At 52.3% G+C, this 115,343-nt stretch carries 104 protein-coding genes and 1 tRNA gene (1 of these 105 cut by a window edge); 50 read left to right on the top strand and 55 right to left on the bottom strand.

Annotated features, from left to right (window positions below; genetic code table 11):
- On the top strand, positions 1-1,204 hold the 3' portion of the coding sequence (locus NA624_RS09800) for a glycoside-pentoside-hexuronide family transporter (protein ID WP_000834259.1). The gene continues 179 nt to the left of window position 1, outside the view; 1,204 of the gene's 1,383 nt are visible here — the last part of the coding sequence; the start codon falls outside the window, past its left edge; its stop codon occupies positions 1,202-1,204.
- 11 nt (positions 1,205-1,215) lie between these two features.
- On the top strand, positions 1,216-3,534 hold the full coding sequence (gene yicI, locus NA624_RS09795; RefSeq protein ID WP_000703006.1) for an alpha-xylosidase: 2,319 nt from the start codon (positions 1,216-1,218) through the stop codon (positions 3,532-3,534).
- Between the two features lie 102 nt (positions 3,535-3,636).
- On the opposite strand, the gene NA624_RS09790 is transcribed toward yicI, so the two are convergent.
- Together NA624_RS09790 and xanP are read right to left on the bottom strand one after the other, a co-directional pair.
- On the bottom strand, positions 3,637-5,346 hold the full coding sequence (locus NA624_RS09790) for an AsmA family protein (protein ID WP_000766641.1): 1,710 nt from the start codon (positions 5,344-5,346) through the stop codon (positions 3,637-3,639).
- 120 nt (positions 5,347-5,466) lie between these two features.
- The gene (gene xanP / locus NA624_RS09785; RefSeq protein ID WP_000115428.1) at positions 5,467-6,858 is read right to left on the bottom strand and encodes a xanthine/proton symporter XanP; all 1,392 of its coding nucleotides are present in this window, start codon (positions 6,856-6,858) and stop codon (positions 5,467-5,469) included.
- A 227-nt stretch (positions 6,859-7,085) separates the two neighbouring features.
- Here xanP and gltS point away from each other — a divergent pair, with 227 nt between their 5' ends.
- On the top strand, positions 7,086-8,291 hold the full coding sequence (gltS, locus tag NA624_RS09780; protein ID WP_000462249.1) for a sodium/glutamate symporter: 1,206 nt from the start codon (positions 7,086-7,088) through the stop codon (positions 8,289-8,291).
- 35 nt (positions 8,292-8,326) lie between these two features.
- On the opposite strand, the gene recG is transcribed toward gltS, so the two are convergent.
- The 5 genes from recG to gmk are packed head-to-tail and all read right to left on the bottom strand — an operon-like array spanning position 8,327 to position 14,191.
- Positions 8,327-10,408, bottom strand: a complete 2,082-nt coding sequence (gene recG, locus NA624_RS09775; RefSeq protein WP_000016744.1) for an ATP-dependent DNA helicase RecG — start codon at positions 10,406-10,408, stop codon at positions 8,327-8,329.
- Between the two features lie 5 nt (positions 10,409-10,413).
- Positions 10,414-11,103, bottom strand: a complete 690-nt coding sequence (gene trmH / locus NA624_RS09770) for a tRNA (guanosine(18)-2'-O)-methyltransferase TrmH (RefSeq protein ID WP_001068433.1) — start codon at positions 11,101-11,103, stop codon at positions 10,414-10,416.
- A gap of 4 nt (positions 11,104-11,107) precedes the next feature.
- Positions 11,108-13,219, bottom strand: coding sequence for a bifunctional GTP diphosphokinase/guanosine-3',5'-bis pyrophosphate 3'-pyrophosphohydrolase (gene spoT, locus NA624_RS09765; protein ID WP_000280467.1), 2,112 nt, complete (start codon positions 13,217-13,219; stop codon positions 11,108-11,110).
- An 18-nt stretch (positions 13,220-13,237) separates the two neighbouring features.
- Entirely contained in the window at positions 13,238-13,513 is a 276-nt protein-coding gene (rpoZ, locus tag NA624_RS09760; RefSeq protein WP_000135058.1) for a DNA-directed RNA polymerase subunit omega, read from the bottom strand.
- Positions 13,514-13,567: 54 nt separating this feature from the next.
- Positions 13,568-14,191, bottom strand: a complete 624-nt coding sequence (gene gmk, locus NA624_RS09755) for a guanylate kinase (RefSeq protein ID WP_000046966.1) — start codon at positions 14,189-14,191, stop codon at positions 13,568-13,570.
- A 256-nt stretch (positions 14,192-14,447) separates the two neighbouring features.
- Between gmk and ligB the strand changes: the two genes are divergently transcribed.
- Positions 14,448-16,133, top strand: a complete 1,686-nt coding sequence (gene ligB / locus NA624_RS09750; protein ID WP_001241838.1) for an NAD-dependent DNA ligase LigB — start codon at positions 14,448-14,450, stop codon at positions 16,131-16,133.
- On the opposite strand, the gene NA624_RS09745 is transcribed toward ligB, so the two are convergent.
- The gene (locus NA624_RS09745) at positions 16,130-16,747 is read right to left on the bottom strand and encodes a trimeric intracellular cation channel family protein (protein ID WP_000924334.1); all 618 of its coding nucleotides are present in this window, start codon (positions 16,745-16,747) and stop codon (positions 16,130-16,132) included. The genes ligB and NA624_RS09745 overlap by 4 nt on opposite strands.
- 247 nt (positions 16,748-16,994) lie before the next feature.
- Positions 16,995-17,879, bottom strand: a complete 885-nt coding sequence (locus NA624_RS09740; RefSeq protein WP_001082958.1) for an HARLDQ motif MBL-fold protein — start codon at positions 17,877-17,879, stop codon at positions 16,995-16,997.
- A 73-nt stretch (positions 17,880-17,952) separates the two neighbouring features.
- Here NA624_RS09740 and NA624_RS09735 point away from each other — a divergent pair, with 73 nt between their 5' ends.
- Positions 17,953-18,855: a LysR family transcriptional regulator gene (locus NA624_RS09735; protein WP_001050869.1), complete on the top strand. Its 903-nt coding sequence runs from the start codon at positions 17,953-17,955 to the stop codon at positions 18,853-18,855.
- A gap of 47 nt (positions 18,856-18,902) precedes the next feature.
- Here NA624_RS09735 and NA624_RS09730 read toward each other — a convergent pair whose 3' ends face one another.
- Positions 18,903-19,766: a YicC/YloC family endoribonuclease gene (locus tag NA624_RS09730; protein ID WP_000621347.1), complete on the bottom strand. Its 864-nt coding sequence runs from the start codon at positions 19,764-19,766 to the stop codon at positions 18,903-18,905.
- 125 nt (positions 19,767-19,891) lie between these two features.
- Here NA624_RS09730 and rph point away from each other — a divergent pair, with 125 nt between their 5' ends.
- A complete protein-coding gene (rph, locus tag NA624_RS09725) occupies positions 19,892-20,608 on the top strand; it encodes a ribonuclease PH (protein ID WP_001247078.1) in 717 nt (238 codons plus the stop codon).
- 78 nt (positions 20,609-20,686) lie between these two features.
- Positions 20,687-21,328: an orotate phosphoribosyltransferase gene (gene pyrE / locus NA624_RS09720; protein ID WP_000806167.1), complete on the top strand. Its 642-nt coding sequence runs from the start codon at positions 20,687-20,689 to the stop codon at positions 21,326-21,328.
- Between the two features lie 77 nt (positions 21,329-21,405).
- Here the strand turns inward: pyrE and slmA are convergent, their stop codons facing one another.
- The 3 genes from slmA to coaBC form a co-directional block, all read right to left on the bottom strand.
- Complete coding sequence (gene slmA / locus NA624_RS09715) at positions 21,406-22,002, bottom strand: nucleoid occlusion factor SlmA (RefSeq protein WP_000818607.1); 597 nt, start codon at positions 22,000-22,002, stop codon at positions 21,406-21,408.
- Between the two features lie 107 nt (positions 22,003-22,109).
- Entirely contained in the window at positions 22,110-22,568 is a 459-nt protein-coding gene (dut, locus tag NA624_RS09710) for a dUTP diphosphatase (protein WP_000976078.1), read from the bottom strand.
- Positions 22,546-23,766 (bottom strand): bifunctional phosphopantothenoylcysteine decarboxylase/phosphopantothenate--cysteine ligase CoaBC, encoded by a 1,221-nt coding sequence (gene coaBC, locus NA624_RS09705; protein ID WP_000050176.1) that lies wholly within the window; start codon positions 23,764-23,766, stop codon positions 22,546-22,548. The genes dut and coaBC overlap by 23 nt, the downstream gene beginning before the upstream one ends.
- A 175-nt stretch (positions 23,767-23,941) precedes the next feature.
- On the opposite strand from coaBC, the gene radC reads away from it, so the two are divergent.
- From radC to mutM, 4 genes are all read left to right on the top strand, one after another.
- Positions 23,942-24,607: a RadC family protein gene (gene radC, locus NA624_RS09700; RefSeq protein WP_000380156.1), complete on the top strand. Its 666-nt coding sequence runs from the start codon at positions 23,942-23,944 to the stop codon at positions 24,605-24,607.
- A gap of 217 nt (positions 24,608-24,824) precedes the next feature.
- Positions 24,825-25,061 (top strand): 50S ribosomal protein L28, encoded by a 237-nt coding sequence (gene rpmB, locus NA624_RS09695; RefSeq protein WP_001519051.1) that lies wholly within the window; start codon positions 24,825-24,827, stop codon positions 25,059-25,061.
- A 20-nt stretch (positions 25,062-25,081) separates the two neighbouring features.
- Positions 25,082-25,249, top strand: coding sequence for a 50S ribosomal protein L33 (gene rpmG, locus NA624_RS09690; protein ID WP_001051798.1), 168 nt, complete (start codon positions 25,082-25,084; stop codon positions 25,247-25,249).
- A gap of 97 nt (positions 25,250-25,346) precedes the next feature.
- Positions 25,347-26,156 (top strand): bifunctional DNA-formamidopyrimidine glycosylase/DNA-(apurinic or apyrimidinic site) lyase, encoded by an 810-nt coding sequence (gene mutM / locus NA624_RS09685; RefSeq protein ID WP_001114518.1) that lies wholly within the window; start codon positions 25,347-25,349, stop codon positions 26,154-26,156.
- A 27-nt stretch (positions 26,157-26,183) separates the two neighbouring features.
- Here mutM and coaD read toward each other — a convergent pair whose 3' ends face one another.
- Entirely contained in the window at positions 26,184-26,663 is a 480-nt protein-coding gene (gene coaD, locus NA624_RS09680; protein ID WP_001171884.1) for a pantetheine-phosphate adenylyltransferase, read from the bottom strand.
- A gap of 8 nt (positions 26,664-26,671) precedes the next feature.
- Positions 26,672-27,949 carry a lipid IV(A) 3-deoxy-D-manno-octulosonic acid transferase gene (waaA, locus tag NA624_RS09675; protein ID WP_000891580.1) on the bottom strand — a complete coding sequence of 426 codons (1,278 nt, stop codon included), beginning with the start codon at positions 27,947-27,949 and terminating at the stop codon, positions 26,672-26,674.
- Positions 27,950-28,357: 408 nt separating this feature from the next.
- Between waaA and rfaQ the strand changes: the two genes are divergently transcribed.
- The 10 genes from rfaQ to NA624_RS09625 all read left to right on the top strand — a co-directional run bounded on the left by rfaQ (position 28,358) and on the right by NA624_RS09625 (position 38,443).
- Positions 28,358-29,428 (top strand): lipopolysaccharide core heptosyltransferase RfaQ, encoded by a 1,071-nt coding sequence (rfaQ, locus tag NA624_RS09670; RefSeq protein ID WP_001526672.1) that lies wholly within the window; start codon positions 28,358-28,360, stop codon positions 29,426-29,428.
- Positions 29,425-30,549 (top strand): glycosyltransferase family 4 protein, encoded by a 1,125-nt coding sequence (locus NA624_RS09665; RefSeq protein WP_001261579.1) that lies wholly within the window; start codon positions 29,425-29,427, stop codon positions 30,547-30,549. Before rfaQ ends, NA624_RS09665 begins: the two co-directional genes overlap by 4 nt.
- On the top strand, positions 30,542-31,339 hold the full coding sequence (rfaP, locus tag NA624_RS09660; RefSeq protein WP_000229825.1) for a lipopolysaccharide core heptose(I) kinase RfaP: 798 nt from the start codon (positions 30,542-30,544) through the stop codon (positions 31,337-31,339). The genes NA624_RS09665 and rfaP overlap by 8 nt, the downstream gene beginning before the upstream one ends.
- A gap of 55 nt (positions 31,340-31,394) precedes the next feature.
- Complete coding sequence (locus NA624_RS09655; protein WP_001280096.1) at positions 31,395-32,375, top strand: glycosyltransferase family 8 protein; 981 nt, start codon at positions 31,395-31,397, stop codon at positions 32,373-32,375.
- 13 nt (positions 32,376-32,388) lie between these two features.
- On the top strand, positions 32,389-33,468 hold the full coding sequence (gene waaB / locus NA624_RS09650) for a lipopolysaccharide 1,6-galactosyltransferase (protein ID WP_000683988.1): 1,080 nt from the start codon (positions 32,389-32,391) through the stop codon (positions 33,466-33,468).
- A gap of 5 nt (positions 33,469-33,473) precedes the next feature.
- Positions 33,474-34,487, top strand: a complete 1,014-nt coding sequence (gene waaO, locus NA624_RS09645; RefSeq protein ID WP_000088486.1) for a lipopolysaccharide 3-alpha-galactosyltransferase — start codon at positions 33,474-33,476, stop codon at positions 34,485-34,487.
- A 17-nt stretch (positions 34,488-34,504) separates the two neighbouring features.
- Entirely contained in the window at positions 34,505-35,518 is a 1,014-nt protein-coding gene (gene rfaJ, locus NA624_RS09640; protein ID WP_000376879.1) for a lipopolysaccharide 1,2-glucosyltransferase RfaJ, read from the top strand.
- Positions 35,519-35,540: 22 nt separating this feature from the next.
- Complete coding sequence (rfaY, locus tag NA624_RS09635) at positions 35,541-36,239, top strand: lipopolysaccharide core heptose(II) kinase RfaY (protein WP_000582818.1); 699 nt, start codon at positions 35,541-35,543, stop codon at positions 36,237-36,239.
- 149 nt (positions 36,240-36,388) lie between these two features.
- Positions 36,389-37,198 carry a 3-deoxy-D-manno-oct-2-ulosonate III transferase WaaZ gene (waaZ, locus tag NA624_RS09630; RefSeq protein WP_439040265.1) on the top strand — a complete coding sequence of 270 codons (810 nt, stop codon included), beginning with the start codon at positions 36,389-36,391 and terminating at the stop codon, positions 37,196-37,198.
- A 99-nt stretch (positions 37,199-37,297) separates the two neighbouring features.
- Entirely contained in the window at positions 37,298-38,443 is a 1,146-nt protein-coding gene (locus NA624_RS09625) for a lipopolysaccharide N-acetylglucosaminyltransferase (RefSeq protein ID WP_000591827.1), read from the top strand.
- 56 nt (positions 38,444-38,499) lie between these two features.
- Here NA624_RS09625 and rfaL read toward each other — a convergent pair whose 3' ends face one another.
- From rfaL to rfaD, 4 genes are read right to left on the bottom strand one after another with little or no spacing between them, the layout of a single operon-like run.
- Positions 38,500-39,714 carry an O-antigen ligase RfaL gene (gene rfaL / locus NA624_RS09620; RefSeq protein WP_000958439.1) on the bottom strand — a complete coding sequence of 405 codons (1,215 nt, stop codon included), beginning with the start codon at positions 39,712-39,714 and terminating at the stop codon, positions 38,500-38,502.
- A 39-nt stretch (positions 39,715-39,753) separates the two neighbouring features.
- Positions 39,754-40,707 carry a lipopolysaccharide heptosyltransferase RfaC gene (gene rfaC / locus NA624_RS09615; protein WP_001264612.1) on the bottom strand — a complete coding sequence of 318 codons (954 nt, stop codon included), beginning with the start codon at positions 40,705-40,707 and terminating at the stop codon, positions 39,754-39,756.
- Positions 40,707-41,753 (bottom strand): ADP-heptose--LPS heptosyltransferase RfaF, encoded by a 1,047-nt coding sequence (gene rfaF, locus NA624_RS09610; RefSeq protein WP_000699195.1) that lies wholly within the window; start codon positions 41,751-41,753, stop codon positions 40,707-40,709. Before rfaF ends, rfaC begins: the two co-directional genes overlap by 1 nt.
- Before the next feature lie 2 nt (positions 41,754-41,755).
- Positions 41,756-42,688: an ADP-glyceromanno-heptose 6-epimerase gene (gene rfaD / locus NA624_RS09605; RefSeq protein WP_000587771.1), complete on the bottom strand. Its 933-nt coding sequence runs from the start codon at positions 42,686-42,688 to the stop codon at positions 41,756-41,758.
- A 202-nt stretch (positions 42,689-42,890) separates the two neighbouring features.
- Between rfaD and kbl the strand changes: the two genes are divergently transcribed.
- The 3 genes from kbl to NA624_RS09590 all read left to right on the top strand — a co-directional run bounded on the left by kbl (position 42,891) and on the right by NA624_RS09590 (position 46,449).
- The gene (gene kbl, locus NA624_RS09600) at positions 42,891-44,087 is read left to right on the top strand and encodes a glycine C-acetyltransferase (protein ID WP_001213790.1); all 1,197 of its coding nucleotides are present in this window, start codon (positions 42,891-42,893) and stop codon (positions 44,085-44,087) included.
- 9 nt (positions 44,088-44,096) lie between these two features.
- On the top strand, positions 44,097-45,122 hold the full coding sequence (gene tdh, locus NA624_RS09595) for an L-threonine 3-dehydrogenase (RefSeq protein WP_000645990.1): 1,026 nt from the start codon (positions 44,097-44,099) through the stop codon (positions 45,120-45,122).
- 292 nt (positions 45,123-45,414) lie between these two features.
- Entirely contained in the window at positions 45,415-46,449 is a 1,035-nt protein-coding gene (locus NA624_RS09590; protein WP_000798189.1) for a glycosyltransferase, read from the top strand.
- Here the strand turns inward: NA624_RS09590 and NA624_RS09585 are convergent.
- Genes NA624_RS09585 through gpmM form a run of 3 tightly spaced genes read right to left on the bottom strand, consistent with a single transcriptional unit; the run spans position 46,436 to position 50,239 of the window.
- Complete coding sequence (locus NA624_RS09585) at positions 46,436-47,398, bottom strand: divergent polysaccharide deacetylase family protein (RefSeq protein WP_001135514.1); 963 nt, start codon at positions 47,396-47,398, stop codon at positions 46,436-46,438. The two genes, NA624_RS09590 and NA624_RS09585, sit on opposite strands and share 14 nt — an antisense overlap.
- A 3-nt stretch (positions 47,399-47,401) precedes the next feature.
- A complete protein-coding gene (envC, locus tag NA624_RS09580) occupies positions 47,402-48,661 on the bottom strand; it encodes a murein hydrolase activator EnvC (protein WP_058814511.1) in 1,260 nt (419 codons plus the stop codon).
- 33 nt (positions 48,662-48,694) lie between these two features.
- Complete coding sequence (gpmM, locus tag NA624_RS09575; protein ID WP_000116575.1) at positions 48,695-50,239, bottom strand: 2,3-bisphosphoglycerate-independent phosphoglycerate mutase; 1,545 nt, start codon at positions 50,237-50,239, stop codon at positions 48,695-48,697.
- 247 nt (positions 50,240-50,486) lie between these two features.
- On the opposite strand from gpmM, the gene NA624_RS09570 reads away from it, so the two are divergent.
- The 5 genes from NA624_RS09570 to cysE all read left to right on the top strand — a co-directional run bounded on the left by NA624_RS09570 (position 50,487) and on the right by cysE (position 53,684).
- The gene (locus tag NA624_RS09570; RefSeq protein ID WP_001156179.1) at positions 50,487-50,918 is read left to right on the top strand and encodes a rhodanese-like domain-containing protein; all 432 of its coding nucleotides are present in this window, start codon (positions 50,487-50,489) and stop codon (positions 50,916-50,918) included.
- Between the two features lie 85 nt (positions 50,919-51,003).
- Complete coding sequence (grxC, locus tag NA624_RS09565) at positions 51,004-51,255, top strand: glutaredoxin 3 (protein WP_001273796.1); 252 nt, start codon at positions 51,004-51,006, stop codon at positions 51,253-51,255.
- Positions 51,256-51,298: 43 nt separating this feature from the next.
- Positions 51,299-51,766, top strand: coding sequence for a protein-export chaperone SecB (gene secB, locus NA624_RS09560; protein WP_000003370.1), 468 nt, complete (start codon positions 51,299-51,301; stop codon positions 51,764-51,766).
- Positions 51,766-52,785, top strand: coding sequence for an NAD(P)H-dependent glycerol-3-phosphate dehydrogenase (gene gpsA / locus NA624_RS09555; protein WP_001076596.1), 1,020 nt, complete (start codon positions 51,766-51,768; stop codon positions 52,783-52,785). The genes secB and gpsA overlap by 1 nt, the downstream gene beginning before the upstream one ends.
- A 77-nt stretch (positions 52,786-52,862) precedes the next feature.
- Positions 52,863-53,684, top strand: coding sequence for a serine O-acetyltransferase (cysE, locus tag NA624_RS09550; protein WP_001112114.1), 822 nt, complete (start codon positions 52,863-52,865; stop codon positions 53,682-53,684).
- 182 nt (positions 53,685-53,866) lie between these two features.
- Here the strand turns inward: cysE and trmL are convergent, their stop codons facing one another.
- The 7 genes from trmL to NA624_RS09515 all read right to left on the bottom strand — a co-directional run bounded on the left by trmL (position 53,867) and on the right by NA624_RS09515 (position 64,239).
- The gene (gene trmL / locus NA624_RS09545; protein WP_000932335.1) at positions 53,867-54,340 is read right to left on the bottom strand and encodes a tRNA (uridine(34)/cytosine(34)/5-carboxymethylaminomethyluridine(34)-2'-O)-methyltransferase TrmL; all 474 of its coding nucleotides are present in this window, start codon (positions 54,338-54,340) and stop codon (positions 53,867-53,869) included.
- 64 nt (positions 54,341-54,404) lie between these two features.
- Entirely contained in the window at positions 54,405-55,595 is a 1,191-nt protein-coding gene (lldD, locus tag NA624_RS09540) for an FMN-dependent L-lactate dehydrogenase LldD (RefSeq protein WP_000586996.1), read from the bottom strand.
- Positions 55,592-56,368 (bottom strand): transcriptional regulator LldR, encoded by a 777-nt coding sequence (gene lldR / locus NA624_RS09535; protein ID WP_000636700.1) that lies wholly within the window; start codon positions 56,366-56,368, stop codon positions 55,592-55,594. The genes lldD and lldR overlap by 4 nt, the downstream gene beginning before the upstream one ends.
- On the bottom strand, positions 56,365-58,020 hold the full coding sequence (lldP, locus tag NA624_RS09530) for an L-lactate permease (protein ID WP_001055308.1): 1,656 nt from the start codon (positions 58,018-58,020) through the stop codon (positions 56,365-56,367). The genes lldR and lldP overlap by 4 nt, the downstream gene beginning before the upstream one ends.
- Positions 58,021-58,318: 298 nt before the next feature.
- Complete coding sequence (sadA, locus tag NA624_RS09525; protein ID WP_023892783.1) at positions 58,319-62,662, bottom strand: trimeric autotransporter adhesin SadA; 4,344 nt, start codon at positions 62,660-62,662, stop codon at positions 58,319-58,321.
- Between the two features lie 43 nt (positions 62,663-62,705).
- Entirely contained in the window at positions 62,706-63,389 is a 684-nt protein-coding gene (locus tag NA624_RS09520) for a DUF3251 domain-containing protein (RefSeq protein ID WP_000549445.1), read from the bottom strand.
- A gap of 487 nt (positions 63,390-63,876) precedes the next feature.
- Positions 63,877-64,239, bottom strand: coding sequence for a YibL family ribosome-associated protein (locus NA624_RS09515; protein WP_000665687.1), 363 nt, complete (start codon positions 64,237-64,239; stop codon positions 63,877-63,879).
- Between the two features lie 290 nt (positions 64,240-64,529).
- Here NA624_RS09515 and NA624_RS09510 point away from each other — a divergent pair, with 290 nt between their 5' ends.
- Positions 64,530-64,739 (top strand): hypothetical protein, encoded by a 210-nt coding sequence (locus tag NA624_RS09510; protein WP_439040264.1) that lies wholly within the window; start codon positions 64,530-64,532, stop codon positions 64,737-64,739.
- Between the two features lie 9 nt (positions 64,740-64,748).
- Here NA624_RS09510 and mtlR read toward each other — a convergent pair whose 3' ends face one another.
- The 3 genes from mtlR to mtlA all read right to left on the bottom strand — a co-directional run bounded on the left by mtlR (position 64,749) and on the right by mtlA (position 68,621).
- On the bottom strand, positions 64,749-65,339 hold the full coding sequence (mtlR, locus tag NA624_RS09505) for a mannitol operon repressor MtlR (RefSeq protein WP_000193201.1): 591 nt from the start codon (positions 65,337-65,339) through the stop codon (positions 64,749-64,751).
- The gene (gene mtlD / locus NA624_RS09500) at positions 65,336-66,484 is read right to left on the bottom strand and encodes a mannitol-1-phosphate 5-dehydrogenase (protein WP_000645385.1); all 1,149 of its coding nucleotides are present in this window, start codon (positions 66,482-66,484) and stop codon (positions 65,336-65,338) included. The genes mtlR and mtlD overlap by 4 nt, the downstream gene beginning before the upstream one ends.
- Before the next feature lie 220 nt (positions 66,485-66,704).
- Positions 66,705-68,621 carry a PTS mannitol transporter subunit IICBA gene (gene mtlA / locus NA624_RS09495; protein ID WP_000093287.1) on the bottom strand — a complete coding sequence of 639 codons (1,917 nt, stop codon included), beginning with the start codon at positions 68,619-68,621 and terminating at the stop codon, positions 66,705-66,707.
- A 475-nt stretch (positions 68,622-69,096) separates the two neighbouring features.
- On the opposite strand from mtlA, the gene NA624_RS09490 reads away from it, so the two are divergent.
- From NA624_RS09490 to selB, 3 genes are all read left to right on the top strand, one after another.
- On the top strand, positions 69,097-69,705 hold the full coding sequence (locus NA624_RS09490) for a glutathione S-transferase (protein WP_000766675.1): 609 nt from the start codon (positions 69,097-69,099) through the stop codon (positions 69,703-69,705).
- 98 nt (positions 69,706-69,803) lie between these two features.
- Complete coding sequence (gene selA / locus NA624_RS09485; RefSeq protein ID WP_000200188.1) at positions 69,804-71,195, top strand: L-seryl-tRNA(Sec) selenium transferase; 1,392 nt, start codon at positions 69,804-69,806, stop codon at positions 71,193-71,195.
- Positions 71,192-73,042 carry a selenocysteine-specific translation elongation factor gene (gene selB, locus NA624_RS09480; protein ID WP_000582392.1) on the top strand — a complete coding sequence of 617 codons (1,851 nt, stop codon included), beginning with the start codon at positions 71,192-71,194 and terminating at the stop codon, positions 73,040-73,042. The genes selA and selB overlap by 4 nt, the downstream gene beginning before the upstream one ends.
- A gap of 283 nt (positions 73,043-73,325) precedes the next feature.
- Here selB and NA624_RS09475 read toward each other — a convergent pair whose 3' ends face one another.
- Positions 73,326-74,207, bottom strand: coding sequence for an ROK family protein (locus tag NA624_RS09475; RefSeq protein ID WP_001188271.1), 882 nt, complete (start codon positions 74,205-74,207; stop codon positions 73,326-73,328).
- A 168-nt stretch (positions 74,208-74,375) separates the two neighbouring features.
- On the opposite strand from NA624_RS09475, the gene aldB reads away from it, so the two are divergent.
- Positions 74,376-75,914, top strand: coding sequence for an aldehyde dehydrogenase AldB (aldB, locus tag NA624_RS09470; protein ID WP_000183988.1), 1,539 nt, complete (start codon positions 74,376-74,378; stop codon positions 75,912-75,914).
- A gap of 18 nt (positions 75,915-75,932) precedes the next feature.
- Complete coding sequence (locus tag NA624_RS09465; RefSeq protein ID WP_001208055.1) at positions 75,933-76,094, top strand: hypothetical protein; 162 nt, start codon at positions 75,933-75,935, stop codon at positions 76,092-76,094.
- A gap of 105 nt (positions 76,095-76,199) precedes the next feature.
- Here NA624_RS09465 and NA624_RS09460 read toward each other — a convergent pair whose 3' ends face one another.
- Positions 76,200-78,155, bottom strand: a complete 1,956-nt coding sequence (locus NA624_RS09460) for a glycoside hydrolase family 127 protein (protein ID WP_001101496.1) — start codon at positions 78,153-78,155, stop codon at positions 76,200-76,202.
- Between the two features lie 263 nt (positions 78,156-78,418).
- Between NA624_RS09460 and NA624_RS09455 the strand changes: the two genes are divergently transcribed.
- On the top strand, positions 78,419-79,234 hold the full coding sequence (locus tag NA624_RS09455; RefSeq protein WP_000891809.1) for an AraC family transcriptional regulator: 816 nt from the start codon (positions 78,419-78,421) through the stop codon (positions 79,232-79,234).
- Positions 79,235-79,382: 148 nt separating this feature from the next.
- Here NA624_RS09455 and araD read toward each other — a convergent pair whose 3' ends face one another.
- The 10 genes from araD to yiaK all read right to left on the bottom strand — a co-directional run bounded on the left by araD (position 79,383) and on the right by yiaK (position 88,404).
- Complete coding sequence (gene araD / locus NA624_RS09450) at positions 79,383-80,078, bottom strand: L-ribulose-5-phosphate 4-epimerase (protein WP_000893166.1); 696 nt, start codon at positions 80,076-80,078, stop codon at positions 79,383-79,385.
- Complete coding sequence (locus NA624_RS09445) at positions 80,072-80,932, bottom strand: L-ribulose-5-phosphate 3-epimerase (protein ID WP_001244042.1); 861 nt, start codon at positions 80,930-80,932, stop codon at positions 80,072-80,074. The genes araD and NA624_RS09445 overlap by 7 nt, the downstream gene beginning before the upstream one ends.
- A 4-nt stretch (positions 80,933-80,936) precedes the next feature.
- Entirely contained in the window at positions 80,937-81,587 is a 651-nt protein-coding gene (gene ulaD / locus NA624_RS09440) for a 3-keto-L-gulonate-6-phosphate decarboxylase UlaD (RefSeq protein ID WP_000089523.1), read from the bottom strand.
- Complete coding sequence (locus NA624_RS09435; protein WP_000074067.1) at positions 81,584-83,080, bottom strand: FGGY-family carbohydrate kinase; 1,497 nt, start codon at positions 83,078-83,080, stop codon at positions 81,584-81,586. The genes ulaD and NA624_RS09435 overlap by 4 nt, the downstream gene beginning before the upstream one ends.
- A gap of 3 nt (positions 83,081-83,083) precedes the next feature.
- Positions 83,084-84,070, bottom strand: coding sequence for a 2,3-diketo-L-gulonate TRAP transporter substrate-binding protein YiaO (yiaO, locus tag NA624_RS09430; protein ID WP_000766342.1), 987 nt, complete (start codon positions 84,068-84,070; stop codon positions 83,084-83,086).
- A gap of 11 nt (positions 84,071-84,081) precedes the next feature.
- Positions 84,082-85,359: a 2,3-diketo-L-gulonate TRAP transporter large permease YiaN gene (gene yiaN / locus NA624_RS09425; RefSeq protein ID WP_000301821.1), complete on the bottom strand. Its 1,278-nt coding sequence runs from the start codon at positions 85,357-85,359 to the stop codon at positions 84,082-84,084.
- A 2-nt stretch (positions 85,360-85,361) separates the two neighbouring features.
- Complete coding sequence (yiaM, locus tag NA624_RS09420; RefSeq protein WP_000832313.1) at positions 85,362-85,835, bottom strand: 2,3-diketo-L-gulonate TRAP transporter small permease YiaM; 474 nt, start codon at positions 85,833-85,835, stop codon at positions 85,362-85,364.
- A gap of 138 nt (positions 85,836-85,973) precedes the next feature.
- Positions 85,974-86,906 (bottom strand): DUF4862 family protein, encoded by a 933-nt coding sequence (locus NA624_RS09415; protein ID WP_000794973.1) that lies wholly within the window; start codon positions 86,904-86,906, stop codon positions 85,974-85,976.
- Between the two features lie 23 nt (positions 86,907-86,929).
- Positions 86,930-87,394: a YhcH/YjgK/YiaL family protein gene (locus tag NA624_RS09410; protein WP_000576099.1), complete on the bottom strand. Its 465-nt coding sequence runs from the start codon at positions 87,392-87,394 to the stop codon at positions 86,930-86,932.
- Positions 87,395-87,405: 11 nt separating this feature from the next.
- The gene (yiaK, locus tag NA624_RS09405; RefSeq protein WP_000869008.1) at positions 87,406-88,404 is read right to left on the bottom strand and encodes a 3-dehydro-L-gulonate 2-dehydrogenase; all 999 of its coding nucleotides are present in this window, start codon (positions 88,402-88,404) and stop codon (positions 87,406-87,408) included.
- A gap of 229 nt (positions 88,405-88,633) precedes the next feature.
- On the opposite strand from yiaK, the gene yiaJ reads away from it, so the two are divergent.
- Positions 88,634-89,434: an IclR family transcriptional regulator YiaJ gene (gene yiaJ / locus NA624_RS09400; RefSeq protein ID WP_000081338.1), complete on the top strand. Its 801-nt coding sequence runs from the start codon at positions 88,634-88,636 to the stop codon at positions 89,432-89,434.
- A 116-nt stretch (positions 89,435-89,550) separates the two neighbouring features.
- Positions 89,551-90,024, top strand: a complete 474-nt coding sequence (locus NA624_RS09395) for a 4Fe-4S dicluster domain-containing protein (protein ID WP_001078817.1) — start codon at positions 89,551-89,553, stop codon at positions 90,022-90,024.
- Between the two features lie 36 nt (positions 90,025-90,060).
- Here the strand turns inward: NA624_RS09395 and avtA are convergent, their stop codons facing one another.
- Together avtA and NA624_RS09385 are read right to left on the bottom strand one after the other, a co-directional pair.
- Entirely contained in the window at positions 90,061-91,311 is a 1,251-nt protein-coding gene (avtA, locus tag NA624_RS09390; RefSeq protein WP_000144388.1) for a valine--pyruvate transaminase, read from the bottom strand.
- A gap of 173 nt (positions 91,312-91,484) precedes the next feature.
- Positions 91,485-93,512: an alpha-amylase gene (locus NA624_RS09385; protein WP_000761301.1), complete on the bottom strand. Its 2,028-nt coding sequence runs from the start codon at positions 93,510-93,512 to the stop codon at positions 91,485-91,487.
- 315 nt (positions 93,513-93,827) lie between these two features.
- Between NA624_RS09385 and NA624_RS09380 the strand changes: the two genes are divergently transcribed.
- Positions 93,828-94,652 (top strand): protein bax, encoded by an 825-nt coding sequence (locus NA624_RS09380; protein ID WP_001562170.1) that lies wholly within the window; start codon positions 93,828-93,830, stop codon positions 94,650-94,652.
- 60 nt (positions 94,653-94,712) lie between these two features.
- Here NA624_RS09380 and xylR read toward each other — a convergent pair whose 3' ends face one another.
- Positions 94,713-95,891 carry a D-xylose utilization transcriptional activator XylR gene (gene xylR, locus NA624_RS09375; protein WP_000459824.1) on the bottom strand — a complete coding sequence of 393 codons (1,179 nt, stop codon included), beginning with the start codon at positions 95,889-95,891 and terminating at the stop codon, positions 94,713-94,715.
- A gap of 362 nt (positions 95,892-96,253) precedes the next feature.
- Between xylR and xylA the strand changes: the two genes are divergently transcribed.
- The 3 genes from xylA to NA624_RS09360 all read left to right on the top strand — a co-directional run bounded on the left by xylA (position 96,254) and on the right by NA624_RS09360 (position 99,658).
- Positions 96,254-97,576, top strand: a complete 1,323-nt coding sequence (gene xylA / locus NA624_RS09370; RefSeq protein ID WP_001149561.1) for a xylose isomerase — start codon at positions 96,254-96,256, stop codon at positions 97,574-97,576.
- A gap of 99 nt (positions 97,577-97,675) precedes the next feature.
- The gene (gene xylB, locus NA624_RS09365) at positions 97,676-99,130 is read left to right on the top strand and encodes a xylulokinase (protein ID WP_000275319.1); all 1,455 of its coding nucleotides are present in this window, start codon (positions 97,676-97,678) and stop codon (positions 99,128-99,130) included.
- 174 nt (positions 99,131-99,304) lie between these two features.
- Positions 99,305-99,658 (top strand): YiaA/YiaB family protein, encoded by a 354-nt coding sequence (locus NA624_RS09360; protein ID WP_000340933.1) that lies wholly within the window; start codon positions 99,305-99,307, stop codon positions 99,656-99,658.
- Between the two features lie 22 nt (positions 99,659-99,680).
- On the opposite strand, the gene NA624_RS09355 is transcribed toward NA624_RS09360, so the two are convergent.
- On the bottom strand, positions 99,681-100,676 hold the full coding sequence (locus NA624_RS09355; protein WP_001182575.1) for an acyltransferase: 996 nt from the start codon (positions 100,674-100,676) through the stop codon (positions 99,681-99,683).
- Positions 100,677-100,841: 165 nt separating this feature from the next.
- Here NA624_RS09355 and NA624_RS09350 point away from each other — a divergent pair, with 165 nt between their 5' ends.
- From NA624_RS09350 to glyS, 3 genes are all read left to right on the top strand, one after another.
- Complete coding sequence (locus tag NA624_RS09350; RefSeq protein ID WP_000605592.1) at positions 100,842-101,144, top strand: YsaB family lipoprotein; 303 nt, start codon at positions 100,842-100,844, stop codon at positions 101,142-101,144.
- Between the two features lie 138 nt (positions 101,145-101,282).
- Entirely contained in the window at positions 101,283-102,194 is a 912-nt protein-coding gene (gene glyQ, locus NA624_RS09345; protein WP_001168556.1) for a glycine--tRNA ligase subunit alpha, read from the top strand.
- A gap of 9 nt (positions 102,195-102,203) precedes the next feature.
- Positions 102,204-104,273, top strand: a complete 2,070-nt coding sequence (gene glyS, locus NA624_RS09340; RefSeq protein WP_439040263.1) for a glycine--tRNA ligase subunit beta — start codon at positions 102,204-102,206, stop codon at positions 104,271-104,273.
- A gap of 50 nt (positions 104,274-104,323) precedes the next feature.
- Here the strand turns inward: glyS and cueP are convergent, their stop codons facing one another.
- The 3 genes from cueP to NA624_RS09325 form a co-directional block, all read right to left on the bottom strand.
- Entirely contained in the window at positions 104,324-104,863 is a 540-nt protein-coding gene (cueP, locus tag NA624_RS09335) for a copper-binding periplasmic metallochaperone CueP (protein ID WP_000047140.1), read from the bottom strand.
- Positions 104,864-105,035: 172 nt separating this feature from the next.
- The gene (gene cspE / locus NA624_RS09330) at positions 105,036-105,248 is read right to left on the bottom strand and encodes a transcription antiterminator/RNA stability regulator CspE (protein WP_000014594.1); all 213 of its coding nucleotides are present in this window, start codon (positions 105,246-105,248) and stop codon (positions 105,036-105,038) included.
- Positions 105,249-105,535: 287 nt separating this feature from the next.
- Positions 105,536-105,826 carry an HTH-type transcriptional regulator gene (locus NA624_RS09325; RefSeq protein WP_000455790.1) on the bottom strand — a complete coding sequence of 97 codons (291 nt, stop codon included), beginning with the start codon at positions 105,824-105,826 and terminating at the stop codon, positions 105,536-105,538.
- A gap of 438 nt (positions 105,827-106,264) precedes the next feature.
- Here NA624_RS09325 and NA624_RS09320 point away from each other — a divergent pair, with 438 nt between their 5' ends.
- Positions 106,265-106,975 (top strand): DUF3053 domain-containing protein, encoded by a 711-nt coding sequence (locus tag NA624_RS09320; protein WP_000190524.1) that lies wholly within the window; start codon positions 106,265-106,267, stop codon positions 106,973-106,975.
- A 49-nt stretch (positions 106,976-107,024) separates the two neighbouring features.
- Here NA624_RS09320 and ghrB read toward each other — a convergent pair whose 3' ends face one another.
- Positions 107,025-107,999: a glyoxylate/hydroxypyruvate reductase GhrB gene (gene ghrB, locus NA624_RS09315; RefSeq protein ID WP_000804676.1), complete on the bottom strand. Its 975-nt coding sequence runs from the start codon at positions 107,997-107,999 to the stop codon at positions 107,025-107,027.
- A gap of 218 nt (positions 108,000-108,217) precedes the next feature.
- Positions 108,218-108,880 carry an OmpA family lipoprotein gene (locus NA624_RS09310; protein ID WP_000747548.1) on the bottom strand — a complete coding sequence of 221 codons (663 nt, stop codon included), beginning with the start codon at positions 108,878-108,880 and terminating at the stop codon, positions 108,218-108,220.
- Positions 108,881-109,032: 152 nt separating this feature from the next.
- Between NA624_RS09310 and NA624_RS09305 the strand changes: the two genes are divergently transcribed.
- Complete coding sequence (locus NA624_RS09305) at positions 109,033-111,366, top strand: molybdopterin guanine dinucleotide-containing S/N-oxide reductase (protein ID WP_000148444.1); 2,334 nt, start codon at positions 109,033-109,035, stop codon at positions 111,364-111,366.
- Here NA624_RS09305 and NA624_RS09300 read toward each other — a convergent pair.
- Positions 111,335-111,775: an N-acetyltransferase gene (locus NA624_RS09300; RefSeq protein ID WP_000619909.1), complete on the bottom strand. Its 441-nt coding sequence runs from the start codon at positions 111,773-111,775 to the stop codon at positions 111,335-111,337. The genes NA624_RS09305 and NA624_RS09300 overlap by 32 nt on opposite strands.
- Positions 111,753-112,334, bottom strand: coding sequence for a DNA-3-methyladenine glycosylase I (tag, locus tag NA624_RS09295; RefSeq protein ID WP_001188424.1), 582 nt, complete (start codon positions 112,332-112,334; stop codon positions 111,753-111,755). Before tag ends, NA624_RS09300 begins: the two co-directional genes overlap by 23 nt.
- Before the next feature lie 156 nt (positions 112,335-112,490).
- Between tag and NA624_RS09290 the strand changes: the two genes are divergently transcribed.
- From NA624_RS09290 to NA624_RS09280, 3 genes are all read left to right on the top strand, one after another.
- Complete coding sequence (locus NA624_RS09290) at positions 112,491-113,195, top strand: autotransporter outer membrane beta-barrel domain-containing protein (protein ID WP_000637073.1); 705 nt, start codon at positions 112,491-112,493, stop codon at positions 113,193-113,195.
- Between the two features lie 230 nt (positions 113,196-113,425).
- The gene (gene eptB, locus NA624_RS09285; protein WP_001269261.1) at positions 113,426-115,117 is read left to right on the top strand and encodes a kdo(2)-lipid A phosphoethanolamine 7''-transferase; all 1,692 of its coding nucleotides are present in this window, start codon (positions 113,426-113,428) and stop codon (positions 115,115-115,117) included.
- Between the two features lie 90 nt (positions 115,118-115,207).
- Positions 115,208-115,284, top strand: a tRNA-Pro gene (locus NA624_RS09280).
- Positions 115,285-115,343: the final 59 nt, after the last annotated feature.

Genomic DNA, 115,343 nt, shown 5'->3' with positions numbered 1-115,343 from the left:
CTCCGACCCTTGCATGGGCCTGCTGGCCGACCGCACCCGCTCTCGCTGGGGCAAATTCCGACCCTGGGTGCTGTTTGGCGCGTTGCCGTTTGGTATCGTTTGTGTGCTGGCTTATAGCACGCCGGATCTCAGTCTGAACGGCAAAATGATTTATGCCGCCATCACCTACACGTTGCTCACCCTTCTGTACACTGTGGTCAACATCCCTTACTGCGCGTTGGGGGGTGTAATAACCAATGACCCAACGCAGCGTATCTCCCTGCAATCCTGGCGCTTTGTGCTGGCAACGGCGGGCGGAATGCTCTCTACCGTACTGATGATGCCTCTGGTGAAACTGATTGGCGGCGAGAATAAGGCGCTGGGCTTCCAGGGGGGTATCGCGGCGCTCTCGGTGGTGGCGTTCCTGATGCTGGCGTTCTGCTTCTTTACCACCAAAGAGCGCGTTGAAGCGCCTGCCACCCATACCTCCATGCGTGAAGACCTGCGTGATATCTGGCACAACGACCAGTGGCGCATAGTCGGCCTGCTCACCATCCTGAATATTCTGGCGGTATGCGTGCGCGGCGGGGCGATGATGTATTACGTCACCTGGATATTGGGCAAGCCGGGCGTGTTTGTCGCCTTCCTCACTACCTATTGCGTCGGCAACCTGATTGGCTCGGCGCTGGCAAAACCGTTGACCGACTGGAAATGCAAAGTGAGCGTTTTCTGGTGGACCAACGCTTTACTCGCAGTAATCAGCGTGGCGATGTTCTTCGTACCGATGCACGCCACGATCGCTATGTTCGTCTTTATCTTCGTGATTGGCGTGTTGCACCAGTTAGTCACGCCTATCCAGTGGGTGATGATGTCTGACACCGTCGACTACGGTGAATGGTGTAACGGCAAACGCCTGACGGGGATCAGTTTTGCCGGCACGTTGTTCGTGCTGAAACTGGGTCTTGCCCTCGGCGGGGCGCTGATTGGCTGGATGCTGGCAGGCGGCGGTTACGACGCGGCGGCGAAAACGCAAAACAGCGCCACGATCAGCATCATTATCGCTCTGTTCACTATCGTCCCGGCCATCTGTTATCTGCTGAGCGCCGCGATCGCTAAACGCTACTACACCCTGAAAAGCCCGTTCCTGAAAACCATTCTGGAACAACTGGCGCAGGGCGCACACCGCAACGAACAAGAATTTACCCATAAAGAATTGCAAAACTAAAGGAACAGACTATGAAAATTAGCGACGGAAACTGGCTGATCCAGCCTGGCCTTAATTTGATTCACCCGGTTCAGGTGTTCGACGTTGAACAGCAGGGGAATGAGATGGTGGTCTATGCCGCGCCGCGCGATGTCCGCGAACGAACCTGGCAACTGGATACCCCGTTGTTTACCTTGCGCTTTTTCTCGCCGCAGGAAGGAGTGATAGGTGTACGGATGGAACACTTCCAGGGCGCTTTGGATAACGGCCCACATTATCCACTCAATGTCTTGCAAGATATCAACGTAGAGATGCAGAACAACGCCGAATTTGCCGAACTCAAGAGCGGCAGCCTGAGCGTGCGCGTCACCAAAGGCGAGATCTGGTCACTGGATTTTCTGCGCAACGGTGTACGTATCACCGGTAGCCAGTTGAAAAATAACGGCTATGTACGGGACACCAACAGCGGGCGCAACTACATGTTCGAGCGTCTGGATCTCGGCGTGGGCGAAACCGTCTACGGGCTGGGCGAGCGCTTTACCGCGCTGGTGCGTAACGGTCAGACGGTGGAGACCTGGAACCGCGACGGCGGCACCAGCACCGAGCAGTCTTACAAGAACATCCCGTTCTATATCACCAACCGTGGCTACGGTGTGCTGGTAAACCATCCGCAGTGCGTGTCGTTTGAAATTGGCTCCGAGAAAGTCTCCAAAGTCCAGTTCAGCGTTGAGAGCGAGTATCTGGAATACTTCGTCATCGACGGCCCGACCCCGAAAGACGTGCTGAACCGCTATACCCAATTTACGGGTCGTCCGGCGCTGCCGCCCGCCTGGTCGTTTGGCCTGTGGCTGACCACCTCATTTACCACCAACTACGACGAAGCGACCGTTAACAGCTTTATCGACGGTATGGCCGAGCGCAATCTGCCGCTGCACGTCTTCCACTTCGACTGTTTCTGGATGAAAGCTTTTCAGTGGTGCGATTTTGAATGGGACCCGGTGACTTTCCCCGATCCGAAAGGGATGATTCGCCGCCTGAAAGCGAAAGGGCTGAAAGTCTGCGTGTGGATTAACCCCTACATCGGCCAGAAATCCCCGGTCTTCCAGGAGCTAAAAGAGAAAGGGTATTTGCTTAAACGCCCGGACGGCTCCTTGTGGCAGTGGGATAAATGGCAGCCGGGACTGGCGATTTACGACTTCACCAACCCGCAAGCCTGCGAATGGTATGCCGACAAGCTGAAGGGCCTGGTGGAGATGGGAGTGGACTGCTTCAAAACTGACTTCGGCGAACGCATTCCAACGGATGTGCAGTGGTTTGATGGTTCAGATCCACAGAAAATGCATAACCATTATGCCTATATCTACAACGAACTGGTGTGGAACGTGCTGAAAGAGACCGTCGGCGTTGAAGAGGCGGTGCTGTTCGCCCGTTCCGCCTCGGTGGGCGCGCAACAGTTCCCGGTGCACTGGGGCGGCGACTGTTACGCCAACTACGAATCGATGGCGGAAAGCCTGCGCGGCGGGCTGTCCATTGGCCTGTCAGGATTTGGCTTCTGGAGCCATGATATTGGCGGATTCGAGAATACCGCGCCGGCGCATGTCTACAAGCGTTGGTGCGCATTCGGCTTGCTCTCCAGCCACAGCCGCCTGCACGGTAGCAAATCCTACCGGGTTCCGTGGGCCTATGACGACGAGTCCTGTGACGTGGTGCGCTTCTTCACCGAACAGAAGTGCCGGATGATGCCGTATCTGTATCGGGAAGCGGCGCGCGCCAACGAAGCCGGTACGCCAATGATGCGGGCGATGATGCTGGAGTTCCCGGACGATCCGGCGTGTGATTATCTTGATCGCCAGTACATGCTGGGAGATGCGGTCATGGTAGCGCCGGTATTTAGTGAAGCGGGCGACGTGGAGTTCTATCTGCCAGAAGGCCGCTGGACGCACCTGTGGCGCAACGATGAAGTGCAGGGCAGCCGCTGGCATAAACAGCAGCATGACTTCCTGAGCCTGCCAGTGTACGTGCGTGACAATACACTACTGGCGCTGGGCAACAATAGCCAGAAGCCCGATTACGCCTGGCATGAGGGTACGGCCTTCCAGTTATTCCATCTGGATGACGGCTGCGAAGCGGTCTGCGAAGTCCCTGCTACGGATGGTTCGACAATCTTTACGCTGCAGGCGAAACGCACAGGCAATACCATTACGGTGAGCGGCGAAGGCGAGGCGCGCAACTGGACGCTGTGTCTGCGTAATATTACGCAGATTAGCGGTACCAAATGCGGCTCATATGCGGGAAGTGAACTGGGCGTAGTGGTTACCCCGCTGGGAAATGAAGTGGTGATTACGCTTTAAATCTGAATCGCCGGATGGTGCTGTGAGCTGCGCTTATCCGGCCTACAAATGAGCAAGAATCGTAAGCCCGGTAAGCGTCAGCGCCACCGGGCAAGCCCTCAATTACAGCGCTGGCTCCGTTGACGTAACTTCCCCGCCGGACACCACGCCCGCTTGCATCGTCTGCGTTATCTGCTGCTTTTGTGCGTTGACCGCGTGTAATTGCCCGTTTACCGTCGGTTTCAACGGCGCATCGGCCTGAATATTGCCGCTGGCCGTGAGCTGAATATTGCCATCGCCAGCAATCGGTAATGCCGGCCAGCCCCACTGTTGTAGCACATCCATTGGTACGCCGCGTCCGTTCAGGCTGATTTGCGTCTGACGCTGCGGCAGTTGCGATACGCTGGCAGTGGCTTCCAGTATCCCTTTTCCAGTAAACGCGCTCAGATCGCTGATGTTGACTGTGCTGGCATTAGCCGTCAACGACAGCGACGGGCGGCGCACATCCACACGGTTAAAGGTTGCCGCTGCGGCGTTGAGGGTCGCATTGCCGCTCCAGACGCCCCATTGATGATGTTGTACCAGCTCCAGGTTTGCGCCGTAGCCGTCCAGAGCGGTGATTTGCCACGGGAAGGCCGGGTCGATATCAATCACCAGGTTGCGGCTGGCGCTGAATTTTTTCAGCGTCAGGCTATTCAACCAGTCGGGCAACGGCTTCATCCATAGCTGCTTCCAGTTTTCCGGCAGCGTATACTCCAGCCCGGCGATAGCGGTATCGTCCAGAATAAGCGCTTTGCTCTCGCGTAACCAGGCGCCGGAAGTTCTGACCATACCGCCTTCCCAGCGGGTGGTGAACTGGCGTAGCGCAACGCTCTGTGGTGAAAATTCGGCGTTCAGGATTGGATCGAGCAAGTGCAGCGAGCCGTAAATAAACTCGCTGGCGTTCATCGATAATTTACCTTCCTGACTTTGCCAGTCTTCTTTGCGCAGAGTCAGATTGCGCAAACTCAGGTCAAGATCGGTGACTGCCCAGTCTGGTCCTTGCAGGCTGGAGTCCGTCACTTCAAGACGACCAATCTGCAAAGATGGAACCGTAGTAAGCGGCGCGAAAAACTCGCTCAGGGATTTATCGCTTTGTAACCGAATATCATTCAGCCGCAGATTTTCAACGACCCAACTACCGTCAGCGTTACGCCGGGCGACGCCGGTTAACGCTCCGCGCGCCATATCGGCGCCGACGGTGTTTAACATCACCTGATTATGGTCGATACTGCCTTCAATAAGCACATTAGTGGCGGGAACGTCGTTTAACGTCAGCGAACCGGCGCTCAGTTGGATCTGGGCTTTATTGCCCAATACCCGACCGGCTTCGGGGTGCCAGGGCATTACGCCGCCGTTAACGCGCTGGGCGCTCAACCGCCATTCGCTGCCGGGACTATTGAGCGCCATATTGCGAAGTTGCAGGCGGTCGGCCTCAAACGGGAAAGGGGCAGTTTGCACTGAAATATTCAGCGTGCCGTCCTGTAACAGAATCGTGTCGACATGCAGCGGCGCGGTTAACTGGCGAATGCTCAGGCCGATATCTACGGTTTTCGCGACCAGGGTAGCAGGCTGACCATCACGACCAAAGGTCACATTCTCCAGTAAAAGATGGGATGGGGCGGAAAAACGATGATCCATCACGTCGAATGTGAGGTGATAACCGCTGTTCTCTGATACCCAGTTGCTGATGTGATCTGCGCCCCAGCGCGTTTGCAGCAGAAAATAAAAGCCGAAAATCACCACTAAACAGGCGATCAGCACATAGAGAAGCAACCTCCCAATCAATTTCATGGTCTTCCATCCCGTGAAATGCACATAGGGGATTTATGCACGATTTGCGTGCAATCCTCAAGACAGGAATGGTGAAAGAGCGTTACAGCAGCGGCGAATCGCGTCGCCGCCGCAGGGTTTTTACGGTTTTTCCGGCGGGAGAATCAGGTTCAGCACGATAGCCGTGATGCCGCCAGCGGCAATTCCGGATGAGAGCAGATTTTTCACCCATTCCGGCGCGAACTGCAGGATCTGCGGCTGTTGCGAGACGCCAAGACCCACGGCCAGCGACAGGGCGATAATCAGAATCGCGCGGCGGTTCAGCGGCTCACGTGAGACAATACGCACCCCGGAGGCGGCAATGGTGCCGAACATCACTAACGTGGCGCCGCCGAGCACCGGTTCCGGGATATGCTGCACAAAACCGCTTACCGCCGGGAACAGGCCGAGCACAATCAGCATCAGCGCGACGACAAATCCCACATAGCGGCTGGCGACGCCGGTCAACTGAATTACGCCGTTGTTCTGACCGAAACAGGAATTCGGGAACGTATTAAATACCGCTGAAACAAATGAGTTCAGGCCGTTAGCCAGTACGCCGCCCTTTAGCCGTTTCATGTACAAGGGGCCGGATACCGGCTGCTCGGAGACATCAGAGGTGGCGGTGATGTCGCCGATGGTCTCCAGCGACGTAATCATAAAGACCAGCATCAACGGCAGTAACAGGTTCCAGTCAATGCCCAGACCATAATACAGCGGGGTCGGCACCATCAGGATGTCCTGTGAGACCGGCGCGTTATTCTCAGGCAACATGCCCATAAACCAGGCCAAAAGATAGCCAGCCGCCATAGCAATAACCAAAGAAGCCACGCGCAGGTAGGGATTACGCTGCCGATTCAGCAGGATAATAATGGCCAGGACGACGCCGGCCAGCAGCAGGTTTTTCGGTGCGCCAAAGGTGTTGTCGCTCATGGCGGCATAGCCGCCGCCGATGGAGGTTAGCCCCACCTGAATCAGCGACAGGCCAATAATCATCACCACTACGCCGGAGACTAACGGCGTGATAATCCGGCGCGCCAGATGTAGAATGCGAGAAAGCACCATCTCGGTGCAGCTTGCCAGCATCAGCGTGCCGAACAGCGCCGCCATCATCGTCGGGACGTCCGCGCCGCCGGTTTTCAGCGCGGTACCGCCCATAATCAGCGGGGCGACAAAGTTAAAACTGGTTCCCTGGATGGATAACAGCCCCGATCCTACCGGCCCCCACGCTTTGATTTGAATAATAGAGGCTACGCCGGAGGCGAACAGCGACATGCTGATAATGTGCTGCGTATCCTGCGCCGGTAAACCCAACGCCTGGCAGATTAACAGCGCTGGCGTGATTACCGCGACAAACATAGCCAGCAGATGCTGACAAGCGGCAAAAAGGGTTTGAGGGAGCGGCGGTCGATCTTCAAGACGGTAAATTAATTCGCTGTTTTGCGTCTGCGCAACCGGTTGCGCATCTGCCGGCTCGATGGCGTTAACGGACATCAGGGACATTCTCGTGGTGGAAAAGCGGTGATTTTATCTGACCAGGTGGTAAAAGCAAACGATTGCGAGCGAATATTCTTAATATTTAAAAAAGATAAATGCACCTTTTTATATAACTTTTTGCCTTTTTCTGCTTAAAATCCATGCCGAAGACTCGCAAAGAGCTAAAAAACTGACTCAGGAAATGATTTGTGCGCACGTGTCACAGCGCACTACAGGAGCTTTAAATGTTTGAACTCGATACCTTATCGACCCTTGTCGCCGCCACGCTGGTGCTGCTACTGGGTCGCAAGCTGGTCCAGTCTGTCTCCTTACTGAAGAAATATACGATTCCGGAGCCGGTGGCAGGGGGGTTACTGGTCGCGGTTGCTCTGCTGGTACTGAAAAAAAGCGTCGGTTGGGAGGTCAACTTTGATATGACCCTGCGCGATCCGTTGATGCTGGCGTTTTTCGCGACGATCGGCCTTAACGCTAACCTTGCCAGCCTGCGCAAGGGGGGACGCGTTGTTGGCGTCTTCCTGGTCGTCGTGGTCGGATTACTGCTGATGCAGAATGCCATCGGTATCGGCATGGCGAGTCTGTTGGGGCTGGACCCGTTAATGGGGCTGATTGCCGGGTCAATTACGCTGTCCGGCGGACACGGTACCGGCGCGGCGTGGAGTAAACTGTTTGTCGAACGTTATGGTTTTGCCAATGCCACCGAAGTTGCGATGGCATGTGCAACCTTTGGCCTGGTGCTGGGCGGGTTGATAGGCGGCCCGGTAGCGCGTTATCTGGTGAAACACTCCACCACGCCGGATGGAATGCCTGACGATCAGGCCGTGCCGACAGCCTTTGAAAAGCCGGATGTGGGCCGTATGATCACTTCTCTGGTGCTAATCGAAACCATCGCCCTGATTGCTATCTGTCTGACCGTGGGCAAAATCGTAGCGCAGCTACTGGCGGGAACGGTGCTTGAACTGCCGGTCTTCGTTTGTGTGCTATTTGTTGGGGTGATCCTCAGCAATGGCCTGGCGCTGGTGGGTTTTTATCGCGTATTTGAGCGTGCTGTTTCGGTGCTGGGGAACGTGAGTCTGTCACTGTTCCTGGCAATGGCGCTGATGAGCCTGAAGCTGTGGGAACTGGCGTCGCTGGCGCTGCCGATGCTGGCGATTCTGGTGGTACAGACCATCTTCATGGCGCTGTACGCGATCTTCGTCACCTGGCGCATGATGGGGAAAAACTACGATGCAGCGGTGTTGGCGGCGGGTCACTGCGGTTTTGGCCTGGGCGCAACGCCGACCGCCATTGCTAATATGCAGGCGATTACCGACCGTTTTGGCCCCTCGCATATGGCGTTCCTGGTGGTGCCGATGGTTGGTGCGTTCTTTATCGATATCGTTAATGCGTTGGTAATCAAGCTGTACCTGCTGTTACCGATTTTCGCGCAATAATAGTTTGTACGGCGGCATTAAAGCCGCCGTGCTCATTAGGCGTTGGAATAACGTTCGGTTTCCGGCATCCAGCGCTCAATCAGCGCTTGTGCCTGCTGCGGATAACGTTCGTGAATATGACGGGCAATACGCTGAACTTCGGGGATCATGGCTTGATCGCGCAGCAAATCAGCTACTTTAAATTCGGCGTTACCCGTCTGGCGCGTGCCCAGTAATTCCCCCGGGCCGCGAATCTCTAAATCTTTTTGTGCAATCACAAAGCCGTCATTGCTGTCGCGCAATACCTGTAAACGCTTCTGCGCCGTTTTCGACAACGGCGATTTATAGAGCAGCACGCAGTGCGATGCGACCGCGCCACGGCCAACGCGTCCTCTGAGCTGGTGTAACTGCGCCAGGCCCAGTCGCTCAGGGTTTTCAATAATCATCAGGCTGGCGTTAGGAACATCGACCCCCACCTCAATCACCGTAGTGGCGACCAGCAGATGCAGTTCACCCTGCTTAAAGGCCTGCATCACCGCCTGTTTTTCGGCGGGCTTCATGCGGCCGTGTACCAGGCCAATATTCAACTCCGGTAACGCCAGCTTGAGCTCCTCCCAGGTGGCTTCCGCCGCCTGCGCTTCCAGCAGGTCGGACTCTTCAATCAGCGTACAGACCCAGTAGGCCTGACGGCCTTCGGTTGTGCAGGCGTTGCGCACACGATCAATGATTTCATGGCGACGGGTATCCGGAATCGCAACGGTAGTGACAGGGGTACGGCCCGGCGGTAGCTCGTCAATCACCGAGGTATCGAGATCGGCGTAGGCAGTCATCGCCAGGGTGCGCGGAATAGGCGTTGCGGTCATAATCAACTGATGCGGATGAAAGCCCTGCTGCTGGCCTTTTTCCCACAATGCCAGACGCTGGTGGACGCCAAAGCGGTGCTGCTCATCGATAATGACCAGCGCCAGGCCGTTGAACTGCACCTGTTCCTGAAAGATAGCGTGGGTGCCGACAATCATCTGCACCTGACCGCTGGCAATAGCCTCTTGCTGCGCCTGACGCGCTTTACCTTTTTGCTTACCCGCCAGCCAACCCACTTCAACGCCCAACGGTTCGAACCAGTTGCGGAAATTATTTGCGTGCTGTTCGGCGAGCAGTTCGGTCGGCGCCATCAACGCGACCTGCTTACCGTGGGCAATAGCGCGCAAGGCGGCAAGCGCCGCAACCAGCGTTTTCCCTGAGCCGACGTCGCCCTGAACCAGACGCATCATTGGCACATCGAGCGCCATATCACGTTCGATCTCTGCCACCACCCGCGCCTGCGCGCTGGTGGGTTTAAACGGCAACGACGCTAACAGTTGCTGCTTTAAGGTATCGTTTGTACTTAGCGGCTGAGCGTGATAGCGCTGCGCGCCTGCGCGAAGTGCCAGCATGCTGAGATTATGCGCCAGTAGCTCTTCAAGAATAAGCCGCCGCTGCGCCGGGTGTTTGCCGGTTTCTAAATCGGCGAGCTGGAGTGTCGGCGGCGGGCGATGCAAGGTACGTAGCGCCTCCGGCAGGCTCATCATACCCTGCGCCAGTTCCGGCGGCAGTAGTTCGGCAATGGCGCAGGTGTCGAGCAACTCCAGCGCCTGATCGGTAAGCTTGCGCAGTGTCGCTTGCTTCACGCCCTCGGTGGTCGGATAGACGGGGGTGAGCGTTTCCTGAAGTTCCGGCGTGCTGAGATCGCCCTGCAGGCGATATTCCGGATGGATCATCTCTGCGCCATACTTGCCGCGCTTCGCTTCCCCGTAGGCCAGCACACGTCGCCCCGTCGCCAGGCTGTTTTTCATCGCCGCGTTAAAATTGAAAAAGCGCATGGTAAGAATGCCGGAACCGTCGCTAATCTGGCAGGTCATCATCCGACGACCGCCGAAAGTGATATTGCAGTTCAGCACTTCACCTTCAACGGTGGCGTAGATGCCAGGCAGCAGTTCGCCAATGGGGTAGAGATGGGTACGGTCTTCGTAACGCAGAGGAAGATGTAATAGCAAATCCTGGACGGTATGCAGGCCAATTTTCGCCAGTTTACTGCTTTGCGCTGCGCCGACACCTGTCAGGGAATTGAGCGGAACAGCGTCTAACAAGCGGCCTGACATGGTGATTACCCTGCCGCCTGCATCGTCGCCCACCAGTCAGCATCGGCGTCGATTTCGCCCTGCTGATTGACGCGAGGATAAGGCAGACCTTTACGTTTAGCGACTTTCGCCAGCACCGGATAACCACCCTCAAACAGCAGGCGCTGCTGTTCATCTTCCGGCAACATGCTATTTTCACGCAGATACATGCCCGCGTTCTGACGCTGACGCTGGGCTTCATAAAGAATGAGCGCGGAGGCGACGGAAACGTTCAGCGACTGTACCATGCCGATCATCGGAATGATGATATCCCGATCCGCCAGGGCTAATGCTTCCTGAGTAATACCGGTTTTCTCCTGACCCATCAGAATACAGGTCGGGCGCGTGTAATCAATCTCGCGAAAGTCTACGGCCTTATCAGAAAGATGGGTTGCCAGAATCTGCATTCCCCGTCCTTTCAAATGGGCTACCGCATCGCCAATGGTACGGTGAGTTTTCACCTGTACCCAACTGTTGCTGCCCGCCGCCGCGGAAGCCATGGTGCGCATCCGGCTACCAGGCCAGATGGCATGGACTTCATGGACGCCAACGGCATCTGCGGTACGAATGATTGCAGAAACGTTATGAGGTTTGTGGACTTGCTCCATGCAGACCGTGAGATCAGGCTGACGCCTGGCGAGCATTTCGCATATACGCGCATAACGTTTTGGATTCATAGCGCTAGTTTCGGTTACGGGTGACTTTAATAACGTCTGGCATCACGCGGATTTTGCGCATGATATTCGCCAGATGTACGCGATCGCGTGCGGTAAGGCGAATAAAGGTACTATAGACGCGACCATCTTTCTCTTCAGTATTCAGGCTTTGAATATTGGAGGTGGTGGTATTAATCGCCGCCGTCAGGTTAGCCAGCGCGCCCTGATGGTTAAACATTTCCACCTTGATTTCGGTAATGAATTCCTGCTCCGTCTCTTTATCCCATTCGACCGCCATAAATTTCTCTGGCTCTTTCTGGTATCCACGGATATTACGGCAGGATTCATGGTGGATCACCAGTCCTTTACCTGGGCTGACGTGAGCGATGATCGGGTCGCCTGGGATCGGACGACAACACTTCGCAAAGGTGATAAGCACGCCATCCGCGCCTTTAATCGGCAGGTGGCCGTGATTCGATTGCGCAACGGTCGGCACCACGGCTTCGCCTTGCTGCAGATTTTTCGCGACCACTACGCTCATCGCGTTGCCGAGACCGATTTCCGCCAGCAGATCGTCAAGCGTTGCCAGCTTCATACGATCCAGTTCGCGCTGAATATTTTCCTGCGGAATTTCCGCCAGCTTACGACTACCGCCTAAAGCATGGTTAAGCAGACGACGGCCCAGGCTTACGGAGTCATCACGTTTGAGGTTTTTCAGCAACTGACGAATTTTAGCGCGCGCTTTAGAGCTGACGACAAAGTTCAGCCAGGCGGCGTTGGGACGCGCGCCCGGCGCGGTAATAATTTCGACGGTCTGACCGCTGCTAAGCGGCTGCGACAGCGGATAAGGCTGCCGGTCGACACGCGCGCCGACGCAGGCGTGGCCGATGTCGGTATGCACTGCATAGGCAAAATCCACCGGCGTAGCGCCAGCGGGCAGTTCGACAATGCGCCCTTCCGGGGTGAAAACGTAAATCTCATCCGGGAAGAGATCGGATTTTACGCTTTCGATAAATTCAAACGAACTACCGGCGCTCTGTTGTAGCTCCAGCAGGCTCTGCATCCAGCGCTGGGCGCGGATCTGCGCCGTGGTGCTAGTCTCACCGTGTTCTTTATAAGCCCAGTGCGCCGCGACCCCCATTTCCGCCATCTGATCCATGTCTTCGGTACGGATCTGGACTTCAACAGGAACGCCGTGCGGGCCGATCATCGAGGTGTGCAAAGACTGATAGCCGTTCGCTTTGGGAATGGCTATATAATCTTTCACGCGTCCCGGACGCGGCTTATAGAGACTGTGCATCTGGCCGAGTACGCGATAGCAGGTATCGGAGTCATGAACGATGACGCGGAAAGCGTAAATGTCCATGATCGAGTGAAAACGCTGCTCTTTGAGCACCATTTTGCAGTAGATCGAGTAAAGATGTTTTTCGCGACCGCTAACGCGACACGGAATTCCCGCCTCTTGCAAACGTCCTTCGATTTCAGAGAGGATTTTTTGGATCATCTCTTTACGGTTGCCGCGCGCCGCTTTTACCACTTCTTTGATGACGCGGTAGCGGTTAGGATACAGCGCTTCAAAACCCAGCTCTTCAAGCTCGGTCTTGATGTGATGGATACCTAAACGGTGTGCCAGCGGGCTGTAAATTTCGAGGGTTTCACGGGCGATGCGGCGACGTTTGTCCGGGCGTAACGAGCCCAGCGTGCGCATGTTATGGGTACGGTCAGCAAGCTTAATGAGGATGACGCGGATATCCTGCACCATCGCCATAATCATTTTGCGGAAGTTTTCGGCCTGCGCCTCTTTCTTATCGCGGAACTTGAGCTTATCAAGTTTCGACACCCCCTCTACCAGCTCGGCAACGCTTTTACCGAAAAGCTGTTCCATGTCCTGATAGGTGGCGGGGGTATCTTCAATCACGTCATGCAGCAGAGCGGCCATCAGCGTTTCGTAGTCGAGTTTCATCTCGGCCAGAATACAGGCCACCGCTACCGGGTGCGTGATATAGGGTTCACCGCTTGAACGTGTCTGGCCCTCGTGAGCGTCACGTGCAACGAGATACGCCTGCCGAAGACGCTTAATCTGGTCTTCCGGCAGGTAGTTTTGAATCAGTTGATTCAGGCTTTCAAACAGATACAAGGGCGACCCGCTTTGTGATTAACGACGACCTTCAGCAATAGCGGTAACGGCTTGTAATTCAGCGGCTTCCTGCTCTTGCTGTTCCTGGCGCTCGCGGACGTCGAGGATCTGGTTGTTAATCAGACCTTCTTCGATTTCGCGCAGCGCGATAACGGTAGTTTTATCGTTTTCTTCCGGTACCAGCGGATCCTTTCCGCCTACCTGCATCTGACGAGCGCGACGCGCGGCGACCAGTACCAGGTCAAAACGGTTACCAATTTTCTCTACAGCGTCCTGAACAGTTACGCGTGCCATACTTAAAATGCTCCACAGGTGAAGAAATGACTGGGCATGATACTGAAAGTGGGTTCAGTCTGCCAACAATTTGCTGATTAAAGCGTCATGACGCTGCTTTTGGCGGCTCATACGCAGACGTTCAGCGCGAATGATGGTTTTCAAGTCGCTTAACGCGGTATCAAAGTCGTCATTCACAATAAGATAATCATATTCGGCGTAATGGCTCATTTCTGCAACCGCTTGCGCCATTCGTTTGGCAATGACTTCTTCGCTATCTTGCCCGCGGCCGCGTAAACGGCGATCCAATTCGATCTTTGATGGCGGCAAAATAAAAATGCTGCGTGCTTGCGGCATCTTTTCGCGAATTTGCTGGGCGCCCTGCCAGTCGATATCCAGAAAAACATCAACGCCGGTTGCCAGCACTTGCTCAATGGTTTCGCGCGAAGTGCCGTAGTAATTGCCAAACACTTCCGCGTGCTCCAGAAACGCCTCCCTGCCAATCATGGTTTTAAACTCATCATGATTTACAAAGAAATAGTGCTCACCGTGCACTTCACCCGGACGCGGCGCGCGCGTGGTATGTGAAACGGAAACCTGAGTGTCATACAACGGTTGGGTTTTTAATAAAGCCTGAATCAGGCTGGATTTACCCGCGCCACTGGGGGCAGAAACAATATAAAGCGTACCTTGAGCCATGAGTATCTTACGTCTGTGATTATCGAAATAGAGCCTTGATACGGGCTTATTATACACATCGCCGTTATGCGACGTAGTCTTTGTCACACTTTTTGCGCCAGATTATTGCATTTTGCGTCCCTTTTTCCGCTTTTATCGCGTCGTTGCAGCAACCCACCAAAAAATCTGGAAAGCGGCTCGGATGATGCATTTTTACCTGTCGGTTTTTATTCACTAAAGCGCTATACCTGCCGGGCAATGTGCGCAGGAGGTCGTGATGAGATTATGGAAAAGTATGGCGTGGGGAATTTTATTGTGGCATTCGCAGAGTGGGGCGCTTTGCCCGGCCTGGCCGCCAGCAAGGGCCGCTGAAGAAATCGCCCGTTTACAGCAACAGCTCGCTGACTGGAATGACATCTACTGGAAACAAGGCGTTAGCGCGGTTGACGATAGTGTGTACGACCAACTCAGCGCAAGGCTGGTTCAGTGGCAACGCTGTGTTGGTCAGGATGTTTCATCTACTCCGGTTTCACCGCCGTTAAACGGTACAACAAGGCATCCTGTTGCGCATACGGGCGTACGTAAACTCGCGGACCGGCAGGCGGTAGAACAGTGGATGCGCGGGCGCAGCGAGCTTTGGGTACAGCCAAAAGTGGATGGCGTAGCGGTAACGCTGGTTTATCAAAACGGTAAACTGACCAGGGCTATCAGCCGGGGTAACGGACTACAAGGCGAGGACTGGACGCCAAAAATTCGCCTGATCCCCTCTATACCGCAGACAACACAAGGCGCGCTTGCTAACGCGGTGTTGCAGGGCGAAATCTTTCTACAGCGCGAGGGGCATATCCAGCAACGGATGGGCGGGATGAATGCGCGCTCGAAAGTCGCAGGAATGTTAATGCGCCAGGATAACGCCTCCGCGCTAAATTCGTTGGGTATTTTTATTTGGGCGTGGCCGGACGGTCCGGCAAATATGCCCGAAAGATTAAGCCAACTTGCTAAGGCTGGATTCAGTCTGACGAAGAAATATACCCTGGCGGTAAAAGATGCCAGCGAGGTCGAGCGGGCGCGCCAGTCATGGCTGACGTCAGCGTTGCCCTTTGTGACGGATGGCGTAGTGATACGCATGGCTAAAGAGCCCGCGGCACAATACTGGCGACCCGGGCAGGGCGACTGGCTGGCAGCATGGAAATATCCGCCAGTAGCGCAGGTCGCGCAAGTGAGCGCTATTCAGTTCTCGGTGGGGAAAAGCGGCAAAATTACCGTAGTAGCGTCGCTTGTCCCCGTTATATTGGATGATAAGCGGGTTCAGCGGGTCAATATCGGCTCTGTGAAACGTTGGGAAGCGTGGGATATCGCGCCGGGCGATCAGATCCTGGTGAGTCTGGCCGGGCAAGGCATTCCCCGGCTTGATGAGGTCGTCTGGCGGAGTCGTGAGCGGAGTAAGCCTGTACCGCCTGATAGCCATTTCAACTCGCTGACCTGCTTTTACGCGTCGGCAACGTGTCAGGAACAGTTTATCTCCAGGCTGGTATGGCTGGGATCACGATCGGCGTTGGGTCTGGACGGAATGGGCGAAGCCAGCTGGCGGGCCTTGCATCAGACGCATCGCTTTGAGCATATCTTCTCCTGGCTTGCCCTGACGTCAGCGCAAATAGCCAACACGCCAGGCTTTGCTAAAGGAAAAAGCGAGCAGATATGGCGGCAATTTAACCTGGCTCGCCGGCAGCCGTTTACCCGCTGGATCATGGCGATGGATATCCCCTTAACGCAGGCCGCATTACAGGCCAGCGGCGATCGCTCATGGGAGCAGTTATTAATGCGAACAGAGCAACACTGGCGGCAGTTGCCATCGACGGGCGAGCGCCGTGCCGGGAGAGTTATCGACTGGCGGGATAATCCGCAGATCAAAGCGCTGAGCAGATGGCTGGCTGCTCAGCATATTCCCGGATTTGGGTCTTAGTGCCCTTCATGGCGGTAATAAAATACCGGCAGGCCAAGTTTAAGACGTAGCGCTAATAACCTTGCTGTAAAGCCAAATAGTAACGTAGAGATAACGACGACATCCGGATTCATGACGTAATGTTGTAGCGCAATATAGAGCACCGCCGAGGCGAACGAAATGCCGGCATATAGCTCTTTTTGAAACACCAGTGGAATGCGTTTGCAGAACATATCGCGGAGCACGCCGCCAAAGACGCCGGTAGTGACGGCGGCTACCACGGCGATAATTGGCCCTTCGCCCATATCAAGGGCTATCTGAGCGCCAATAATAGAGAAAACCACCAACCCCAGCGCGTCAAGTACCAGGAAAAGCTTGCGTAAATAGGGCATGACGGGGGCAACAATGGTGGTCAATACAGCGGCAGTCGCCACAATAATGACATATTCGGGATGCTTCACCCAACCCAGCGGATAGTGACCGAGCAGAATGTCGCGAACCGAGCCTCCACCAATGGCGGTGGCGGTAGCAATAATAATTACACCGAATGTATCCATGCGACGACGACCCGCAGCGAGTGCGCCCGTCATGGCCTCGGCAGTAATGCCAATTAAATAAAGAACGTGCAACAGCATGATTTCCCCCTAATTTACTGGGGGCGAAGATTAACGATTTGTGCGCTGTATCACGATTGAGATTTTCTAAGGCATTACACGATTAATAAATTTTAGTAATGATTTTAAATTTATGGTTAATAATTATTTATTATATATATCAATAAATTGTACATCATTTTTGTGGTTTATTGTATGCAAGGTTTTTCTGTTTTGACTTAGATAAATTACCTGAACGGCGCCCTGGACGCGCCGCCGGTGAGTCATTTCATTGTGGCTGCTGTCCGGTAAGTTGTGTGATGAAGCGCTGGCGCGAGCGTTCCACATACTGTTGCAAGCCATTGGAATCAAAGAATGCCTGTGTATCGCCGTTGCGAAGTTGCTGTCGTTTCTCCAGTAGCCCGAAGCGGTCACCTTTGTTGGCAATAAAGATATCAACATGCTGGGCGGCCAGTGTTTTAAAGCTGCTCTGAATATCAGTAACCAGGTCAGGGTAATTTTTGTTGTTAATCAGCAGATAGTCAGGTGTGGCGAGACTATCTGCGTAAATTAGCGTCTTGCCGTTGCGGAGCGTTACGCGCCAGGAAGTTGAGCCGGGCAGATGTCCAGGCGTGAATAGTGCTGTCACGGTTATCCCTCCGAGGCTGATGCTTTCCTGGTTGTGGATAATTTTATCAGTGGTGACGGGCGGGAAGGGGAGCGCATCGCCAAGCGCAAAATCCTCTCGTCCACCCCTCGCCATCTGATCGGCGTTGGGTTGGCTGGCGACCAATTGTGCGCCGCTCCACGCTTTCAAACGTGCCATGCCCCCCGCTTGATCCAGCCGCGCATGGCTGTTCAATAGATAGCGTATGTCTGTGAGGCGGAATCCTGCCGCTTCAATATTCGCTTTAATTTGCGGTGCGCTTTCATCCAACCCCGCATCAATAAGAATATGCCCTGCCGGAGTGGTCAGCAGAATAGAAGAGAGATTTTCCGTGCCGACATACCACACGCCTTCTGTGATTTGAAACGGCTTTATAGGCTTAGCCCACGCTTTAAACAGTGATAACGGAGGCGCGGGTGATAACGGTTGTGAAGGATCTAATGCCGCCATGGCAGGAAGTGCTGATGTTGAAAATATACATACAAAGAATAATGCATAGCGATTCATAATGTTCTCCTGATTGAAGCGCCCGCAGTATACCTGGCAGTAATTTAGCCAGGTTCAATAAGAGAGACGTTTAATGAACTTGCTGCAAATGGATATGAACCTGTTAAAAGTACTGTATGTGCTGCTGGAGACGAGCTCTACGGGGAAAACGGCGCAAAAGCTGGCTTTGTCGCCTTCTGCGGTAAGTCATGCGTTAATGAGATTGCGCGATGCGCTAAACGACCCGTTGTTTCGACGGGAAGGGAACCGCCAGATTCCTACGCCTTATGCGCAGGCGCTGCGTGACAAATTGGCGCCTGTGTTTGTTTCGCTTAATGAGGAGCTGTTTGGCGATAAAGAGAACGGCTCCCGTTGTTTCCGGGTGGTACTTCCTCCCGCATTGAACGCGCTGCTTACGCCCGTTCTCGCAGAGAAAGGTCATCTTCATCAGGCGGTGATCGAGTGCCTTCCTTTTGCCCGCCGACCCTGGCGTGATGAACTGTTGGATAGCTCGGTTGATTTGGTGCTGGCAATTGGCGACCATCAAAAGCAGGTCAGCGCTCTGCATTACGAGCGGGTGGGGACTACGCGTTTGATCGCGGTTTATGGCGCGCCATTGCGTTCACGTCTGGAGAATGCCGCAGAGTTGAATTTTGCTGATCTACAGCATTATCAGCACATTTACTGTTTGCCGTGGACAAAAGAGAACAATGAACTGGACAGGCAGCAGGCTCGTGCCGGGTTTGAACGTCCGCTGGCGTTTGTTTGTCATGATTACAGTCAACTTGCGCCTGCTGTCCAGTCGGCGCCGCTAATGGCGATTGTACCGCGCCCCTGGTATGAAAATTTATCCGATAAGCGCGGTCTTTTTGTCTTGCCGCTTGCCGGGGAGCAGGCGGAAGGCGCTATTTTTATGCAGTATCGGGCTTCGACGGTAGAGTGGAAGCGGCGCCTTATCGACGCTATTCGCCGGAAATTAAAAACGTACTACCGATAAACGAGAGCCCGCATAAGGCGGGCTCTGTGACATATTGAGCGCCAGAATTATTCAATATTCTGGATTTGCTCGCGCATTTGCTCGATCAACACTTTTAATTCAATAGCGGAGTTAGTTACATCAGCGTTGATGGATTTGGAGGCCAGGGTGTTCGACTCACGGTTAAATTCTTGCATCATGAAGTCCAGACGGCGACCTACCGCCTCTTTTTTCTTCAGAATGTTGTAAGTCTCTTTGACGTGCGCTTCCAGACGATCCAGCTCTTCCGCCACATCAATGCGCTGCGCCATCATCACTAGCTCTTGCTCCAGACGGTTGTTTTCCAACTGAACCTGAGCATCTTCCAGCTTCGCGACCAGGCGTTCACGCTGCCATTGCAGGATTTCCGGCATATGCGCGCGGACTTTCGCTACTTCGGCGCTGACGCCTTCCAGACGTTGTTCAATCAGCGCTTTCAGCGCCTGGCCTTCCGTTTCGCGCGCGATGATAAAGTCATCCAGCGTACCGTCCAGCGCGGCTAAAATTTCTGCGGCAATCGCGTCCAGATCCTGCTCTTGCGCCGCCATGACACCTGGCCAGCGCAAAATATCAACCGGATTGATTTCCCCTTCGTCGCTCTGCATTTTGACCCAGTTTGCGGCGCTAACTAATTGTTTCGCTAGCTTTTCATTCAGAATAAGCTCGCCTTGCGCGCTGGCATCGGGTTCAAAACGCAGCATACATTCGACTTTGCCACGCGTCAGGCGTGTACGAATGCGTTCGCGCACGACGGGTTCAAGACTACGGAACTGTTCCGGCAGACGAAAGTAAGTTTCCAGATAACGCTGGTTTACCGAGCGCATTTCCCAGGTCGCGCTACCCCATTCACCCTTGATTTCACGCCGGGCGTAGGCGGTCATACTGCGGATCATAGATGTTCCCGTTTTTAAAGGAGAGATGAGGGGATTATAGCTATCCAGGCCTTGTCAGGATAGGAATAACCATCGGAAGTCCGTATAATGCGCAGCCACATTCGTTTTAAGCCGGAGATCTCAATATGCGTCCAGCAGGCCGTAGCGCTAATCAGGTGCGTCCCGTAACCCTGACCCGTAACTATACAAAACACGCTGAAGGCTCGGTACTGGTCGAATTTGGAGATACCAAAGTGTTGTGCACCGCCTCCATTGAAGAAGGCGTCCCACGTTTTCTGAAAGGACAAGGACAGGGGTGGATCACCGCAGAGTATGGCATGTTGCCTCGCGCTACCCATACCCGTAACGCGCGTGAAGCAGCAAAGGGTAAGCAGGGCGGTCGTACTATGGAAATTCAGCGTTTGATCGCGCGTGCGCTGCGTGCGGCGGTCGATCTGAAAACGCTCGGCGAATTTACCATTACGCTGGACTGCGATGTAATCCAGGCCGATGGCGGTACGCGTACAGCGTCTATTACCGGTGCCTGCGTGGCGTTGGCGGATGCGCTGAATAAATTGGTTGCCAACGGTAAGCTGAAAACCAACCCGATGAAAGGCATGGTGGCGGCGGTTTCCGTAGGCATCGTTAACGGCGAAGCGATCTGCGATCTGGAATATGTTGAAGATTCCGCCGCAGAAACCGACATGAACGTCGTGATGACTGAAGACGGCCGCATTATTGAAGTACAGGGTACCGCGGAAGGCGAGCCGTTCAGCCATGAAGAACTTCTCACTCTGTTGGCGCTGGCCCGAGGGGGAATTGAATCCATTGTGGCGACGCAGAAGGCGGCGTTAGAAAATTGATTTTAAGGCGACTGAAAAGTCGCCTTTTTTTTGTCCGTAAATTTCGTAAATGATGAAAGTAAGAAAAGGAGCGAATCCATGAAACCGTATCAGCGCCAGTTTATTGAGTTTGCGCTTAACAAGCAGGTACTAAAGTTTGGCGAGTTTACGCTGAAATCCGGGCGCAAAAGCCCCTATTTCTTCAACGCCGGGCTGTTTAATACCGGGCGCGACCTGGCGTTGTTAGGCCGTTTTTATGCCGAAGCGCTGGTGGATTCCGGTATTGAATTTGATCTGCTGTTTGGCCCCGCATACAAAGGTATTCCGATCGCGACGACGACGGCGGTTGCGCTGGCGGAACATCACGATAAAGACCTGCCGTACTGCTTTAACCGCAAAGAGGCAAAAGATCATGGCGAAGGCGGGAGTCTGGTGGGCAGCGCGCTACAGGGCCGCGTGATGCTGGTGGATGACGTGATTACCGCAGGTACGGCGATTCGCGAGTCGATGGAGATTATTCAGGCGCACGGGGCTACGCTGGCTGGCGTACTGATTTCGCTGGATCGTCAGGAACGTGGCCGCGGCGAGATTTCCGCGATTCAGGAAGTGGAGCGCGACTATGGTTGTAAGGTTATCTCCATCATTACGCTGAAAGACCTGATTGCCTATCTGGAAGAAAAACCTGATATGGCTGAGCATCTGGCGGCTGTGCGAGCATACCGGGAAGAATTTGGCGTGTAAGCGAATTGCCCGGTGGCGCTTTACCGGGCCTATGTTTCTGTCGCCTGGATAAGGCGTGAGCCACTATCCAGTCAGCGTTACTGTAGCTGAGCGGCAATGAGCGGCCAGCGGGCGTCGAAATCGTCCGTTGGGCGGTATTTAAATTCGCTACGCACGAACCGTGAAAGCATACCTTCACAGAAGGCTAACAGCTGGCTTGCCAGCAGATTTTCATCCGTCGTGTAGCCTTCGCCTTCACGCATTCTTTTTTCTCGTAGCACCTGGCGGAGCTGCGCTTCGATGCGTTCAAAAAGCTGATTAATGCGCCCCTGCAGGCGATCCTGTTCAAACATCAGCGCGTGCCCGGTAAGAATGCGCGTCAGGCCAGGGTTGCGTTCGCCAAAACCCAGAATCAGCAACACAATCAGGCGCAAACGCGTGCTGGTGTTTTTTTCATCTTTTAAAATCAGATTGATACGGGTAATCAGACTATCTTCGATAAACTCAATCAGGCTATCGAACATGCGGGTCTTGCTGGGAAAATGGCGGTATAGCGCCGCTTCGGAAACGCCGACCGAGGCCGCCAGTTTTGCCGTCGTGATGCGTTGGCTTCCATCGCTGGATTCAAGCATCAGCGCCAGTGACTGAAGTATTTCTTCGCGACGATTCCTTTTCGCAGTTTGTTTTTCTGCCATGTTACAAAATACCCCTGAAAATAAGCACTTGCCAGGCGAGCACCCACGCTATAACCGCAAACTCAGCGCTTGCGGCAGTATTATGACGTTATGGGGATGCGTAAAATTTACTTACGGCCAGAATGACCGAAGCCGCCCTCGCCACGTTCGGTGGCGTCAAATGCTTCCACCAGATTAAATTCGGCCTGAACGACCGGAACAAACACCATTTGCGCGATACGTTCGCCCGGTTCAATGGTAAAACTGTCCTGACCACGGTTCCAGATCGAAACCATCAGTTGCCCCTGATAATCGGAATCAATCAGCCCGACCAGGTTGCCCAGCACGATACCATGTTTATGGCCCAGGCCCGAACGCGGCAACATGACTGCCGCCAGTGATGGATCGGCGATATGAATGGCCAATCCGGTAGGCACCAACGTCGTTGCGCCAGGCGCCAGTTCTACGGCGTCGTCGAGACAGGCGCGCAGGTCAAGCCCGGCAGAACCAGAAGTAGCATAAGTCGGCAGCGGAAACTGCTGACCAACACGCGGGTCCAGAATCTTAACGTCGATTTTTTTCATCATAACGGGTCACGATCTCGTCGAGTAATAATTGGCCCAGGAGTTCTTTTCGCTCAAGCGGTAAGACTTTATCTCCATCCTGCCAGAAAAGGTGTAAAGCGTTTTTATCGCTATTAAATCCCTGATTTGAAAGAGAAACATCATTTGCACAAATCAGGTCAAGGTTCTTACGGATACGTTTTTGCCGGGCGTATTCTTCCACATTATTCGTTTCCGCGGCAAACCCAACAACGTAGGGTCGATTGTCACTGAGTGCGGCCACCCCGGCGACAATGTCCGGGTTTTTGACCATTTTTATTAGTAATTCATCACCTTGCGCCGCCTGTTTTTTGATTTTTTCACTGGCGATAGTCTCTGCGCGATAGTCAGCCACGGCGGCGCAGCTAATGAAAATGTGCTGCTGTTGAACGGCGGCCTGAACAGCGGCTTCCATGTCCAGCGCGGTTATGACATCAACCCGTTTTACAAAAGGCGGCGTTGGTAACGAAACGGGACCGGAGACCAGCGTGACATTTGCGCCGCGACGCGCGGCGGCCGCCGCAATAGCGAAGCCCATTTTACCGGAGCTGTGGTTGGAAATATAACGCACCGGGTCGAGCGGTTCGCGCGTCGGGCCTGCCGTAATCATGATATTAAGATGTCGCAGATCGTTGACGGCAGCGAAATGCGCGGCGGCCTTATCAACGATAACTAATGGGTCCAGCATTCGGCCTGGGCCTACATCGCCGCACGCCTGACTGCCGCTATCCGGCCCCCAAATGAACAGGCCGCGAGAGGCGAGCACCTCCAGATTATGTTGCGTGGCAGCAGCGCGGTACATCTGTTGGTTCATGGCCGGAAGAACGGCCACCGGGGCTGGCGTCGCCAGGCAGATGGTGGAGACTAAATCATTAGCCATACCCGATGCTACACGGGCGATCAGGTCGGCGGTCGCGGGGGCAAGAATCACCAGGTCGGCCCATTTCCCCAACTCGATATGCCCCATCGCGGCTTCAGCGGCAGGGTCAAGCAGACTGTCGGATACGGGATAGCCCGACACTGCCTGTAAGCTCAGGGGGGTAATAAAGGCTTTTGCCGCCTCGGTCATTGCCACGCGCACGTCAGCGCCGCGCTCACGTAAACGGCGCACCAGCTCCGGCGTTTTATACGCAGCGATACCGCCGCTAACGCCGAGAACAATTTTTTTACCGGCCAGGCTCATCATGTCTTTCCTGTTGGGTGACTTTGAAAGGCGGCTATTTTATCACAATCTCTACGGCGTCGTGTCGTTGCCTGCGCTCCACTTTGCGAGGCGCTACGCAAGAACAAAATCGGGGCGTCGATCTCTCCCAAAGGCTATGCCACTATGCCGCTTCCTTAAAAAAGGAGGTGCGCGTATGGATACGTTGGAGGAATTATTACCGCGTGAAAAAATGCTCAGATCCGGCATTGCTTCCCTCAGCGACGTGGAACTGCTGGCGCTTTTTTTACGTACCGGCACGCCGGGAAAAGATGTTATGACGTTGGCAAAAGAGATATTGCAGCACTTTGGGTCGCTGTATGGCCTGTTGTCGGCGGACTTTGCGCAGTTTCGCGGCGTAAACGGCATCGGCCTGGCGAAATTCGCGCAGTTGAAAGGCATTGCTGAGCTGGCAAGGCGCTATTACAGCGTGCGCATGAATGAGGAAAGTGCGTTGCTGAGTCCGGAAATGACGCGGGAATTTCTGCAAAGCCAACTGACGGGTGAAGAGCGTGAGATCTTTCTGGTGATCTTCCTCGATGCCCAGCACCGGGTGCTTCAGCACAGCCGCCTGTTTTCCGGCACGCTTAACCACGTAGAGGTGCATCCGCGTGAGATTGTTCGGGAAGCGATTAAACTCAATGCTTCAGCGGTCATTCTGGCGCATAACCACCCTTCAGGCTGCGCAGAGCCAAGTAAAGCAGATAAACTTATCACTGAGCGCGTGATAAAGTGTTGCCAGTTTATGGATATCCGGGTGCTCGATCACCTGATAATTGGGCGCGGAGAGTACGTTTCTTTTGCCGAACGCGGCTGGATTTAAGATTCTTTGCGCGATCCATCGGGATCTTTGTCTGTTCGGGACTTGAGCATATCGCCGGGTCAGCGTATACTACGCCACCTTTGAGAATCTCGGGTTTGGCATTTGGGCCTGGCAATCGAGAGTTCAATAGAACTGCGCGATGACCAGGCTGTAAAGCCTGACGAGGCGCCGATACCCCATACGAAGCTCGAGCTAATTTGATTTTTGGAGAATAGACATGTCCCGAGTCTGCCAAGTTACTGGCAAGCGTCCGGTGACCGGTAACAACCGTTCCCACGCACTGAACGCGACTAAACGCCGTTTCCTGCCTAACCTGCACTCTCACCGTTTCTGGGTTGAGAGCGAGAAGCGTTTTGTCACCCTGCGTGTATCTGCTAAAGGTATGCGTATCATCGATAAAAAAGGCATCGAAACAGTTCTGTCTGAACTGCGTGCCCGTGGCGAAAAGTACTAAGTACTAAGAGGAAATAAGTCATGGCTAAAGGTATTCGTGAGAAAATCAAGCTGGTTTCTTCTGCTGGTACTGGTCACTTCTATACCACTACGAAGAACAAACGTACTAAACCGGAAAAACTGGAACTAAAAAAATTCGATCCAGTTGTCCGTCAGCACGTGATCTACAAAGAAGCGAAAATCAAATAATTCTCGCTTTGATGTAACAAAAACCTCGCTTCGGCGGGGTTTTTTGTTTTCTGGCCGTCCCCATATTAATGAGACCTGCCATACAGCCGGAGACGTTATGCCTGAATTACCCGAAGTTGAAACCAGCCGCCGGGGTATTGAACCCCATTTAGTTGGCGCTACTATCCTGCACGCCCATATCCGTAACGGCCGTCTGCGCTGGCCGGTTTCAGACGAAATTTATCGTCTGAGCGATACACCTGTCCTTAGCGTTCAGCGTCGTGCTAAATATTTACTGCTGGAGCTGCCTGACGGCTGGATAATTATTCACCTGGGGATGTCGGGAAGCTTGCGGATACTGTCGGAAGCGCTGCCGGCGGAAAAGCACGACCATGTCGATTTGGTGATGAGCAATGGCAAAATTCTACGTTATACCGATCCTCGCCGCTTTGGCACCTGGTTATGGACCAAAGAGCTGGAAGGGCATAACGTACTGGCGCATCTGGGACCGGAGCCGCTAAGCGATGAGTTTAATGGCGAATATTTGCAGCAGAAATGCGCGAAGAAGAAGATGGCGATTAAACCCTGGCTGATGGATAACAAGCTGGTGGTCGGCGTGGGGAATATCTACGCCAGCGAGTCGCTGTTTGCCGCTGGTATTCACCCTGACCGCCTGGCGTCGTCACTCTCGACAGAGGAGTGCGACCTGCTGGCACGGGTGATTAAAGCCGTTTTGCTGCGCTCTATTGAACAAGGCGGGACAACGCTGAAGGATTTTCTGCAAAGCGATGGGAAACCGGGCTATTTTGCGCAGGAGTTGCAGGTGTACGGGCGCAAAGGCGAGCCGTGTCGGGTATGCGGTACGCCGATAGTCGCAACGAAACACGCACAGCGTGCGACGTTCTATTGCCGTCACTGTCAGAAGTAAAACGCCAGGCCCGGCAAGGAAGGAAACTTATTTCAACTTATCCATTAGCGCCTGATGCACATTGTCCGGCAGAAAGTGGGTCACATCGCCCTGATGGCGTGCCACTTCTTTGACCAGCGACGATGAAATAAACGACCACTCTTTGGACGGCATCAGGAAAACGCTTTCCAGTTGCGGCATCAGATGGCGATTCATATGCGCCAACTGCATTTCATATTCAAAATCCGCCACCGCGCGCAGACCACGAATCAGGATATTCGCCTGTCTGTCGCGGGCGAAATTGGCCATCAGGTCGCTAAAGCCCACCACCTCTACGTTACCCAGGTGTGCGGTCGCTTTTTGCGCCAGCGCCACACGTTCGTCCAGGGTGAACATGGGTTTCTTACCGGGGCTGGCGGCGATGGCCAGAATGACATGGTCGAACATCTGCGTTGCGCGCGTCACAATATCGAGATGACCGTTAGTAATCGGATCAAACGTGCCTGGATAAATCGCCCGTTTTTGCATGACAGTCCTCAATGCGTTTTCGGTGGCAGATAAGGTTCCAGCAGTTGCAGCAGACGCTGGAGCGCGCCCTGATTTTGATACAGCACTTCAACTGCGTGACGTCCGTAGAAATTACGATAATCAGCATCGGTCAGTAAAGAGGAAACTTCTTTTGCCAGCGTAGCCGCATCGGTAATCGTGATAAGTCCGCTCGCCTGATCCAGACGGGCGCAAATATCTTTAAAGTTAAAGGTATGCGGACCCATCAGTACCGGAATCGCATGAGCGGCGGCCTCCAGCGGGTTGTGACCGCCGCGTTCAACCAACGAACCACCAACAAAGGCGAGATCGGCAATGCCATAGAGCAACATTAATTCGCCCATAGTATCGCCTACCACGACCTGGGTGCTGGCGGACGGCACTTCGCCCGAAGAGCGAGTGATGTAGCTTAACCCTGCCTGACGCACAAGATTGATAGCATCCGGGAAACGCTCCGGATGGCGGGGCACCAGAATCAGTAATAAATTCGGGAATTGATGTAATAACGCCTGGTGAGCGGCGATAACGATACTCTCTTCGCCATCGTGGGTGCTGGTGGCAATCCAGACCGGACGGTGCGGCGCCCACTGGCGGCGTAGCGTAACGGCTTTAGCCGCCAGCTGCGGCGTAACTGAAATATCAAATTTCAGACTGCCGGTGACCGTGACCTGATTGTTCTTCGCGCCCAATGCCACAAAGCGTTCGCCATCTTCTTCGTTTTGCGCGGCAATCAGGGTGATACGGCGCAGGAGCGTACGGACAAACTTGCCAAGCTTCGCATAACCCGCGGCGGAGCGGGCGGAAAGCCGCGCATTAGCGATAACCAGCGGAATATGACGTTTGTGCAGCGCAGCAATCAGATTTGGCCAGAGCTCAGTCTCCATGATCAATACCAGCTTAGGATCAATCTCATTGAGGAAACGATTGAGCGCATCGGGCAAATCATAAGGCAAGTAAACGTGCTGAACATCGTTGCCAAAGGCGGACTGGACGCGCTCCGAGCCGGTCGGCGTCATGGTCGTTACGGTAATAGGCAGATCGGGATAGCGATGACGTAGAGCGCGGACCAATGGGATGGCCGCCAGAGTTTCGCCCACCGAGACGGAATGCAGCATGATTCCGCCCGGTTTCAACGGACGGCGGTAGAATCCGTAGCGTTCACCCCAGCGCTTACGATAGGCCGGCGCTTTACGTCCACGCACCCAAAGCCGTATCCAGATCAGAGGCTGAATAAGGTAGAGAAGAGCGGTGTAAAGCAATTCGAGCATAGTAAATAGCTGACTTATGGATGTGCTGGGGATTCTATGTATTTAGCCTGGGCTTTACCATTACTTTTCCCATTTTTGCGCCAAATTGGCTCAGAAGCGAGGATTCCAGGCGCTGAACCTCATTATTTTTGCATTTTTACGCAATCCATTGAAATTTGCCGCCCTTGTCGCCCCAGACAATGGGAATGACCATTCACAAGAGAGGGATAAATTATTATCTCTTTGAATTTATAATTAAAAAAATGATTGTGTATAAAAATTATTCGTATCGGATTGCTGCGAAAGAAGTGTTACACTAGCGCATCTAAAATGAGTGCGGTATTAGCCATCGGGTTGCTGTGAAGCCTGGGGCGGTAGCGTGCTTTTTTCTGCTTATTTATCCGGACAATTTCAACCAAAGAGTCGCTTGTGGAAAAGCCATTTCGAAGAATTCTGATTATAAAAATGCGTTTTCATGGAGACATGTTACTTACCACCCCTGTCATCAGTACGCTGAAGCAGAATTATCCCGATGCAAAAATCGATGTGCTTCTTTACCAGAACACCATACCGATATTGTCGGAAAATCCGGAGATTAATGCACTCTACGGCATCAGTAACAAAGGCGCAGGAACAAAAGAGAAGATTAAAAACGCGCTATCGCTAATCAAAAAATTGCGTGCTAACTCGTATGATCTGGTCGTCAATCTCACCGATCAGTGGAGCGTGGCGCTTATTGTGCGTTTTTTAAACGCAAAAATAAAAATCTCGCAGGATTTCGGTAATCGTCAGTCTGCTTTATGGAAAAAAAGCTTTACGCATTTAGTACCTTATGCGGGAGAACATGCTGTTGAGCGCACATTATCCGCGCTAAAGCCGTTAGCGCTAAAACAGTATGTCACGGAAACCACCATGAGCTATCGCCCGGAACATTGGGAAAACATGCGACAACAGCTCAAACAACTTGGTGTGACCCGACAATATGTTGTTATTCAGCCTACGGCACGGCAGTTATTTAAGTGCTGGGATAATGATAAATTCTCTCAGGTTATTGATGCCGTGCAGCGCCGCGGTTATCAGGTTGTACTGACGTCAGGCCCGGCCGCAGACGAGATGGCCTGCGTGGATGCTATTGCACGCGGCTGTGAAACAAAACCGGTTACTGGTCTGGCGGGTAAAACTCGCTTTCCTGAATTGGGCGCGTTGATTGACCATGCGGATCTCTTTATCGGCGTTGATTCGGCCCCTGGTCATATTGCCGCAGCAGTCAAAACGCCGGTCATTTGCCTTTTCGGCGCGACGGATCATGTGTTCTGGCGTCCCTGGACCGACGACATCATTCAGTTTTGGGCAGGCAATTATCAGCCGATGCCTGAACGGCATGAGCTTGATCGTAATAAAAAATACCTTTCCGTGATTCCGGCTGAAGATGTTATCGCCGCGACGGAAAAAATGCTGCCGCATGAGGCACGCACCATAGATTTGGACAGCCTGCTATGAGAGTTGCCTTTTGCTTATATAAGTATTTTCCTTTTGGCGGTCTGCAGCGTGATTTTATGCGCATTGCCCAAACCGTGGCGGCGCGAGGTCATCAGGTTCGCGTTTATACTCAGTCATGGGAAGGGGAATGCCCGGATAACTTTGAATTAATCCGCGTGCCGGTTAAATCCCGGACGAACCACGGTCGTAACGCAGAATATTATGCCTGGGTGCAACACCATTTGCGCGACCACCCTGTCGATCGGGTGGTTGGATTCAATAAGATGCCGGGCCTTGATGTGTATTACGCCGCAGACGTGTGTTATGCCGAAAAAGTCGCACAGGAAAAAGGTTTTTTCTATCGCCTGACATCACGCTATCGGCATTATGCTGCTTTTGAACGCGCCACGTTTGAACACGGCAAGCCGACGCAACTATTAATGCTGACGAATAAGCAGATTGCTGACTTCCAAAAACATTATCAGACTGAAGCGGAGCGTTTCCATATTCTTCCTCCGGGGATTTACCCGGACAGAAAATATAGCCAACAGATCCCAAACAGTCGTCAAATTTATCGTCAGAAAAATGGTATCTCAGAACAGCAAAAATTACTGTTGCAAGTAGGGTCTGACTTTACTCGTAAAGGTGTGGATCGCTCTATTGAAGCGCTGGCATCGCTACCCGAATCTTTACGGCAAAATACGGTGCTCTATGTTGTTGGGCAGGATAAGCCGAAGAAGTTTGCAGCGCTGGCTGAAAGAAGCGGCGTCGGCACGAATGTGCATTTTTTCTCCGGACGTAATGATATCGCGGAGTTAATGGCGGCAGCCGACCTTTTACTGCATCCAGCCTATCAGGAAGCTGCTGGTATTGTTTTGCTGGAAGCCATTACTGCTGGTTTGCCGGTGCTGACAACCGCGGTGTGCGGTTATGCACATTATATTGTGGATGCAAACTGTGGCGAAGCGATGACTGAACCATTCCGCCAGGATGCGCTAAATGAGGTTTTACTCAAAGCGCTGACACAGCCTTCCTTACGCAGCGCCTGGGCTGAAAATGCGCGGTATTATGCTGATACCCAGGATTTATACAGCTTACCGGAGAAGGCCGCAGATATTATTACAGGTGATTTAGATGGTTGAGCTGAAAGCGCCGTTAACCACACTATGGCGCGGTAAAGATGCTTTTGAGGAAGTGAAAACGTTACAGGGCGAAGTGTTCAGAGAGCTGGAGACGCGTCGAACATTGCGGTTTGAGCTGGACGGCAAAAGCTACTTCCTGAAGTGGCATAAAGGCACTTCGCTGAAAGAAATTGTGAAGAACCTGATTTCGTTACGTATGCCTGTTCTGGGCGCTGACAGAGAATGGCACGCCATTCATCGTCTACATGAGCTGGGCGTTGATACGATGCACGGCGTTGGTTTTGGTGAAAAAGGCGTAAATCCGTTAACCAGAACATCATTTATTATCACCGAAGATTTAACGCCCACGATTAGCCTTGAAGACTACTGTGCTGACTGGGCTGTTAATCCACCGGACGCGCAGGTGAAGTGGATGATTATTAAGCGTGTTGCGACTATGGTACGTAAAATGCACGCCGGGGGAATTAACCATCGTGACTGTTATATTTGCCACTTTCTTCTGCATTTACCTTTCACAGGTCGTGAAGAGGATTTAAAAATCTCCGTAATCGACCTGCATCGCGCGCAGATACGCCAGCACGTTCCCCTTCGCTGGCGTGACAAGGATTTAATTGGGCTTTATTTTTCTTCAATGAATATTGGCCTGACTCAGCGAGATATATTCCGGTTTATGCGTGAGTATTTCTCTCTCCCCCTGCGAGAGATTTTGCAAAAAGAATCGGGGTTGATTCATCAGGCGGATGTTAAAGCCGCTCGAATTAAAGAAAGAACAATAAGAAAAAATCTGTAATTATAATAATTATGCACTCAGTGAGTAATTTATGAGTGAGACAAGGATAGACAGAATGTCTGACATTAAAAGTTATATTTCAAACCAAAAAAACATAATTCAACATGATGATTTTTTTGGAAGAAGACTGGACATTGCTCTTTGCTTTGATCATGGTTTTATAATGCCAGCAGGTGTGGCAATATATTCCATTATCGAAAATAATAAAGATATTGACTTGCATTTTCATTTATTGATATCGGGTGTGTCGGAGTATGATTTATTACCTTTTCTTGAATTGAAACAACCCAATGTATCAATTACAGCATATCATATTAACAATAATTTCGATATTAATCCGGAAACATTAATTCTGGGTATTCCATTATCTACATGTCTTCGTTTTTTAATTCCGGATGTTGTTAATAAAGGAATTTCAAAAATTTTATATTTGGATTGCGATATTATTTGTCATGGTTCATTATCTGAGTTAATTGATATTAATCTTGAAGGGGAAATCGCAGGAGTGATCTTAGACTCTCCGGATATGCAAAAAAGAGTAAAACAATTAGATTATGGGGTGGATTTTAATGGGTATTTCAATGCAGGCGTGATGTTAATTAATAACGATGAGTGGAGAAAAAATAACGTAACTCAAGAATCTTTGTCTATGATTAATAGTGGTAAGATTTTTAGATATGCCGATCAGGATGTTTTAAATATTTTACTCAATGGAAAGGTGAAGTATCTCCAAAGAAAATTTAACAATAAAACGACATTGTCGGTTAATTTTGATGCTGAAGCTAAAAATATAGATAATACTATTATTATGCATTATGTGACTCCAAATAAACCATGGTATAAGATATTTAAAGCAAGATATTTTGATCGATACTTTAATGTATCCCCATGGAAAAATAACAGGAGGTTTTTTGCACCATCCCCAAGTGAAATACGCCTTAAAGCAAAAAGAGAAATCTCAGGTAAAAATTACTCTATAGGAGTATATCACTATTTTTGCTATTTAATATCTAAAGTCTTTAGATTAAGGTTTTAACTCTGGGGTATATATGAAAATAGCATTTATAGGCGAAGCGGTATCTGGTTTTGGAGGGATGGAGACCGTTATTAGCAACGTTATCCATACGTTTGAAAATAGTTCTCCGAAAATCAACTGTGAAATGTTTTTCTTTTGTCGTAATGACAAAATGGATAAAGCATGGCTAAAAGAGATTAAATATGCGCAATCATTCTCAAATATAAAATTAAGTTTTCTTCGTCGAGCTAAGCATGTTTATAATTTTAGTCAGTGGCTGAAAGAAACGTCACCGGATATTGTGATATGTATTGATGTCATCTCATGTCTTTATGCCAATAAAGCACGAAAGAAAAGTGGTAAACAGTTTACTATTTTCTCGTGGCCGCATTTTTCGCTCGACCATAAAAAACATGCAGAATGTATAACGTACGCAGATTATCATCTGGCCATCAGTAGTGGTATTAAAGAACAGATGATGGCACGGGGTATCTCAGCGCAAAATATTAGCGTCGTTTATAATCCTGTCTCTATTAAAACAATCATTGTGCCGTCGCCTGAGCGCGATAAACCCGCTGTATTTCTCTATGTAGGGCGTCTTAAATTTGAAGGACAGAAAAGAGTTAAAGATTTATTTGATGGCTTAGCTCGTACGACAGGGGAATGGCAGCTACATATTATTGGTGATGGCTCAGATTTTGAAAAGTGCCAGGCCTATAGTCGGGAGCTTGGTATTGAGCAGCGTGTGATCTGGTATGGTTGGCAAAGCGAGCCGTGGCAAGTCGTACAGCAAAAAATAAAAAATGTCACCGCGTTACTACTTACCTCTGCATTTGAGGGATTTCCTATGACCCTGCTGGAAGCAATGTCATATGGAATTCCGTGTATTAGTTCTGATTGTATGTCTGGTCCGCGCGATATGATTAAACCCGGCTTGAATGGTGAGCTTTACACCCCGGGGGCTATAGATGATTTTGTAGGACACCTTAATCGCGTTATTTCTGGTGAAGTAAAATATCAGCATGATATTATTCCCGGCACGATTGAGAGATTTTACGATGTGCTATATTTTAAAAATTTTAATAATGCAATATTCTCGAAATTACAAAAGTGATCACTATGAGCAGAAAATATTTTGAAGAAGAAGTCATTCAACAGACTTTAGATTATAACTATGCACAACATAGTGATGCTGATAAATTTAATATAGCTTATGGGATTGATAAAAACTTTCTTTTTGGCTGTGGTGTTTCTATTGCATCGGTTCTCCTTGCTAACCCAGAGAAGGCGTTAGCTTTCCATGTTTTTACCGATTTCTTTGACTCTGAAGACCAGCAGCGATTTGAGGCATTAGCAAAACAGTACGCTACGCAGATTGTTGTTTACCTAATCGACTGTGAGCGCTTAAAATCGCTACCCAGTACCAAAAACTGGACCTATGCAACATACTTTAGATTCATTATCGCCGATTATTTTTCAGATAAAACAGATAGAGTACTTTATCTGGATGCTGATATTGCATGTAAGGGGAGTATTCAGGAGCTTATTGAGCTTAACTTCGCTGAAAATGAGATTGCGGCTGTCGTTGCTGAAGGCGAGTTGGAATGGTGGACTAAGCGCTCGGTTAGCCTGGCAACGCCTGGGCTGGTTTCTGGCTATTTTAATGCCGGTTTTATTTTAATTAACATACCTCTTTGGACCGCAGAAAATATCTCTAAGAAAGCGATTGAAATGCTAAAAGATCCGGAGGTAGTACAGCGCATAACGCACCTTGATCAGGATGTATTAAATATATTGTTAGTGAATAAAGCACGTTTTGTTGATAAAAAATTTAATACACAATTTAGTCTTAACTATGAATTAAAAGATTCAGTTATTAATCCAGTTGATGCTGAGACTGTATTTGTTCATTATATCGGACCAACGAAGCCCTGGCATAGTTGGGGGGCTTATCCTGTGTCACAATATTTTTTACAGGCTAAGAGCAACTCACCATGGTCTCATTGTGCACTTTTAAATCCAGTCACTAGTCATCAGTTACGTTATGCGGCAAAGCATATGTTTAATCAGAAGCATTATACTTCGGGTATAAATTATTATATAGCCTACTTTAAACGTAAACTTCTTGAATAAAACCCATAGGTGATGTAATGGATTCATTTCCTGAGATAGAAATAGCTGAATATAAAGTTTTTGATGAAAGTAATAATAATAATGATGATAACGTATTAAACATTTCTTATGGTGTTGATGAAAACTATCTTGATGGTGTGGGGGTATCAATTGCTTCAGTTGTATTAAATAATAATATCCCGCTCGCTTTCCATATTATTTGTGATTCATACTCCTCGTGTTTTGTAAAATATATAGAGCGTTTAGCCGTACAGCATCACATAAAAATTTCTCTTTATCTTATTAAAGTAGAAAGCCTTGAGGTATTGCCTCAAACTAAAGTATGGTCGAGAGCAATGTATTTTCGTTTATTTGCTTTCGATTATCTCAGCAAGAAGGTAAACACATTACTTTATTTGGATGCCGATGTTGTATGCAAAGGATCTTTGCAAGATCTTTTACAGCTTGATCTGACAGAGAAGATCGCTGCGGTCGTAAAAGATGTTGATTCCATCCAGAATAAGGTAAATGAGAGATTAAGAGCATTTAATTTACAAGGTGGTTATTTTAACTCCGGCGTGGTTTTTGTTAACCTGAAATTATGGAAAGAGAATGCCTTAACTGAAAAGGCATTTTTACTTCTGGCAGGTAAAGAGGCTGACTCTTTTAAATATCCCGATCAGGATGTTTTGAATATTCTCCTACAGGATAAAGTCATTTTTCTTCCGCGACCGTATAATACCATTTATACTATCAAAAGTGAGTTGAAAGATAAGTCACATAAAAAATATAGCAATATAATTAATGATAATACTATTTTAATTCATTATACGGGCGCTACAAAACCATGGCATGCCTGGGCAAATTATCCTTCAGTTATCTATTATAAAAATGCACGACTGAATTCGCCCTGGAAAGATTTTCCCGCAAAAGATGCGCGTACCATAGTTGAATTTAAGAAGCGATATAAACATCTTCTCGTGCAAGGTCATTACTTTAAAGGCCTTCTGGCTGGAAGCGCATATCTTTATCGTAAACTTTTCCACAAATAATTCCCTTCCTTAAATCTCCATTATGATTATTGAAAAAAAGGTTAAAAACTATACCGTCTTTGTCAAAAAAGACGGTGAAAAATACATTGAGATATTCAAAGATTTTCTATCTTATAATCATCAGGTTATTAAAGTCTTCCGTAATATAGAAGATACAAAAGTTGTATTGATTAATACAGACTACGGAAAATATATTCTCAAAGTATTTAGTCCAAAAGTAAAAAATACTGAACGATTTTTCAAATCGTTAGTAAAAGGAGATTACTACGAAAAGCTTTTTCATCAGACAGATCGTGTGCGGCGTGAAGGGTTTGCGGCGCTTAATGATTTTTACCTGCTGGCGGAAATTAAAACATTACGCTATGTAAAAACATACGTGATGATAATTGAGTATATTGAAGGTATTGAACTTGTTGATATGCCAGAAATTTCTGACGAGGTGAGAGGGAAAATCAAACAGTCGATATATTCTCTGCATCAGCATGGTATGGTTTCGGGCGATCCCCATAAAGGTAACTTTATCCTGCAAGGCAATGAGATCAGAATTATCGATTTGTCCGGAAAAAGACCTTCCAGGCAACGGAAAGCAAAGGATCGTATTGATTTAGAAAGACATTATGGTATCAAAAATAATGTGAGAGATATCGGATTTTACTTATTGATTTATAAGAAAAAAATTCGAAATTTCCTTCGTCGTATTAAGGGTAAGGAAAAGCGCTGATCAATGTAGCACGTTTGGTTTAATTTAAGGGGCTGACTGACTTTTATTTGCTGCAGCGTTATGACATACTTGAGAGAATTTGAGATGTAATATTAGTTATTGAATATAACATTTATTTATAGGTTGCATGATAAACATACGAGTTTTTTATGGGCAGCGTTAACTTCATAACTCACGCCGATGTTCTGCAACTTATTGCGAAAAGAACGGCTGAAGATTGTATTATTTTTCTTTCTGGTCCTACGTCCAGAAAGACGCCGCTGTCCTTGTTACGAATGAAAGATGTCATTGCAGTCAATGGTTCTGTTCAATATTTGCTAAACAATAACGTCAAGCCATTTTTGTACCTTCTGACGGATGTTCGCTTCCTCCATCGCCGGCGCGAAGATTTTTATAACTTTAGCCGCAACAGTCAGTTTACTATCGTCAATCTTGATGTGTACGAACAGGCTTCAGTGGATGAACAAAAATATATTGAAGAAAACTGTTTAATTATTCGCTCCTTTTATCGCCGAGAAAAAGGGGGCTTTTTAAAGAAAATTAAATTTAATATCCTCAAGCGGGTTCATAAAGCATTACTTATTTCAGTTCCCCTTTCGAAAAGAGGACGACTGGCTGGATTTTGCAAGGATATCAGCATCGGGTATTGCTCTTGCCATACTATTGCTTATACCGCTATTCAGGTTGCCTATTCCCTTAAGTATGGTCGTATTATATGTTCTGGGCTTGACTTAACAGGGAGTTGCCCACGTTTCTATGACGAATCTACCAGCCCTATGCCATCTGAGCTTAGTAAAGACTTGTTTAAAATACTGCCATTTTTTACTTTTATGAGAAAAAATGTGAGTGATTTAAATATCTTTAATTTATCAGATGATACTGCAATTCATTACGATATTATTCCATATATTACAGCCTCGGAACTTGAGGATGAAATATATTACGATAAAATTGTCTAGATACTAGATAAATCATTACTTTGCGTTGCTTTGGCACGCATTTCTTTTTCTATAACATTTCTTTTTCTATAAAGTTAACTATTCTGGATTATAGCTATTATGATTAAAAAAATCATATTTACTGTTACTCCTATATTTTCAATTCCTCCTCGTGGTGCGGCTGCGGTAGAAACCTGGATTTACCAGGTTGCAAAACGACTATCAATACCGAGTGCTATTGCTTGTATAAAGAATGCTGGCTATCCTGAATATAATAAAATAAACGATAACTGTGATATTCATTACATTGGGTTTAGTAAAGTTTATAAGCGTCTTTTTCAGAAATGGACTCGTCTCGACCCACTACCCTATTCCCAGCGCGTCCTTAATATTAGAGATAAAGTGACTACCCAGGAAGATAGCGTCATTGTTATTCATAATAGTATGAAACTGTATCGGCAGATCAGAGAGCGCAATCCGAATGCAAAACTGGTTATGCACATGCATAACGCATTTGAACCAGAACTTCCTGATAACGATGCAAAAATTATCGTGCCCAGTCAGTTTCTTAAAGCGTTTTATGAAGAAAGATTGCCTGCCGCTGCTGTTAGTATTGTGCCTAATGGTTTTTGTGCTGAGACTTATAAAAGAAACCCACAAGATAATCTTCGTCAGCAATTAAATATTGCGGAAGATGCCACCGTTCTCTTATATGCCGGGAGAATTTCGCCTGATAAAGGCATCCTGTTGCTTTTGCAGGCGTTCAAAAAATTACGTACCTTAAGAAGTAATATTAAACTTGTCGTTGTTGGCGACCCTTATGCAAGCCGCAAGGGTGAAAAAGCAGAGTATCAAAAGAAAGTACTGGACGCCGCAAAAGAGATTGGAACGGATTGTATTATGGCTGGGGGGCAATCTCCCGACCAGATGCATAACTTCTATCATATAGCCGATCTGGTTATTGTGCCGTCTCAGGTTGAAGAAGCATTTTGCATGGTGGCTGTAGAAGCGATGGCAGCAGGAAAAGCGGTTCTTGCCAGCAAAAAAGGGGGGATTAGCGAATTTGTGTTAGATGGCATAACGGGCTATCACCTCGCAGAACCTATGTCGAGCGACAGTATAATTAATGATATTAACCGTGCGCTTGCTGATAAGGAACGCCACCAGATTGCCGAAAAAGCAAAATCCCTGGTGTTTTCAAAATACAGTTGGGAAAATGTAGCGCAGCGTTTCGAGGAACAAATGAAAAGCTGGTTTGATAAGTGATTGAGTCCTGATGATGGAAAACGCGCTGATACCGTAATAAGTATCAGCGCGTTTTTTTATCTATTTCTTAGCGCCAGCAGAAAACCAGTAATGATACCAATTTGAGCAATATCGACCTGTTCAAAATTCCCACGAACGATATAAAAACCAATGAAAGATAAAAATAGCAAAAGATGAGCATTGTAGGGGCTTATCTCTACTTTCCTGAAGGTAGAGCTGGCTGTTTCCCTGATGATAGCGCCGTATAAATAGACCAAGCTCGCCAGACCCAATATGCCAGCACTAAACCAGATGTACAGGATGGTATTATGCGGACCGATGGATTCTTTAAAGGTCCACGTTGGATAATCGACAACGCGTTTATTATAAACACTATCATACACATCATTACCATAGCCGTAGCCCTTGATCGGGTTTTCCTGAATCAGTATCCACGCGGTACCCTGGGTTCCATTAGTATAACGATATGAGCTATCTGTCTGCTGTAATTTATACAGTAGTCGTTCCTGATCCGGTTTATGGCTTTGCTGAGTGATAACTAAAACGCCAGCAATAACCAGGATAGCAGCGCCAATTCCCATTAGTTTCCACTGACGGTTCAAAATCGCCCATAAAACGCCCACCACTAAAACTGCCAGCCATGCTCCCCGCGACAAGGTGCCTAACATTAAGAATAAGTAGACGGCGCTCAGCGCAAAGAAAGCGAGTTTGAGCGATGTTTTTCTGAATAGCCAGATATTCAACAATGCCGGGAACAGAAATACCATTGAATCAGATATATGTCGATGGTCATAGTTTGTAAATGGCATCACCCCCCTGGAATAGTCCTGAATATAAAAGACAATTTCAACCAGTGAACGTAATCCTAAACTTGTTAAAAAGGAGAAAAGTACTATTTTCGCAACCGTTTCTTTTGTTTCATCTTTTAATAGTACGGGAATTAATAAAGTATATAATAAGAAACCCTCCAGTACCGTATTTTCAAATTCCTTGAAACTTTCTTTCATATCTGGCGATATGAGTATGGAATAAACAAGGATTAATGATAATACTGCTACGCTATAAAATACGCTATTTTTGAAAAGAGGGGGGAAACTTTTCGGTGAGCGTGAGACCTGATAAATCGCGGTGATAATCATAAGTATGATTATCAAATGTTTATAACGCGTAATACCATCCAGAAAATACGTAGCAACAAAAAGAAAAACCAGCGCTTTATTCCAGATCGGTTTCCATTTCTCTTTATTTAACGTTAATGATGTGGTTAGCATCTTTTCTCCACAATAGGTTTGGGATGAGACAGAGTCTCTTTAATGAATCTTTCCAAATACGCTTGTGGCATCTAAATTCGCCAGGTTCTGTTCTGGTGAGCAGCATGCCATTTGGTTCTTCCCATAACCTCCAATTAACCCAGGGTCCGTTGGGCCATATAGCGTAATATTCGGTCTGTCGAGCGCGGCGGTGAGATGGCTCAGGCCGGTATCAACCGATACGACAAATTTTGCGCCAGCCAGCACTCTGGCGACCTCCTCCAGGCTCATCCGCGGTAACACATCCACATAGTCAAAGCCTTCGGCCAGTCGTTTAGCCCGGGCCTCCTCATGAGGCGCACCCCAGGGAAGTTTTATCCGTAATCCGGTGTTGCCCACCATACCGATAAGCTCGCGCCAGTTTGCTTCCGGCCAGTGTTTATCATCGCGGGTCGTGGCATGTAAAAATACCGCATATGGATCGCTGACCGCCTGCTGGCAATGCAGAAAATGTTTTGCGATGGCATAATCGCCCTGCGACTGCGGTTTATCGTATCCCAGGCTTTTGGCGAACAGCTCGCGCGTCCGTTCAACCGCATGTTGTTGCTTTGCGATATGGTGTTTACGGTTATAAAAAAGGCTGGCCAACGGTTCGCGGGCAGTACTCCAGTCCATACCGTGCTTTATCCCATGCGCCAGACGCGTCACCAGCGCCGCGCTTTTTACCAGCCCCTGCGCATCAATCACAGCGTCGTATTGGTTTGCGCATACCGCCCGATGAAAGGCTGTGCGTTCCGCTTTGATGGGCGCGGAAAACCAGGCCTTGCGCCAACGGCGAATAGCGACGGGAATCACGCGATCGACAGCACTGTGCCAGGACGGAATTTGCGCAAACCCTTCTTCGACAACCCAATCAAATTGAATCCCTGGAATCGCCTGTTGCGCGTCGGTAAGCGCAGGCAGGGTATGTAATACGTCGCCCATCGATGATGTTTTAACGATCAAAACCCGCATTAAACGCCCTCTTCCGACAACAGCGAATGAAGCTCTTCCAGAACCCGCTGCGGCATGATATCGATCAGGCTCTGGTGATAGCCTTGCGCCGTATCGCCTTTACGCACTTTGTGATAACCCGTAATAAGACGAATCACCCGGGCCTTATGAGACAGCGGCGGCGTGAAATCCGGGCTACTTGGGCCATACAAGGCGACCAGCGGGCGGTCGAGCGCCGCCGCGACGTGCATCAGCCCGGAATCGTTAGTGACGATGGCTTTACAGGCGGCTATCAGAATGACGGCCTGTTCCAGCTGGGTTTCCCCCGCCAGGTTGCGACACCATGCCTGCTGCTCGCTATTCAGCGCCGCCAGGATCTCATTTCCGGCTTCATGGTCTTTTGCTGAGCCAAACAGTACGACCTGATACCCTTCGTTAATGAGCTGTTTTGCCAGTTCGGCGTAGTGATAGTGCGGCCAACGTTTTGCCGGGCCAAATTCCGCGCCGGGGCAAAAGCCGATCAGAGGACGTTCAGAAGATAGTGAAAAGTCGCTGCACATCAGCGACTTTTCACCCTCGCTAACCTGGAGCTGTGGCCAGAGTAGCGGCTGCGGCAGATCTTTCGCCGTGCGCATCACGCCCTTGTCATAGGCCAGCGCCACGTAGCGCTCCACCATCAGCGGCCAGGCGTCTTTATCAAGGACGCGCGCATCGTTCAGCAGGCCATAGCGCATTTCGCCGCGCCAGCCGGTACGGTGCGGGATATTGGCAAAGAAAGGAATCAGCGCCGATTTAAACGAATTTGGCAGCACCCAGGCGCGATCGTAGCGCTTCTCACGCAGGCTATGGCCCAATCTACGGCGCTCGCCGATTTCCAGCGCGCCGTGGCCCAGCGGCATGGGTATCGCCTCGTTAACTTCCGGCATACGCGATAACAACGGACGGCACCAGGCTGGCGCCATCACGTCGATTATCGCCTGGGGATAGCGCGCTTTAAGCGTGCGATAGAGACTTTGCGACATCATCATGTCGCCCACCCAGGACGGGCCAATGACCAAAATTTTCATACTTACGCGTCGCGGTTCAGCCAGGCCATATACTCCGTGACGCCTTCGGCGACGGTCTTAAAGGGTTTGTCGTAGCCCGCGTTGCGCAGATTGGTTAAATCCGCCTGCGTAAACGCCTGATAGCGACCTTTCAGCTTATCCGGGAACGGAATGTATTCAATGCTACCTTTTTTATGGTATGCCAGCGTCGCGTCGGCGACGGCCTGGAAAGATTCCGCACGGCCTGTGCCCAGGTTAAAGATGCCGGACTTGCCGCTTTCCAGGAACCACAGGTTAACGGCGGCCACATCGCCCACGTAAACGAAGTCGCGCTTGAAGTTTTCGCTGCCTTCAAACAGTTTCGGGCTTTCGCCGTTGTTTAACTGTGTATTCAAATGAAATGCCACGCTTGCCATGCTGCCTTTATGGCCTTCACGTGGTCCATAGACGTTGAAATAGCGGAAACCGACAATCTGCGAGTTCGCTTCTGGCAGGATCTGGCGCACGTATTCATCAAACAGGAATTTAGAATAGCCGTAAACGTTAAGCGGTTTTTCGTATTCGCGCGATTCGATGAAATCAGACGTGCGACCGCCATAGGTGGCGGCAGAAGAGGCGTAGAGGAACGGGATTTCGCGCTCAAGACAATAGTGCAGCAGCTCTTTGGAGTATTGATAGTTGTTATCCATCATATACTTGCCGTCCCACTCGGTGGTGGAAGAGCAGGCGCCTTCATGGAAAATAGCTTCGATATCGCCGAGCTCTTCTCCGGACATAATCTGGATCAGGAAATCTTCCTTATCCATATAGTCAGCAATGTTCAGATCCACCAGGTTTACAAACTTGGTGCCGTCTTTCAGGTTATCCACCACCAGAATATCGGTGATACCTTTATCATTCAGGGCCTTAACGATATTGCTGCCGATAAAGCCCGCGCCGCCGGTAACGATGATCATAACTGTAACCTTTGAATTATGGTGTCAGAGACTGTCTCAGACATGAATGCTCTTATCATAACACTATTCATCCATTCACTGATAACCCGTGAGGATACGCGTGATTTATGCTGCATTTTAAAGAAGTGATGACGCGTCATCTCGTATCAACGTATCGCTTTGGGTAATATGTGCTGAAATTTGCCCAGTCTGGAGAATCGCAATGCGTGGGGATTTTTACAAACAGTTAACCAACGATCTGGAAACCGCCCGGGCGGAAGGATTGTTTAAAGAAGAGCGCATTATTACGTCTGCGCAGCAGGCGGATATCACCGTGGCGGATGGAAGCCACGTTATTAACTTTTGCGCCAATAACTATCTCGGGCTGGCGAATCACCCTGAGCTGATTAATGCCGCAAAAGCGGGCATGGACAGCCACGGTTTCGGTATGGCGTCCGTGCGTTTTATCTGCGGCACCCAGGACAGCCACAAAGCGCTGGAGCAAAAGCTGGCAAGCTTCCTCGGCATGGAAGATGCGATTCTGTATTCCTCCTGTTTCGACGCTAACGGCGGCTTGTTTGAGACGTTGCTGGGCGCGGAAGACGCCATTATCTCCGACGCGCTGAACCACGCGTCTATCATTGACGGCGTGCGTTTGTGTAAAGCGAAGCGCTATCGCTATGCCAACAACGATATGGCAGAGCTGGAAGCGCGGCTGAAAGAGGCGCGTGAGGCCGGCGCGCGTCATGTCCTGATCGCCACCGACGGGGTGTTCTCAATGGATGGCGTCATCGCCAATCTGAAAGGCGTCTGTGATCTGGCCGATAAATACGATGCGCTGGTGATGGTTGATGATTCTCACGCGGTAGGCTTTGTCGGCGAAAACGGTCGCGGTTCCCATGAATACTGCGACGTAATGGGCCGCGTAGATATTATTACCGGTACGCTGGGCAAAGCGTTAGGCGGCGCATCCGGCGGCTATACCGCGGCGCGCAAAGAGGTCGTTGAGTGGTTGCGTCAGCGTTCCCGCCCATATCTGTTTTCCAATTCACTGGCGCCGGCGATCGTGGCGGCTTCTATTAAAGTGTTAGAGATGGTGGAAGCGGGCGCAGAACTGCGCGATCGCTTGTGGGCGAACGCCCGGCAGTTCCGTGAGCAGATGTCTGCCGCGGGATTTACGCTGGCAGGCGCGGATCACGCCATCATCCCGGTAATGCTGGGAGATGCGGTTGTCGCGCAGAAATTTGCCCGCGAACTGCAAAAAGAGGGCATTTACGTTACCGGTTTCTTCTATCCGGTCGTACCAAAAGGTCAGGCGCGTATTCGTACCCAGATGTCTGCGGCGCATACGCCTGAGCAAATTACGCGTGCGGTAGACGCGTTCACGCGTATTGGTAAACAACTGGGCGTGATTGCCTGAGGATGTAAGATGAAAGCGTTATCCAAACTGAAAGCGGAAGAGGGCATCTGGATGACCGACGTTCCGGAACCGGAAGTCGGCCATAACGATTTGCTGATTAAAATCCGTAAAACAGCCATCTGCGGCACTGACGTTCACATCTATAACTGGGATGACTGGTCGCAAAAAACCATCCCGGTTCCGATGGTCGTGGGGCATGAATATGTCGGCGAAGTGGTCGGCATCGGTCAGGAAGTGAAAGGCTTTAAAATCGGCGATCGCGTCTCCGGCGAAGGTCATATCACCTGCGGTCATTGCCGCAACTGCCGCGGCGGTCGTACTCACCTGTGTCGCAACACCACCGGCGTGGGCGTCAACCGTCCCGGCTGCTTTGCGGAATACCTGGTCATCCCGGCGTTCAATGCGTTTAAAATCCCGGATAACATTTCTGATGATTTAGCCTCTATTTTCGACCCGTTTGGTAATGCGGTGCATACGGCGCTGTCTTTCGATCTGGTCGGCGAAGATGTACTGGTATCGGGGGCGGGGCCAATCGGCGTAATGGCCGCCGCGGTGGCGAAACATGTCGGCGCGCGTCATGTGGTGATTACTGACGTCAATGAATACCGTCTGGAGCTGGCGCGTAAAATGGGCGTCACCCGCGCGGTCAACGTCGCGAAAGAGAGCCTGAACGACGTCATGGCGGAGCTGGGAATGACCGAAGGGTTCGATGTGGGTCTGGAGATGTCCGGCGCGCCGCCGGCGTTTCGTACCATGCTGGACACCATGAATCACGGCGGTCGTATTGCGATGCTGGGGATTCCGCCATCAGATATGTCTATCGACTGGACTAAAGTTATCTTTAAGGGCTTGTTCATTAAAGGTATTTATGGTCGTGAGATGTTCGAAACGTGGTACAAAATGGCGGCGCTGATCCAGTCCGGTCTGGATCTGTCACCGATTATCACCCATCGTTTCTCTATTGATGATTTCCAGAAAGGTTTTGACGCCATGCGTTCAGGCCAGTCAGGAAAAGTTATTCTGAGCTGGGATTAATATGTATAGAGACCCGATAATTTTATCGGGTCTGATATACGTTTCATCGTAAAAGGTTGGTGTCATTCGCCAACCTTTTTTGTTAGGGAAAATCTGGAAAGCCGTAAAGAATTGTCATAGACATCAAGCATTCGTAATTGCGCTTTACTCTTATTTTACTCGCTAACGTCACGCTCTACTCTGAGTTTTGTGCTTGCTTTTTACTGTAAAAATTAATTATGGCGACTTAATAGTTTCTTAATAGAGCCACAGTATAAAGGCAGGGTAAATTAAGGTTTTTCTGGTAATCGTTATGAAAAATAGTAAAACCAAAGTGAGTATCATTATCCCGTTATATAATGCGGGAGCGGATTTTAATGCTTGCATGGCGTCGTTAATCGCGCAAACGTGGTCGGCGCTGGAAATTATTATTGTGAATGATGGATCGACGGATCATTCCGTTGAGATAGCAAAACATTACGCGGAACATTACCCGCATGTGCGACTGCTTCATCAGGCCAATGCTGGCGCATCTGTCGCCCGTAATCTTGGCCTGCAAGCGGCGACCGGCGATTATGTCGCCTTTGTCGATGCGGATGACCTGGTCTACCCGAAGATGTATGAAACGCTGATGACCATGGCGCTTAACGATGATCTGGACGTTGCGCAGTGTAATGCGGACTGGTGCGTCCGAAAAACCGGGCACGCCTGGCAATCTATTCCGACCGATCGTCTGCGTTCCACCGGGGTATTAAGCGGACCGGATTGGTTGCGTATGGCGCTGGCCTCGCGGCGCTGGACGCATGTTGTCTGGATGGGCGTGTATCGACGTGCGTTAATTACCGATAACAATATTACTTTCGTTCCCGGACTACATCATCAGGACATATTATGGTCGACGGAAGTTATGTTTAATGCCACGCGCGTACGTTATACCGAACAATCATTATATAAATATTTCCTGCATGATAATTCGGTAAGCCGTTTGCAAAGACAAGGCAATAAAAATCTTAATTATCAGCGGCATTATATTAAAATTACGCGATTATTAGAAAAGCTCAATCGTGATTATGCCCATCGTATTCCGATTTACCCGGAATTTCGCCAGCAAATTACCTGGGAAGCGTTACGCGTTTGTCATGCGGTGCGTAAAGAACCTGATATTTTGACCCGCCAGCGTATGATTGCCGAAATTTTTACTTCTGGCATGTATAGACGGATGATGGCTAACGTCCGCAGCGCGAAAGCGGCTTATCAGACGCTACTCTGGTCTTTCCGGCTGTGGCAATGGCGCGACAAAACTTTGTCGCACCGTCGTATGGCCCGTAAGGCGCTCAATCTGTCTTAGCGCTCACGTTTTTAGGCGCGGCGATTTTCCCCCAGCCTTGCCACTGGTGCTGAAACCAGACAACCACGGAACTTTGCGTAATGCTCTCGCCGATGACGCTGAAAAAGCGCGTAGCGTAGACCGGTTGCAGCGGTTTTTTCGGCTTGCACATCTTCACGCCGCGAAAGGGATTGCGCGGCGCGTCAATTTTCTGCGGCGTCAAACCAGGTCGGGACGTATCTACCTGCGGTTCGTTGAGCAGGCTGCCTGGACGTACCAGGGTGATATCCGCCGGCAGGCGATAAACCATCTGTTGCAGCACGCGAACCGTTGCGGGATGCGGATGACCAATCGCGATAGCGGAACCGTTGCGACGGGCCAGTTCGATAGCGCGATTAAACTGACGGCGGATATCCGCCTCGTTTTGCGTATCGTCGAGGAACACTTTGCGCTTGATCACTTTCACACCCGTACCGGATGCCGCGCGCATCGCCTGGCTATTGCCAATCGTCATGCTGTCGAGAAAATAGAGATTGTAATGTTCCAGCGCCTGCATAACTTTTTGCATACCGAACAGGCTGGAAGTCATTGCGCTGCCCATGTGGTTATTAAGCCCGACGGCATACGGCACGTTGTTTACCGCCTCGCGGATAATGCGCTCGATCTCATCGCTGCTCATATCTGGTCGCAGCGTATCCTTCTCCAGCGGCTGTTTGCTTAGCGGCGCCATCGGCAGATGGATTAACACCTCATGCCCGCTATTGTGCGCTTTAGTTGCCATTTCGCGCGCGTGCGGCGCGTTGGGCAGCACGGCGACGGAGATGTTTGGCGGCAGCGCCAGAACCTGGTTTTCCGTATGCGGGCGATAGCCAAAATCATCAATCACGATGGCGAGCTTGCCAGCGAAAACGGGATGTGCAAACGCCAGCAAAGTGGCCAGCGTGAGAATGGAGCGACGAAACTGAGGCAAAACTTATCTTCCCAACCACGGCTGTGGATTGACGGCCTGACCCTGGCGACGAATTTCGAAATAAAGCGAGGGTCTGCCCTGACCGCCGCTACTGCCCACAAGGGCGATAGGTTGTCCGGCGCGCACCTGCGCGCCTACGCTGACCAGCGCGCTCTGGTTATAGCCGTAAAGGCTCATATCGCCTTTACCATGCTCCACGACCACCACCAGGCCATAGCCTTGCAGCCAGTCCGCCAGAATCACCCTGCCGTCGGCGATGGCTTTGACCTCGGTGCCTTCCGACGCGCCGATCACCATCCCCTTCCAACGTAGCTCACCTTGCAGCCGTTCGCCATAGCGATGCAATATCGGGCCGCGTACCGGCCAGTATGCCTGACCGCGAGGCGCGCCCAGACCGCCGGTGCGGGACATTAGCGAACGCTCGCTTTCCGTCGGCTTATAGGTGCTGCCTTTACGCGAGGCTTCCTGCTGCTTATCGCGTACCGCCTGCGCTTCGCGGGCTTCACGCTCCGCTCGCGCTTTGGCCGCCGCTTCTGCCCGCGCGATACTGTTGCGTAGGCGTGATTCGTTGGCGCGTAGTTCGCTTAACTGTTGCTGGCCTTGCTGAATAGACGACTCCAGTCCGGCAAGCGTTTTCTTACGTTCATTACGCGCCTGCTCCAGCTTCGCCTGCTGGGCGCGTTGTTCATACAGCAACGTTTGTTGTTGGCTTTGCTTCTCTTCCAGCTCGGCTTTTTGCGTGGCGACCTGTTCGCGAGTCTGTTTCAGTTCGGCGATAGTCTCCTGGCGCGCCTGGTTCAGATAGCCGAAGTAGGCCTGCAGGCGTTGCCCACGCTGGCTTTCTTCTCCGCTAAGAATAAGCTGAATGCCGGTGTGTTCGCCCTGGCGGAAAGCGGCGTCCAACTGCGCGGCGAGATTACGCTCCTGGCTGGCTTTTTGCTGCTCCAGTTTGGCAATTGAGGCGTTCATCTCATCAATTTGCGCGTTTAACTGATCCAGAGTGCTTTGCGTTTCGCGCAGCTTACGCGCTGCGGCCGAGATGGCCTCTTCCTGGGCTTTCAGTTGTGCCAGGAGGCTGGCGCGCTGTTGCTGCTGCTGGCGTACGTCGCGTTCTTTCGCGGCGATATCGGCCTGAATAGATTTAAGTTGATCACGGTCATCCGCGTGGGCGGAAAAGGCGCACAACAATACGCCAGCGCTAAGTACGCTGGCGTAGAACAAAGGCCTGACTGAAAACGTTCTTGGTTTCACGGCCTGTTGAATGGTGTTAATCGCCTTTCCCCTCATGGGGAGGGATTATTCCACGATGAACAGCGGCTTACCAGTCATCTCTTGCGGGATTTCCATCCCCATCAGCGACAGCATGGTAGGCGCAATGTCTGAAAGTTTGCCGCCTTCGACCGCCTTCACGTTTTTCTCGCCGACATAAATCAGCGGCACCGGCAGGTTGGTGTGGGCGGTATGCGCCTGACCGGTCGCCGGATCGCGCATCTGCTCCGCGTTGCCGTGGTCCGCGGTAATCAACAGTTGTCCACCAACGGACTCAACCGCTTTTGTTACCTGGTCAATGCAGTTATCCAACGCTTCCACCGCTTTGATGGCGGCTTCCATCACGCCGGTATGACCGACCATATCGCCGTTTGGATAGTTACAAATGATGGTGTCGTACTTACCGCTTTCGATCGCCGCGACCAATTTTTCAGTCAATTCTGCAGAGCTCATTTCCGGTTGCAGGTCATAAGTGGCCACTTTCGGGGAGTTGATCAGAATGCGCTCTTCGCCAGCAAACGGTTCTTCTACGCCGCCGTTAAAGAAAAAGGTTACGTGCGCATATTTTTCCGTTTCGGAAATACGCAGCTGAGTTTTGTCGTTTTTCGCCATCCATTCGCCAAAGGTATTCGCCAGCGACGCTGGTGGGTAGGCAACGGCAGTTTTGATGTCGGCGGCGTATTCGGTCAGCATCACAAAGTTCAGATTAACCACTTTCTTACGCGCAAAGCCGTCGAAATCAGCGTTAACGAAAGCGCGGGTAATTTCGCGCGCGCGGTCAGCGCGGAAGTTCATGAAAATCAGCGTATCGCCGTCTTCCATCGCCGCATCAGCCTGGCCCTCGGCGCGGATAACGGTTGCTTTGACAAACTCATCGTTTTCATCACGAGCGTAAGCGGCCTGCAGGCCAGCCACAGCGGTATCCGCCTGGAATTCGCCCTGGGCCAGGGTCATCAGATCATACGCTTTTTCCACGCGATCCCAACGGTTGTCGCGGTCCATAGCGTAGTAACGACCGACGATAGACGCCACGCGGCCTTTGCCCAGCGCGGCGAATTTGTCTTCGAATTTTTTCAGCGAGGCTTCAGCGCTGCGCGGCGGCGTGTCGCGACCGTCGAGGAAGGCGTGCAGATAGATTTTTTCTGCGCCGCGCTCTGCGGCCAGTTCCACCATCGCCATAATGTGATCTTCGTGGCTGTGGACGCCGCCCGCGGACAGCAGACCCATAATATGAACCGCTTTACCGGCGTTTTTCGCCTGGTCTACCGCATTGGTCAGGACTGGGTTAGCAAAGAAAGTACGTTCTTTAATTTCAACGTCCAGACGCGTCAGGTCCTGATAAACGATGCGGCCTGCGCCCAGGTTAACGTGGCCCACTTCGGAGTTGCCCATCTGGCGGTCAGGCAGACCCACTTCCAGACCGGATGCGTCGATCAGGGTATGCGGACGTTTTGCCCACAGAGCATCCATCACCGGGGTTTTGGCGTTTAAGATAGCGTTATCCTGCTGTTCTTCACGGTAGCCGTAGCCATCCAGAATCACCAGTACCATAGGTTTTTTAGAAACCGACATTGCGACAACCTCATACTCAATAGACAAAATAATTGCGTAATTTTACTACAGCTGAATCGATAAAATAGCCTCAGAAGATCAAAGAAAGGGATCGCGCTGGCGTGAGAAGGCAAGTAATAGCGTGATTTTTTTTCGTAGCGCCCCGCAAAAATGCATTCCAGTGCACGCTCTGGCTGTATTTGCGCCACTGCGCAGGTATACTCCTTTCCTGGTTTTTTAATCACTACGTCGGGAGTTGTTACCCCCCATGCAAGAAATTATGCAATTTGTTGGCCGTCATCCCATACTGAGTATCGCCTGGATTGCGTTACTGGTGGCGGTTTTATTTACCACGTTCAAAGGTCTGACTTCAAAAGTTAAGGTGATTACACGCGGCGAAGCCACGCGCCTTATCAACAAAGAGGACGCCGTTGTTGTGGATTTACGTCAACGTGACGATTTCCGTAAAGGCCATATCGCTGGCGCGACCAATTTGCTGCCGAGCGAAATCAAAGCCAACAATGTTGGCGAACTGGAAAAGCACAAAGACAAGCCGATTATCGTGGTCGACGGTTCTGGTATGCAGTGCCAGGAATCCGCTAACGCGCTGACAAAAGCCGGCTTTGAAAAGGTCTTTGTGTTGAAAGAAGGCGTAGCAGGCTGGAGCGGCGAGAATCTGCCTCTGGTGCGCGGTAAGTGATTACCCGTCGTTTTCATGACGCAAGGGGAATGACTTGCCCTTGCGTCGACATGAAATCCATCGGGTAAAAAACAGGAGCGAAGTCATGGCCAATATTGAAATCTACACCAAAGCAACCTGTCCGTTTTGCCATCGTGCAAAGACGCTGTTAAACAGCAAGGGCGTGAGTTTCCAGGAAATTGCGATTGACGGCGACGCCGTGAAGCGTGAAGAGATGATCAAACGTAGTGGCCGAACGACGGTTCCGCAAATTTTTATTGATGCACAGCACATTGGCGGTTGTGACGACTTGTATGCGCTGGATGCGCGTGGTGGACTGGATCCGCTGTTGCGTTAAGGCGTACTCAAGTATTTAAGGACAACACTAAAGGGTTTTACACATGTCAGAACAAAATAACACTGAAATGGCTTTCCAGATCCAACGTATCTATACCAAGGATGTTTCTTTCGAAGCGCCAAACGCACCGCATGTTTTCCAGAAAGATTGGCAGCCAGAGGTTAAACTGGATCTTGATACGGCATCTTCCCAACTGGCGGATGACGTTTATGAAGTTGTGCTGCGTGTTACCGTAACGGCTTCCCTGGGGGAAGAAACCGCGTTCCTGTGCGAAGTTCAGCAGGCCGGTATTTTCTCCATCAGCGGTATTGAAGGTACTCAGATGGCGCATTGCCTGGGCGCATACTGCCCGAACATTTTGTTCCCGTATGCTCGCGAGTGCATCACCAGCCTGGTTTCACGCGGTACGTTCCCGCAACTGAACCTTGCGCCGGTCAATTTTGATGCGCTGTTCATGAACTATTTGCAGCAGCAGGCTGGCGAAGGTACTGAAGAACATCAGGATGCCTGATGAACCAAAGTAATGCGTCAATGACAGTCATCGGTGCCGGCTCGTACGGCACCGCTCTTGCCATCACTCTGGCGAGAAACGGCCACCAGGTTGTCCTGTGGGGCCACGACCCAAAACATATCGCGACCCTGGAGCACGATCGCTGCAACGTCGCGTTCCTTCCCGATGTGCCTTTTCCCGATACGTTACACCTGGAAAGCGACTTAGCAACCGCGCTGGCGGCCAGTCGTAACATTCTGGTGGTGGTGCCAAGCCATGTTTTCAGCGACGTGCTGCGGCAGATTAAACCGCTGATGCGTCCGGATGCGCGTCTGGTATGGGCGACCAAAGGCCTGGAAGCGGAAACGGGGCGCCTGTTGCAGGATGTCGCTCGCGAAGCGTTAGGCGATCAAATCCCGCTGGCGGTGATTTCCGGTCCGACGTTCGCTAAAGAGCTGGCGGCGGGTTTGCCGACGGCAATCTCGCTGGCCTCAACCGATGAGACCTTTGCCGACGATCTCCAGCAACTGTTGCACTGCGGAAAAAGTTTTCGCGTCTATATCAATGCGGATTTTATCGGCGTGCAGCTTGGCGGCGCGGTGAAAAACGTGATTGCGATTGGCGCGGGGATGTCTGACGGCATCGGCTTCGGCGCGAACGCCCGCACGGCGCTAATCACGCGTGGACTGACCGAAATGTCGCGGCTTGGCGCAGCGCTTGGTGCCGATCCCGCCACCTTTATGGGGATGGCGGGCTTAGGCGATCTGGTGCTGACCTGTACCGACAACCAGTCGCGCAACCGTCGTTTTGGCATGATGCTTGGCCAGGGCATGGACGTTAAAGGCGCGCAGGATAAGATTGGCCAGGTGGTCGAAGGCTATCGCAATACGAAAGAAGTTCGTGAATTGGCGCACCGTTTTGGTGTTGAAATGCCAATAACCGAGGAAATTTATCAAGTATTGTATTGCGGAAAAAACGCGCGCGAGGCAGCATTAACGTTATTAGGTCGCGCCCGCAAGGAAGAGCTGAGTCGCCACTAGCCGTAAGGAACTGTTTGCATAAACGACCCAACCCGCACAGAACGGGTTGGTCGTTTTCTGCCCGTCTGGAGTAAGCCATGCCGTGTGAAGAACTGGAAATCGTCTGGAAGAATATTAAAGCTGAAGCCCGCGCTTTAGCTGACTGTGAGCCTATGTTGGCCAGTTTTTATCACGCCACGCTACTCAAGCATGAAAATCTGGGCAGTGCGCTGAGCTATATGCTGGCAAATAAACTGGCTTCGCCCATCATGCCCGCTATCGCTATCCGTGAAGTAGTTGAAGAGGCCTATGCCGCCGACCCGGAAATGATCGCGTCGGCAGCCTGCGATATTCAGGCCGTGCGCACTCGCGATCCGGCGGTGGATAAATACTCCACGCCGCTGTTATATCTGAAAGGCTTTCATGCGCTACAGGCCTACCGCATTGGTCACTGGTTGTGGAATAAAGGTCGCCGCGCGCTGGCTATCTTCCTGCAAAATCAGGTTTCGGTCTCGTTTCAGGTGGATATTCACCCGGCAGCGAAAATTGGCCGCGGGATTATGCTCGACCATGCCACCGGTATTGTGGTGGGGGAGACGGCGGTTATTGAAGATGATGTGTCGATTCTGCAATCCGTCACCCTGGGCGGTACCGGGAAAACGAGCGGCGATCGCCATCCTAAAATCCGCGAAGGCGTGATGATTGGCGCGGGCGCGAAAATTCTCGGCAATATCGAGGTGGGGCGCGGCGCGAAAATTGGCGCAGGTTCCGTTGTTTTACAGCCTGTCCCGCCGCACACTACCGCTGCAGGCGTTCCGGCGCGTATTGTCGGCAAGCCGGGCAGCGATAAGCCGTCGATGGATATGGACCAGCATTTCAACGGGCTACACCATACGTTTGAGTATGGCGACGGCATCTGATTTCGAGCTATCTTACTTGCCATATTGAACCTGGGCTATGCTCGTCATCCTCTCGTATTGCGTGTACGCTCAGGTAGACAAGCGCAGTCCGTGTCCAATCTGGCTGCGCCGATAACGCTCGAAACGAATATTATCAATATTAATGTAGGCCGGATAAGGCGTCAGCCGCCATCCGGCACAAATCAACTGCGCAATACCGCGCCGGGATATCCTAACTGGCGCCACGCTTCATACACCACCACCGACACCGCATTCGACAGGTTCATGCTACGGCTATCCGGCATCATCGGAATGCGAATCTTCTGCTCTTTAGGCAACGCATCGAGAATGCTGGCGGGCAGGCCGCGCGTTTCCGGGCCAAACATCAAATAATCGCCATCCTGATAGCTTACGGCGCTATGGGCGGGCGTCCCCTTTGTCGTCAACGCAAACAGGCGCTGCGGATTTTCAGCGGCGACAAAGGCGGCATAATCGTGATGGCGCTGAACCGCGGCGAATTCGTGATAGTCCAGCCCTGCGCGGCGTAAGCGCTTATCATCCCAGGTAAACCCCATCGGTTCGATGATGTGCAGACGAAAGCCGGTATTGGCGCAAAGACGAATGATGTTGCCGGTATTCGGCGGGATTTCTGGTTCGAAGAGTACGATGTTAAGCATGATGCCCCCTTAAATGCGGGGGGCAGAATAGCAGAAATTTACCGGGCTCTCACGCGCCAGGCGTTCAGGCGGCATCGCCTTTGCTCATTGGCGCCAGCGCGGCGGGCAAACTTCTCCCCAGTTCCTGCACCAGTGAATCGCCACTGATTTCGCTAATGGATTTCGCGCCGGTCAGGGTCATGGCGACTTTCATCTCTTTCTCGAGCAGGTCCAGCAGGTTGGCGACACCCGCTTTTCCTGCCGTCGCCAGCGCGTAGAGATAGGCCCGACCCAGCAGTACGGTATCGGCCCCCAACGCAATCATACGCACGACATCCAGCCCGTTACGAATCCCGCTATCCGCCAGAATGGCGATATCACCTTTCACCGCATCGGCAATGGCGGGCAGGGCGCGGGCGGAAGAGAGCACGCCATCGAGCTGGCGGCCGCCGTGATTCGACACCACAATACCGTCAGCGCCGAAACGTACCGCATCGCGGGCATCTTCTGGATCGAGGATCCCTTTGATCACCATTGGGCCGTCCCAGAATTCGCGTATCCACTCCAGATCTTTCCAGGAGATGGACGGATCGAAGTTATTTGCCAGCCAGCCGATATAGTCCTCAAGGCCGGTCGGTTTACCCAGATAGGCGGAAATATTGCCTAAATCATGCGGGCGACCGTTCAGGCCGACATCCCACGCCCATTTAGGGTGCATCACCGCCTGCCAGTAACGGCGCATGGCCGCGTTTGGGCCGCTCATCCCGGAGTGGGCGTCACGGTAGCGCGCGCCCGGCGTCGGCATATCCACGGTAAAGACCAGCGTGGAGCAGCCCGCCGCTTTTGCTCGTTCCAGTGCATTACGCATAAAGCCCCGGTCACGCAGTACATAAAGCTGGAACCACATCGGGCGCTTAATGGTTGGTGCAACTTCTTCAATCGGACAGACGGAGACGGTGGAAAGGGTGAACGGAATGCCCTTTGCGTCTGCGGCGGCGGCGGCCTGTACTTCGCCGCGACGGGCGTACATGCCGCACAGGCCTACCGGCGCTAATGCCACCGGCATCGACAACGTTTCGTTAAACAGGGTCGTTTCCAGGCTTAAATCGGACATATTTTTCAGCACGCGCTGGCGCAGAGCGACTTGCGACAGGTCTTCCACATTTCGGCGCAGGGTATATTCCGCATACGCGCCGCCGTCGATGTAGTGGAAGAGGAAAGGAGGCAGTGTGCGCTGAGCTGCGGCGCGATAATCGCTGGCTGCTGAAATAATCATGATTTATTCTCCCTGGTCATCTCATTATGGTCGCCGGGCAGGCGGGTAATACGCGCCTGGCGGGCCTGGTCTTCATCAAATCGTTTAATCGTGGTGTGGACAAAACTGAGGTGCGCCATCATCGCTTTACGCGCGCCGTCGGCGTTACCGTCCAGAATGGCGTCCATCACCGCCTGGTGTTGTTCCGTCAGCTTTGAGAATACGGGCGGAACGAGATACATACGCTGGCGACTCTGTTTGACGGAGGATTGCAGGACGTCGAAGAAACCGCGCATGGTTTGCAACAGCACCACATTGTGCGAGGCTTCCGCGATCGCCAGATGAAAGCGCACGTCGGCCTGGGAGGCGAGATCCGGGTCTTCGCTGAGCGTCGCATCAAAGCAGAGTCTGATCTTCTCTTTGTCGGCGCTGGTGGCCCGCATGGCGGCGTGCCAGGCCGTACTGGCTTCAATGGCGTGGCGGGCTTCCAGAATGTCGAAGCTGTAATCAGGATCGTCCGCCAGCAGGGTTTTCAGCGGCTGAACGATATTCTGTTCAGACCAGGTTTCGTGTTGCCAGCGGACAAATGTCCCGCCGCCGCGACGACTCACCAGCACGCCTTCACTGACCAGCTTCGCCAGCGCTTCGCGTAAAGAGTTGCGTGATACGCCAAGCTGTAGAGCCAACTGGCGCTCGGCGGGCAATTTCATGCCCGCTTCCAGGTTTTGTTCTTCAATCAGCGCCCGCACGCGAGAGGCAATCTCGTCGGACAGGCGTTTTGGCATCACAATCACGGAATCATCCAGGTTAAGACATAGGCCTGCAGGGTGGTAATCACCCCCACCATGCAGGTGAAAATCAGGCTATGTTTCACGGTAAAGCGGAACAGATCAGACTCTTTCCCCACTAATCCCACTGCCGCACAGGCGATGGCGATAGATTGCGGCGAGATCATCTTGCCGGTCACGCCGCCGGTGGTATTTGCCGCCACCATCAGCACATCCGAAACGCCGATTTGCTGCGCCGCGGTAGCCTGTAGAGAGGCAAACAGCGCGTTAGATGAGGTATCCGAGCCGGTCAGGAATACCCCCAGCCAGCCGAGGAACGGCGAGAAGAACGTGAAGGCGCTGCCGGTGTGCGCCAGCGCTAACGCCAGCGTGGAGGAAAGCCCGGAATAGTTCGAGATAAACGCGAACGCCAGCACCATGCCGATGGAGTAAATCGGCAACGCCAGCTCTTTCAGCGTGCTGCCGAAGGTCTGGATTGCGGCTGAGGGTTTCATTTTCAGCCAGACGATAGACAACAGCGCGGCAAACAGGATCGCTGTGCCGGTGGCGGAGAACCAGTCAAATTTATACACCGCCGCGTAAGCGGTCGCTTCGTGTACGACTGGCGGCATACGGGCGACCAGTTTATCGAGATACGGTACCGGAACGTTAATTACCCAGTCATACAGCGCGCCGCCGGGGGCAAACAGCGCTTTGAACGGCGGTATGCTCCAGAGAGTGACCGTGGCGGTCAGGAACAGGAACGGCGACCAGGCGCGAACAATTTGTCCTGTCGTATAACGGGTACGGGCCAGCGTCTGATCGACCTGCGACGCGCCCATATCGCCGAAGCGGAAGATGCGTACCGGCTGCCAACGTTTGAGGAACAGCGTCAGACACACCAGAGACACCAGAGAAGAGATAATGTCCGGCAGTTCCGGCCCGATAAAGTTGGAGCTGAGATACTGGGCGATAGCAAATGAACCGCCAGAGACCATTACCGCAGGCCAGGTTTCTTTCACGCCGCGCCAGCCGTCCATAATCGCCATAATCCAGAACAGCACGATAATGGTCAGGAATGGCAACTGGCGGCCTACCATCTGACCGATTTCAAAGCTGTCCAGGCCCGTGACCTGTCCGGCAACCAGAATCGGAATACCCATCGCGCCAAAGGCGACCGGCGCGGTATTTACAATCAGACACAGCCCTGCCGCATACAGCGGATTAAAGCCCAGACCCACCAGCAGCGCGGCGGTTATCGCCACCGGCGCGCCGAAACCCGCCGCGCCTTCAAGAAACGCGCCGAAGCAGAAGCCGACAATCAGCATTTGCAGACGTTGATCGGGGGTAATCGACAGAATTGACGAGCGGATAATGTCAAACTGCCCGGTCTTTACCGAGATTTTATAGACGAAGACCGCGGCGATGATTATCCAGGCAATCGGCCATAGCCCGTAGAAGAAGCCATACACGACCGATGCCAGCGCGTGATCGACCGGCATTTTATAGAACAGCAGCGCGACGGCGAGCGCGATAACCACCGTCCACGAAGCGGCAACGTAGCCTTTCAGCTTGAGTTTAATCAGGGCGAAAAAGAAGAACAGGATTGGGAGCGATGCGATCAGGCTGGAAAGCCAGATATTACCCGCCGGGTCATAGTTTTGTTGCCAGAGGTTCATTGCAGGTCTCCTGAGAACCACACGCATAATGGGATGAATCTTTGCTCATCTCGTTGGGGTCACATTATGTGTAAAAGTGGTCCTGCCAATATTGTTGTGTATGGATAATGACAACAAATAGTTAACTAGATGTTATTTATTGGCAACGGTATTGTAGGGGTAATTTAATGAAATGTGAACATGTGGTCGCATTCAGCGGGAATTGGTAGGGCCAATTAAGGGGTGAGTACAACAAAGGGAAGTGAAAAGGCAATGGCATTATGCCATTGCCTTTGATGTCGGGAGTATTGTTACTCCATTACCACTGGAAGCCAGCGCCAATAGCTGCAGAGTAATCGCCCTGGCTGTTACTGGTTCCTTGCAATTTATACACCCAGCCCCCGCTTTCACTTACCATGGAGACACCAATAGCGACGGCACTTTCACCATTAAATGTACCGCCAGCAATCGAGGTCATGTTGGCGCCTGGGGCGTAGGCTTGTGGCAGACCGGCCATGGCCATCGCTGAGGCGATACCGCCGCTCATCTTGTTTTCTACCCCTTTGATTTTGCTGTTCATTTCACCCATTTTCTGGTCGGTATAGGTGTTTGCTTCTTCGACGCTGCGTTTCAATTGCGCATAGTTAACCGCATCCGTATCGTTCACCGCCGCTGAAACATTGCCGATCCGAGTGGTACCGCCACTCCCGTCTCCCAGGTTGAGCACGCTATAGTTAACCGAGCCATCTGCATTGGTTTCATAACGCACGGAGCCTGCTTCTGAAGCTTTCAGTTGCGCCACATTAACCGCGTCAGTGTTGTTCACCCCTGCGGCAACATTGGTAATACGGCGTTGTTGGGTAGAAGAGCCGACAGACACAGTATTAGCTTCATCTGCGACTGAATTTGTGCCTAACGCTACGCTGTTTTCAGCGGCAGCAATAGAGCCAGAGCCAATCGCAACACTGTCTTTACCCTGCGCATTAGCATCTACGCCATCGGTGTTGGTCTTGAAGTACTTGGTGCTACCGGTAGTGACAATATCGCCGACAGAGTTTTCGATATTGGTGACGCGGGTATCAAGACTACTCACCTGCGTGTTCAGGTTATTGATACTTTCGGTATTTGCGGCAACACGGCTGTCGGTGACTTTCAATTGACTAACGTTTACGGCATCGGTGTCTGCCGAACCCGCCGCGACGTTAGTGATCTGACGTTGACCGTCTTCACTGCCGACAGAGAACTCACCGACAGAGTTCTGCGGTGCGTCCATGTTGTAGGCGGTGTAGTCAGTCTGTGCGCCGCGAGTGGTCTGAGAACCATTACCCATTGCAATACTGTTTGCATGGTTGGCGCGTGCGTTAGAACCGATAGCAATACCGTTGATGGCATCAGCCATCACCAGTGTATTCAGACCAATACCAATACCTGCATCAGCATTGACGATGGTTTTCGCACCCATTGCCAGTGAGTCAGTCCCGACAGCCAGTGAATCTTCTTCCGTTGAGTTTGCGTGGTAGTACTTGGTCGGTGTAGTGGCGACCGCACCAATGGCATTTTGTAACTGACGAACTGTTACCGCATCTTGCGCTTCAGAGCCGTCCGCAACGTTGGTAATTTGACGATAGCTTACTCCATCCGTCCCCAATGACAATGCGCCCAGCAACTCTCTGTCTGTTGTATTGTAGCCAATGACGACGCCATCGCTTGTTACGCTCGTTGCTCGTATACCTGATGAAATAGCGCGGTTAGAGGTGGAGCCACTGCCCAAAGCGATGCTGCCATCAATGCTGCTGCTGCTGTTCTCTCCAAGCGCCAGACTCGAAGCACCGGATGCGACGGCGTTGTAACCCACTGCCGTTGCGCCGTTACCCGTTGCGTATGCATCCTGGCCTTCAAGCCCGTTATCATTCGTACGGATGTATTTCACGCCGGTACCATTTTCCGTGATATAGGTTTCGCTGGTATCGCCGGCTAGTTGGCTAATAGATTCATTATACTGAGAAATCAGCATGTTAGTTTCATAAAGCTGAGAGCCATTAACAGCGTCAGTACTGTCACTGGCGATTTCACCTGCTGCCACATTGGTTATCTTATTGGTACCGCTGGGACCGTGGCTGGCGCTGAACGCACCCTCTTCGTCATCCCAGCTCAGTGCATCGGTACCAAGATTGGTGATGGACGTATTGATATCCGCGATAGCAGAGGTGTTTTGATCTACCTTCTGGTTGGTTTCATACAACTGTGAGCCGTTTACCGCGTCTGTACTGTCCTCAGAAAGCGCCCCGGCGGCGACATTGGTTATTTTACTGATGCTTCCACCGTGGTTTGCGCTGAAAGCGCCGATGTCTTCGTCCCATAACAGAGCGTTATCAGTGAGGCCGGTAATGGACGTATTAATGTCGGAGACAGAAGTATTCAGGTTCTCAATCGCGGTGCTGTTCTGAGTGATGTTGGTGGTATTGGCAGCGATATCGGTCGTGTTCTGATCCACTTTTTCATTGGTTTCGAACAGCTGCGATCCGTTAACCGCGTCGGTACTTTCTTCAGACAGCTCTCCGGCAGCAACGTTGGTGATTTTGTTTGTTGTACTACTTCCGTGGCTGGCAGAGAACGAACTCGTTGTCTCATTCCAGCTCAGGTTGTCAGAGCTAAGGTTAGTGATGGACGTATTAATATCTGCGATAGCAGAGGTGTTTTGATCCACCTTCTGGTTGGTTTCATACAACTGGGAGCCGTTCACCGCGTCTGTACTTTCTTCAGAAAGGTCCCCGGCGGCGACATTAATGATTTTGCTGGCGTTTCCGTTGCGGTTAGCGTTGAATGCGCCAGAGGCTGCATCCCACAACAGGGCATCGTCAGTGAGCGTGGTAACTGAGTTGCTCAGGTTGTTGATACTGGTGGTGTTGGTGGCGATATCAGTGGTGTTCTGGTTAATGCTGTCGGTATTGGCAGTGATATCCGTGGTGTTCTGAGACACATTTTCGTTGGTGGCAAACAGCTGGGAGCCGTTAACGGCGTCGGTGCTGTCTGCGGCCAGGGTGCCTGCCGCCAGATTGGTGATTTTGCTGTCGCTTCCGCTGTGGTTAGCGTTGAATGCGCCAGAGGCTGCATCCCACAACAGGGCATCGTCGGTGAGCGTGGTGACGGAGTTGCTCAGACTGTTGATATTGGTGGTGTTGGTGGCAATATCAGTGGTGTTCTGGTTAATGCTGTCAGTATTGGCAGCGATATCCGTGGTGTTCTGAGACACATTTTCATTGGTGGCAAACAGCTGGGAGCCGTTAACGGCGTCGGTGCTGTCCGCGGCCAGGGTACCTGCCGCCAGATTGGTGATTTTGCTGTCGCTTCCGCTGTGGTTGGCGCTGAATGCGCTTGCGCTGCCATCCCACAACAGGGCATCGTCGGTGAGCGTGGTAACGGAGTTGCTCAGGCTGTTGATATTGGTGGTGTTGGTGGCGATATCAGTGGTGTTCTGATTGATGCTGGCCGTATTGGCGGCGATATCGGTTGTGTTCTGGTTAATGCTGTCGGTATTGGTAGTGATGTCAGCGGTGTTCTGATCCACTTTTGCATTCGTATCAAACAACTGTGAGCCGTTAACGGCGTCGGTGCTGTCTGCGGCCAGGGTGCCTGCCGCCAGATTGGTAATCTTGCTGTCGCTTCCGCTGTGGTTAGCGCTGAATGCGCTTGTGTTGCCATCCCACAACAGCGCGTCTTCGGCTAATCCTGCGACAGAGGCCTCTGTATTCGTGATAGAAGTGTTAAGTGCGCTTAACGCACTGCCTACGTTATTGTAGATGCCTGTGCCCACCTTGTAGAGGGGCGCATTCACTGTACCATCAGAATTAACGGAAGCCCCTCCGCCTAGTCGATCGGCGACGGATTGACTTAAAGAATAAATTTGCGCACCTGTAACGGCATCGGTACTGTTGGCATTGATGTCGCCTTTAGCAACGTAGGTGATCTGTCGCTGAGTGGTGCTGTTACCCACGGCGACCGAATTGTCTTCCAGAGCGGTAGAGCCCGCGCCAAGGGCAACTGAGTTGGTGCCTATCGCTTGTGCGCCATTACCAAATGCAGCGCTGTCGTCGCCGCTCGCAGTGGCTTGATAACCTAATGCAGCGGAAGTTGCTCCGCTTGCGACAGATTTATAACCTAATGCAACCGAGTTTGCGCCGCTCGAATCGGCATACACGCCCATTGCCATCGAATAACTCCCGCCAGCTGAGGATGAGGCCCCCATCGCAATAGCCCGGTCACCGGCTGAAACGGATTTTACGCCAAGCGCTAGCGAAGAGTTGCCGGTGGACTGGCTGTATGAACCAATGGCGGTACTCCATTTCCCCATCGCGGAGGCTTTATAACCCATTGCGGCGCTTGCGCCATCAACGTTGGTGTAAGTATTGGCTGTGGCATCGGTACCAATTGCAATCCACCCTGTTCCCCCAGTCTGGGTACCCGTTGGAGTAACGCCGGCGCCAGTATCGTTCCCTGCTTTGGCCAGCGCATCCGCTGAGATCATAATACTGCTAAGACCGATGAGTGCGGAAACCGCCAGCTTTCTGCGGCCGCTTTTTTTGCCGCGGCTTTTTGCGGTTTCGCTGGTGACAACAAATGTTCCCGTAGCGGCATTCCAGAGGACTTTAAATATTCTGTTCATGGATAAGTGCTTTCCTTTTCTAAAATAGTTGTATCAATGGCTATTATTTTTTTGGCTTCTTTTTCGTATCATTAATAGGTTGTATGCTGTCGAATATGACATTCTCCATGTTAATACCTATTTTTAGATACTTAAGATTATTGGGCGATACGCCTTTTAATGTTAGCGTGACGTTTGTCCATGTTCCCGGTAAAAGTTCGATTGTCGAATCCATTTTCGTGTTAAGCAGGAGTTGTTTCCAGCGAGGCAGATCTTTTGCCTCGGAAGGTTTTTTCGTACCCCATGTCATATTAAACGCAAGGTTTGATACGGGAATGCTGAGTAAGTTAACTAAATCAAGATGAATAACACTTCCATCATCTATTGGCTCAATAGATAGAATACGCCCGGCTAATCCGATATTGCCGTTGTTAATAATAAAATAGCGCGTTTGTGATGGATCCAGTTCTGTGTAGTCGAATAGCCGTTGTTTGCGTTCAATGCGACCAACGACTTCGGCGACCTTTTGAGTCGTGTTGATAACTGTAGCTTGTTGTTTTTCTAGCAAATTTATCTTTGCTTCTTGTTCTTTTTGTTGTTTTTCTAACAGATTTATCTTTGTTTCTTGTTCTTTTTGTTGTTTTTTCAGTTCTTCAACAAGGTGTTTATCTGCAAAGTAATCACAACCAGATAAAAAGAATGTGAATCCCAACGCAAGCAAGGGGATAAATTTTCCATTTTTGTGCATATAAAATATCCTTGTTAATAATTTATATAATATAAATAGTTAACCTGTTATTTATACAGCTAACTCATCATTTTGCGAGCATTGCCAATAGCCATTAATATATGGTTATAATTAAAACATTCATTGTTTCTATAGGAATGTGCAAATACCCGACGTTGTTTATCAATTATTCATAGCAATACTTTATAAAAATATAATTATAATATTTATGTATGAGCATTTTTTTTCATGGATGATAATGTTATTTAATTTTGCGGGTCAATCATATTCTGCGGGATATGAGAAAAGGGGATGAAAAAATTCATTGCATAAATACAAATAGGCATGATAGTGGAATTTTTCATCCCGAAAAAGCGGGGATTACCGTTAAAAATGAACTTGTATATAAGCGGTGTAAATACGTCTGGATAAAAATTCGGAATATAGCCCGATGCTCTCAAGACATCCTCCGTACACGGGTGTCCTGAGAGCCTGAGATGCGGAAGGTTTAGAACTCGCTCTTCGCGAACCCTGTCATCTCTTTGAGCCCCATTTCCCGGCCCAGCGCCGTCATCGGGTGCACCACGATCAGGCCGCGTACGCTTTTTTTGAGTTTGCCCATATCGGCCTGCTCTTTTTTAGTGATCGCGCGGCGAAACGGCAGGTTCATCAGCTTCTGCGCTTCTTTACTCAGTTTCTGGCTGTGTACTTCGCGCAGACGGATAATTTCTGCTTCCAGCGTCTCTTTTTCTTTTTCCAGCTCCGCGTATTTATCGGCGGATTCAACCAGAGAGAGACCTGCCTGCTGGTGGCGAATAGCGTCAAGACGATCGCTCAGGCGTTTAATTTCGTTTTTTTCAACTTCTTTCATGGGATAGCTTCTGATAGAAATGGGATAGATACCCTATAGTATGCGCGCAGTGAGTGATTCTTCACAACTCATGACGTAAAGATAATCAATTATGGCAAGTATTACACCGCTAATTATTTAGTTATCTCTTTGAGAATAAAATCTTTTTTTCGAAAGAAAAGATGAAGCGCCTTTTTTGCCGGCAAGAAAAGCGATTAAGCACATTTTCCTCAATGACAACGCTAAATTGATCCTAAACTCAAATAAGCGACCGCGGGAGTCAGACGCGGGTCACACATGGAGGATCTATCATGGCAAAAATAGGTGAGAACGTACCACTTCTTATTGATAAAGCCGTCGATTTTATGGCGTCCAGCCAGGAGTTCCGTGAATACCTGAATAAAACGCCGCCGCGTGATTATGTTCCTTCCGAGGTGCCGTCGGAGAGCGCGCCCATTTATTTGCAGCGTCTGGAATATTACCGGCGGCTGTACCGACCAAAAGAAGAAGAAAGAGGTTAACGGCGGGATTTACTTTTGAAAGGCCTTTTTTAAGCTGATTTTAGAAATCAGCTCGGTCAGGGAGAGAACCATCGTCGAACGCACCGCCTGCTGGTAGCGCTGAATTTGCATGGCGTAGAGCGCCGCGTCGGACGTATCAAAATGCGGCGGCGGCGGCAGCGCCATGACGCAGTGTAGTTCGCCAAACGGCCCGAGGATTTCATCGTCGGTAAAGGCGTACTCATTGCCGTCGTGATTCAGCTCTTCGCGCAGCGCCATTAACAGCTCCGCATCTTCATATTCGGTGCGGCTGAGTACGCCCAGGCCATAGATAAGTTTCAGACGTACCGAAAGATCGCCCAGCGGTCCGTCGCCGTCCAGCAACGGTTCCACAGCGTATTTCACCGCATAGTCGTCTTTGCGAAACACCTGGAGCACCAGAATATTCACCGCCTCGGTCAATAACTCGACGGCGGTAATCAGGAAGCTCCGTACGGTTTTGCCAGCATTCAGACGCTCAAGCACACGATTTTCAAAGGCCTGGGTTTGTTCCATTATTGCCTGCATATCTGACAATCTGTTATTTGGGCGCAGGCTAACCTGCGCCGGGTTCTGCGTCATTTGGTCGCGTTATAAGCGTTAACCGCCTCCGCCACCACATCGCTATTGGCATCCAGCCCGGAAATTTGCGCCAGAGCGGCCTGTGGACCTTTTTCGTCAATCAGCGCGGCCAGTTCCTGTGCCTGCGGATCTTCTTCACTACGGAAATGCATCGCCGCCGCGATCCCTTTGACCAGATTCACATGCGGCAGACCATATTCCAGGGTGCCAAGCAGCGGTTTGATCAGACGGTCGCCCGCGCTGAGTTTGCGTAGCGGCTGACGTCCAACGCGCTCAACATCATCTTTCAGATACGGGTTTTCAAAACGACCGAGGATTTTCTGAATGTATGCCGCATGTTTGTCGGCGTCAAAACCGTAGCGTTTGATCAGCACCGCGCCGCTTTCTTCCATCGCGCCTTTAACCACCGCGCGAATACTCTCATCGAGAATGGCGTCGCGAATGGTTTGATGACCGGCTAATTTGCCGAGGTACGCGGTTATAGCATGACCTGTGTTCAGCGTGAAGAGTTTACGTTCGACAAATGCCATCAGGTTATCCGTTAACTCCATCCCCGGAATGGTCGGCAACGCGCCTTTAAACTGGGTTTTATCGACGATCCACTCGCTGAAGGTTTCTACCGTCACTTCCAGCGGGTCATGGGTGGCGGAAGCAGATGGCGGCACAATACGGTCAACGGCGGAATCCACAAAACCGACGTGCTGTTCAACCCAGGCTTTATCGCCATCCGCCAGCGCGTTCATTACGTGGCCTTTGAGCTGTGTGGTGCCGCGCACCATATTTTCACAGGCGATGATATTCAGCGGGGCATCCACGCCCTGCGCCTTACGTTTTACCAGCCCTTTAGCGATGGCCGGAGCGATACGCTCAAGCACAACCGGACCCACGGCAGTAGTGATTAAATCAACGTGGGCAATCAGGTCGACAACATCATCGCCGATGCTGCTGACAGCGTTGACGCCGGAAACGGTATCCACCTGCTCATTTTCACCCACAACATGAACCTGATAGCTATGACGGGCATTCAGGGCATCGAGTACGACCTGGTTTACATCCGCAAACGTCAGTTGTATCCCCGCGTCAGCCAGCAATTTGCCGATAAAGCCACGACCGATATTACCTGCGCCAAAATGTAATGCTTTCATAGTATTAACCTTCATTAATGTTTTTACCCGAGAGGGCTGGGGTGAGGCTTTTCCCTCAACCTAACCCTCTCCACAAGGGAGAGGATATCGCCTTCATATTTCGAACTGCAGATGCGTTGGCTCTCCTCGCTCACCCCAGTCACGTACTTATGTACGCTCCTGGGGATTCACTGCGTTGCCGCCTTCCTGCAGCTCGAACTATTTTGGGGATACTTAACTGTTAAGCTTTTTTACCTGCCAGCAGTTCCAGCACTTCATCCACGCTGGTGGTGTGCGCCAGACGTTCGATCACGGATTCATCATCCAGCGCGTTGGTCAGACTAGTGATGACCTGGATGTGCTCATTGTTACGTGCGGCGATACCAATGACCAGACGGGCAATATCGTCTTCTTCTTCACCGAAGCGTACGCCTTCCGGATACTGGCAGAACACCACGCCGGTTTTCAGCACGCGGTCTTTCGCTTCTACCGTGCCGTGCGGTACTGCGATGGATTCACCGAGGTAAGTCGGCGTCAGCTTTTCGCGGTCCAGCATCGCCTCGACGTATTCCGGCTCAACATAGCCGCCTTTCACCAGTTGTTCACCGGCAAAGCGAATCGCCTCTTCTTTGTTAGCGGCTTTACGGCCCAGGAAGATATTCTCCGCGCCCAGCTTGAACAGGTTGTTATCACCCTCCTCAAAGCTGTCTTTCAGATGGTCGCGTACTTTCTCTTCATTAGTATTGTGGCGCTGTGCGGCAACCAGACGTTCGGTCAGGCTGGTGTACAGGCCGCTATCCAGGAAGTTGGTCAGCGAAATATGCTGCGCCTGCGGTACCTGACGCATCGCGCGCTCGGTAAGGTCACGGTGAGTAATGACCAGATCCACATCCGGCGGCAGATTGTTAATGGCGCTGTTGGTGACGGAGATCTGGCTCAGGCCCGCATCCTGTACTTTCTTACGCAGTACCCCTGCGCCCATCGCGCTGGAACCCATACCGGCATCGCAAGCCACGATGATTTTACGCACATGGCTCAGGTCGTTAGTCACGTCGCCAGCCGCCAGCGGAGAGGCGCCTTTAGATTCCGCTTTCATGTCATGCATACGACGGGTGGCCGCTTCAATGTCATCTTCTTCTTTCACTTTGCTGGTTTTCAGCAGAATTGCAGAAACCACGAAGGAGACCGCCATTGCCGCCACGATGGCAGCGATGTTAGCGAAGTAAGCGCCTTTTGGCGTCATCGCCAGTACGGCCAGAATCGAGCCAGGAGAAGCCGGAGAGACCAGACCGCCGTTCAGGATGGTCAGGGTGAATACGCCGGTCATACCGCCGAGAATCACCGCCAGAATCAGGCGTGGGTTCATCAGCACGTACGGGAAGTAGATCTCATGGATACCGCCCAGGAAGTGGATAATTGCCGCGCCGCCCGCAGACTGTTTAGCGCTGCCGCGACCGAAGAACATGTACGCCAGCAGGACGCCCATCCCCGGACCCGGGTTAGCTTCAATCAGGAAGAAGATGGATTTACCCATCTCATGGGACTGCTGGATACCCAGCGGTGAGAAGATGCCGTGGTTAATCGCGTTATTGAGGAACAGGATTTTCGCCGGTTCAACAAAAATGGACGCCAGCGGCAGCATATCGTGCGCCACCATGAAGTTAACGCCCGCCGCCAGAATTTTGGACAGGACTTCAACCGCCGGACCAATACCGAGGAACGCCAGGATGGCGAGGATCATACCGATGATGCCAGCGGAGAAGTTGTTCACCAACATCTCAAAACCGGATTTGATCTTACCGTCTACCCAACTGTCGAATTTCTTAATGCAGTAGCCGCCTAATGGACCGGCGATCATCGAGCCGAGGAACATCGGCATATCCGCGCCGACAATAACGCCCATGGTAGTGATAGCGCCCACTACGCCGCCGCGTTCGCCGCCAACCAGACGACCGCCGGTATAACCGATGAGCAGCGGCAGCAGGTAGGTGATCATCGGACCAACCAGTTTCGCCAGCGTTTCGTTAGGCAACCACCCTGTTGGAATAAATAATGCGGTGATAATACCCCACGCGATAAACGCGCCGATATTAGGCATCACCATATTGCTGAGGAATCGACCAAAGCTTTGCACTTTGATCTTAATATCGGATGACATAAAAACACCCCTTCTTATGTTGCTGTCGCGCAGGCTGAAAGCCCGAGGTTTGTTAATGTAGCGGCAGAGGTAGCCGGACCCTGTAGTGTAGATACTGCGCAATCTGGCACTGAATCGTTCAACTGTCCAGACAGGGACAATTTATGTGATTTGTGTCACATAAATATAGGGGGTAGAGAGGTAATTGATGTGATATTGATCACAAAGTGGCTGTGTAAAAAAACAACGAATCTAATTTTTAGCTCTTAAAAGGCAATTTTATGTGAGATATTTCACATTTTTATTTTGGTGCTTTGTTGAATTTTTGTGATCTTCTTCACAAGAAATTTTAAGCCCGGGTAACGTCAATACGATCCGGCAAACATTTTGTCGCGAGCCCTCTCACGTTATGTCATTCAGCAACCTCCTTTTGTGTCTCTTTTCGTCTTATTTGAGCCATACTATGATTTTTACTGGTTGGCAAAAAGGACACGGCATGAAACTCATCGGTAGCTACACCAGCCCTTTTGTGCGCAAAATCTCTATTCTGCTGCTCGAAAAGGGCATTACCTTCGAATTTATTAATGAATTACCCTACGAGGCGGATAACGGCGTGGCGCAATACAACCCTTTGGGCAAGGTGCCAGCGCTGGTGACGGAGAAAGGGGAGTACTGGTTCGATTCGCCGATCATCGCGGAATATATTGAGCTGCTGGATATCGCGCCAGCGATGCTCCCGCGTGACCCGATGGCAGCGCTTAAAGTTCGCCAGCTCGAAGCGTTGGCTGACGGCATTATGGATGCAGCGTTGGTTTCTGTACGCGAACAGGCGCGCCCGGCGGCGCAACAATCGGAAACGGAACTGCTGCGCCAGCGGGAAAAAATCAACCGCAGCCTGGATATGCTCGAAAGTTATCTGAGCGACGGGACGCTAAAAACGGATACGGTCAATCTGGCGACTATCGCGATTGCCTGTGCGGTAGGCTATCTCAACTTCCGCCGGGTCGCGCCTGGCTGGTGCGTTAGCCGCCCCCACCTGGTCAAACTGGTCGAAACGCTTTTTCAACGCGAAAGCTTTGCCCGCACCGAAGCGCCAAAGGCTTGACGCGCATTATGTCCGCCTGAGCAAACTCACGTTACAATCCCCCTTATGTCGATATCCCTCTCCCGCCAGGAGAGGGCCACCAACAGCCAGGCATTTTCATGACAAGCGAAACGCGTACACTCTACAGCCAGCTTCCTGCTATCGATCGCTTATTGCACGATAGCGCTTTTCTTTCTCTGCGCGATCGGTATGGCCATACCCAGGTGGTTGATCTGCTTAGGCGGATGCTTGACGACGCGCGCGACGTCATACGGAATACGCAAACGCTTCCCGACTGGTACGCAGACTGGGCGCAAGAGGCGAAACTCCGGCTGGAAAATGCGGCGCAAAGCGCGCTGCGCCCGGTGATTAACCTGACGGGGACGGTGCTGCACACCAATCTTGGCCGCGCATTGCAGGCGCAAGAAGCGATTGAGGCAGTAACGCAGGCGATGCGCGCGCCGGTGACGCTGGAATATGATTTGGATGGCGCCGGGCGGGGGCATCGCGACCGGGCGCTGGCGACGCTGTTATGCCGTATCACCGGGGCGGAGGACGCCTGTATCGTCAATAACAATGCGGCGGCGGTATTGCTGATGCTGGCGGCGACCGCCAGCGGCAAAGAGGTGGTGGTTTCGCGTGGCGAGCTGGTCGAAATCGGCGGCGCGTTTCGTATTCCGGATGTTATGCGCCAGGCGGGCTGTACGCTGCATGAAGTAGGCACCACCAACCGGACGCACGCGAAAGATTACCGTCAGGCGGTAAATGAAAATACCGGGCTGTTGATGAAGGTGCATACCAGTAATTACAGCATTGAGGGCTTTACCAAAACGGTAGAGGAAGCGGAACTGGCGGAAATTGGGCGAGAGCTGGATATTCCGGTGGTGGCGGATCTGGGCAGCGGTTCGCTGGTGGATTTAAGTCAATATGGCTTACCCAAAGAGCCGATGCCGCAGCAGCTCATTGCCGCAGGCGTCAGCCTGGTAAGCTTCTCCGGCGATAAGTTGCTGGGCGGGCCGCAGGCCGGGATCATCGTCGGCAAAAAAGCGATGATTGCCCAACTGCAAAGCCATCCGCTGAAACGCGCTCTGCGCGCGGATAAAATGACGCTGGCGGCGCTGGAGGCCACCTTACGTCTGTATCTGCACCCGGAAGCGTTGGCGGAGAAATTACCCACCCTGCGTCTGTTAACCCGCAGTGAAGCGTCGATTCGCGAACAAGCGCAGCGGTTACAGGCGCGGCTGGCGGCACGTTACGGCGATGAATTTGCGCTGGAGGTTAAACCCTGCCTGTCGCAAATCGGCAGCGGTTCATTACCGGTAGACCGCCTTCCCAGCGCCGCCATGACCTTTACCCCGCACGACGGGCGCGGTAGTCGGCTGGAGGCGCTGGCGGCTCGCTGGCGCACGCTGCCTGTACCGGTCATTGGCCGAATTTATGATGGCCGTTTATGGCTGGATATGCGCTGTCTTGAAGACGAAAGCCGGTTTATGGAGATGATGCTGAAATGATTATTGCAACTGCCGGACACGTAGACCACGGTAAAACGACGTTGCTCCAGGCGATTACCGGAGTCAATGCCGATCGCCTGCCGGAAGAGAAAAAACGCGGGATGACTATCGATCTGGGCTACGCCTATTGGCCGCAGCCGGATGGTCGTGTGCTGGGCTTTATCGATGTGCCTGGGCATGAAAAATTCCTCTCTAACATGCTGGCGGGCGTAGGCGGTATCGATCACGCTTTGCTGGTGGTCGCCTGTGATGACGGCGTCATGGCGCAAACGCGCGAGCATTTACAGATCCTGCAACTGACGGGCAATCTCCAGCTCACCGTCGCGCTGACCAAAGCCGATCGCGTGGACGAGGCGCGTATCGGTGAAGTACGTGAAGAGGTACTGGCGGCGCTCGACAACTATGGCTTCGCCGATACCGTTTTATTTGTCACCGCCGCCAATGAAGGACGCGGTATTGCAGAACTTCGCGCTCATTTACAGCAGCTTCCTGCACGTTCGCACGCCGCGCAGCATCGCTTCCGTCTGGCTATCGACCGTGCGTTTACGGTGAAAGGGGCGGGACTGGTGGTGACCGGAACGGCGCTGAGCGGAGAGGTAAACGTGGGCGATACGCTATGGTTGACCGGCGTTAATACGCCGATGCGCGTACGAAGTCTACACGCGCAAAATCAGCCTACCGACCATGCGTATGCCGGGCAACGTATTGCGCTCAATATTGCGGGCGATGCGGAGAAGGAGCAGCTTAACCGCGGCGACTGGCTGCTTTCCGATGCGCCGATGGGGGAAGCTTTTTCCCGGGTGATCGTTTCTCTGGCGCTTCATGCGCAGCTTTCCCAATGGCAGCCGCTACATATTCACCATGCCGCCAGCCATGTGACCGGTCGCGTCTCTTTGCTGGAAGGCGGGCTGGCCGAGCTGATCTTTGATACGCCGTTGTGGCTGGCCGATAATGACAGACTGGTGCTGCGTGATATTTCCGCACGTGCCACCCTTGCCGGCGCACGCGTGGTGACGCTTAAGGCGCCGCGTCGCGGTAAACGTAAGCCAGATTATTTGCACTGGCTTTCAACGCTTGCCGCCGCGCAGGACGATAGCGCGGCGTTGGCCATTCATCTGGAACGCGGCGCCGTCAACCTGCCGGATTTCGGTTGGGCGCGTCAGCTTAATCCTCTCGGTATGCGTCAGCTTATTGAGCAACATGGTTTTATCCAGGCCGGAGACAATCTGCTAAGCGCGCCCGTCGCCGCCCGCTGGCAGCGTAAGATTCTTGATACGCTGGCGACCTACCACGAACAGCACCGCGATGAACCGGGGCCGGGACGCGAGCGTTTACGCCGCATGGCCCTGCCAATGGAAGATGAAGCGCTGGTCCTGATGCTGATCGAGCGGATGCGCGACGACGGCCTGATTCATAGCCATCACGGTTGGTTGCATCTGCCGGATCATAAAGCGGGATTTAGCGATGAGCAGCAGGCCGTCTGGCAAAAAGTTGAACCGCTATTTGGCGATGAGCCTTGGTGGGTACGCGATCTGGCGAAAGAGACCGGAACGGAAGAACAATTGATGCGGCTGGTGCTGCGGCAGGCGGCACAGCAAGGCATCATTACCGCGATCGTAAAAGATCGGTACTATCGTAACGATCGGATTGTCGCTTTCGCCAATATGATCCGCGAGCTGGATCAAGAGAGAGGATCAACATGTGCGGCGGATTTTCGCGACAGGCTGAATGTAGGGCGGAAACTGGCTATTCAGATCCTTGAATATTTTGACCGGATTGGATTTACACGGCGTCGTGGGAATGATCATTTATTACGTGATGCGTTATTATTTCCGCAAAAAGAATGAAATGGTTAAATTAAATCAGAAATGAATCAATACAATTATTGAGTTGATTTATAAAAGCACATCAGGAAATTAACCTAATGTGCTTTTTATTTTTCTGACTTCTTAAAATAGACATCGTGAGCCTGTTATCAGAATAGTTTTGCCCATATTTTTTGCGCCTTAGTCAGGCGACTCACGATGAGATTGTGGAAATTTATCGCGCGGCGATGTAACGCCTTTGCCCGGTGGCGCGGACGCTTACCGGGCCTGCGTAGACGATGCAGGCCGGATAAGGCGTAATACGTTAGCTTCGGTCGAGCTTTTGCTGCGCCAGCCAGACGGCGCCCAGCCTGCCCGCCTGATTTCCCAGTTGGCAGGGCTGAATCGGCACCTGGAGCGCCTCCCACATTTCAAACGTTTCAAGATGCCGCGTCAGGAGCGGGTAGAGTTTTTCCTGTTCGCTTATTCCTCCGCCGATCAGCACCACGCCCGGATCAAACATAGAGATCACGCTGTAAACGCCGCGTGACAGATAACGCGCCCAGTCATTGACCGCCTCACGCAGATGAACATCGGTCGCCATTCGTTCGAAGATCACATCCGCAGGCGGCATCTCTTCGGCAGGCAGTGCCAGCGCCTGGCGGCACGACGCCATTAATCCGCTGGTTGACGCGATTTTATGCATACTTTCGCCATTGTTCCCGACCGGCATGACGCCGAATTCACCGGCATGGAAATGTGCGCCGCGATACAGCTCTCGTCCGACGATAATACCGCCGCCAATGCCGGTTCCAATGGTGATACAGACCAGATTGTCATAATGCTGCCCGGCGCCTCGCCACATTTCGCCCAGCGCCGCGCAGTTCGCGTCGTTCTCCACGACCAGCGGCAGATCGGTCAGCCCGCTGAACAACTCCATCAGGTTGACGTCATCCAGGTAAGCCAGCGCGCCCGCTTTTGCCGCATGACCGTTATGGGGATTAATATGGCCGGGGAAACTGACCCCGATTGCCGCAATGTCATAGTCCTGTTGGCAACGCGCCACCACATCCTGCCATTTGCGGGTAAACGTGGAGGCGTCCTCTGGCGTATCGAATTGATGATGGGTTAATTCTTCGCCGTCACTGTTAATCACGCCATATTTGACGTGAGTTCCTCCCACATCAATACCGATATATTGCTGCATAGTGTTCTCCGTACGTTAAACAGGCACCTGTTTAGTATGGCTAAAACCAGACGGAGAAACGTAAAGGAAAGTAATTCGTGATTGCTGTCGTAAAGCGGAAAACCATTGGCGAAAAATTCACCAGTACCGTCTACCCTTGTGGAGTACCTTTACAATAAGGAGTTGGTCATGACGAACAATCCCCCTTCAACACGTATTCAGCCAGGTGAATACGGGTACCCACTGAAATTAAAAGCCCGCTATGACAATTTTATTGGCGGTGACTGGGTTGCGCCCGCCGACGGCGAATATTATCAAAACCTGACGCCAGTGACCGGCCAGCCGCTATGTGAAGTCGCTTCCTCCGGTAAAAAAGATATCGATTTAGCGCTCGACGCCGCGCATAAGGCGAAAGATAAGTGGGCGCATACGTCAGTACAAGACCGTGCCGCTATCTTGTTTAAGATCGCCGATCGGATGGAACAAAACCTCGAACTGTTGGCGACAGCGGAAACCTGGGATAACGGTAAACCGATTCGTGAAACCAGCGCCGCCGACGTACCGCTGGCGATCGATCATTTCCGCTATTTCGCCTCCTGTATACGTGCGCAGGAGGGTGGGATCAGCGAAGTTGATAGCGAAACCGTGGCCTACCATTTTCACGAACCGCTTGGTGTCGTGGGGCAGATAATCCCGTGGAACTTTCCGTTGTTGATGGCAAGCTGGAAAATGGCGCCAGCGCTGGCGGCGGGTAACTGCGTAGTGCTTAAACCGGCACGCCTGACGCCGCTTTCCGTTCTGCTGTTGATGGAAGTCATTGGCGATCTGTTACCGCCGGGCGTCGTCAACGTCGTGAACGGCGCGGGCGGCGAGATCGGTGAATATCTGGCGACCTCGAAACGTATCGCGAAGGTGGCGTTTACCGGTTCGACGGAAGTGGGTCAACAGATCATGCAGTACGCCACGCAGAATATTATTCCGGTGACGCTGGAGTTAGGCGGTAAATCGCCAAATATCTTCTTTGCTGACGTGATGGATGAAGAAGATGCGTTCTTTGATAAAGCGCTGGAGGGTTTTGCCCTGTTTGCCTTTAACCAGGGCGAGGTGTGTACCTGTCCAAGCCGTGCGCTGGTCCAGGAGTCCATCTATGAGCGCTTTATGGAGCGCGCTATTCGCCGGGTAGAGAGCATTCGCAGTGGGAACCCGCTAGATAGCGGTACGCAAATGGGGGCGCAGGTCTCCCACGGCCAGCTTGAGACTATCCTCAATTATATCGATATCGGTAAAAAAGAGGGGGCCGATATTCTGACCGGTGGGCGACGCAAGGAGCTGGATGGCGAACTTAAAGAGGGCTATTACCTTGAGCCCACTATCCTGTTTGGTAAGAATAATATGCGCGTCTTTCAGGAGGAGATCTTTGGCCCGGTGCTGGCGGTAACCACCTTTAAAACCATGGAGGAGGCGCTGGAAATCGCTAACGATACGCAGTATGGCCTCGGCGCAGGCGTCTGGAGCCGCAATGGCAATCTGGCTTATAAGATGGGTCGCGGCATTCAGGCCGGGCGCGTATGGACCAACTGCTATCACGCCTATCCGGCACACGCGGCGTTTGGCGGCTATAAGCAGTCGGGCATCGGGCGCGAAACGCATAAGATGATGCTGGAACACTACCAGCAAACCAAGTGTCTGCTGGTGAGCTATTCCGATAAGCCGCTGGGGCTGTTCTGACGCAAGAGGTAATGCCCGATGGCGCTGCGCTTATCGGGCCTACCGCATTGTTATCAGCCTGGTGGTAATGCCCGATGGCGCTGCGCTTATCGGGCCTACCGCATTGATATCAGCCTGGTGGTAATGCCCGATGGCGCTTCGCTTATCGGGCCTACCGAATTGATATCAGCCTGGTGGTAATGCCCGATGGCGCTTCGCTTATCGGGCCTACAAAAATTCATCGCAATATACTGATATTGCAAATCTTGTAGGCCGGATAAGGCGCAGCCGCCATCCGGCACAGTATTACCGCTCGTTGACCCAAATCCGCATTTCGCCCTCGCCGCGGTTGGCCCAGCTAAACCACGGAATGAACGTTAGCGTCTGCGGCTGGCGCGATGACGGCGCGTTATCGTAGTGCCACAACGCCTGATGCTGCGCATCTGGGGCGCTTTGCTTCTCGCCTTCAGCCTGAATCAGCATCTTATGCGCAAAAAGCCCTTTGCCCTCAAAGACCCGGAACTCACTCTCTTTCGGTAACCACAGATTATGCAGTTCTTCGCCGTTATCGGCCTGCTCAAGGCAATAGACCAGCGGCCCGCGCTGAATGGCGACCTTACCGGCGACGTGACGCGCCAGCGGATTGCCATACACGCGGCGAACCGGCATCGGCAGCGTCAGGGTTATCGTATCGCCCTCCTGCCAGGTTCGACGGATATGCAGATAACCTTTGCGAATATCCTGCTCCACTTCCAGCCCGTTGAGCGTCACTTTTGCCTCAGGGCACCAGTCCGGCAGGCGTAGCGCCAGCGTGTGATGTACCGGCTGCACAGAGTCGATGGCAATCTTCACCTGCTCATGCCACGGGTAGTTCCCGCTGATTCGCAGTTTGAGCGCGCCATTTTCAACGGGTACTTCCAGGCTGTTACCCACGTACATATTGATGTACAGCGCATCCGCACGCGGCGTGTAGATGTAGTGACCAAGGGAGGTGAGCACGCGGGCGATGTTCGGCGGGCAGCAGGCGCAGCCAAACCAGCGCTGGCGAATGGGCTTAACGTGATCGTAAATATGGTTGAATTTTAACGATTTTGGATGCACTTCCAGCGGGTTGACGTAGAAGAAATGCTTGCCATCCAGCGCCATACCGCCGAGGACGGTATTGTACAGCGCGCGCTCCATCACGTCGGCGTACTGGCTATCGGCTTCCATTTCCAGCATCCGGCGGGCGAACATCATCAGGCCGATTGAAGCGCAGCTTTCCGCATAGACCGAATCATTCGGTAAATCGTAATCGCAGCTAAAGGCTTCGCCGCTGCTCTGCGAGCCAATCCCGCCAGTGATATACAGCTGACGTTGCGCCATATTTTTCCACAGGCGCAGGCAGTCCTGGCGTTTGCCTTCATCGTTGCTCAGGCGAGCGAGATGCGCCACGCCAGTCATCAGATAGACAAAACGTACCGCGTGGCCAATGGCCGTCTGCTGCTGCGAAATTGGCAGATGCGCCTGGCTGTAGGCTTTATCTTTGACCATCCACGCCGGGCCGTAGGTATGCCAGTAAGAGGTTTGGCCGCGTTTTTCGTACTCTTCGTCGTAGAAGTGCGGTTGGGTGCCGCGCTGTTCGATAAAGTAGCTTGCCAGCGCCATATAGCGCGGCTGCTCTGTTACCTCATACAGACGCATCAGCGCCAGCTCAATTTCCGGGTGGCCCGGATAGCCGTGCAGCTGATTTTCGCCAGGGCCGAAAGTGCTGTCGATATGATCGGCCAGGCGACAAACGACGTCTAGCAGCCGACGCTTGCCGGTGGCCTGAAAGAAGGCGACGCCCGCTTCAATCAGGTGCCCGGCGCAATAAAGCTCGTGGCACTCCGCCAGGTTGCTCCAGCGTTCTTGCGGGGCTTTTGCCGTAAAGTACGTATTGAGATAGCCATCGTCACACTGCGCGGCGGCCACCAGTTCAATCACCTCATCGGCGGTTTTCTCAAGCGCGGGATCGGGCTTCTGGCACAGTGACCAGGCAACCGCTTCCAGCCATTTCGCCACGTCGCTGTCCTGAAAGACCATGCCGTAAAAGTCGCCCGTCTGCTGTCCTGCGGCAATGCGGAAATTCTCAATGGCATGGCTGGGTTCAGCCTCTGGAATACGATCGTTTAACGCATCCCACTGGTAAGGAATAACCACATCGCGAACCAGTTGTTGATACTGTCCAAGGAACGGATCGCTGACCGTCAGTTTATGCAGATCGACTTCCAGTACGTTCATTTCGTGCTCCTTAAGGCTATAGAGGTCATAGATATTCCTCGCTGACGGGGTATTTTATGGCAGTAATTTTTATTTTCGCGTTATGACCTGATTCATTTTGCCCAGATAGCGGTGAGCGACAAGGCGATAAAAGAGTAAAAAAAGATGACGATTCCGACCCGTATTTAAAAATGTGAGATGGATCGAGTGAAATGACTATTTTTAGTTAATAATCAAAGGCTAATATGAAATACGGTGCTGAATGAGCGGGAAATGACATATTAATGCTCGAATTATCCATAACATTACCGATTAAAGTCCAAAACGGCGGATTATTTATTTCTCGCGGCATTGGGCGTCATCCTGCCAGGCGTCTGCAATCGTGGGAAATTATATTTGTGGAAAAAGGCTGCCTGAAAATTCAGGAAGAAGAATGTGTTTTCTGTGTTGAAGCCGGGGAAAGCCTGTTGCTTTGGCCGCATCGCCGCCATATTGGCGTTGAGGAGTTTCCCGCCGATCTTAAATTTTACTGGCTCCATTTTGAGGTCAAAGCGCCGGACAGCGACCCGCGCTGGCTGACGCATCTTTCCGTGCCGCAGCATACCCAGGTTGCCGATCCGCAGGCGCTGATTGCGCTTTTTCGCCAGTTTATGAACGAGCAGGAAAAGCACCAGCGCAGCCCGGCGCTGGAGTTCATCGTGCTGCTGATTTTGCAGCAGCTTACCGTTGACGCCCGGCAGAATGAAAACGCCGAGGCCGCTGGCGTGTCGCTGGCCTGGAAAGTACAGCAACTGATTCGAACGCACTATCACCTGCCGCTTTCCAGCTCGGTTCTGGCGAAAGAACTGCATTGCAATGTGGATTATCTGGGACGCGTTTATCGGCGGGTATTTCAGCTTACGCTAACGGAAGCCATCCACCGCCAGCGGGTGCGCGAGGCGGAAAAGTTGCTGATTAGCGACGCGCGTTCGTTAAAAGAGGTGGCGGAGCGGTGCGGTTTTAATGACGTTGGTTACTTTCGCCAGATCTTCCGCAAGCACACCGGCCTGACGCCTACCGCCTGGAAGCGGCGCTACAGTAAGGAACACGTTAATTCTTGAGTATAATCTTTGGCCCTCTGACAACGCGGTTGCAAACTGAATGCCCGATGGCGCTTTGCTTATCGGGCCTACAAGAGTTCATCGCAACGTATTGATATTGCAAATCTTGTAGGTCGGATAAGGCGCAGCCGCCATCTGACATAGGCTGTTACTGCCCGTAATAGGCATTCGCGCCATGTTTACGCAGATAGTGTTTATCGAGCAGTTCAGATTGCATATCCGGTAGCTGCGGGGCCAGCTGGCGCGAGAACAGCCCCATATAGGCGCACTCCTCAAGCACCACGGCGTTGTGGACGGCATCGGCGGCATTTTTACCCCAGGCAAACGGGCCGTGTGAATGAACCAATACCGCCGGGATTTGCGCCGGATCCAGACCGCGCTCTTCAAAGGTTTTAATAATCACCTCGCCGGTCTGATACTCGTACTCGCCGTTAATTTCCTCAACGGTCATCAGTCGGGTACAGGGGATCGCGCCATAGAAATGGTCGGCGTGGGTGGTGCCCCAGGCGGGCAGATCGAGCCCGGCCTGCGACCAGATCGTCGCATGGCGGGAATGGGTATGCACGATCCCGCCGATCTGCGGATAGCGGCGATAGAGCGCCAGATGGGTCGCGGTATCGGACGACGGTTTTTTGTTGCCTTCAACGACCTTGCCGTTGGCGATCTCTACCACCACCATATCGTCGGCGGTCATTACCTCATATTCAACGCCGGAAGGCTTAATGACCATCAGTTTACGCGTCTCATCGACCGCGCTGACGTTGCCCCAGGTAAAGGTGACCAGCCCGTGCGCCGGGAGGGCCAGGTTGGCCGCCAGCACCTCGGCTTTCAGTTGCTCTAACATGTGAAACCTCCTTCCTTCATCCGTGATTCAATCCAGCGTCGCGCCTGGATAATTTCCAGCACCGGCTCACTGGCTTTCTCTGTCCACATCTCAATCAGAAATGAACCGCGATAATTCAGCTCATGCAGCGTTTTGAAGATGCCAACAAAATCAACGCACCCTTCGCCAAACGGCACGTCGCGGAACTGGCCGGGGCTGTCACCGGTCACTGGCAGCGTGTCTTTCAGGTGGATAGCGGCGATACGGTCGATACCCAGCTTCAGCTCGGCGGTCACGTCGTTCCCCCAGGCGCTGAGGTTGCCGACGTCTGGATAAACGGTGAACCACGGTGACGAAAGCATCTCGTCCCACTTTTTCCACTTGCTGATGGAGTTCATAAACGCGGTATCCATGATCTCCACCGCCAGCATCACCTGCGCAGCCGCAGCCTGTTCTACCGCCCACGCCAGCCCTTCGGCGAAACGTTGCCGGGTGCCTTCGTCGTGCTCTTCGTAATAGACGTCGTAACCCGCTAACTGGATGGTGCGTATCCCCAGATCGCGCGCCAGACGGATGGCTTTGGTCATGATTTCACGCGCCCGCTGGCGCACCGCCTCGTCGCGGCTGCCAAAAGGGAAGCGACGATGGGCGGAGAGGCACATCGACGGGATGGCGACGCCGCTTTCCAGCATCGCGCTCACCAGAGATGCGCGCTGAGCCGAGGTCCATTCGAGGCGCGAAAGGCGTTCATCCGTTTCGTCCACCGACATCTCGACAAAATCAAAACCGCAGCTTTTTGCCAGCACCAGCCGCTCTGGCCAACTGAGATCTTTCGCCAGTGCTTTCTCGTAAATACCTAATGGATGATTACGCATGTTGTTATCCCCAGATGGCGTCAATTTGGGCGTGGAATTCGGCGGCGACCTGCGCCGGATGGGCGGCACCTGCCAGCGCACGTCCGGCGATAAATGCCTTAACGTTAATGTCGCGGAACAGCGGCAGATCGGCCGGGGTAATGCCACCGGTAATTGACAGTTCAAGGCCAATGTCGGACAGCGCCTTCATGCGCGCCAGATCCGCTTCTCCCCACTGCTGCCCGCTGGCCTGCGCATCGCGTCCGCGGTGGTAAATCGCCTGGCGAACCCCGACGCGATACCAGTCTCGGGCGTCGTCCAGCGTCCAGTTGCCGAACAGTTCCATTTGAATTTCACCGCCGCAGGACTGGGCAACGGCATGGCCTTTCTCGACGGTTGCGAGCGGCGCAGCGCAGATGATAGTCATCCAGTTGGCGCCAGCGCTAAAAGCCTGCTGCGCCAGGGTTTCACCGGCATCGGCCACTTTCCAGTCGGCGACGATGATTTTTTCCGGGCACTGCGCTCGCAGGGCTTTCACCGCGCTAAGGCCTTCGGTTAAACAGAGGATGGTGCCAGCCTCAACGATATCGACATGATCCTGTAGCAGGGCAACATCGCGCTGCGCGGCCTGAAGTTGGGTATGGTCGAGCGCCAGTTGCAGTAATGGTCGGCTCATAATGCGTGCTCCTTAATACGGGCGTGATAGCCCTGTAGTGCTTCAATCAAATCCTGGTATTGGCGGTATTTGCGCTGGTAGAGGGCGTGTGCGGTCATGTCCGGCAGCAGCGTGCGCACCGGGTGCTGCAGGTCGCGTTGGGCCTCGCGGAAATCGCGATATACGCCGGTGCCGACGCGGGCAGCCAGCGCCGCGCCGAAGCAGCCGGTCTCCTCCACCTGCGGCAGCTCAATGCGTAAACCGCTGACGTCCGCCAGCATCTGCATCCAGACGTCGGAGTGGGCCGGTCCGCCGGTAACGCGCAGGGCGCAAACGTCGGTAAAACGTTCACGCATCCGGTTGAGGTGGGTCATATGGCTGAAGACCACGCCTTCATAGAGCGCCTGTAGCAGGTGCGCGCGATTGTGCAGCGCCTGCATGCCGTAAAAGCCGCAGGTCATCTCCAGTCCAGCATTGCTGCCGTAGAGAAACGGCAGAAAAAAAAGGTCGCTACCGGCTTTCGGCAGGCTGGCAACCGCCTGGTTGATCTCATCAAAAGAGAGGTCGCCCCACTGGGCGGTGAACCATTCAAGGTTGCCGGAGGAGGTCGGGCTGGCTTCGTGAACGATATACTGCCCGTCATTGACGTAGCGGCCATAGACGTAAGGGTGGGCCTCATGGTCGCGCAGACCGTGAGCGATGCCGCTGGTGACGGCCCAGGTACCCATCACCGCATTGAGCGTTGATTCATCCTCAATACCGGCGCAAAGGGCGGTGGAAACCACGTCAAACAGGCCGCCGACGACGGGGGTGCCCACCGTCAGACCGGTGATGGCGGCCGCCTGAGCGGTGATCTCCCCGCATATTTCGGCTGAACCCACCACGGGGGGCAGCGCGCTGTCGATTTCACTGATGCCCAGCCACTCGGTCAGGCGCGGGTCGTACTGGCCCGTCGCCATGTTGTAGAGGTTGGACTCGGAGATGTTGCTCTCCTCACAGCCTTTAACGCCGGTTAAGCACCAGCGCAGATAGTCATGCGTCATCATGACGCTGCCTATCTGCGCGTAGCGCTGCGGCTCATTCTCTTTTACCCAGCGTAAAAGGGAGACCGGATGCCCGGTCCACAGGGTTTGTCGGGTCAGCGGGTAGAGTTTTTGCGGAACCGCCTCTTTTTGCCAGCGCTGGACAATTTCCATGGCGCGACGGTCGGAAGAGAGTATCGCTTTACCTAATGGCCGATCGCTTTTATCTAACAGGAACAGGCCCTTACCCTGAGCTGAAATACCCAAACCGCGGATTTGTGAGCCGCTCACCCCTGTGTGCGCCAGTAGTTTGCTGATGACCGAGGCGCACTGTTGCCACAGTTCGGTCATATCGCGTTCAACCCAGCCCGGCTGCGGGCTTAAAGCATGCAGCGGCAGGCGTTGCACAGCTACTTCCCGGCCTGCGCCATCGTACAATCCGGCTTTTAGCCAACTCCCACCACAATCTAACCCCAGCCAGTAATTGCTCATGGCTTATTGCACCTCATCCACGGCTTTCAGGAGGTCGGCGCCCTGTGGGTTGTCTTTCAGGAACATATCGCGTACCTGGCTGCCCAGCGCATCGCTGAAGGCTTTACGGTCGATGTCGGTCAGGACTTCAACTCCGGCTTCTTTCATGCCATCGATAATTTTTTGCTGATCTTCGGCGACCAGTTTGCGCTGATAGTCACCCGCTTCTTTGGCGGAACTCAGCAGTGCCTCCTGGAACTGCGGGCTTAAAGCGTCGAATTTGGCTTTATTGATCACCAGCAGCAGAGGCGAATAGGCGTGATGAGTGAGGGAGAGGTATTTCTGTACCTCATAGAATTTCGCTGACCACACGACGTTGATAGGGTGTTCCTGGGCATCAATCGTACGGGTTTCGAGGCCGGTATAGACTTCGGAGAACGGCATCGGAATAGGGTTGGCACCGAAGATTTTAAAGGCCGCGATATTCGTTGGGCTGTTGTTAGTGCGGATTTTTAAGCCTTTCAAATCGCCCGGCGTTTTTACCGGCGCGCGGGAGTTGGTGACGTCGCGCCAGCCGTTTTCCCAGTAGGCGAGGACTTTTAACCCTTTTGAATCGAGTGATTTTTTCAGTTCATCGCCGACTTTACCGTCGAGCGTTTTATGCGCATGCGCGGTATCGCGAAACAGGAAGGGGACATCAAGTAAGTTGAATACAGGGGCCAGGCCGGTGAAATTGTTCGAACCGGACATTTCCATATCAATGGTTCCGCCGCGCACCCCGCTGATCATTGCCTGGGCGTTACCTAATGTGCTGTCAGGAAAGAGTTTTAGCGTTAATTCGCCGTTGGTTTTTTCTTTTAATAATTCGTTAAATTTTTTCGCGGCAATATGTTGGGAGTCAGTTTGCGGTGTTTCATAACCAAAACGTAAAGATTGTGCCGCCAGAGACGACACGCTGAAAACTGTCAGACCTGCTATCAATAATGAACGAGCAATAACGTGTAATTTCATAATATTATCCTTTAATTAATCCATTTAATCGGTGTGATAATTAGCTCGGGAATAAAAATAAATAAAACCAGCAACGACATCAGTACGACAACGTAAGGGAATACGCCTCTTACCGCGTCATCAAATTTCAATTTTGCTACCCCGGAAATAACGTTGAGGACGTTGCCAACGGGCGGTGTGATTAATCCAATAGAGCAGTTAATAATGAACATGACGCCGAAATAAATCGGGTCAATATTGGCTTCTTTAACTAATGGCAATAATACAGGGGTAAGAATTAACACCGTTGGCGTTAAGTCCATCACCATACCGACGACCATAATTGAGATCATAATGACGATAAATAAGAGTCGCGGAGAGTCGACCAGCGGCTGCAGCAAATCTGACACCATCATGGGTAATTCCGCGATCGTAATCAGCCAGGCGGATACCTGAGCTGCGGCCACCAGAAACATGACGACTGACGTCGTTTTGGCGGCATTGACCAGCACGTGGTAGAGACTGGAAAACGTTAATTCCCGATAGATAACCACGGCGACAAAGAGGGCGTAAAACGCGGCAACCGCTCCTGCTTCCGTTGGCGTGAAAAGTCCGGAACGGAAGCCGCCGATAATAATCACCGGTAAAAACAGCGCCCAGATACCTGAAACCAATGATTGCCAGATTTCACGCGGTGTTGCTTTAGGCTGAGAAGGGAGATTTAATCGCCCGGCCTGCCACCACCAGGTGAGCATAAGCGCCGCGCCCATCATGATGCCCGGTGCGATCCCGGCCATAAACAGCTTGCTGATCGACAAGCCGCTGGAAACGCCGAAGATAATAAAAGGAATCGAGGGCGGAATAATTGGCGCAATGATCCCGCCGGAAGCGATTAACCCAACGGAGCGGTTGATCGGATAGTTTGCGGAGCGCATCATCGGCACCAGCAGCGCGGCGACCGCAGCGGTATCTGCTACCGCAGAGCCGGAAAGGCTGGCCATAATCATTGCCGCAATAACGCCCACGTAGCCCAGGCCGCCGGGCTTATGGCCGACCAGCTTCATCGGCAGGTCGACGATTCGCTTTGACAGGCCGCCCGCGTTCATGATTTCACCGGCCAAAACAAAAAAGGGAATGGCCAGCAGGGAGAAGCTGTCCGCGCCGTTAACCAAAGTTTGCGCCATAATCTGCACGTCAAACATATCCAGGTATGCCATCAGAGCAGCGCCGCAAAGCAGCAGCGACCAGGCGATGGGTAAACCTATCGCGATCCCGCCGAGCAGGCAGCAGAGAAATATCACCACGGCCATGATTAGGCTCCTTGCTGTGGTTGTTGAAAGGAATCGTTACGCGTTATTAAGTGATAAAGCCGACGCAGCTCGATTAACGCGATGGCAACGCTTGTGGGCAGACAGGCGATATACATCAGGCCGATCGGTAAACCGAGGATTGGCGAGTGATCGCTCCAGTCCTGCAACGCTTTTTGCAGGCTGCCCCAGCCTAATGCGATGCATAACAATAAAATCAGCGAATGTGTCAGCAGCGAGAGTCGACGCTGATTCGCTGGCGAAAGTTTTTCCACCACAAAAGTGACCTGAACGTGAGCGTTATCCATAAATGCAACGATGGCGCCAATAAACGTCAGCCATACAAATAGATAACGTGATAGTTCATCTACCGACAAAATACTGCTCTCAAAACCGTAACGTAAAATAACGTTAATAAATACAATGCAGGAAAGTACGGCAATTAATACCGCAAGTATGCCCTCAAGTACCCGTTTCATAACGACTCCATCAGGTTATAGAAACTTATTTCTTTCGATGCTGAATAGTGGAACTTAATTTCTTATGTTTGGTTTATATTAGGTCGGCGCAACGTTGAGTTGCAGGCCGAGAATTAAGGTGATGATGTTTAATTCAGGTTAGCGGCGTGTGGCCTTTTTCATCATGTTAATACCATCGCGTAATATATTGATGCGGTGATTAATATCGGCGCTGGCATTGATTTCCAACAATTTAATACCGGTAAACTGCAACAGTTCGGGAGCGGCGGAGGTAATGAGTTCTTTAACATGTTTCTCCGTCATCAGACTTTGTGGACAGAAAGGTGCAAACGGAGCATGGAGGTCCTGCCATTCGCCGTATTCTCCATCCAGCGTTGTACCGGAGAACATCAGCGCCCCGAGTTTTCCAGCCTGTTTGGCCTGCTGCGTGTGGATCAGTGGTAGAGAGGTATCCCGCCCTTCAATAGCCGAGCGCGCCCAGTTAATGCAGACGCTTATGTCATAGTCGGCAATAGTTTCCAGTACGTTTACCAACGGTAAGAATCCTTTGCGCGGTGCGGGGCCGGTCACCGCGTCGCAGTGTTCAAGCACCAGGTCGCAGGACCAGTCCCAGTTGGCAATCTCTTTTAATGAGCGCGCAAAGGCGTCGGTTGCCTGCGCCACGTTCGGATTGCCCGCCAGAGGAGCGGCATGAAGCTCAAGGGCTATGACTTTGCCGGTATTGTTCCCATTGATTTTATTGATCTTCTGATGCAGATGACGATAGTACTCCACGCAGGCTTTACGCTGTTCCTCGTCACTGGACGCTAATCCAAAACCGCCGTTTTCGCTACGGCGGCGCATGGTTTCCATTATCGCGGTGACCACGATTTGCCAGTTTCCCGGTGTATGGCGCAATAACCACTCGTCGCCGAGCGGGTGAAGATGTTCAAGACAAGGCTGCTCCAGCCCCCGGATATCCGGAGTATCAGAGAGTTGCCGCCAGAATTCCGTCTCTTCCTCTTCACTCTTCTGGTGAAATGAGGGTGCACAAGGGTACGCACCGATAATATAACCGGTATTATTTTTCATTTTGTGCTCCAGTAAACTCTATTTTATAAAACGTCTATGGCGACTTTTACGACTATTTTCCGTATCGGCGTAGCAATGCTTTTATTACAACCTGGACGATGAACATCCTGCGGGAAAAACAGGGCATAATTTCCCGGTATCATTTCAATGAATGATTCATGTTCACTGTCGTGATAAAAAATAATATCGCGCTGTTCTAATAATGACTCGCTGATTTGATTATTACCGGTATCAATGGCAACCCCAATTTTCTCTTCGCCCCATGCCAGAAACTGAATATCCAGATAGCGGCGATGGACTTCCGGACGATTTTCAGCAGCATCGCGGGTGGTCATATCGATAATCTGCGCGAAGATATTTTTGCCGTCGATTTCCACTACGCCAGGTTCCAGCGTGCGAAAGTCCGTATTGCGCAGGAAATCGAGCGCCTGCTCTATGGCCGACGGTAGCCGGCACGGATTAGGCTGCGCAATATGTCCAAAAATCATGATGTGGCTCCTTACAGCGCCTGAATTTTGGCCCAGACGCTGTCGTCAATGGTGATACCGTGACGGCGGTTGTCATCCAGCAATTTGGTAAATTCGTGGCCGGGCAGCCGAATCGCGACGTTGTCGTCGGCGCGTTCAGCAGTGGTGATGAAATCCATAATCCGCTGCAGTTTGGCATCGCGGGTTGCGCCATCGATCAGCTTATCCACTTCTATGGCGATGAAAATCTGTGAGACGCCATACTCATCGCTGTTTTCCTGGGTCACTTCGGCAACGGAAGAGCCGTTGGAAAGCAGGGTGGCAATCATGTCCAGCACAATCGACAGACCAGATCCTTTCCAGTAACCCATCGGTAAAATGCGGCGATTTTTCTCGATCACACCCGGTTCTTTGGTCAACTGACCGTTATCGTCGAAACCGCCGTCCACCGGCAGTTCGCGGCCCGCCAGACGGTTAACTTCTAACATCCCGTAGGAGAACATCGACATCGACATATCTACCATCGTGATCGGCGTAGACGGGATGGCGACGATCAGCGGATTGGTACCGATACGGCACTCTTTCGCGCCCCACGGCGGCATGACGGCGATGGAGTTGGTCCAGCAAATGCCGATATAGCCTTTTTCCGCCGCCTGCCAGCCGTAGCTGCCGCCGCGCATCCAGTGGTTAGCATTACGTAACGCCACCAGGCCAATACCATGATCGGAAGCCAGCTCGATGGCCCGGTCCATCATCTTTTTCGCCGTCAGGTTGCCGATAGCGCGCTGAGCATCCCACTGTTCGATGGCGCCGAGGCTGGTAACCCGCTGCGGTTTAGCATCAGGAATAATGTCGCCGTTATCCAGTTGCTGGATGAAGCGGGGAAAGCGGTTCACGCCGTGGGAATAGACACCGGACTCGGTGGTGCGAGCGAACATTTCCGCGCAGGCGTCGGCGGTATCTTCCGCAATATTCCGCGACCGCAAGACGCGGTAGAAGGCCCCTTTTAACTCTTCGAAAGTTACTTTCATCCCTGTTCTCCTGGTCGATTGTTAGAAATTTTAGTATGTTTTTTTGTCTATAAATTTCATAATGCGAAATTCAGTTCCAAATATATAGATCAAAAATTGACATGGCAACGCCAGAGAAGCTTTTTAAAAACGATTAAAATCATCGGGTTATGTTTTTTATGCTGATATCGTGAACTGCAACACACTTTGAGCTACCATCTGATCGCCCAAGAAAGGAGAGAGTTTTCTGATGAGCCAGAACAACGATAAAGAGAAGCCTGCGGGGAGTCAGAGCCTGTTTCGTGGCCTGATGTTGATAGAAATTTTGAGTAACTACCCGAACGGTTGCCCACTGGCGCACCTGTCGGAGCTGGCGGGGTTGAACAAGAGTACCGTCCATCGTTTGTTGCAGGGGCTTCAATCCTGCGGATACGTGACGCCAGCGCCGGCGGCCGGAAGCTACCGTCTGACGACAAAGTTTATTGCCGTCGGCCAAAAAGCCCTGTCATCGCTGAATATCATCCACGTTGCGGCACCGCACCTTGAGGCGCTCAACCTGGCCACCGGCGAGACGGTGAATTTTTCCAGCCGTGAAGATGATCACGCTATCCTGATTTATAAGCTGGAACCGACCACCGGTATGCTGCGCACGCGAGCCTACATTGGCCAGCATATGCCGCTGTACTGCTCGGCGATGGGGAAAATTTATATGGCGTTTGGTCAGCCGGATTATGTGGCGTCTTACTGGGAAAGCCATAAAGATCAGATCCAGCCGCTGACTCGTAATACCATTACCGATTTACCAGCAATGTACGATGAGCTGGCGCAAATTCGTGAAACCAGCATGGCGATGGATCGCGAAGAAAATGAACTGGGCGTTTCCTGTATTGCTGTGCCTGTGTTTGATATTCACCATCGAGTGCCTTACGCCATTTCTATTTCACTGTCGACGTCACGGCTAAAACAGATCGGCGAGAAAAATCTGCTCAAACCGTTGCGTGAAACCGCACAGGCTATCTCTAATGAGCTGGGATTTACCGTTCGCGAATAAGACAGCTCGCCAGGTTTTATCAGGCATCTGACAAAATTTGTCCGTTTGCGTAGTGGGATCAAAGCGGCGGGGAATGGCTCTCTGGCATTCTGGCGTTTTAACGCAGGGGGAGAACAATGAACCGGTTTATTATGGCGGATGCGTCGGCGTGTATCGGGTGTCGTACCTGCGAGGTCGCCTGCGTGGTGTCGCACCAGGAACAGCAGAATAGCGCGGCGGTGACGACGGCGGACTTTGTGCCGCGTATCCGGGTGATAAAAGAGGATAGCTTCACCACGGCCACGGTCTGCCATCAGTGTGAGGACGCGCCGTGCGCGAATGTCTGCCCGGTACAGGCGATTCGCCGTGACCGGGGGCATATCTTCGTGACGCCATCGCGCTGCATTGGTTGTAAAAGCTGTATGCTGGCTTGCCCGTTTGGTGCGATGACCGTGGTGGCGTCCGCGTCAGGCGCGCAGGCGATTAAATGCGATCTTTGCTGGCATCGGGAAGCGGGGCCGGCGTGCGTGGAAGCCTGCCCGACCAGTGCGTTACAGTGCGTTGACGCAGCACACGTGCAGCGCCAGCGCCTCTATTCTCAACCTTTCTGAACGTCGTTCCGGCCTGCATGATGGCCGGAATAACCGTCAGCCTTCACGCCAGGCGCGTTCAATCTCTTCTGCCAGAATTTTTACGCCCGCCTCGATTTTATCCGGTTCAGGCACGTAGTTCATCCGCATACACTGGTGTGTGTGCGGCCAGGGTTTATCCAGTCCGGGAAAGAAATAGTGGCCCGGCACCATCAGCACGCCGCGCGCTTTCAAGCGTTGATAGAGTAGCTCGGTGGTAATCGGCAGATCTTTAAACCACAGCCACAAAAATATTGCGCCTTCCGGTTTATGAATCAGGCAGCGTTCTTCGGATAAATAGCGACGAATGATCGCGATCGTCTGTTGAACGCGCTGATAGTAGAAAGGTTTGATAACCGTTTCCGACAGCCGCAGCAGATCGTTACGCTTAATCATTTCGCACATCATCGCCGGACCCATGCCGCCGGGCGCAAGGCTGATAATGCCGTTCATGTTGGCAATGGCGGTAATCGTCTTATCATTGGCGATGATAATCCCGCAGCGGGAACCGGGCAGCCCCAGCTTTGAGAGGCTCATGCATAGGATAATATTAGGGTTCCACAGCGGGCGCGCCTTGCTAAAGATAATGCCCGGAAACGGTACGCCATAAGCGTTATCAATCACCAGTGGGATGTTGTGCTGATTCGCCAGTCTGTCCAGCTTCATCAGCTCTTCGTCGGTGATAACGTTACCGGTTGGGTTGGTCGGGCGCGAGACGCAAATCATCCCCGTTTCTTCGCCGATGTGCAGATGCTCAAAATCGACGTGATACTTAAACTGGCCTTCCGGCAGCAGTTCAATATTCGGGCGCGCCGAAACGAAGAGGTCGTCTTCCAGACCGGAATCTGCATAGCCGATGTATTCCGGCGCAAGCGGGAATAGTACCTTTTTCGTACTGCCGTCGGCGCGACGTCCGGCGAAGAGATTAAATAAGTAGAAAAACGCGCTCTGACTGCCATTTGTCAGCGCAATATTCTGTGGTTCGATATCCCATCCCAGCGTTTCACGTAGCAGTACGGCCAGTGCATTCAGTAGCGCCGTTTTTCCCTGGGGACCGTCATAATTACAAAGCGCATCAGCGGCTTTGCCGCTTTCTACCATCTCTGTCAGTAGCGTCTGGAAATAATCCTGCATTGCAGGGATGTGTGCCGGGTTACCGCCGCCAAGCATGATGGCGCCTGGCGTGCGTAAGCCGTCGTTGAGATCCTCCATCAGGCGGGTAATGCCTGAATGGCGGGTAAATTTATCGCCGAAAAGTGAAAATGTCATAACGGGTGATCTATCGAACTGTCTGTCAAAGTGGATAACCATAACGCTACAAATGGCGGGGCGCAAATGGGGGTCAGGCGGTGGTATTGATGTTTTATGCTACAAATTTTTATCAGGTTAGTTTTTTATTTTGAAGGGGCTACCGGTACGCGAGGGGACCGGTAGCGCCATGATTAGCGGCGGCCTGCCCAGACGACCATCACCGTATCGTCGCCGTACTGGCGTACAAAACCGTACCCGTGTTTTAGCGTCAGCGTGGTTTGTTGGCCTGCGCCGATGGCGGGATGTCTGGCGCGGAACTGGCTAATACGCTGCCAGTGCGCGACGGCTGCGGCTGACTTTCCGCTCACGTCCTGCCAGTTCATATCTGAACGGGTGCCTTGCAGGGGGTCGGAGCCGGTGGGGCCGAAGGGACGAGCGGATTCATCGCCGTAAAAGATCTGCACCGCGCCCGGCGAAAGCAGCAGCAGTTCCGCCGCCTTATCACCGCCCTCACGGAAAAGGCGCGTATCATGCGAGGAGAGGTAACTTAATACGTTGAAATCCTGCATTTTATCCGCCATCTGCTGCCAGACTGGCCCCATTTCCGCCAGGCAATCGACCGCTTTCGCGGCCTGCTCCTGATAATCAAAATTGATCATCGCGTCGAAACCATAGCGATAATAGTCACTTTTCATGACGCCGTGGCCCCACGCTTCGCCAGTCATCCAGAACGGGCTATCATCCAGCGCTTTGTCCGGATTGGCCTGCTTCCATTCGCGTAATGCCGCGCTGGCCTGGGTTTTTAGCTGTTGCCAGGCAGGAAGCTCAACATTTTTGGCAGTATCGACCCGGAACCCGTCAATGCCGTAATCATGCACCCACTGGCTTAACCAGTGAGTCAGATAATCCCGTGGCGTATAGCCTTCAATGAACTTTGCTTTAGTATCAGGCTTGTTGGCATAGAACGCGGGTAGGCCGGAAGGCGTGGTAGATTCCGTTTTTATATCCGGCAGGAAGGCCAGCGACAGGGTTAAATCGTCAAATCCCGGACTGTCGTAGTCGCCAATATCGGTACGAATCCACTTTTTCCCCCACCATTTTTCCCAGGCGGCGCTGTCGCTGAAGTTGATGTAGTCGTTAAAGCTGTGCCAGCTTTGTCCGGCGGCGGGTCGCCAGTTTGTCCAGCGATCGCCGAGAATTTTTTGCCGTTCCGCGCCGGATAAATAGAGCGCGCCGAACTGATACTCCTGCATATCCGCCAGCGTGGCGTAACCGGCATGATTCATTACTACGTCAAATAAAATACGGATGCCGCGCTGGTGCGCGCCGTCGACCAGCGCGCGGAGATCGGCTTCGCTGCCCATATTGGCATCCAGCGTCGTCCAGTCCTGAGTGTAATAGCCGTGATAGGCGTAATGAGGAAAATCGCCTTTTGTTCCGCCGCCGACCCAGCCGTGGATCTGTTCAAACGGCGAGCTTATCCACAAGGCGTTCACGCCTAATTGCTGTAGATAGTCCAGCTGACTCGTCAACCCGCGCAAATCGCCGCCGTGGAAAGTGCCAATCTCTTGCATACCATCCTTATGGCGACCATAGCTGTGGTCGTTGGTTGGATCGCCATTGCGAAAGCGATCCGTAAGCACAAAATAAACGGTGGCGTTGCGCCAGTTAAAAGGCGCTGATGCATGGGTTTCCGCGCGTTCCAGCAATAAAAGCCCGTGGCTGTCGGCAGGTCGCAGCGTGATTTGCCCGTTTTGGACGGTATCGGTTTGACCACTGTAATAATCGCGCACTACTGTCCCTTCCGGAAAGGTTTGGCGAACATCCAGCGTGAGCGGCGAACCATCCCAGACGGGACACTGGCGGGCGAGCTGCGCGGTGCGTTCAGGTTCAGTTTTTATCGATAACAACAGGGTCGGCGTACCGGAGCGGGTATCTACCGTTATTGTATAGTCGCCATCTTTAAACAAACGCCATTGCGGTGGCGCGCCTTCGCAGGGTTTTAACGACAACATTTGGTTGAGTTTTATAGCGCCGGAGGGCTGCCAGCACTGCTGGTCAATATGGAGCGTTAACGCGCGTGTACCTTTTGTTAATGCAGCATGGCTGGTAAAGCGTCCGGTTTCCTGCGTCGAGAACGTTGGAAAACCGGGCGAGGTCCATGATGAGGCGATCGCGATACCGGGTATCAGCGTCAGAGCGAAGGCGGCAAGTTTCATCACGCTATCCTTTGTGGGCAATATTCATCAGCTTGCCTGGTTTTTAGGCGAATGAACTCCTCCCCCGCAGAGAGTCGCGCAGGAGGAGGCGCGAGGGTGAGCGACGAGGCGCAAAAAAACGCCTCTATTTGCGATAAGCACCACATTTTATTGGCATTATTGCTGTCTGTTATCGTTAATGGTTGACATAGTTTCGGATTAAGACTATTCCCTGAGGTGCTTTTTAAGCCTATTTTTGCTAGAATTTGGGGTTCAAACCTTAACTTCGTGAAAAATAAAAGGTGTTGGAATGTATCAATCCGACCAGGAGACCTAATGATATTGACTCCCATGCGACGATATGGGGCAATGATTCTTATGTTACTCACCATCGCATTTTCGGGTGAGGTGCTGGCAAAGACGCACGCAACGCAAACGAGTCAAAAGTCCCACATAACCGAGAAAAGTTATAAACAGGTTAGCAGTAAACAAGAGTATTCTCGCAATAGTGCAAAGAGCAGTTCACTTCCTGATTTGCGAAAATACCCTTCCGGAACCCCCAGAAAAAAAGCGTTTCTCCGGACCGTTATGCCTTACATCACCAGCCAAAATGCCGCGATTACCGCGGACCGTAATTGGCTGATCTCAAAACAGTACCAGAACCGCTGGTCGCCGTCTGAACGCGCGCGTATGAAAGATATCGCGAAGCGCTATAAAGTGAGCTGGTCCGGCAACACGCGTCGTATTCCGTGGAATACGTTGCTGGAGCGCGTCGACATTATCCCAACCAGCATGGTGGCGACGATGGCGGCGGCGGAAAGCGGCTGGGGAACCTCTAAACTGGCGCGTAGCAACAATAACCTGTTCGGCATGAAGTGCACGAAAGGGCGTTGTACCAATACGCCGGGTAAGGTGAAAGGTTACTCACAATTCGCGTCGGTTGAGGAGTCGGTGAGCGCGTATGTCGCCAACCTGAACACGCATCCGGCTTATTCTTCTTTCCGCAAGTCGCGCGCCCAACTGCGTAAGGCGGATCAGGAAGTCACCGCCACGGCGATGATTCATAAGCTGAAGGGTTACTCTACCCAGGGGTCGCGCTATAACAACTACTTGTTCGCGATGTACCAGGACAACCAGCGTCTGATCGCCGCGCATATGTAATTCTGTGTGCCGGATGGCGCTACGCTATCCGGCTTACAAGGCATCTGTAGGCTGGATAAACTACAACAACGCTTCACTATGCTGGTCGCGATACTCCTTAGGCGTAGTGACGTACTCCTTTTTAAACACCGAATAGAAATATTGCAGTGACGGGTAGCCGCACATTTGCGAAATTTCGTTTATCGCCAACGTGGTAGAAATCAACAAACTACGCGCTTTTTCCAGCTTTTCGGCGTGGATCAGCGCATGTATCGTCTCGCCAACTTCTTCCTTAAAACGTTTTTCCAGGTTTGAACGTGAAATCCCAACCGCATCCAGCACCTGCTCGACTTTAATGCCCTTACAGGCATGGTTACGAATAAAGTGCATCGCCTGGATAACCGCCGGATCGGTCAGGGAGCGATAGTCTGTCGAGCGGCGCGCAATGACGCGCACCGGCGGCACCAGAATGCGCTGTAACGGCATCTCTTCGCGCGCCAGCAAACGGTGCAGCAGCTTCGCCGCCTGATAGCCCATTTGCCGCGCCCCCTGCGCGACGGAGGAAAGCGCGACGCGCGACAGATAACGGGTTAACTCTTCGTTATCAATACCGATAACGCAAAGTTTTTCCGGCACCGGAATATGCAGGTGTTCACAGGCCTGCAATACGTGGCGGGCGCGGGCATCCGTTACGGCAATGATGCCGGTTTGCGGCGGCAGCGTCTGAAGCCAGTCGGCGAGGCGATTTTGCGCGTGCTGCCAGTTTTCCGGCGCGGTTTCTAGCCCCTGATAGACTACGCCGCGGTATTTTTCCTCGGCGACCAGCTGGCGAAAGGCGTATTCCCGTTCCGCCGCCCAATGTTTACGGCTGGAGTCGGGCAAACCGTAAAACGCGAAGCGGTTAACGCCTTTTTCTTTTAAGTGCAGGAAAGCGCTTTCAACGAGCGCATGATTATCGGTGGCGATGTAATGAACGGCGGGATAATTTTCAGCAAGATGGTAAGAACCGCCGACCCCGACAATGGGTACGTCGACATCGGCCAATAATTGCGCGATATCGTCATCATCGTAATCGGCAATAACGCCGTCGCCTAACCACTCTTTAATGTTATCGATACGGGCACGGAAATCTTCCTCAATAAATATATCCCATTCGGATTGCGAGGCTTGTAAATATTCACCCACCCCCTCCACTACCTGACGGTCATAGGCTTTATTCGCGTTAAATAACAGAGTGATGCGGTGACGTTTATCAAACATGAGGATATATCCTGCAAAAGTGAACCTGGACTCATGGATACTATCAAAACGGCTGACATAACGGTCTGGCGAATGATGACAAATTATTTTGCGCCTGAAACGTTATGCGAAATTCATCACAGCAAACGGCGGATGACAATTGTCATTTCTTATCTATATATTACGGTTTTTTGTTTATTTGCCAGGATTCGATCGCGATCGCTTTTTTCTTCTGTGGTTTTCAGCGTTTTTTTGAGAGCCAGAGCACATTTGGGGATTCTCTTAATAGCGGTGTGAAATAACGTAATTGAGCAATAAATCAGGAAATTCCAGTATGACGTTATGTCGTTTACTTGCCGTCTTATCTGATTATGGAGCTCACTATGCAGGCTTATTTTGACCAACTCGATCGTGTTCGCTATGAAGGCCCTCAATCGACTAACCCGCTGGCATTTCGTCATTACAATCCCGACGAGCTGGTTTTAGGTAAACGTATGGAAGATCACCTGCGTTTCGCGGCCTGTTACTGGCATACCTTCTGCTGGAACGGCGCGGATATGTTTGGCGTAGGCGCGTTTAATCGTCCATGGCAGCAACCGGGCGAAGCGCTGGAGCTGGCGAAACGCAAAGCGGACGTGGCGTTTGAATTTTTCCACAAACTGAATGTGCCTTTTTATTGCTTCCATGACGTGGATGTGTCGCCGGAAGGCGCGTCGTTGAAAGAATATAAAAACAACTTCGCGCAGATGGTGGATGTGCTGGCGGCGAAACAGGAGCAGAGCGGCGTAAAACTGCTGTGGGGAACGGCGAACTGCTTTACCAACCCGCGCTATGGCGCAGGCGCCGCCACTAACCCGGACCCGGAGGTCTTTAGCTGGGCAGCGACGCAAGTGGTTACGGCAATGAACGCCACGCATAAACTGGGCGGCGAAAATTACGTCCTGTGGGGCGGGCGCGAAGGTTATGAAACGTTGCTGAATACCGATCTGCGCCAGGAACGCGAACAGATTGGCCGCTTTATGCAAATGGTGGTCGAGCACAAACATAAAATGGGTTTCCAGGGCACGCTGCTGATTGAACCGAAACCGCAGGAACCGACAAAACATCAGTATGATTATGACGTTGCAACGGTCTATGGTTTCCTCAAACAGTTCGGCCTGGAAAAAGAGATCAAAGTGAATATTGAGGCGAACCACGCGACGCTGGCGGGCCATTCGTTCCACCATGAAATCGCGACCGCTATCGCGCTGGGTATTTTTGGCTCCGTTGACGCCAACCGCGGCGATGCGCAACTGGGCTGGGATACCGATCAGTTCCCGATTAGCGTTGAAGAGAACGCGCTGGTGATGTACGAAATCCTGAAAGCGGGCGGATTCACGACGGGCGGTCTCAACTTCGACGCCAAAGTTCGTCGCCAGAGCACCGATAAATACGATCTGTTCTACGGTCATATCGGCGCAATGGATACGATGGCGTTGTCGCTGAAAATCGCCGCGCGTATGGTTGAAGACGGCGAGCTGGATAAACGCGTGGCGAAGCGCTATGCCGGCTGGAATGGCGAGCTGGGGCAGCAGATTCTGAAAGGACAACTCTCCTTAGGCGAACTGGCGCAGTATGCGGAGCAGCATAATCTGGCGCCAGTACATCAAAGCGGTCATCAGGAGCTGTTAGAAAATCTGGTTAACCGTTATCTGTTTGATAAATAACCCTATCTACCGGGCGACTCCGCGTTAGCCCGGCCTGTAGTCGTGATTAGCCCGGTAAGCGTAGCGCTGCCGGGCGCTTTCAGTAAAGGAACCCACACTATGTATATCGGGATCGATCTTGGTACATCGGGTGTAAAAGCTATCCTGTTGAATGAGCAGGGCGATGTGCTGGCTACGCATACTGAAAAACTGACCGTATCGCGTCCGCATCCCTTATGGTCGGAACAGGAACCAGAGCAGTGGTGGCAGGCGACGGATCGTGCGGTTAAAGGTTTAGGTCGGCAACAGTCGTTAAGTGGCGTTCGGGCTTTGGGCATCGCCGGACAAATGCATGGCGCGACATTGCTTGATAGCCGTCAGCAGGTCCTGCGACCAGCGATTTTATGGAATGACGGACGCTGTAGCGAAGAGTGCGCCTGGCTGGAAAAACAGGTGCCGCAGTCGCGTGCGATAACCGGTAATCTGATGATGCCCGGTTTTACCGCGCCCAAATTAGTCTGGGTGCAGCGCCACGAACCGGATATTTTCCGCCAGATAGACAAAGTTCTGCTGCCGAAAGATTTTCTGCGGCTGCGAATGACGGGCGTCTTTGCCAGCGATATGTCGGATGCGGCAGGAACGATGTGGCTGGACGTGAAAAAGCGCGACTGGAGCGACGTTATGCTCAACGCCTGTCATTTAACCCGACAGCAGATGCCAGCGTTATTTGAAGGTAGTGACATTACCGGAATGTTGCTGCCAGAGGTAGCCTGCGCATGGGGCATGCCAGCAGTACCTGTGGTGGCGGGCGGCGGCGACAATGCGGCTGGCGCGGTCGGCGTAGGAATGATCGATGCCGGACAGGCGATGCTCTCACTCGGAACATCGGGCGTCTATTTTGCCGTCAGCGACGGCTTTCTGAGTAAACCGGAGAGCGCAGTACACAGTTTTTGCCATGCGCTGCCGGAACGCTGGCATTTAATGTCTGTAATGTTGAGCGCCGCCTCTTGTCTGGACTGGGCGGCTAAACTCACCGGGCAGGAGAACGTCCCGGCGCTGATTGCCGCCGCACAGCAGGCGGATGAGCATACCGATCCGATCTGGTTTTTGCCGTACCTGTCCGGCGAGCGCACGCCGCATAATAATCCGCAGGCAAAAGGCGTTTTCTTTGGTTTAACCCATCAGCATGGCCCGGCGGAACTGGCGCGGGCGGTACTGGAAGGCGTGGGATATGCTCTGGCGGATGGCATGGATGTGGTTCACGCCTGCGGCGTCAAGCCCGCCAGCGTGACGCTTATCGGCGGCGGGGCGCGCAGCGAATACTGGCGTCAGATGCTATCTGATATTAGCGGGCTACAGCTTGATTATCGTACTGGCGGCGATGTGGGACCAGCGCTGGGCGCGGCGCGTCTGGCGCAAATTGCGGTGAATAAACAGACTCCGCTCGCCGATGTATTGCCGCAGTTGCCGCTGGAGCAGGCGCATTATCCTGATGCGCAGCGTCATGCGGTTTATCAACAACGTCGTGAAACCTTCCGTCGACTCTATCAGCAGCTGTTGCCGTTGATGTCATAAGTCAGAATGCCTTTCGGTTTTGGCTGAAAGGCATTTCCCGTAAATATTGATTCTATTGAATTATATCGAAGTAAGTATGTGTGTTTTCTGATTTTTATATTATTGCTAAGCAGGCGCCTTTTTCATCGCTATTTCTTCGCTTAATGTGTCTCACTCAACCACAAGGAGAGTGAGATGGACGATCACGTTGCGCGCAGGAAACGGATATTCGGCCTGGGAATGTTAGTCGTCGGTGCAGTGGTATACCTGGTGGGACTGTGGCCAGGCTGTCATACATTAAGCGAAAAGGGATATTTTTTTGCGGCAATCGTCATGTGCGGTTTTCCTGTCTTAATTCGCCAGGAACACACGGGGAATGACCGCTTGCTTTCTCGTTGTAAATCTTTGCTGTTGCTTGGCATCGGCATGGTCGTGGTCGGCGTATTTAACCTGGCGCTGGCGGGCGCGCTGAAAATACTGTGCCTGGTGGCGCTGGGGGTCAGTATATATGGAACCGATCTTTACGCTTCCTACAGTGATGATGAATGATGGCCGGAGCCATCATTGTCGTTTAGCTAACCCATTTCCGTTTATCAATACGCTGTAACAGCATGGAAAGTAGCAGGCTTCCTGTCACCGTCGCGGCAAAAACCCACACGATATCTAACGGCGGCCAACGTTTTAACTCCAGACCATTAGTACGTAGCGCATGGATAATCAGCGCGTGGAAACCATAAATACCCAGCGAGTGGCGGGAGATAAGCCCCAGTCCAGGTAACGTCCGCGCATTCAGCTTATTTTTAACTACCGTGAACAGTGAGACGGCGCAAATAAACACCATGGGACCGCAATACAGATACCAGGTATCGGCAAAATTTCCGCGCCAGCGTAATTCATGCAATGTGCCGCGAGAAATAACAAATACCGCGATGATGAACAGGGCAGTGCAGATAAGCGTCAGCGATGACTTTTGCGTCTCCATCATTCCAATGGCGCGGCCCAGGATACCGTAGAGAATGTAGTAGAACGTGTCGCCGCTGATATACAGATTGATGGGCAACCATTCAACGCCGCCGATTTTTTGCGGCACAGTATTTGGGTTGGCAATAATACCAATGACCACCATCAGCGTCAGGAGCATTTTGCCGCTCACGTTTTTTACCTGGATTAATGGCGATACCAGGTAGATCACCGCAATCGCAAAGAAAAACCACAGGTGGTAAAACACGGGTTTTTGCAGCGCATTTTTTAGCGAAAGCTCGACGTTGATCGAAGTAAAAAGTGAAATGTAAGCCAGGGCGACAACGCTGTAAAAGATAAGGCAGAGGGCGATACGTAAAAAATGCCGCGGTTGCGCGCAGCGCTCGCCAAAAAAAAGATAGCCTGAAATCATAAAAAACAGGGGAACGCTAACGCGCGAAGCCGAATTCAGGACATTCGCAATATCCCAGTTTAGCGGGCTGACGCTGTGGGCGTTGGTGATGTACCACGTTGTAGTATGGATCATCACTACCATTAAACAGGCGATCCCTCGCAGGTTATCAATCCAGTTAATTTTAGGCTGCATCAGTTCCTCAGCTTCCGTTTCAATAGAGTTCCAGCGCGGTGGCTCACTGGAAAAATCTGACTTTCTACGCTACATCTTGTGATGGCGTAAGGAGATTCGCACAATGTGTCTGTTACCCACAAACCTTAATAATAAGACTGACCAGCAAACCAGACGGTAATAAAAATGATAATGAAGTATTTCTGTACTGTGATGATAGCCATCGCTCTGGTGGGATGCACAGCGACACCGCCACCGACGCAAAAAGCCCAGCAGAGTAAAGTGAGCCCAACACGCACGCTGGATATGGAAGCATTGTGTAAAGCCCAGGCGGCGCAGCGTTACAACACTGGCGCACAGAAAATTGCTGTTACCGGCTTCGAGCAGTTTCAGGGGAGCTATGAGATGCGTGGTAATACCTTCCGTAAAGAGAGTTTTGTCTGCTCTTTTGATGCAGATGGGCAGTTTTTACATCTTTCTATGCGGTAAAAGCCGCGCCTGGTGAGGTGTGATGCCGCGAAATCCGGCAATTTTCGCTAAACAAACCGGTTTCATACTGTATATCTCGCATCCAGCGGGTATACTGGCTCCTTCCTTTAAATCCACACGTATCCAGCACGAAATAATATGCAAAAGTTTGATACCAGGACCTTCCAGGGCTTGATCCTGACCTTACAGGATTACTGGGCTCGCCAGGGCTGCACCATTGTTCAACCATTGGACATGGAAGTTGGCGCGGGAACTTCTCATCCAATGACCTGCCTGCGCGCGCTGGGGCCAGAGCCGATGGCGACTGCCTATGTGCAGCCTTCTCGTCGTCCGACCGATGGCCGCTACGGCGAAAACCCGAACCGCTTACAGCACTACTATCAGTTTCAGGTGGTGATTAAGCCATCTCCGGAGAATATTCAGGAGCTGTATCTCGGTTCTCTGAAAGAGCTGGGTATGGACCCGACCATTCACGATATCCGTTTCGTGGAAGATAACTGGGAGAACCCGACGCTGGGCGCCTGGGGACTCGGCTGGGAAGTGTGGCTGAATGGCATGGAGGTGACGCAGTTCACCTACTTCCAGCAGGTCGGCGGCCTGGAGTGCAAGCCGGTGACCGGTGAAATCACCTACGGTCTGGAACGTCTGGCGATGTATATCCAGGGCGTGGACAGCGTTTACGACCTGGTCTGGAGCGATGGCCCGCTGGGTAAAACCACCTACGGCGACGTGTTCCATCAGAACGAAGTGGAGCAGTCCACCTATAACTTTGAATACGCCGATGTGGATTTCTTATTCACCTGCTTCGAGCAGTATGAAAAAGAAGCCCAGCAGCTGCTGGCACTGGAAAACCCGCTGCCGCTGCCGGCCTACGAGCGTATTCTGAAAGCCGCCCATAGCTTCAACCTGCTGGATGCGCGTAAAGCTATCTCCGTCACCGAACGTCAGCGCTACATTTTGCGTATTCGCACCCTGACCAAAGCAGTGGCAGAGGCTTATTATGCTTCCCGTGAAGCCCTCGGCTTCCCGATGTGCAACAAAGACAAGTAAGAGGCGGCCATGTCTGAGAAAACTTTTCTGGTGGAAATCGGCACTGAAGAGCTGCCACCAAAAGCACTGCGCAGTTTGGCTGAGTCCTTTGCTGCGAACTTCACTGCGGAGCTGGATAACGCCGGCCTCGCGCACGGTAACGTTGAATGGTTTGCCGCCCCGCGCCGTCTGGCGCTGAAAGTGGCGAATCTTGCTGAATCTCAGCCCGATCGCGAAGTCGAAAAACGTGGTCCGGCGATTGCCCAGGCGTTCGACGCCGAAGGCAAACCGAGCAAAGCGGCAGAAGGCTGGGCGCGCGGCTGCGGGATCACCGTTGATCAGGCCGAGCGTCTGAAGACCGACAAAGGCGAATGGCTGCTGTATCGCGCCCACGTGAAGGGCGAAAGTACCGAAGCGCTGGTGCCGAACATGGTAGCCACCTCGCTGGCGAAACTACCGATCCCGAAACTGATGCGCTGGGGCGCGTCTGACGTCCACTTCGTGCGTCCGGTACACACTGTGACTCTGCTGCTGGGCGATAAAGTGATTCCGGCGACTATTCTGGGTATTCAGTCTGACCGCGTCATTCGCGGCCATCGCTTTATGGGTCAGCCTGAGTTCACTATCGACAATGCTGACCAGTACCCGCAAATTCTGCTGGAGCGCGGTAAAGTCATTGCGGACTACGAAGCGCGTAAAGCCAAAATCAAAGCGGACGCTGAAGAAGCAGCACGCAAGATTGGCGGTAATGCCGACCTGAGCGAAAGCCTGCTGGAAGAAGTCGCCTCGCTGGTGGAATGGCCGGTGGTATTGACGGCGAAATTCGAAGAGAAATTCCTCGCCGTGCCTGCCGAAGCGCTGGTGTACACCATGAAGGGCGACCAGAAGTATTTCCCGGTTTATGACAACGCGGGCAAGCTGCTGCCGAACTTTATCTTCGTCGCGAATATCGAATCGAAAGATCCGACCCAGATTATCTCCGGTAACGAGAAAGTGGTGCGTCCGCGTCTGGCGGATGCTGAATTCTTCTTCAATACCGACCGTAAAAAACGTCTGGAAGATCATCTGCCGCGTCTGCAAACCGTGCTGTTCCAGCAACAGCTGGGCACGCTGCGCGACAAGACCGACCGTATTCAGGCGCTGGCGGGCTGGATTGCCGGTCAGATTGGCGCTGACGTTAACCACGCCACTCGTGCGGGCCTGCTCTCCAAGTGCGACCTGATGACCAACATGGTCTTCGAGTTCACCGACACCCAGGGTGTGATGGGGATGTACTACGCGCGTCACGATGGTGAAGCGGAAGATGTCTCTGTGGCGCTTAACGAGCAGTATCAGCCGCGCTTTGCCGGTGATGACCTGCCGTCTAACCCGGTGGCCTGTGCGTTGGCGATCGCCGATAAGATGGATACTCTGGCGGGTATCTTCGGTATCGGTCAGCATCCGAAAGGCGACAAAGACCCGTTTGCGCTGCGTCGTGCCGCGCTGGGCGTGCTGCGCATCATCGTTGAGAAGAACCTCGCTCTTGATCTGCAAACGCTGACCGAAGAAGCGGCGCGTCTGTATGGCGACAAGCTGACCAATGCTAACGTAGTCGATGATGTGATCGATTTTATGCTGGGTCGCTTCCGCGCCTGGTATCAGGACGAAGGTTACACCGTCGACACCATCCAGGCGGTACTGGCGCGTCGTCCGACCCGTCCGGCAGATTTCGATGCTCGTATGAAAGCGGTATCGCACTTCCGCACCCTGGAAGAAGCCTCTGCGCTGGCGGCGGCGAACAAGCGCGTCTCCAACATCCTGGCGAAAGCCACTGAGCCGCTGAACGATATCGTCCACGCCTCCGTACTGAAAGAAGCGGCGGAAATTGAGTTGGCCAGACATCTGGTTGTGCTGCGTGATAAGCTTCAGCCGTACTTTGCCGATGGTCGTTATCAGGAAGCGTTGATTGAGCTGGCTGCTCTGCGCGCGCCGGTGGATGAATTCTTCGAAAATGTCATGGTTAACGCGGAAGAGAAAGATATCCGTATCAACCGCCTGACGCTGTTGTCGAAACTACGCGAACTGTTCCTGCAGGTTGCGGATATTTCGTTACTGCAATAAGCGTTCAGTTAATTAAACAAAAACCTGCTCTCGGGCAGGTTTTTTTATTTTTAACGTAATGGTAATTCCGTCAGACAGGTCTGGCTGTCATCTCTGGTGGCAATGGCATGTGACGCCGTTTTACCGTTGTAGCTTACTTCCAGCGTCCCTTCCATATTGCGCGGTAGCCAAACACCGATAAATCCGTTTCGATAGCTTTGCATCTCTTTTTGTACGATGACAGCGCCTTTACTGTCTGTCACTTTTACAGTGAACGGTTTATTCGGCATTTCTCCCTGACAGCCGGAAAGGCTGTGGTTAAAACAGGGGTGTGTCCGCCATTCATAGGGCGCAAAAGAGAGATAGAATTTGTCGCCTAACGGCAGCGTATAAATCTGCTCTCCGTCAGATAATTTGAGTTCGGTACTGGTAATCGACGCGGAGTAAGGCAAAGGACGGCTCTGCGGCGTCTGATCAATCGTATCCACGATCTGCTCAACCGTTTTTCCCGCCAGCCCATGTTGCGCCAGAAAAGCGGATTCTGCGGATGCCGCAAGCGCGGAGCCGCTGGCGCATAAACCCAAAAGTAATAACCATGATGATTTCGACATAACTTCAATTCCTTGTGAACAATCTCCCTGCCTACTATAGGGGTTCCCCTAAGGGAAAGGTCAAAGGAACGCAGGGTAAAGTAATGCAAAGTTATGCTGGGGGAGAGGGGGAATTGGAATAAAAAAAATCCCCGCCATCAGGCAGGGATTCAAAATTCTGAGCTTTTTAAGCTTACAGGCTGGTTACGTTACCAGCTGCCGGGCCTTTAGCGCCGCTTTCGATGGTGAAGGAAACTTTCTGACCTTCGTCCAGAGATTTGTAACCATCGTTCTGAATAGCGGAGAAGTGTACGAACACGTCTTTAGAACCGTCATCAGGAGTAATAAAGCCGAAGCCTTTATCAGCGTTGAACCATTTTACGATACCAGTCATTTTACCGGACATAGTGTATTACCTTTTAAAAAATAAGTGTGCCTTTCGGCGTTATGGCGTGCTTTACAGATTTTTTAAGCGTTAAGGAAATGCGCACTACGAGGGGTATCTAATGGATAACTCTTGAAGGGACTTGCCTTACTAAACTGCTTTAATGGTCTGTACGTCAAACCGTTGAGCACATTAACTCATGTAATGCCGGGCGATGCAACTTTTATTTTACTTTATTTCTCCAGGTCAGGAATCGGGCGGGGAAAACGGTCCTTGCGCAGGACCGTTAAAACAGAAAGGGGTAAAAATTACTCCATCAATTGCTTACTTAAGCGTGGGTTTGCCTGTATCAGGCGCATCAATTTGAGCTCTGCTGGCGTGGGTTTTTCGCGTTTCGATTCCCATTCCTGAACCATGGCAACCGTTACGCCCAGCGCTCTGGCGAATTCATCTGTTTTTAGTCCCGTCCCTCTCCGTAACTGTTCAAATTCGGTAAAAGGATTGGGTTTTTGCGTCAGGGTGATCTTTCGCGTTTCATCTTTAAAAACAATTTGTTCCAGGCTGCTCAGCAGCTCAAACATCGGATCTTTATATTCCATTGAGAACTCCTGTAAATCACACAGCGGGATCGTGAAGTGCATCGAAGCCTCTTAAGAATAGTCGGGAAACTTGCGGGTGGGGGGCGACGCGCCGCCAGGAAGCGCTATCGATTCGTTTCGATGCCTTACGCTACGCGACTTTTAGGACGCTAACAATTTGATCCAGGAAGGTATATCCGTCTTTCAGAAAATAATTGTAAAGATTAAAAAAATATTACATCCCCCGCTGGAAAGCTTTCTTGCCGCGTTTTTTATCGCAGTGTCAGGTCAAAAATTAACAATAAAATAACAAATTAAGCATTGATGCAGATAAACATAATTTTCCGCTACAAGATCGCGTGGAAAGGGTATCCTGCAAGCCTGACCTGGACTATCCTTGTAAGCCGTCAGGCACGCAGGTGTCGTTGTGCGCATTTTTGGGTGAAAGGAGTATTAACAATGGCGACAGGTAAGTCCTGCTCTCGCTGGTTTGCGCCTGTTGTGGCGTTATTAATGGTGTTTAGCCTGAGCGGGTGTTTTGATAAAGAAGGCGATCAGCGCAAAGCGTTTGTCGATTTCCTGCAGAATACAGCAATGCGTAGCGGAGAGCGTTTACCAACGCTGACGGCCGATCAGAAAAAACAGTTTGGTCCGTTCGTGTCTGATTACGCGATACTGTATGGCTACTCGCAGCAGGTAAACCAGGCGATGGATTCCGGTCTGCGCCCGGTGGTCGATAGCGTTAACGCCATCCGCGTTCCGCAGGATTATATGACGCAACGTGAGCCGCTGCGGCAGGCAAATGGTTCGTTAGGCGTGCTGGCGCAACAGTTGCAGAATGCAAAACTGCAGGCTGATGCCGCGCATGGCGCGTTAAAGCAGGCCGATGACCTGAAACCTGTGTTTGATCAGGTCTACAAAAAAGTAGTCACCGTGCCGGCAGATGCTTTGCAGCCGCTGATCCCGGCGGCGCAGATCTTTACGCAGCAGTTGGTACAAGTGGGCGATTATATTGCGCAACAGGGCGAGCAGGTGAGCTTTGTCGCGAACGGCATTCAGTTCCCGACCTCACAGCAGGCCAGCCAATATAATGCGCTGATTGGGCCGTTGGCCTCGCAGCATCAGGCGTTTAATCAGGCCTGGACGGCGGCGGTAAACGCGACCCAGTAATGACAGTCTGCCCGATAAGCGCAAGCCAGCGCTTATCGGGCCTGTAGCGTTATCCCGCCGCCTGCGGATTGACGCAGTTCTTCTCTATTTTTCCCTGCAGCGCATCAATCAAATTATCCACCGCACAGGCCATCATGTCATAGCGCGTCTCATGCGTTGCCGAGCCAATATGCGGCACCGCGACGACATTAGACATGTTCAGCAGGGGCGAATCCACGGATAGCGGTTCCTGCTCAAAGACATCCAGACCTGCCGCATATATTTCACCGTTTTGCAGCGCGGCAATCAGCGCGTTTTCATCGACCACCGGGCCGCGTCCGGCATTAATAAAAATGGCGGACGATTTCATTCTGGCAAACTGTGTTGCGCCAAACAGATGTCGCGTTTCTGCCGTTAGCGGCAGGATCACGCAGACAAAATCAGCCTCCTGCAACAACGTATCCAGATCGCAGTAGCGGGCGTTAAACCGGTCTTCCGCCTCCTGATGCCGCCGACGGGCGTGATAGAGAACCGGCATGGTAAACCCAAAGTGCGCTCGCTGCGCCAGCGCCATCCCGATACGCCCCATCCCAACGATACCGAGTGTTTTGTGATGCACATCGACGCCAAACCACGCCGGGCCAATGCTTTCTGTCCATTCACCCGCTTTAACCCGTTCTGCGACGTCCACCACGCGGCGGGCAGTGGCCAGCATCAACGCCATCACCGTATCGGCAACGGTTTCCGTCAAAACGGCAGGCGTGTGCATCAGGACTATTTTGCGGGCAGTAAGGGCGTCCACCTCGACATTATCGTATCCCACCGAGATGGTCGACGCCGCGCGTAGCGCCGGCATTTTTTCCAGCAGCGCGCGGTTAACGGTTTCGCTGGCGCCCAGAAGGCCTTGCGCGCTGGCAAATGCCTGCGCGTGTCGCGCTACCGTTTCCGGATGCAGGTTCGGTACCTGGGTGACGGTAAAATGCGCCTCCAGGCGATGCAGCAAATCATCAGGCAGGGTTTTGTAGAGAATGATGGACGGCTTCATGCGACTCTCCGTAAATCAAAAGGTAAGCGCGGCATGCGCCAACCGGAACAGGCTTATTATTAACCCGTTTAGCCATCATCGACCAGCCAATTTCCCCGCTGTCGGCAGCCGTGTCGTGGTAAATAATGAATGAATACCGAGTAATGCGCGATGTATCCGGTCTGGAGAGGGAATAATGCAGGCCGGGTAAAGCATACCGCTTTACCCGGTACGGTAGTTTACTGCAATGGACTCAAGGTAATTTCGACGCGGCGGTTTTGCGCCTTACCTTCTGCCGTACTGTTGCTGGCGATCGGGTTCGCCGGCCCCATTCCGCTGGTACGGATACGGCTGGCGTCGACGCCCTGGGTGATCAGCGAGCTGGCGACGGAGTCAGCACGCTGCTGCGACAGACGCATATTCAGATCGTGGCTACCGGTACTGTCGGTGTAGCCCACCACATTGACGGCGGTCTTGGGATACTCTTTCAGCACCATCGCCACGCCGGTCAGCGTGTTAGCGCCTGCCGGTTTCAGCGTCGCGCTGCTGCTGTCGAAGGTGACATTATTCGGCATATTCAGAATGATATTATCGCCGCTTCGCGTCACGCTAACGCCTGTGCCCCGCATTTTGTCACGCAGTTTCGCTTCCTGTACGTCCATGTAGTAACCCACGCCGCCGCCCAGCGCCGCGCCAGCCGCCGCGCCAATCAGCGCGCCTTTACCGCGATCTTTTTTGGAGGAGGAGAGCGCGCCGATGCCTGCGCCGACCAGCGATCCAATACCCGCGCCAATGCCGGATTTACCTGCTTCGCGTTCGCCGGTGTAAGGGTTTGTTGTGCAGCCAGATACTGCCAGGGCGCCGCTCACGATGGCAGCAATCACAAATACACGTTTTTTCATCTTAAATCCTTATCACTTTTTTATTTTTACCACAGCGACCGTGGCGGTTGATTATGACGTCTGCACATGAAGAAAATTCCAGGGAAAACTCTGAAATTTGTAAGTAACATTGATCGGCAAAATAAATAATCCCAATAATTCAGGAGCGAACCTTGACCCACGCACCATCGCGTCACTCGGTATTGACCGCCGCACACTGGGGGCCAGTCCGCGTTGAAACCGACGGAGAACGCATTTTTGCCTCGTATGGCGAACTCCCGACGGCACACCAGAACTCCCTGCAAACCGTTGTGCATGACCAGGTGCACAGTAAAACGCGGGTTCGCTTCCCGATGGTGCGTAAAGGGTTCCTGGCTTCTCCCGATAAGCCGCAAGGCATACGCGGGCAGGATGAGTTTGTTCGCGTAAGTTGGGATGACGCGCTGGATCTGATCCACGCTCAGCACAAACGTATTCGCGAAAGTTATGGACCATCGTCCATCTTCGCTGGCTCCTACGGTTGGCGTTCGAACGGCGTATTGCATAAAGCGGCTACGTTATTGCAGCGTTACATGGCGCTGGCGGGAGGGTATACCGGCCATCTTGGCGATTATTCCACCGGCGCGGCGCAGGCTATCATGCCTTATGTGGTGGGTGGCAACGAGGTTTACCAGCAGCAGACTAGCTGGCCGGTGGTGCTGGAACACAGCGAGGTGGTGGTGCTCTGGAGCGCGAACCCGCTGAATACTCTGAAAATTGCCTGGAATGCCTCGGATGAGCAGGGGCTCGACTATTTTGCGGCGTTGCGACAAAGCGGCAAGCGCCTGATCTGCATCGATCCGATGCGATCGGAAAGCGTCGACTTTTTTGGCGATAAGATGGAGTGGATCGCCCCGCATATGGGCACCGATGTGGCGTTAATGTTGGGGATCGCCCATACGCTGGTGGAAAACGATTGGAAGGATGAAGCGTTCCTTGCCCGCTGCACGACGGGTTATGACCGTTTCGCCGACTATCTTTTGGGCAAGACCGACGGTACGGCCAAAACAGCGGAATGGGCGGCGGAAATTTGCGGCGTTTCTGCGGTGAAAATTCGTGAACTGGCGGAAATATTTCATCATAACACCACCATGTTGATGGCCGGTTGGGGAATGCAGCGTCAGCAGTTCGGCGAGCAAAAGCACTGGATGATCGTCACGCTGGCCGCAATGCTGGGGCAAATTGGTACGCCTGGCGGCGGGTTTGGTTTTTCTTATCATTTTGCTAACGGCGGAAACCCGACGCGCCGCGCCGCCGTGTTAGCCTCGATGCAGGGAAGCATCCCTGGCGGGGTCGATGCGGTAGATAAAATACCGGTGGCGCGTATTGTCGATGCGCTGGAAAACCCCGGTGGGTTTTACCAACACAATGGGATGGATCGCCGCTTCCCGGATATTCGTTTTATCTGGTGGGCGGGCGGCGCGAACTTTACCCATCATCAGGATACCAACCGTCTGATTCGCGCGTGGCAAAAACCGGAACTGGTCGTTATCTCGGAATGTTTCTGGACGGCCGCCGCGAAACACGCGGATATTGTTCTGCCTGCGACCACCAGCTATGAGCGTAACGATTTAACCATGACCGGCGACTATAGCAATCAGCATTTGGCGCCGATGAAGCAGGTCGTGTCGCCCCGGTGGGAGGCGCGGAATGATTTTGACGTTTTTGCTGAACTGAGCGAACGGTGGGAAGTCGGCGGTTACGCTCGGTTCACCGAAGGAAAAAGTGAGCTGGCGTGGCTGGAGACTTTCTACAACATTGCCGCCCAGCGTGGCGCCAGCCAGGGGGTGACGCTGCCGCCGTTTGCCGCATTCTGGCAGGCTAACCGTTTACTGGAGATGCCGGAAAATCCCGCCAACGCGCAGTTTGTGCGCTTCGCGGATTTTCGCCGCGATCCTGATAACCATCCGCTAAAAACGGCCAGCGGCAAAATCGAAATCTATTCTGCGCGCATTGCCAGCTATGGTTACGCGGATTGTCCCGGCCATCCGATGTGGCTGGTGCCGGATGAGTGGCACGGGAACGCTGATGCGGGGCAGGTTCAGCTACTTTCCGCGCATCCGGCGCACCGTCTGCATAGCCAGCTTAACTACAGTTCGTTACGGGAGCGGTATGCGGTAGCCGGACGCGAACCGGTGACGATTCATCCGCAGGATGCGACAACGCGCGGAATCGTCGATGGCGATACGGTACGCGTCTGGAATCATCGCGGGCAGGTTCTGGCGGGCGCGGTCGTTACCGACGGAATTCGGCCTGGCGTGATCTGTATTCACGAAGGCGCATGGCCGGACCCTGAACCTACCGCAGGCGGCATATGCAAAAACGGCGCGGTAAACGTCCTGACAAAAGATCTTCCCAGTTCCCGGCTGGGGAACGGTTGTGCGGGCAACACCGCGCTGGTCTGGTTTGAGAAATATACCGGCCCGGCGCTACCGCTTACGGCGTTTGATCCGCCTGCCAACTCATAATCCAGGTGGGGTGGGCGGTATCCTCCTGCCAGGCGCTATCTTCAATACGAAAACCAAGCGCATGGTAGAAGTTTACGGCGGATTGATTTTTCTGGTAAACCTCAAGGCTCAGCAGAGGAAAACGTTGCTGGACATATTCCAGAAGCGCTTTGCCAATGCCGTGTCTTAACGCGTCGGGGGCGACAAATAGCGCCCCGACAAAACGGGCTTCCAGTACGCTGACGAAGCCTTTCAGTTGTCCATTTTCCTCCCATACCCAGGTTTGCGCGGCGGGTAAATAGACGTCGCGTACAATTGCTTCGCTCTCGTGCCAGTAACGTTCTTCGATAAAGGGATGGGCATAAATGGTACTTTGCATCCACAGCGCCAGAATAGACGCCATGTCTTCACTCTGGGATTTGCGAATCATGTTTTTCTCCCGGATGGCAAAAACAGCCGGTAATATGGTCGTTGACCAGTCCGCACGCCTGCATAAAGGAGTAACAGATAGTCGTACCGACAAACTTGAAGCCGCGTTTTTTCAATGCCTTAGCAAGCGCATCGGACGCAGGTGTTGAGGTAGGGATCTCACCCAGGCTGGCCGCCTGGGTGATCTGCGGCTGGCCATCAACGAATGACCAGACAAAATCGGCGAAAGACTCGCCGTTTTGCTCCATCGCAAGCCAGGCGCGGGCGTTACTGATAATGGCCTGAATTTTACCGCGATGTCGTATGATGCCCGTGTTCTGCAGCAGGCGTTCAACATCCTCCTCCTGCATAGCTGCGATGCGTACCGGGTTAAACTGATGAAAACAGGCGCGGTAGTTCTCCCTCTTTTTAAGCACGGTGATCCAGGATAAACCGGCCTGTTGACCTTCAAGACAGATCATTTCAAACAGCTTTCTGCTATCGGTTTCCGGTACGCCCCACTCGTTATCATGATAGGCAATATAAAGGGGGTCCTGGCTGACCCAGTCGCAACGCTGCATAGACTTCCTCGTTATTGTGGTTACCGCGAAAATTTCCTTCAACCCGCCTTGACGGGCCCGCTAAAAGGACAATAGTTAATACAGGGCTGATGCCCGACATCCTTCATTCAATGACAATAATATCGCCGAATTCGGCTCTACTCTGGAGTCGCGTTGATGATTGTAAGAAAACGCCGTGGTCGCCGGACATTGCGTTGTCTGGCGGGCCTTATGGCCTGCTCGTTTTTTATCAATACCACGTATGCCTGGCAACAAGAATATATCGCTGAAGCGGCTCCGGGGCATACGACGGAACGCTATACCTGGGACAGCGATCACCAACCGAATTACAACGACATACTGGCCGAACGTATTCAGTCTACGCAAAATACGGTGGGTCCGGTGCTTAGCCTGGCGGATGAAACCCCGCTTGATGCGACCAGCGGTATCAGTATGGGCTGGAATTTTCCGCTTTCCCGACGCGTGACCACTGGGCCGGTCGCGGCGTTGCATTACGACGGTTCGACGTCATCAATGTATAACGAATATGGCGATAGCGCGACGACATTAGCGCTTACCGATCCGTTATGGCACGCCAGCGTCAGTACGTTAGGCTGGCGGGTAAACTCGCAGTTCGGCGATGTCCGTCCCTGGGCGCAAATTAGCTATAACCAACAGTTTGGGGAAAATATCTGGAAAGCGCAGTCCGGGTTGAGTCGTATGACCGCAGGAAATCAGGCGGGAAACTGGCTGGATGTCACCGTAGGCGCGGACGTGTTACTTAACCCGCACATGGCGGCGTATGCGGCGTTTTCCCAGGCGGAAAACAGCGCTACGGATAGCGATTATTTGTATACCCTGGGGGTGAGCGCTCGCTTTTAACGAGATAAACCACCGCCTGGACTTATTAGAAGTTCATCTAATACCCTGTCTATATATTTACAAAAATATATAGGTCAATCACATTCTCTATAGACACTTTTTGCGCTTCCTGTGGTCTACTTAGCCGCGCTGGTAGACTTTCTCACATCTGCGTTAGCCGCATATTTACCTGTTTGATTAAAAAATCGTTGTACAGGTCGTTTTTATCCCGATTCCCAGGGTTTGTTTGCATGAGATACATTAAATCGATGACGCAGCAGAAACTTAGTTTCTTGCTTGCGCTCTATATCGGTCTGTTTATGAATTGCGCCGTGTTTTACCGCCGTTTCGGCAGTTATGCGCAAGAATTTACCATTTGGAAAGGCCTCTCCGCAGTTGTCGAACTTGGCGCCACGGTGCTGGTCACTTTCTTCTTACTTCGTCTTCTTTCACTGTTTGGCCGACGCGTCTGGCGTGTGCTGGCCACGCTGGTGGTGCTGTTTTCCGCTGGCGCCAGTTATTACATGACCTTCCTGAACGTGGTGATTGGCTACGGCATTATTGCGTCTGTTATGACCACCGATATCGATCTCTCGAAAGAGGTGGTGGGGCTGCACTTCGTATTGTGGCTGATTGCCGTGAGCGTGCTTCCGCTCATCTTTATCTGGAGTAACCACTGTCGCTACACGTTGTTGCGCCAGCTACGTACGCCGGGGCAGCGTTTTCGCAGCGCCGCTGTAGTGGTACTCGCAGGCGTAATGGTGTGGGCGCCTATCCGCCTGCTGGATATACAGCAAAAAAAGGTTGAACGGGCGACAGGTATCGACTTACCCAGCTATGGCGGCGTGGTGGCGAACTCCTATCTGCCTTCAAACTGGTTATCTGCGTTAGGGCTGTATGCCTGGGCGCAGGTAGATGAGTCGTCGGACAATAATTCGTTAATAAACCCGGCCAGGAAATTTACCTATGTTGCGCCGAAGGATGGGGATGACACCTACGTCGTTTTCATTATCGGTGAGACGACCCGTTGGGATCACATGGGGATTTTCGGCTACGAGCGTAATACCACGCCGAAGCTGGCGCAGGAAAAAAATCTGGCGGCGTTCCGCGGCTATTCTTGCGATACCGCGACGAAGCTTTCTTTACGCTGTATGTTTGTACGGGAAGGCGGGGCGGATAATAACCCGCAGCGTACGTTAAAAGAGCAGAATGTTTTTGCCGTACTCAAACAGCTCGGATTCAGTTCCGATCTGTATGCCATGCAAAGCGAGATGTGGTTCTATAGCAATACCATGGCGGATAATATCTCCTACCGCGAGCAGATCGGCGCCGAGCAGCGTAACCGCGGTAAAACGGTTGATGACATGTTGTTGATTGATGAGATGCAGAACTCGCTTGCCCAGAATCCGGAGGGTAAGCATCTGATTATCCTGCATACTAAGGGGTCGCATTTTAACTATACGCAACGTTATCCGCGCAGCTACGCTCAGTGGAAGCCCGAATGTATTGGGGTCGATAGCGGCTGCACGAAAGCGCAGATGATCAACTCTTACGATAACTCCGTGACCTATGTGGATCACTTTATTACCAGTGTGTTCGATCAGCTACGTGATAAAAAAGCGATTGTGTTCTACGCGGCTGACCACGGCGAGTCGATTAACGAACGCGAACATTTGCACGGTACGCCGCGCAATATGGCGCCGCCGGAGCAATTCCGTGTTCCGATGCTGGTATGGATGTCGGATAAATATCTTGCCAGTCCGCAACATGCGCAGATGTTCGCTCACCTGAAGCAGCAGGCGGAGATCAAAGTGCCGCGTCGTCATGTGGAGCTGTACGATACGATAATGGGTTGCCTGGGGTATACATCGCCGAATGGCGGCATTAACCAGAACAACAACTGGTGCCATATTCCCGATGCGCAGAAAGTCGCCGCGAAGTAGGTTGTCTGCCGACTTTCTCGCCGATTGAATTGTATTTTGCGACTAAGGGATTGACGGGCGTGCGCCTGAGCAGTAAGATGCGCCCGCATTCGGTGATTGGCGCAGCCTGGTAGCGCACTTCGTTCGGGACGAAGGGGTCGGAGGTTCGAATCCTCTATCACCGACCAAATTCAGAAACCCTGCTCAACGAGCAGGGTTTTTTGCATCTGAAGCCTGACGAGGATGA

The organism is Salmonella sp. NW38 (genome assembly GCF_051807745.1).
GTDB lineage: Bacteria > Pseudomonadota > Gammaproteobacteria > Enterobacterales > Enterobacteriaceae > Salmonella > Salmonella enterica.
This window is presented reverse-complemented; position numbering and strand designations above follow the sequence as displayed.

Bases quoted from the DNA above. Each gene is read 5' to 3' on its own strand.
- yicI (WP_000703006.1), top strand. From the start codon at position 1,216: ATGAAAATTAGCGACGGAAACTGGCTGATCCAGCCTGGCCTTAATTTG.
- NA624_RS09790 (WP_000766641.1), bottom strand. From the start codon at position 5,346: ATGAAATTGATTGGGAGGTTGCTTCTCTATGTGCTGATCGCCTGTTTA.
- xanP (WP_000115428.1), bottom strand. From the start codon at position 6,858: ATGTCCGTTAACGCCATCGAGCCGGCAGATGCGCAACCGGTTGCGCAG.
- gltS (WP_000462249.1), top strand. From the start codon at position 7,086: ATGTTTGAACTCGATACCTTATCGACCCTTGTCGCCGCCACGCTGGTG.
- recG (WP_000016744.1), bottom strand. From the start codon at position 10,408: ATGTCAGGCCGCTTGTTAGACGCTGTTCCGCTCAATTCCCTGACAGGT.
- trmH (WP_001068433.1), bottom strand. From the start codon at position 11,103: ATGAATCCAAAACGTTATGCGCGTATATGCGAAATGCTCGCCAGGCGT.
- rpoZ (WP_000135058.1), bottom strand. From the start codon at position 13,513: ATGGCACGCGTAACTGTTCAGGACGCTGTAGAGAAAATTGGTAACCGT.
- gmk (WP_000046966.1), bottom strand. From the start codon at position 14,191: ATGGCTCAAGGTACGCTTTATATTGTTTCTGCCCCCAGTGGCGCGGGT.
- ligB (WP_001241838.1), top strand. From the start codon at position 14,448: ATGAGATTATGGAAAAGTATGGCGTGGGGAATTTTATTGTGGCATTCG.
- NA624_RS09745 (WP_000924334.1), bottom strand. From the start codon at position 16,747: ATGCTGTTGCACGTTCTTTATTTAATTGGCATTACTGCCGAGGCCATG.
- NA624_RS09740 (WP_001082958.1), bottom strand. From the start codon at position 17,879: ATGAATCGCTATGCATTATTCTTTGTATGTATATTTTCAACATCAGCA.
- NA624_RS09735 (WP_001050869.1), top strand. From the start codon at position 17,953: ATGAACTTGCTGCAAATGGATATGAACCTGTTAAAAGTACTGTATGTG.
- NA624_RS09730 (WP_000621347.1), bottom strand. From the start codon at position 19,766: ATGATCCGCAGTATGACCGCCTACGCCCGGCGTGAAATCAAGGGTGAA.
- rph (WP_001247078.1), top strand. From the start codon at position 19,892: ATGCGTCCAGCAGGCCGTAGCGCTAATCAGGTGCGTCCCGTAACCCTG.
- pyrE (WP_000806167.1), top strand. From the start codon at position 20,687: ATGAAACCGTATCAGCGCCAGTTTATTGAGTTTGCGCTTAACAAGCAG.
- slmA (WP_000818607.1), bottom strand. From the start codon at position 22,002: ATGGCAGAAAAACAAACTGCGAAAAGGAATCGTCGCGAAGAAATACTT.
- dut (WP_000976078.1), bottom strand. From the start codon at position 22,568: ATGATGAAAAAAATCGACGTTAAGATTCTGGACCCGCGTGTTGGTCAG.
- coaBC (WP_000050176.1), bottom strand. From the start codon at position 23,766: ATGAGCCTGGCCGGTAAAAAAATTGTTCTCGGCGTTAGCGGCGGTATC.
- radC (WP_000380156.1), top strand. From the start codon at position 23,942: ATGGATACGTTGGAGGAATTATTACCGCGTGAAAAAATGCTCAGATCC.
- rpmB (WP_001519051.1), top strand. From the start codon at position 24,825: ATGTCCCGAGTCTGCCAAGTTACTGGCAAGCGTCCGGTGACCGGTAAC.
- rpmG (WP_001051798.1), top strand. From the start codon at position 25,082: ATGGCTAAAGGTATTCGTGAGAAAATCAAGCTGGTTTCTTCTGCTGGT.
- mutM (WP_001114518.1), top strand. From the start codon at position 25,347: ATGCCTGAATTACCCGAAGTTGAAACCAGCCGCCGGGGTATTGAACCC.
- coaD (WP_001171884.1), bottom strand. From the start codon at position 26,663: ATGCAAAAACGGGCGATTTATCCAGGCACGTTTGATCCGATTACTAAC.
- waaA (WP_000891580.1), bottom strand. From the start codon at position 27,949: ATGCTCGAATTGCTTTACACCGCTCTTCTCTACCTTATTCAGCCTCTG.
- NA624_RS09665 (WP_001261579.1), top strand. From the start codon at position 29,425: ATGAGAGTTGCCTTTTGCTTATATAAGTATTTTCCTTTTGGCGGTCTG.
- rfaP (WP_000229825.1), top strand. From the start codon at position 30,542: ATGGTTGAGCTGAAAGCGCCGTTAACCACACTATGGCGCGGTAAAGAT.
- NA624_RS09655 (WP_001280096.1), top strand. From the start codon at position 31,395: ATGTCTGACATTAAAAGTTATATTTCAAACCAAAAAAACATAATTCAA.
- waaB (WP_000683988.1), top strand. From the start codon at position 32,389: ATGAAAATAGCATTTATAGGCGAAGCGGTATCTGGTTTTGGAGGGATG.
- waaO (WP_000088486.1), top strand. From the start codon at position 33,474: ATGAGCAGAAAATATTTTGAAGAAGAAGTCATTCAACAGACTTTAGAT.
- rfaJ (WP_000376879.1), top strand. From the start codon at position 34,505: ATGGATTCATTTCCTGAGATAGAAATAGCTGAATATAAAGTTTTTGAT.
- rfaY (WP_000582818.1), top strand. From the start codon at position 35,541: ATGATTATTGAAAAAAAGGTTAAAAACTATACCGTCTTTGTCAAAAAA.
- waaZ (WP_439040265.1), top strand. From the start codon at position 36,389: ATGGGCAGCGTTAACTTCATAACTCACGCCGATGTTCTGCAACTTATT.
- NA624_RS09625 (WP_000591827.1), top strand. From the start codon at position 37,298: ATGATTAAAAAAATCATATTTACTGTTACTCCTATATTTTCAATTCCT.
- rfaL (WP_000958439.1), bottom strand. From the start codon at position 39,714: ATGCTAACCACATCATTAACGTTAAATAAAGAGAAATGGAAACCGATC.
- rfaC (WP_001264612.1), bottom strand. From the start codon at position 40,707: ATGCGGGTTTTGATCGTTAAAACATCATCGATGGGCGACGTATTACAT.
- rfaF (WP_000699195.1), bottom strand. From the start codon at position 41,753: ATGAAAATTTTGGTCATTGGCCCGTCCTGGGTGGGCGACATGATGATG.
- rfaD (WP_000587771.1), bottom strand. From the start codon at position 42,688: ATGATCATCGTTACCGGCGGCGCGGGCTTTATCGGCAGCAATATCGTT.
- kbl (WP_001213790.1), top strand. From the start codon at position 42,891: ATGCGTGGGGATTTTTACAAACAGTTAACCAACGATCTGGAAACCGCC.
- tdh (WP_000645990.1), top strand. From the start codon at position 44,097: ATGAAAGCGTTATCCAAACTGAAAGCGGAAGAGGGCATCTGGATGACC.
- NA624_RS09590 (WP_000798189.1), top strand. From the start codon at position 45,415: ATGAAAAATAGTAAAACCAAAGTGAGTATCATTATCCCGTTATATAAT.
- gpmM (WP_000116575.1), bottom strand. From the start codon at position 50,239: ATGTCGGTTTCTAAAAAACCTATGGTACTGGTGATTCTGGATGGCTAC.
- NA624_RS09570 (WP_001156179.1), top strand. From the start codon at position 50,487: ATGCAAGAAATTATGCAATTTGTTGGCCGTCATCCCATACTGAGTATC.
- grxC (WP_001273796.1), top strand. From the start codon at position 51,004: ATGGCCAATATTGAAATCTACACCAAAGCAACCTGTCCGTTTTGCCAT.
- secB (WP_000003370.1), top strand. From the start codon at position 51,299: ATGTCAGAACAAAATAACACTGAAATGGCTTTCCAGATCCAACGTATC.
- gpsA (WP_001076596.1), top strand. From the start codon at position 51,766: ATGAACCAAAGTAATGCGTCAATGACAGTCATCGGTGCCGGCTCGTAC.
- cysE (WP_001112114.1), top strand. From the start codon at position 52,863: ATGCCGTGTGAAGAACTGGAAATCGTCTGGAAGAATATTAAAGCTGAA.
- trmL (WP_000932335.1), bottom strand. From the start codon at position 54,340: ATGCTTAACATCGTACTCTTCGAACCAGAAATCCCGCCGAATACCGGC.
- lldD (WP_000586996.1), bottom strand. From the start codon at position 55,595: ATGATTATTTCAGCAGCCAGCGATTATCGCGCCGCAGCTCAGCGCACA.
- lldP (WP_001055308.1), bottom strand. From the start codon at position 58,020: ATGAACCTCTGGCAACAAAACTATGACCCGGCGGGTAATATCTGGCTT.
- sadA (WP_023892783.1), bottom strand. From the start codon at position 62,662: ATGAACAGAATATTTAAAGTCCTCTGGAATGCCGCTACGGGAACATTT.
- NA624_RS09520 (WP_000549445.1), bottom strand. From the start codon at position 63,389: ATGCACAAAAATGGAAAATTTATCCCCTTGCTTGCGTTGGGATTCACA.
- NA624_RS09515 (WP_000665687.1), bottom strand. From the start codon at position 64,239: ATGAAAGAAGTTGAAAAAAACGAAATTAAACGCCTGAGCGATCGTCTT.
- NA624_RS09510 (WP_439040264.1), top strand. From the start codon at position 64,530: ATGGCAAAAATAGGTGAGAACGTACCACTTCTTATTGATAAAGCCGTC.
- mtlR (WP_000193201.1), bottom strand. From the start codon at position 65,339: ATGACGCAGAACCCGGCGCAGGTTAGCCTGCGCCCAAATAACAGATTG.
- mtlD (WP_000645385.1), bottom strand. From the start codon at position 66,484: ATGAAAGCATTACATTTTGGCGCAGGTAATATCGGTCGTGGCTTTATC.
- mtlA (WP_000093287.1), bottom strand. From the start codon at position 68,621: ATGTCATCCGATATTAAGATCAAAGTGCAAAGCTTTGGTCGATTCCTC.
- NA624_RS09490 (WP_000766675.1), top strand. From the start codon at position 69,097: ATGAAACTCATCGGTAGCTACACCAGCCCTTTTGTGCGCAAAATCTCT.
- selA (WP_000200188.1), top strand. From the start codon at position 69,804: ATGACAAGCGAAACGCGTACACTCTACAGCCAGCTTCCTGCTATCGAT.
- selB (WP_000582392.1), top strand. From the start codon at position 71,192: ATGATTATTGCAACTGCCGGACACGTAGACCACGGTAAAACGACGTTG.
- NA624_RS09475 (WP_001188271.1), bottom strand. From the start codon at position 74,207: ATGCAGCAATATATCGGTATTGATGTGGGAGGAACTCACGTCAAATAT.
- aldB (WP_000183988.1), top strand. From the start codon at position 74,376: ATGACGAACAATCCCCCTTCAACACGTATTCAGCCAGGTGAATACGGG.
- NA624_RS09465 (WP_001208055.1), top strand. From the start codon at position 75,933: ATGGCGCTGCGCTTATCGGGCCTACCGCATTGTTATCAGCCTGGTGGT.
- NA624_RS09460 (WP_001101496.1), bottom strand. From the start codon at position 78,155: ATGAACGTACTGGAAGTCGATCTGCATAAACTGACGGTCAGCGATCCG.
- NA624_RS09455 (WP_000891809.1), top strand. From the start codon at position 78,419: ATGCTCGAATTATCCATAACATTACCGATTAAAGTCCAAAACGGCGGA.
- araD (WP_000893166.1), bottom strand. From the start codon at position 80,078: ATGTTAGAGCAACTGAAAGCCGAGGTGCTGGCGGCCAACCTGGCCCTC.
- NA624_RS09445 (WP_001244042.1), bottom strand. From the start codon at position 80,932: ATGCGTAATCATCCATTAGGTATTTACGAGAAAGCACTGGCGAAAGAT.
- ulaD (WP_000089523.1), bottom strand. From the start codon at position 81,587: ATGAGCCGACCATTACTGCAACTGGCGCTCGACCATACCCAACTTCAG.
- NA624_RS09435 (WP_000074067.1), bottom strand. From the start codon at position 83,080: ATGAGCAATTACTGGCTGGGGTTAGATTGTGGTGGGAGTTGGCTAAAA.
- yiaO (WP_000766342.1), bottom strand. From the start codon at position 84,070: ATGAAATTACACGTTATTGCTCGTTCATTATTGATAGCAGGTCTGACA.
- yiaN (WP_000301821.1), bottom strand. From the start codon at position 85,359: ATGGCCGTGGTGATATTTCTCTGCTGCCTGCTCGGCGGGATCGCGATA.
- yiaM (WP_000832313.1), bottom strand. From the start codon at position 85,835: ATGAAACGGGTACTTGAGGGCATACTTGCGGTATTAATTGCCGTACTT.
- NA624_RS09415 (WP_000794973.1), bottom strand. From the start codon at position 86,906: ATGAAAAATAATACCGGTTATATTATCGGTGCGTACCCTTGTGCACCC.
- NA624_RS09410 (WP_000576099.1), bottom strand. From the start codon at position 87,394: ATGATTTTTGGACATATTGCGCAGCCTAATCCGTGCCGGCTACCGTCG.
- yiaK (WP_000869008.1), bottom strand. From the start codon at position 88,404: ATGAAAGTAACTTTCGAAGAGTTAAAAGGGGCCTTCTACCGCGTCTTG.
- yiaJ (WP_000081338.1), top strand. From the start codon at position 88,634: ATGAGCCAGAACAACGATAAAGAGAAGCCTGCGGGGAGTCAGAGCCTG.
- NA624_RS09395 (WP_001078817.1), top strand. From the start codon at position 89,551: ATGAACCGGTTTATTATGGCGGATGCGTCGGCGTGTATCGGGTGTCGT.
- avtA (WP_000144388.1), bottom strand. From the start codon at position 91,311: ATGACATTTTCACTTTTCGGCGATAAATTTACCCGCCATTCAGGCATT.
- NA624_RS09385 (WP_000761301.1), bottom strand. From the start codon at position 93,512: ATGAAACTTGCCGCCTTCGCTCTGACGCTGATACCCGGTATCGCGATC.
- NA624_RS09380 (WP_001562170.1), top strand. From the start codon at position 93,828: ATGATATTGACTCCCATGCGACGATATGGGGCAATGATTCTTATGTTA.
- xylR (WP_000459824.1), bottom strand. From the start codon at position 95,891: ATGTTTGATAAACGTCACCGCATCACTCTGTTATTTAACGCGAATAAA.
- xylA (WP_001149561.1), top strand. From the start codon at position 96,254: ATGCAGGCTTATTTTGACCAACTCGATCGTGTTCGCTATGAAGGCCCT.
- xylB (WP_000275319.1), top strand. From the start codon at position 97,676: ATGTATATCGGGATCGATCTTGGTACATCGGGTGTAAAAGCTATCCTG.
- NA624_RS09360 (WP_000340933.1), top strand. From the start codon at position 99,305: ATGGACGATCACGTTGCGCGCAGGAAACGGATATTCGGCCTGGGAATG.
- NA624_RS09355 (WP_001182575.1), bottom strand. From the start codon at position 100,676: ATGCAGCCTAAAATTAACTGGATTGATAACCTGCGAGGGATCGCCTGT.
- NA624_RS09350 (WP_000605592.1), top strand. From the start codon at position 100,842: ATGATAATGAAGTATTTCTGTACTGTGATGATAGCCATCGCTCTGGTG.
- glyQ (WP_001168556.1), top strand. From the start codon at position 101,283: ATGCAAAAGTTTGATACCAGGACCTTCCAGGGCTTGATCCTGACCTTA.
- glyS (WP_439040263.1), top strand. From the start codon at position 102,204: ATGTCTGAGAAAACTTTTCTGGTGGAAATCGGCACTGAAGAGCTGCCA.
- cueP (WP_000047140.1), bottom strand. From the start codon at position 104,863: ATGTCGAAATCATCATGGTTATTACTTTTGGGTTTATGCGCCAGCGGC.
- cspE (WP_000014594.1), bottom strand. From the start codon at position 105,248: ATGTCCGGTAAAATGACTGGTATCGTAAAATGGTTCAACGCTGATAAA.
- NA624_RS09325 (WP_000455790.1), bottom strand. From the start codon at position 105,826: ATGGAATATAAAGATCCGATGTTTGAGCTGCTGAGCAGCCTGGAACAA.
- NA624_RS09320 (WP_000190524.1), top strand. From the start codon at position 106,265: ATGGCGACAGGTAAGTCCTGCTCTCGCTGGTTTGCGCCTGTTGTGGCG.
- ghrB (WP_000804676.1), bottom strand. From the start codon at position 107,999: ATGAAGCCGTCCATCATTCTCTACAAAACCCTGCCTGATGATTTGCTG.
- NA624_RS09310 (WP_000747548.1), bottom strand. From the start codon at position 108,880: ATGAAAAAACGTGTATTTGTGATTGCTGCCATCGTGAGCGGCGCCCTG.
- NA624_RS09300 (WP_000619909.1), bottom strand. From the start codon at position 111,775: ATGATTCGCAAATCCCAGAGTGAAGACATGGCGTCTATTCTGGCGCTG.
- tag (WP_001188424.1), bottom strand. From the start codon at position 112,334: ATGCAGCGTTGCGACTGGGTCAGCCAGGACCCCCTTTATATTGCCTAT.
- NA624_RS09290 (WP_000637073.1), top strand. From the start codon at position 112,491: ATGATTGTAAGAAAACGCCGTGGTCGCCGGACATTGCGTTGTCTGGCG.
- eptB (WP_001269261.1), top strand. From the start codon at position 113,426: ATGAGATACATTAAATCGATGACGCAGCAGAAACTTAGTTTCTTGCTT.